This is a genomic window from Pseudomonas sp. 13B_2.1_Bac1 (assembly GCF_025466155.1).
Taxonomy (GTDB): Bacteria; Pseudomonadota; Gammaproteobacteria; order Pseudomonadales; family Pseudomonadaceae; genus Aquipseudomonas; species Aquipseudomonas aylmerensis.
Genome location: NZ_JANLOH010000026.1, coordinates 1 through 110,437, shown reverse-complemented (window position 1 = coordinate 110,437; position 110,437 = coordinate 1). Strand labels below are relative to the sequence as shown.

Sequence of the window (110,437 nt, the reverse complement as noted above, 5' to 3'; positions counted from 1 at the left end):
GCCGTGCCTGCACTGCTGGAAAACAGCAGCATCGCCGCCGAAATCGCAGCGGGCCGCACAAGGGTGACACCCAGCGCGCTGATCAACATCGGAATCAGCAGGCTCACCGTGGTGATGGCTTCAAAGCTGACGATCAGGGTCAGCAGTACGCCGGCGGCGAGCAGCAGCCCCAGGCCGATATTGATTTGCCGGGACAGTGAAATGCGCTTTTGCAGGTATGAGGCTGCTACGCCGCCAAGCAGATAGGCCACGCCGTACACCATCAGTACCATCGCGTACTGGTATGCGGAGAGCTTCAGCACATCCATGAAAATCAGCGGTGTCACGCTGATCAAGGCGAAGTAACAGGCGAATACCAGTGCGGCAATCCACCAGTAGCGCAGGAAGTCGCGATTGCGGGCGACAGCCTTTAGCGTGCCGAGGATGGACACTGGCGCACGATGTGGGCTGGCGGATTTGGAAGGCAGGATGCAGAGCGCATGGATCAGCATGCCCGCGGCCATCACCGCAAAACCATAGAAGCTGCCCTGCCAGTCGAAGGTGGTCTGCAGCCAGGAGCCGATCAGCGGTGACAGCGCGACAAAAGAGCCGCTGAGCGTCATGTAGTACAGGCGCACACGGGCGCGGTCCTGTTCCTCGAACAGGTCTTCCACCAAGGCATGGCCCAACACAAAGAAACCGCAACCCATGGCCTGGACGCTGCGAAACAACAAGAAGGTCAGATACTCTGTCGCCAGTGCACAACCGATCGCTCCCAGGATCGACAATGTGATGCAGCCGAGCAGGACTTCCTTGCGCCCCCATTTATCCGAGAGCGGACCAGTGATCAGTTGGGAGATGGAAAAGACCAGGGTGAACAGGCTGATGGACAGCGCCACATCGGCGGTGGGTGTATCGAACCTTTCAGCCAAGGCGGGAAAGGAGGGCAGCAGGATGTTGATCGGGAAGAAGCTGATAAGTGAGATGCAAGTGATGAGGATGAAGCGTGAGAGTTGGTGGCGTTTTATCTCGCTGCCGAGTAAGGGCGAGCAGGATGACTCAGACATTGTTTTTATTTCCGGTGGGGTGCCAAAAACCGATATTAGCCTTGGGTGGCGAGAATTCAATCAATAAAGGTGGAGTCATTCTCTTCCAAAGGCATGCTGTAAAAGGCCGCATCGCCAAGGCCTCAATCAGTCCTCAAAAGCTTTTCGAATTCATCGCTGAAAACCTGACCGTCGCTGTAACCGGCGCCTACGAAAAGAACCAACTGCTCTTTAAGGTCCTGTATGCCAAGGGCTTTCTCGATCTTGGTGTCGTTGAGAGCGGAGGAAATCCAAGTGTTAAGCCCCATGGCGGTTGAAATGAGCTGGGCTGTTTGTGAGATGTGCCCGGCTTCTATCAGGGCAACTCGGTAGGCTCTGGAGTGTGGATACTTCCACCACAGTTTGTCGAATCGTGATGTAATAAAAATACCAAAGGGAAGATTGTCGATGAAATGCTGGCCGTTAAGGTAGTTTCCAAGAGGCTCTTGTATTCGACGAATCAGCCTGAGTGCGTGTAACTCCGGGTGGTAATAATAAAATCCGGGATTTACGCCTCTTATGTTGTGCGCATACAGATAACCTTCGCTGGAGCTTAATCCACCACCTGATGGGCTGCTTCGTCTAGCGCGGAAAGAGGGGGGCGTTAAATGTGAGGTGTCTTGCAGGCGTTCTTTTAAGTGCCCTAGAGACAGGTAGAGCAGCGTGCTTAGGTCTTCTAAAGAAACGCTTTTATTTAAATAGGTGCGGCAGGTTTTTCGCTTAATTAACGTGTGTTGCAGTAACGGGTATGTTCTGAGAGATTCGTTTGGTGAGGGTTGCGGTAGGCTGATAAAGTCTTCTGATTGGAGATGGGCGAACCGATTCGGATCAGGAGGACTCGTGCGCATTACGCCTTGGCAGTGGGCCAAATAATGAGCTGCCCAACTGACGCTGTCTGTAGGCTGATCAGCGTCTGATAAGTCTTTTGTACCGATGTGGAATATCCTCGACAAGTCATCCCATCCCCACTGGTTATCTAACGTTGGCGCACCTTGTTGAATAATTGCATGGTGAGTGAACGTCGAGTCGATCTCAAACTCGGAGTTATAAAGCGAAAGGTCGTATATTAGCTCTAGCAGTCGCTGCGAGTGCGCGCGATCTAATTCGAATTGCTCATGAGTTTTGTAGTTCCAGATAATCAGATGTTGTGATTTGGTTAAGAAAAATAAGTTGGGGTTTATTTGCATTGTTTTATTCCCGTTCTTAGGGCTGGGTTGGCGTACAACCCAGCTTGTCATCAACGACTTATTTAGGCATTCCGATCAATGCGAATGCTGCCAGTACTTTTGACTCAAGAACGATTGCGTTCATATCAGCTCTCCATTTCATTAAGTTAAATGGCTGTCACACAAATTGATCGTGACGGAAACTAGGCTAGGCGCTGGCTTTAGATTTATCTAGTCAGGAAGCGTAGGAGGGTTCTGATGGCGTTGTAGTATGTTTTTGCTGTAACGATGAAGCTATATGTGGTTTGTGACTTTGTACAAAAAATGAATAAGTTTGCTTTTATTTGAAGGGGCGGCTTTGTGAATTGATGCTGCCCGGAGCCAGGCGGGCAGCATCGCGGGGAAAACTTAGCTATTCGGCAACAACCGGCACGTAATGCTCTTGATGTACCGCGTCTCGGCAATCGCCGGGTGCACCGGGTGGTCCGGGCCCTGGCCGCCGCGCTCGAGCATCTGGATATTGCGGTCCAGGTGACGGGCGCTGGTCAGCAGGATGTTTTGCAGGTCGTCTTCGGGCAAGTGCATCGAGCACGACGCGCTGACCAGGATGCCGTCCTTGCTGAGCAGGCGCATGGCTTGCTCGTTCAGGCGGCGGTAGGCGCCTTCGCCGTTTTTCATGTCTTTCTTGCGTTTGATGAAGGCCGGCGGGTCGGCGACGATCACGTCGAAGCGTTCTTCGCTGGCTTTGAGTTCCTTGAGGGCCTCGAACACGTCGCCTTCGATGCAGGTCATTTTCTCGGCGAAGCCGTTCAGCGCGGCGTTGCGCTCCACGCCATCAAGGGCGAAGGCCGAGGCGTCGACGCAGAACACTTCACTGGCGCCGAAGGCCGCAGCCTGCACGCCCCAGCCGCCGATGTAGCTGTACAGGTCGAGCACGCGCTTGCCTTTGGCGTACGGGGCCAGGCGTGCGCGGTTCATGCGGTGGTCGTAGAACCAGCCGGTCTTCTGGCCCTGGATCACCGGGGCTTCGAATTTCACGCCGTTTTCTTCCAGCGCAACCCATTCCGGCACCAGGCCGAACACGGTTTCGACGTAGCGGTTGAGGCCTTCGGCGTCGCGCGCGGCGGAATCGTTCTTGAACAAGATGCCACTCGGCTTGAGCACTTGGGTGAGGGCGGCGATCACGTCTTCTTTATGCGCTTCCATGGTCGCCGAAGCGATCTGCACCACCAGGATGTCGCCGAAACGGTCGACCACCAGGCCTGGCAGCAGGTCGGAATCGCCGTAGACCAGGCGGTAGAACGGCTTGTCGAACAGGCGATCACGCAGGGACAGCGCGACGTTCAGGCGATGCACCAGCAGCGACTTGTCCAATGGCAGCTTGATGTCGCGCGACAGCAGGCGAGCGCAGATCAGGTTGTTCGGGCTCATGGCCACGATGCCCAGGGTCTTGCCGCCGGCCGCTTCGAGGATGGCCTGGTCGCCCGCCTGGAAGCCGTGAAGTGGGGTGGCGGCCACGTCGATTTCGTTGCTGTAGACCCACAGGTGGCCGTTGCGCAAACGACGATCGGCGTTGGCTTTGAGACGCAGGCTTGGCAGGGACATGACGTCGCTCCGGAAAAAAGAGCGGGAGTATACCCTTTGCGCACCCGTTCATGTGGGAGCTGGCTTGCCTGCGATGCAGACGGCGCGGTGTATCTGACGTACGGCGGTGATGCAATCGCAGGCAAGCCAGCTCCCACATTTGATCGCGGTTCGGTTCGGGTTTTTGAGGTGTCGGTCAGCTTTGCTTAGAGGTTAGAATCCCCGCCTAGCCCAGAGTATGTACTTATGTCCCAAGAGCTTTCCGCCGAACAGATCCAACAGGCCCTGCAAGGCATCAGCGTGCCGCCCCAGCCGCAAATCATGGTGGATTTGCAGATGGAGCAATACATGCCCGACCCGGACCTGGAAGTGATCGCGCGATTGATCTCCCAGGACCCGGGCCTGTCCGGTGCGTTGCTGAAAATCGTCAACTCGCCGTATTACGGCCTGAGCAACAAGATCGCCTCGATCCAGCGCGCGGTGAACCTGCTGGGCAGCCGTTCGATCATCAACCTGATCAACGCGCAGTCGATCAAGGGCGAGATGAGCGATGACACCATCGTCACCCTCAACCGCTTCTGGGACACCGCCCAGGATGTGGCGATGACCTGCCTGACACTCGCCAAGCGCACCGGCTCGCAAGCCGTCGACGAGGCCTATGCGCTGGGCCTGTTCCACGATTGCGGCGTGCCGCTGATGCTCAAGCGCTTCCCCAACTACATGGCGGTGCTGGAAGAGGCCTATGGCAATGCCGGCCCCGACTGCCGTGTGGTCGACACCGAGAACAACGCGTTCAACACCAACCACGCGGTGGTCGGCTACTACACCGCCAAGTCCTGGCGCCTGCCGGAACATGTGACCGACGCCATCGCCAACCACCACAACGCCCTGGCGATTTTCAGCGATGAGTCGTCGCGCAACTCTCAGCTGAAAAACCTGCTGGCGATCCTGAAAATGGCCGAGCACATCTGTTCCTCGTACCGGGTGCTGGGCAACCAGGCGGTCGATCATGAGTGGAATGCGATCGGGCATATGGTGCTGGACTACGTGGGCCTGTCGGACTACGACTTCGAGAGCATGAAGTTGTCGATCCGCGAACTGGGCGCGCACTGACCCTTCCTTCAAGAGGTACACATGCCCGAGTTACCAGAAGTCGAAACCACCCGGCGCGGGATTGCGCCGCACCTGGAAGGCCAGCGGGTCAGTCGCGTGGTAGTGCGCGAGCGGCGCCTGCGCTGGCCGATCCCGGAAGACCTGGATGTGCGCCTGTCCGGGCAGCGCATCGTGCTGGTGGAGCGGCGGGCCAAGTACCTGTTGATCAACGCCGAAGTCGGCACCTTGATCAGCCACCTGGGCATGTCGGGCAACTTGCGGCTGGTGGAAGTCGGCATGCCGGCAGCCAAGCATGAGCACGTGGACATCGAGCTGGAATCGGGTATGGCCCTGCGCTACACCGACCCCCGGCGCTTTGGCGCGATGCTCTGGAGCCAGGACCCGCACAACCATGAACTGCTGATTCGCCTGGGGCCGGAGCCGTTGACCGACCTGTTTGATGGTGAGCGCTTGTTCCAACTGTCCCGCGGCAAGTCGATGGCAGTGAAGCCGTTCATCATGGACAACGCGGTGGTGGTGGGGGTGGGCAATATCTACGCGACCGAGGCGCTGTTTGCGGCGGGGATCGATCCGCGTCGCGCGGCTGGAGGCATTTCACGGGCGCGTTATTTGAAGCTGGCGATCGAGATCAAGCGCGTGCTGGCCGCTGCTATTGAGCGGGGTGGCACTACGCTGCGGGACTTTATCGGTGGCGACGGGCAGCCGGGCTATTTCCAGCAGGAGCTGTTCGTCTACGGCCGCGGGGGCGAGGCGTGCAAGGTCTGTGGGACCGAGCTGCGCAATGTGGTGCTGGGGCAGCGGGCGAGTGTGTTTTGTCCCAAGTGCCAGAGCTGATTGCCAGGTCATGGCAGTTGCCGCCTTCGCGAGCAAGCCTGCTCTCCCATTCGACCGCATTCTCATCTTGGAACTCGGTCAACTGTGGGAGCGGGCTTGCTCGCGAAGAGGCCCTTACAGGCACTAAAGAACCTCAGGCCTTGCCGGTAATCAACCGGTACTTGGCCATCAACTGCTCTTCCGTTTCCGGATGGGCTTCATCCAGCGGAATGCAATCCACCGGGCACACTTGCTGGCACTGAGGCTCGTCGTAGTGGCCGACGCACTGGGTGCACAGGTTCGGGTCGATCACGTAGATCTCTTCGCCCTGGGAAATCGCAGCGTTCGGGCACTCGGGTTCGCAGACGTCGCAGTTGATGCAATCGTCGGTGATGATCAGGGACATGGAAACTCCTGCCAGGGCTGTCAGCCAAGGCATCTGAAAACTAATGCGCGCAATTGTGCCGCATTGGCGCCCGCAGTGCGAGTGCACATGACCTGCGGCCAACTGGCATGCTGACCTGTAGCGAGCAGGCTTGCCCCGCGTGAGCTGCGAAGCGGCCTTGAAACAGGCGGCTGTGCGCTGGCTGAAACTACGCGGTGGCTTTATTGGGGCCGCTTCGCAGCCCAACGCGGGGCAAGCCCGCTCGCCACAATAAGCCTGCTTACAGAAATTACTTCTTGAAACGCAGTGTCAGCGCATCGGCCACGGCCGGGTGCACGAACTTGGTGATATCTCCGCCCAAAGCGGCAATTTCACGGACCAACGTCGAGGAAATGAACGAATAACGTTCCGACGGCGTGAGGAACAGGCTTTCCACGTCCGGTGCCAGTTGGCGATTCATGTTGGCCAGCTGGAATTCGTATTCGAAGTCCGACACCGCACGCAGGCCACGCAGGAACACATTGGCGTTCTGCTCTTTGGCGAAGTGCGCCAGCAATGTGGAAAAGCCCACCACTTCCACGTTGGGCAGGTGCTTGGTGACCTCACGCGCCAGCTCCACGCGCTGTTCCAGGGGAAACAGCGGGTTTTTCTTGGGGCTGGCCGCGACCGCGATGATCACATGGTCGAACAAGCGTGAGGCACGTTCGACCAGATCGCCATGGCCTTTGGTAATCGGGTCGAAGGTACCTGGGTACAACACTCGGTTCATCGCGTCGTCCTGGCGGAGTCCGTTGGGGAACCGGATGGTATCGCAGCCGTCCCGGTCGGCCAAGTCAACTTATGCAGAAGAAAGCACTATAGACATGGCGAATAGCGTGTTTTTTCACGCTGTTTTCAGACGTTCGGCCAAGGCTGTCGCCAGTTGCGCGGTCAATCCATACACCGACAATTGTGGGTTGGCCCCAATGCTGGTGGGGAACAACGAGCCATCGTGGATCGACAGATTGCGCAATTGGTGATGACGGCCAAGGCTATCGGCCACCGCATTTTTCGGGTCTTCACCCATGGCACAACCGCCCATCACATGGGCGCTGCCCAGGCAGGTGCGGTGCAGTTCCAGGTTCAGCCCTTCGATCAGCGTGCGGGCTTCGGCCAAGCTCGTCACGTAGCGGGCATCGTGGTGCAGCGGCTTGACCGACTTGGCTCCCGCCGCGAACTGGATCTCGGCCATGCTGTGAAAGGCGCGACGCAGGCCGTCCCAGGCGTACGCCGATACCTGATAGTCGAGCACTGGGGTGCCATCGCCGCGCAACTCCACGCTGCCGCCCGGGCTGTCGGGGTGGAAACCATCGCGCAGCAAGGCCAGCATCGCGTGGGTGTTGGGCAATTGCTGCATGTCCAAGGCGTTCTGCGTGCCGTAGCCGCCGAGCAGGGTGCTGGCGAGTGCCGGGTGCAGCGGCGGCGCCTCAAGCTTGTAGGACATTTTGCCGGTGGTGCCGTCCTGCCATTGAAAATGGTCGGAGTAGATTGACTGCGGCGCGCCGTAGAACGGGTTGATCACCTCCTCGAACAGCCCGGCGGAGAAATTCACCAGGTGCAGGAAGGTGCGCTTGCCCAGTCGCGAATGCGGGTCCGGGGCATCCGAGCGCATCAGCAGGGCGGGGCTGTTAATGCCGCCGCCGGCCAGCACGTAATGCTTGGCCTTGACCGTGATTTTGCGGCCGGTCGGTGCCACGCAGCGTTCATCCATCGCCACGCATTCCAGGCTGCTGATATGGTCGCCGCTGTAGAGCAGGCGTTCGGCGCGGGCCAGATACAGCAGTTCGCCGCCTTTCTCCAGCGTCGAGGGGATGGTGGTTACCAGCATCGATTGCTTGGCGTTGACCGGGCAGCCCATGCCGCAATAGCCCAGGTTGAAGCAGCCGCGCACGTTGCGGGGGATCACATGCCAGCTGTAGCCGAGCTTTTCGCAGCCTTTGCGGATCACGTCATTGTTGGCATTGGGTGGCATGGCCCAGGGGGCAATCCCCAGGCGTTGCTCCATTTTTTCGAACCAGGGCGCCATTTCGGCACTGCTGTGGCCCTTCACCGCATATTCGCTGGCCCAGTGGGAAAGTGTCGCGTCCGGCGTACGAAAGCTGGAGGTCCAGTTGATCAGCGTGGTCCCGCCCACCGCGCGGCCCTGCAGGATGGTGATCGCGCCATCTTTGCTCATGCGGCCGATGCCTTCCTGGTACAGGCTGGTGTAGGCCTCGTCCTCGAGCAGCTTGAAGTCGCTGCTGGTCTTGAGCGGGCCTTCTTCGATCAGCAACACCTTGTAGCCGGCGGCGCTGAGGATCTCGGCGGTGGTGCCACCACCGGCACCGCTGCCGATGATCGCTACGTCGGCCTCCAGGATCAGGTCGGTGTCGAGGGCGGCGCCATTATGGGTTTTCCAGCCACGGGCCAGGCCGTCGCGGAACAGATCGGGTACGGGCATAGACAGGCACTCTTATTGTTATACGAAGTTGCAGTCAGTGTGGGAGCTGGCTTGCCTGCGAAAGCGGCCTGCCTGCGGGTACAGCTCCCACATTGGAGCGGGTTATCAGCCAGGGCTAGACCTTGGGCGGGCCCGGATAGCCGCAATGCGCCCAGGACTGCGGGCGGAAGTACCACGACATGATTACCAGCTTGAGCAGCGAGCCCTGGCCCATGCGCAGCAGGTTGAGATAGCTGTTTTCCCAGCGGTGCAGGAAGTTGCGGATCTGCTCCGCGCTGGCGTTTTCCCAGCTGCCCCAGATGCCGGTCAATGGGCCACGGGTGATGCCCATGCCCAATACGTCGAACAGTTGCTGGGTGAGCTTGAACATTTCCGGTGACAGGTGCTGCAGGCTGTAGTCGAGTTTTTTCAGGGTGTCTTCAATCCCGGCGACCACCTCTTGGGCGCTCGCCGCGCCTTCGAGCAACACCGGGATTACCGCGCGCAAAAACGGCAGGTCACTGCTGCGCAGCATGGCAAAGCCGCTGGCCGGGGTGCTGCTGGAGCAGCCGCTGAGGCTGGCGCCGAGCCCGGCCGTGGCCAGGAAAGCACTGGCGCACAAGCCGATTTTCAATACGCCGCGCCGCGACAGCGCGGGTGAATCAGTCAGGCTAGGGTTCATTGTTATTGTTATCCCGAGAGTGGCGGAATCAGCGAACGAACAGCTTCTGGATCAACTTCTGGATGGCTTTGCCGTACGGCGGGTAGATCAACTTGGCCGCATTCAGGCGCTGTTTCACCAGCACGCCCTTGGCTTTGCTGAACGTGAGGAAGCCTTCGTGGCCGTGGTAGTGGCCCATGCCCGAGGGGCCGATGCCGCCAAAGGGCATGTCATCCTGGGCCACGTGCAGCAGGGTGTCGTTCAGGCACACGCCGCCGGAATGAGTCTCGTGGAGTACGCGATTCTGCTCGCCCTTGTTGTAGCCGAAGTAATACAGGGCCAGTGGGCGAGGCCTTTCGTTGATGTAGGCAAACGCCTGGTCGAGGCCTCGATACGGCACGATCGGCAGCACCGGGCCGAAGATCTCGTCCTGCATCACGGTCATGTCATCGCTGACATTCAGCAACAGGCTGTGGGCCATGCGCCGGGCCTGGCCCTGGTCGTACAAGGGGACCAGCGTGGCGCCCTTGTCGGTGGCGTCCTTGATGTAGGCATTCAGTCGGGCCAGTTGCCGCTCATTGATGATGGCGGTGTAGTCCGGGTTATCGGTTAGCGTCGGATAAAACCCGCGGACGGCCTTGCTGTAAGCCTCGACGAAACCTTCAACGCGATCTTCCGGAACCAGCACGTAGTCCGGCGCCACGCAGGTTTGCCCGGCATTCAAGGCCTTGCCGAAGGCGATTCGTTCGGCGGCATCCTTGAGTGGCACATCGGCAGACACGATGGCCGGCGACTTGCCGCCCAATTCCAGGGTCACCGGCGTGAGGTGTTCGGCCGCGGCGCGCATCACATGCTTGCCGATGCTGGTGGCGCCGGTAAACAGCAGGTGATCGAAACGCAGCTTGGAAAACGCCATGCCCACTTCGGCTTCGCCGAGCACTACGCACGCCAGGTCCTCGGGGAAAATCTTCGCCAGCAGCGCCTTGAGCAACTCGCCGGTGGCCGGTGTGGACTCGCTGAGCTTGAGCATCACCCGGTTTCCGGCGGCCAACGCCCCGACCAGGGGGCCAATAGCCAGGTACAGCGGGTAGTTCCAGGGCACGATCACCCCGACCACGCCCAGCGGTTGGTAGATCACCTTGGCTGAAGCCGGCTGGAAGGCAATGCCTACAGCGCGACGGGAAGGTTTCATCCAGCCCTTGAGGTGTTTGCTGGCGTAGTGAATGCCATGCAGGCTGGGCATCAATTCGGCGAACAGGGTTTCGTCTGCACTGCGGTGGCTGAAGTCCTGGCTGATCGCGTCGATCAACGCCTGGCGTTCGTCGCTCAGCACATCACGCAGAGCCTTGAGCCATTGCTGGCGCTGCGCCGCCGGCGGCATCGGGTTGGCGGCATAGGCCCGGCGTTGCGCGTCGAACAGGTCCTGGAGATGATCCAGCGCCTGGGAATCTTGCAGATAGGCAATGTTGGCAGACATGGCGCAGTTCCCGATTGTTATAGGTCTGCGTGGATTTTTAGAGTCATTGCTCTAAATTGTCAAATAACATTGCAGCAACATGCAGATTTATCCTGGCAAGGATAGGCCGTAAGATGCCCCATCACGTGTTTAGAAGCTGATCCCCTATGGCACCACGAGTAAAGACCAGCGAGCGCATTGTGCAAACCAGCCTGGAGCTTTTTAACCAGCAGGGCGAGCGCAGTGTGAGCACCAATCATATTGCCGCCCATATGGAAATTTCGCCGGGCAACCTGTACTACCACTTCCCCAACAAGCAGGCGATCATCGCCGTGTTGTTTCGTGAGTACGAAGCGTTGGTGGACAGTTTTCTGCGCCCGCCCCAAGGTCGCGCCGTGACCGTCGAAGACAAGCGCTTTTACCTGCAGGCCGTGCTGGCCGGCATGTGGCGCTACCGCTTCCTGCACCGCGACCTCGAGCACTTGCTGGAAAGCGACCCGGAACTGGCGACTGGCTACCGACGGTTTTCCCAGCGCTGTCTGATCCAGGGCAACGCCATTTACCAAGGGTTTGTCGATGCCGGCATCCTCAACATGGACCCGGTGCAGACCGAGGCCCTGACCCTCAATGCGTGGATCATCCTCACCTCGTGGGTGCGGTTCTTGTGCACCACCAATGAAAACTCCGCCCATTTGAGCGCCGAAGCCATCAAGCGCGGGGTCTACCAGGTGCTGGTGCTGGAGGCCGGGTTCGTCACGCCCCAGGCGAAAGACGCGGTCGATGCCCTGTTCAAAGAGTTTTACGTGCCGTTGAATCAGGCACTGGAAGAAGTGAAGTAGGACCTTTCCCGAATCTGTTCACAGGAGTCCGTCATGCCGCTTGCCCAACTGATCAGCCCCCAGCAATTGGCCGAGCGCCAGAAGTCGACCGGGCTGGTGATCCTGGATTGCCGTTTTGCCTTGGAAGACCCGGACTACGGGCTGTGCAGCTATGCCGAAGGGCATATTGAGGGCGCGCAGTACGCCGACCTCGAGCGCCATCTCAGCGGCCCGGTGACCAAGGGCGTGACCGGTCGTCATCCGTTGCCGGTGGCGGACACCTTTGCCCGGCAATTGCGCGCCTGGGGTATTAACGCCGACACCGATGTCGTGCTGTATGACGACGGCCCCGGCGCCTTTGCTGCCCGCGCCTGGTGGTTGCTGGCCTGGCTGAGCAAACGTGACGGCGTGTTTATCCTGGACGGCGGCCTCAAGGCCTGGCACGCCGCCGGTTTCCCGCTGAGCCTGGACGCGCCGGTGGTCGAGCCGGGTACCTTCGCCGGGACGCCGGACAACCGCCTGGTGCTGGATGCCGAACACCTGCAAAAACGCCTGGGCCAACCGGGCCTGACCTTGATCGATGCCCGCGCCCAGCCACGTTTTCGCGGTGACGTGGAACCCATCGATCCGATCGCCGGGCACATCCCCGGCGCGCAGTGTGCGGCGTTCACCGAAAACCTTGGCAGTGATGGCCGTTTCCTGCCAGCCGACCAGCTCAAGCAGCGTTTCGCCGCTCAATTGCAGGGGCGTTCACCGGAGGAGTTGGTGGCGTATTGTGGTTCAGGGGTGACGGCGTGCCACAACCTGTTCGCCCTGAGTCTGGCGGGTTACCCGTTGGGCAAGTTGTATGCGGGGTCGTGGAGTGAGTGGATTACCGATCCGCAGCGTGAAATTGCTACCGGCGACTGAGTCGGTTGCGGTGTGAACCGCATCGAGTGTGGGCGCTGGCTCAGCCGTGTTGTGCCAGTAGCCACTGAGGGATTCGGCGTTCGAGGTAATAACCCGGGCGCTTCAGCGAGCCGTCGACGAACCCGACATGCCCACCCTTTGCCGTCAGCTCAAACTCGGTGCACTCCGATAACTCGCTGGCCTCGGGCAGGCTATGGGCGAATACAAACGGATCATCGGCCGCCTGGATAATCAGCGTCGGGGTGCGGATCGCTCCTAAGTAGTAGCGGCTCGACGCGCGGCGGTAGTAGTCCTCGGCACTCAGGAAACCGTGCAGTGGCGCGGTGACCCGCCCGTCGAAGTCCCAGAACGTGCGCATCTTCTCCAGTGAGCCGAGGGCTTCCAGGGTTTTCAGCCCGTCTGCCCGGCCATCCTGTAAAAAACGGCTTTGCTTGACGCGGATATACGCGAGCATTTCACGCATGAAGTGCTTTTGATAAACCCGCGAGAAACCCAGCCCGATACGGTCCGCACACTGGTCCAGCCGAAACGGCACCGACACCGCCGCCGCGCCGTGCAAACCGGAGGCTTCACCGGTTTCGCCCAAGTGTTTGAGCAGCACATTGCCCCCCAGCGAATAACCCACTGCATACAACGGCGCCAACGGCCGTTTCGCGCGCAGGTGGGCAATCGCCGCGGCCAGATCCTCGCTGGCGCCCGAGTGATAGCTGCGTGCCAACAGGTTTGGCTCGCCGGAACAGCCGCGCCAGTTCAAGGCGGCACTGGCCCAGCCTTGAGCCGCGAGGACTTTTTGCAGGCCGGCCACATAGGGGGAATTGGATGAGCCGGTCAGCCCATGCAGCACCAGCACCAATGGCGCCTGCGCGTCATGCGGACCATGCCAGTCGAGGTCCAGAAAATCGCCGTCTTCCAGCCACAGGCGTTCGCGCTGGCGTTCGATATGGGTAGTGGGGCGCCACAGCGGCCCCCACAGGGTTTGCAGGTGAGGGTTGCCGAGGCCGAAGGCGGGGGTGAACAGTTCGGAGGACGGTGTCATGAAACTCTCAGTCTGTGGCGAGCGGGCTTGCACCCGCGTCGGGGTGCGAAGCAGCCCCATCAAGAACGCCGCATTAATTCAGTTGGAGCACCGTCGCGGTTATGGGGCTGCTGCGCAGCCCGACGCGGGGCAAGCCAGCTCACCACAACAAGCTTGCTCACCACAGCAAGCCCGCTCACCACAGATTAAGCGACGCTGTCGACCAACCGATGCCACAACGCGTAATACACTCGACCGGACTTCTGCTCGCGGTGCAGGCGCCAGGCGCCAGGCAAGCCGAGGGTCGATGGCGCGGTCTCGCTTTCAGTGTAGATCCACGCATCCGCTGCCAGCCATTGGCGCTCTTCGAGCAAGGTGCACACGGCGGGCAACAGGTTCTGGTTGAACGGTGGGTCGAGGAATACCACGTCGTATTCGCTTGCCGGCTGGGTTTCCAGATAGCGCAGCGCGTCGGCGGTTTGCACCTGGCCGTTGGTGCAGCGCAGGGTGCCGAGGTGTTCCTTGAGGCTGGACACCGCCACATTGCTTGCATCCAGCGCCTGGGCCTGGGCTGCGCCACGGGACAGCGCCTCGAGGAACAATGCGCCGCTGCCGGCAAACGGATCCAGCACTTTGGCCCCGCCGATATACGGCGCGAGCCAGTTGAACAGGGTTTCACGCACGCGGTCAGGCGTGGGGCGCAGGCCGACGACGTCGGGGAAGCTCAGCTTGCGGCTGCCCCATTCGCCACCAATGATGCGTAGTTGGCCCACACCGTTATGCACGTTGTGGACAGGTTTTTTCGGGCGAGATGAACTGGCCATTAATGCTCCGGAACCCCGAGCGGCTGCTCGGCGGGTTTGTCAGTGGGGGGCGGTAGTGGCTTTTGCGCAATCGTCGGGCCGGCGGTCACGATGACCATCTTGTCGGCGCTCAAGTGTTTGTTCATGGCAGCCTTGACCTGCTCTACGGTCAGGGCCTGTGATTGTTTCATGAAATCTTCAAGATAGCTCAGCGGCAGGTTGTAGAAACCCATCGCGCCCAGTTGCCCGACGATGTCCGCGTTGCTGGCGGTGGACAATGGGAAGCTGCCGGCCAGCTCACGCTTGGCGTCGTCCAGTTCCTTCTGTGTCGGGCCGGTCTTGAGGTAGTCGGCCAGCACGTCCTCGACCAGGCGCAGGGTGCCACCGCTCATTTCGGCGCGGGTCTGCAGGTTGATCATGAACGGGCCGCGCACCTGCATCGGCGAGAAACCGGAGTACACGCCGTAGGTCAGGCCGCGCTTCTCGCGCACTTCGCTCATCAAGCGCGTGCCGAAACCGCCGCCGCCGAGGATCTGGTTGCCCAGGGACAGGGCTGCGTAGTCCGGATCGGCGCGGTCGATGCCCAGTTGGGCGAACAGCAAGTGCGTCTGCTTGGACGGGAACTCGATATGGCTCAGGCCCGCCTTGGGTTCGGTCGGCTGGGCAATCTTGGCCAGCGCCGGGCCCTTGGGCAACGACGCCGAGACCTTGGCCGTCATGGCTTCGGCTTCGGCGCGGGTCAGGTCGCCGACCACGGCGATCACCGCATTACCTGCTGCATAAGCCTTGGCGTGGAACGCCTGCAACTGCGCGAGGGTAATCTTCGGGATGCTTTGCGGCGTGCCTTCGCTCGGGTGCGCGTACGGGTGGTCGCCATACAGGCGCTTGAACAGCTCCAGGCTGGCCAGCTTGGCGGGGTTCTGCTTCTGGTACTCGAAGCCGGCGAGAATCTGGTTCTTGATCCGCACAAGAGAGTCGGCAGGGAAGGTCGGCTTGCCGATCACCTGGTCGAACAGTGCCAGGGCGGCGTCGCGTTTATCGCTGTCGCTGAGGCTGCGCAGGGATACCAGAGCCATGTCGCGATAAGCGCCATTGCCGAAGTCGGCGCCCAGGCCTTCAAAACCGCTGGCGATCTGGCTGACGTCCTTGCCCGGCACGCCTTCGTTGAGCATGGCGTTGGTCAGCAGTGCCACGCCTGGGGTGTTGCCGTCCTGGCTGCTGCCGGCGGCGAACAGGATGCGCATGTCGAACATCGGCAGTTCATGGGCTTCCACGAACAGCACCTTGGCGCCTTCGGCGGTGGTCCAGGTCTGCACGTCGAGCTTGCGGTTGGTCGGCGCCTTGCCGTCCAGCTCCGCCAGCGATTGCAGCGTGTTGGCCGATTGCGCCGTGTCCAGCGCCTGGCTGGCCATCGAGTCGCTCGGGCGCAGGAAATACACGGCACTTGCCGCGATCAAGGTGACGACGATCAAGCCCGGCAGGACCAGGCGGCTGCTTTTGCGATCACTCATGAGCGGTCTCCTCAGGCATAACATGGGCGACGCTCAGACGTTCGCGGGTGAAATAGGTACGCGCGGCTTTCTGGATATCTTCCGGGGTCACGCTTTGCAGGTCGGCCAGTTCGGTGTCCATGAGCTTCCAGGACAGCCCCACGGTTTCCAGCGAGCCGATGGCTGTGGCCTGGCTGGTGATGGAATCGCGCTGATAGACCACGCCGGCGATCACTTGGGCGCGGATGCGCTCCAGTTCTTCGGCGGTCGGCGGTTTGGACTTCAATTCTTCCAGCAGGCGCCACAGGCCCGCTTCGGCTTGGGCGACGGTCTTTTTCTTCTGCTGGTTCGGCGTGGCGGTCAGGGTGAACAGGCTGTCGCCACGGGTGTAGGCGTCGTAGCTGGTGGATGCGGCGGAGACCAGCTCCTCACCGCGCTCCAGTCGCTCCGAAATACGCGCGCTGTAGCCGCCGTCCAGCAGGGCCGAGATCAGGCGCAGGGCTTGTACCGAGCGCTTGTCTTCGGCGGTGGCCAGGCCCGGGACGTTGAAACCGAGGATCACGCTCGGCAGTTGGGTCTGCACACGCATCGTCAGCAGGCGCTCGCCAGGCTCGGCCAGCTCCATCGGGATCTTGGCGGGTGGCACGTCGCGCTTGGGAATCGGGCCGAAGTAACGCTGGGCCAGGTTTTTCACCTCGTCCGGGGTCACGTCGCCGACCACCACCAGGGTGGCGTTGTTCGGCACATACCAGGATTGGTACCAGTGGCGCAGCTCTTCGACCTTCATGCGGTCCAGGTCGGCCATCCAGCCGATGGTCGGCGTGTGGTAGCCGCTGGCGGGGTAGGCCATGGCCTTGAAGCGCTCGTAGGCCTTGGACATCGGATTGTCGTCGGTGCGCAGGCGGCGCTCTTCCTTGATCACCTCGATTTCGCGGCTGAACTCGTCGGCCGGCAGGCGCAGGCTGGCCATGCGGTCGGCTTCGAGCTCGAAGGCAACACCCAGGCGGTCACGGGCCAGCACTTGGTAGTAGGCGGTGTAGTCATCGCTGGTGAAGGCGTTTTCTTCGGCGCCCAGGTCGCGCAGGATCAGCGACGCTTCGCCGGGGCCGACCTTGGCGCTACCCTTGAACATCATGTGCTCCAGGGCGTGGGACAAACCGGTCTGGCCCGGGGTTTCGTAGCTCGAACCGACCTTGTACCAGACCTGGGAAACCACCACCGGCGCGCGATGGTCTTCGCGCACGACCACCTTGAGGCCGTTATCCAGGGTGAATTCGTGGGTGGGTTGTGGGTCGGCAGCCAGGGCTGAGAGAGGCAGACAAACTGTGCTGAACAGCAGGCCTGCGGCGTGGCGGGCTAGAGCATTCATTCGTTTTTAAACCTGTTGGGCTGCCCGCTTGGTCTTAGCGTCGGCGGGCGAGGAGGTGCTAGGATACTGATCGGATTTAAGGACGGCCACTGCGGCAGTCGTGTTGAGGCCGTTTTAGGCCTTACGAAATGTTGCGCATGAACGAGCTGGCTAAAAAACAGTCTGTTACGCATCGAATTTTATTTACCGACGCCCCCCCAGGCGCGTCGCTACCTTGAGATAGCCGTCTCCATGTTTGGTTCCAACGACGACAAGAAGACCCCAGCTGCGGCTGGCGAGAAGAAAGGCCTGTTCGGATGGCTGCGCAAAAAGCCGCAGGAAACCCCCGTCGCCGAACAGCCGCAGGTTCCAGCCGAACCGATCCCGGACCCTATAGTAGAAGCCGAACCGGTTGCCGAAGCGCCGGCGCCGGTGGTATTGCCGATGGCCGAGCCGGTGCTGCAGCCGCTGGCCGAGGTTGAGCCAGAGCCAGAGCCGCAACCAGAGCCCGAGCACAAGCCATGGCCGCAATTGCCGGTGGCCGAAGAGCCCGTGGCACTGGTTGAAGATGTACAGGCCGAACATGTGGCGCCGCCGATTCCGGTGGTCATTGAGCCGCAGCCGGTTGTCGTTGAAGCGCCAGCACCGGCACCGGTGGTGGTCGAGCCAGTGTTTGCCGCCCCTGCCGTCATCGAAGCGCCTGCCGCGCCTGTCGAAACCAGCAAGACCGGTTTCTTCGCCCGCCTCAAGCAAGGCCTGAGCAAGACCAGCGCCAGCATCGGCGAAGGCATGGCCAGCCTGTTCCTGGGCAAGAAGGTCATTGATGACGAGCTGCTGGAAGACATCGAAACCCGCCTGCTGACCGCCGACGTGGGCGTCGAAGCCACCGCGGTGATCATCCAGAGCCTGACCCAGAAGGTCGCGCGCAAGCAGCTGACCGACGCCGATGCCCTCTACAAATCCCTGCAGGCCGAGCTGGCGGCGATGCTCAAGCCGGTGGAAGCGCCGCTGGTGATCACGCCGAACAAGCCGTTCGTGATCCTGGTGGTCGGTGTCAACGGCGCCGGCAAGACCACCACCATTGGCAAGCTGGCGAAGAAGCTGCAGTCGGAAGGCAAGAAAGTCATGCTCGCTGCCGGCGACACCTTCCGTGCCGCTGCCGTGGAGCAGTTGCAGGTGTGGGGTGAGCGCAACAAGATCCCGGTCATCGCCCAGCACACCGGCGCCGATTCCGCCTCGGTGATCTTCGACGCCGTGCAAGCCGCCAAGGCCCGTAACATCGATGTGCTGATCGCGGATACCGCCGGTCGCCTGCACACCAAAGACAATTTGATGGAAGAGCTGAAGAAAGTCCGCCGCGTGATCGGCAAGCTCGACGCCGACGCGCCGCACGAAGTGCTGCTGGTGCTCGATGCCGGTACGGGCCAGAACGCCATCAGCCAGGCCAAACAATTCAACCAGACGGTGCAACTGACCGGCCTGGCATTGACTAAGCTCGACGGCACGGCCAAGGGCGGTGTGATTTTCGCCCTGGCCAAACAGTTCGGGTTGCCGATTCGTTATATCGGCGTCGGCGAAGGTATCGACGACCTGCGCACTTTTGAAGCCGAACCCTTTGTACAGGCACTGTTTGCCGAGCGGGAGCGTTCATGATTCGATTCGAACAGGTCGGTAAACGCTATGCCAACGGGCATGTCGGCTTGCATGAGCTGAGCTTTCGAGTACGGCGGGGCGAGTTCTTGTTTGTCACCGGCCACTCTGGCGCCGGCAAAAGTACCCTGTTGCGCCTGCTGCTGGCGATGGAACGCCCGACCACCGGCAAACTGCTGCTGGCCGGCCAGGACCTGGCCACCATCAGCAATGCACAGATTCCGTTCCTGCGCCGCCAGATCGGCGTAGTGTTCCAGAACCACCAGTTGCTGTTCGATCGCACGGTGTTCAACAACATTGCCTTGCCGCTGCAGATCCTCGGGCTGTCCAAGGCCGAGATCGTCAAACGCGTGGATTCGGCCCTGGAGCGCGTGGCGCTGTCGGACAAGACCGACCTCTACCCCGGCGACCTGTCCACCGGCCAGCAACAGCGCGTCGGCATTGCCCGCGCTATCGTCCACCGTCCGGCCTTGCTGCTGGCGGACGAACCGACCGGTAACCTCGACCCGCGCCTGGCGGCCGAGATCATGGGGGTGTTCGAAGACATCAACCGCCTGGGCACCAGCGTGCTGATCGCCAGTCACGACCTGGCCCTGATCGCGCGTATGCGCCATCGCATGCTGACCCTGCAGCGCGGCCGCCTGATCGGTGACGGGGAGGCTGGCGTATGAGTGCTACTCGCAGCCCCAAGGTGTCCGAACGCGTGGCGCCGAAACCGGCCGATCCGCAGCCGAAAAAGAAAAAACACGACGAAGACGACGGTCCTGACTTCAGCACCTTGCTGCGCGCCTGGATCGAAAGCCACCGCGCCAGCCTGCTGGACAGCCTGCGTCGCCTGGGCAAGCAACCGATCGGCAGCTTTTTCACCTGCCTGGTGATGGCTGTGGCCCTGAGCCTGCCGATGGGCCTCTCGCTGCTGCTCAATAATGTCGAGCGCCTGGGCGGCTCCTGGCAGCGTGCGGCGCAGATTTCGCTGTACCTGAACCTGGATGCGAGCGCCAAAGACGGCGAGACCCTGCGCGATGACATCAAGAACCTGCCGGGTGTGGCCGATGCCGAGTACATCAGCCGCGACCAGGCCCTCGAGGAGTTCCAGCAGCAATCCGGCCTGGGCGAGGCGCTGAAGGAGCTGCCGCAGAACCCACTGCCGGGCGTGGTGCTGGTGACGCCGAATGAAGTCGACAAGCCGGCGCTGGAAGCCCTGCGACAAAAACTCGCAGAGCTGCCCAAGGTACAACAGGCGCAACTTGATCTAGTCTGGGTTGAGCGGCTGGCGGCAATTCTCAAGCTGGGTGACCGGTTTGTGTTCGGCCTGACGGTGTTGTTGGTGTCTGCATTACTTTTGGTGATAGGTAATACCATTCGTCTTCATATTGAAAACCGTCGCACCGAGATAGAAGTGATTAAACTGGTCGGCGGCACGGACAGCTATGTGCGTCGGCCTTTTCTGTACATGGGCGCGCTTTATGGCTTCGGTGCCGGGATTTTGTCCTGGGGCGTGCTGGCGTTTGGCTTGAACTGGCTGAACGACGCGGTAGTCGGGCTTGCCGGCTTGTACGGCAGTGATTTTGCCCTGGCCGGCGTGCCAGTGGCCGATGGTCTGTCGCTCTTGCTTGGCGCGGTCCTGTTGGGGTATATCGGTGCTTGGATTGCGGTCGCACGGCATTTACGTGAGTTGGCGCCGAAGTAGTTAATGTCAAGGTAATGTGGTTTCGTTTGTATTGACCGTATCAGTGGTTTAGGGAACTTGTCCTACGGTTCCCGGTCAATTTTCGCAGTGCTGAACTGCACGAGTTATGTGAGTCGGAGGTTTTTTCGTATGACCACTTCTTTGCAACCTGCTTATGCTTTGGTCCCGGGTGCGAACCTGGAGGCCTATGTGCACACGGTGAACAGCATTCCATTGCTGACACCGGAGCAGGAGCGTGAACTGGCCGAGAGTCTCTACTATGAGCAGGATTTGGGGGCGGCTCGGCAGATGGTGCTCGCCCACCTGCGTTTTGTCGTACATATCGCCCGTAGCTATAGCGGCTACGGCCTGGCCCAGGCTGACCTGATCCAGGAAGGCAACGTCGGCCTGATGAAGGCTGTAAAGCGCTTCAACCCGGAGATGGGTGTGCGCCTGGTGTCGTTTGCTGTGCACTGGATCAAGGCGGAAATTCACGAGTTCATCCTGCGCAACTGGCGCATCGTGAAAGTCGCGACCACCAAGGCCCAGCGCAAGCTGTTCTTCAACCTGCGCAGCCAGAAGAAACGCCTGGCGTGGCTGAACAACGAGGAAGTCCACCGCGTGGCTGAAAGCCTCGGCGTGGAGCCGCGTGAAGTGCGCGAGATGGAAAGCCGCCTGACTGGCCATGACATGGCGTTCGACCCGGCCGCCGAAGCGGACGACGACAGTGCTTTCCAGTCGCCGGCCAATTACCTGGAAGACCACCGGTACGATCCGGCGCGTCAACTGGAAGACGCCGACTGGAGTGACAACTCCAACCACAACCTGCACGAAGCGCTGGAAGTGCTGGACGACCGCAGCCGTGACATCCTCTACCAGCGCTGGCTGGCGGAAGAAAAAGCCACGCTGCACGACCTGGCGCAGAAGTACAACGTGTCGGCCGAGCGGATTCGTCAGCTGGAGAAAAGCGCGATGAACAAGCTGAAGTTGTCGATCGCCGCTTAAAACGCTGCGAAAAGCCAAAAAAATGCCCCGATCGAAAGATCGGGGCATTTTTGTTTGTGCGCAAAACCCAGAGGCTCACGCAATCCCTGGTAGGGTCTCAGTCGGACCACGGCGCCTTGCGGGAGTTATTCAACTCCACCAAGTAACCATCCCCACCCAACTGGCTCATCTGCTGGCGAATCCACGCGGCTCGCCGCGCCACATAGGCGGTCGGATGGCTGGCACTCCACACCCGGGGGTTGGGCAGCACCGCCGCCAGGTAGCTGGCCTGCTGACGGGAGAGTGCCTTGGCACTCACCCCAAAGTGATGCCGCGCGGCAGCCTCGGCGCCAAACACGCCTTCATCCCATTCCACGCTATTGAGGTACACCTCAAGAATCCGCTGTTTGGGCCAAAGCACCTCGATCAACCCGGTAAACCAGGCCTCCAGGCCCTTGCGCAGATAACTGCGGCCGGCCCACAGGAACAGGTTTTTCGAGACCTGCTGGCTCAGCGTACTGGCGCCACGGATCGAACCACCGCGCTCGTTGTGCAGGATCGCTGCCTGGATCGCGCCGAAATCAAAGCCCCAGTGTTGCGGGAAACGCTGGTCTTCACCGGCCATCACCGCCACTTTCAGGTCATCGGAGATCTGGTCCCACGGCACCCAGGTACGTTGCAGGTCAATCGGCTCACCGTCGAACCAGGATTCGACCTTGCGCTCCACCATCAACGCGGTGAAGGGGGGCGGGACAACACGAAACAGCAGCACCAGCAAGACACTGCCGATGGCGAACCATTTCACGACTTTGAGAAAACGATTGAAGAGGAGACGCAGCATAGAGATGGCTTGGCCGAACCCGTTGAGCGGGCCATTATACAGACCCGGCCCTTTGAGTCTGACTGGAGTTCCTCATGCTGCGTGGTTTTCTGATGTTGGCTGCTTTTTTCGGCTTCACCGGTGTTGCCCTCGGCGCCTTCGCCGCCCATGGCCTGAAAAACCGCCTGAGCGCCGACTACCTGGCGATCTTCCATACCGGCGTGACCTATCAGCTGGTACACACCCTGGCACTGTTTGGCGTGGCGCTGCTGGCCGCACATATTCCTGGCCGGTTGGTCGGCTGGGCGGGCATCTCGTTTGCCGTCGGCATCCTGTTGTTCTCCGGCAGCCTGTATGTGCTGACCCTGACCGGCATCAGCAAACTGGGGATCATTACCCCGTTCGGCGGGTTGGCGTTTCTGCTCGGCTGGTTTTTCCTTGGCCTCGCTGCCTGGCGCTTGCAGCTGACCGCTTGACGCTTGGAGCTGACCTTTGGGTCCCAATCGGGCTAGAATGCTGGCCCCTAAAAACGATGGCGGCCCGTGGCATGCGCATTCAGTTGAACGGCGAATCCTTTGAACTGCCCGACGGTGAAACCGTTGCGGCCCTGCTGACCCGTCTGGACCTGACCGGGCGTCGCGTCGCAGTGGAGCTCAACCTGGATATCGTCCCGCGTAGCCAGCACGCCGAGACCTTGCTCACCGAAGGTGACCAGGTCGAAGTGGTCCACGCCATCGGCGGCGGCTAGCCCGTCCGGCGCCTGTGCGCCACCGCGTATTCTGCAGAACCTCACCCACACAGAGGATTTCCCATGAGCATCGTTCGTAGCGACAAGCCCTTCGTCCTGGCCGGTCGTACCTACCAGTCCCGCCTGCTGGTCGGCACCGGCAAGTACCGCGACATGGAAGAAACCCGCCTGGCCATCGAAGCCTCGGGTGCCGAGATCGTCACCTTCGCCGTGCGCCGCACCAACCTCGGCCAGATCGAAGGCGAGCCAAACCTGCTCGAAGTGCTGTCGCCGGATCGCTACACCTTCTTGCCCAACACCGCCGGTTGCTACGACGCCATCGAGGCTGTGCGCACATGCCGCCTGGCCCGTGAGCTGCTCGATGGCCACAACCTGGTGAAGCTGGAAGTGCTGGCCGACCAGAAAACCCTGTTTCCCAATGTGATCGAAACCCTCAAGGCCGCCGAAACGCTGGTCAAGGAAGGCTTCGACGTGATGGTCTACACCAGCGATGACCCGATCATCGCGCGCCAACTGGCAGAAATCGGCTGTATCGCCGTGATGCCGCTGGCCGGCCTGATCGGTTCCGGCTTGGGCATCTGCAACCCGTACAACCTGCAGATCATTCTCGAAGAAGCCAAGATCCCCGTGCTGGTGGATGCGGGCGTGGGCACTGCCTCCGACGCCACCATCGCCATGGAGCTGGGCTGCGACGCGGTGCTGATGAACTCGGCCATCGCTCACGCCCAGCAGCCGATCATGATGGCCGAAGCCATGAACCACGCCATCGTCGCGGGCCGCCTGGCCTACCTCGCCGGTCGCATGCCGAAAAAACTCTACGCCAGCGCCTCTTCGCCGCTGGATGGTCTGATCAAGTAAGAGCTATTGATGACTGAATCAAACGAAACGCCGAACACCGTGGACGAAGGTGACGAGTCCAAGCACCGCCGCATCAAGAGTTTTGTGATGCGTGCCGGGCGCATGACCGAAGGCCAGCAAAAGGGCCTGGAGCAGGGCACGCCACTGTTCGTCCTGCCGCTGGCCGATGCGCCGGTGGACTACGACCACGTCTTCGGCCGTTCGGCCCCGCGCTCCCTGGAAATCGGTTTCGGCATGGGGCACTCGCTGCTGGAAATGGCCGCTGCCTCGCCGGAGCAGGATTTCATCGGCGTGGAAGTACACCGTCCGGGTGTCGGCGCGCTGCTCAATGGCGTGCTGACCCAAGGCCTGACCAACCTGCGGGTGTATGACTGCGACGCGATCGAAGTGCTCAACCGCTGCATCGCCGACAACAGCCTGGATCGCCTGATGCTGTTCTTCCCCGATCCATGGCACAAGGCCCGTCACCACAAGCGCCGCATCGTCCAGGCGTCCTTCGCGGAACTGGTGCGCAGCAAGCTGAAAGTCGGCGGTATCCTGCACATGGCCACCGACTGGGAGCCGTATGCTGAATACATGCTGGAAGTGATGAATGTCGCCCCTGGCTACCGCAACCTGGCCGAAGACGGTAAATGCGTGCCACGCCCGGCCGAGCGGCCGATCACCAAGTTCGAGCGCCGCGGCGAGCGGCTTGGGCATGGTGTTTGGGATTTGAAGTTCGAGAAACTGGCTTAATCAGCTGGAAACCTGAAGTGCAATCAACTGTGGGAGCTGGTTTGCCTGCGATAGCATCACCTGGGTATCACTGATACACCGAGGTGTCTGCATCGCAGCCAAGCCAGCTCCCACAGTTGTTTTGCGGTGCGCTCTAAATCAGCGGCGGTCTGCAACTACGCCAATCAATACCAGCACCACCACCAGCACCGGTGCGAGGCTGTAGTTATTGAACTGGCTCAGCCCCCGCACGATCCACGGCGTGGCGTAGATCAGCGCGGCGCCGCTGCCGATCATGCACACCAGGGCCATCAACGGCACGCGCAACGCTCCGGCGATGCTGCCCAGGCGCGCTTCGACCCAGCCTTTGATATCGGCGCCAAACAACACCAGCAAACAGCCGACCAGGGCCAGGGAGATTTCCGACAGGTTGCTACGGCTCCAGCGGGATACGGTGGCGAGCAGGTCGAGTACCAGATCCATTCGATTTCCTTAGAGCGATCAGCTCAAAAACTTCTGCAACAGGTCATTGAGAAAGAGTTGCCCGCGGTCAGTGGCCGCCAGGCGTGACGGTTCGACCTGCATTAAGCCACTTTGTTCTGCCTCGCGGCGCGCGGCGTCCAGGCTCGCCAGCGCAAGGCCGGTGCGTTCGGCGTAGAGCTTGGCGTCGACACCTTCAGTCAGGCGCAGGGCGTTCATCAGGAACTCGAACGGCAGCTCCTCATTGGTCAGTTCTTTCGCTCCGGCCTGGAAGCTTTTGGCCGGGTTGAGGTAGTCCTTCGGCGCACGGGTCTTCCAGGTGCGCACAATGCGCCCGTCCGGGTGGCTGAGCTTGCCGTGGGCGCCGGCACCGATACCGATAAAGTCGCCGAAGCTCCAGTAGTTCAGGTTGTGCCGCGCCGGGCGACCTGGTTGGGCATAGGCCGAGACCTCATATTGCGCGTAACCGTGTTCGGCCAGCAGCGCCTGGCCGGCTTCCTGGATGTCCCACAGCGTGTCGTCTTCCGGCAGCGCGGGCGGCTGGTTCCAGAACACGGTGTTGGGTTCCAGGGTCAGCTGGTACCAGGACAAGTGCGTCGGCTTCAGTGCGATGGCCTGGCGCAAGTCGCTCAAGGCGTCGTCCAGGGACTGATCGGGCAGCCCGTGCATCAGGTCCAGGTTGAAGTTATCAAACCCGGCCTGGCGCGCCATGCCGGCAGCGCGCACGGCTTCATCGCCATTGTGGATGCGCCCGAGCGCCTCGAGCTTTTCCTGCTGGAAGCTCTGGATGCCGATCGACAGCCGGTTGATCCCCAGCTTGCGGTAGGCCACGAACTTCTCTTGTTCGAAGGTGCCGGGGTTGGCTTCCAGGGTGATCTCGATATCGCTGGCGAACGGGATGCGTGCTTCCACGCCCTTGAGCAGGCGGCCCAGCGCGGCGGCGCTGAACAGGCTCGGCGTACCGCCGCCGAAGAAGATCGAACTCAGTTCCCTGCCATAAACGGCATGCAGGTCCTGATCAAGGTCGGCCAGTAACGCGTCGACATACTCTTCTTCCGGCAGCATTGCGCTGGCGGTATGGGAGTTGAAGTCGCAATACGGGCATTTGCGTACGCACCACGGGATGTGGATATACAGCGCCAGGGGCGGCAGGTGGGGCAGGGCCGCCCGTGGTGTTTGCGCGCCACCGTGGATCAGTGGCTGCGCAGAGGTGTTCTGGGTCATTTCAGGCCCAGGCGTTGGCGCAGCAAATCCATTGCGCGGGCGCGGTGGCTGATCTGGTTCTTGTCGGCGGGGCTCAGTTCGGCGCTGGAAACATTACGCTCCGGCACCCAGAACAGGGGGTCATAGCCAAACCCGTGCTCGCCGCTGGCCGCGTGCAGGATGCGCCCGTGCCACAGGCCTTCGCAGAGGATCGGCAGCGGGTCATCGGCATGCCGAACCAGGGCCAGCACGCAGACGAACTGTGCGCCGCGCAGCGCATCCGGCACGTCCTTGAGGGCGTCCAGCAGCTTGGCGTTGTTGGCCGCATCGCCCTTGCCGTCGGCATAGCGTGCCGAATAGATGCCAGGGGCGCCGCCGAGGAAGTCCACCGCCAGGCCCGAATCATCCGCCAGCGCCGGCAGGCCGGAGATGCGTGCGGCGTTGCGAGCCTTGAGGATGGCGTTTTCGACGAACGACAGGCCGGTCTCTTCCGGCTCGACCTGGCTGAATTCGCCAATCGAGCGCAGCTGCACGGACTCACCGAGCATGGCCTGGAGTTCTTTGAGTTTGCCGGCGTTATGGCTGGCCAATACGAGTTGGGTGAGGTTCATCATTGCGCCGGAAACAGTTCTTGGTTGAATTGGAAGCTATGAGCCTTGCCACCGGTTTCAACATTGATGGTAAAGATCTTGACCTCTTGCTGCGGTACGGAATAAGGCGCCAGGTAATTGGTCGCGCCTTTTTCGGTGATCTGCTTGAACGTCAGCACTTCGCTCTTGCCGCTCAAGTCCTTGATGGTGCCAGTCACCTGCGCCACCACGGGCGTTACGCCCTTGAATACCGAAACGTTGATCAACCCCTTGTTCTTGCTGCGTACAACGCCTACCTCCTGGGCGGTTTCCGGTTGCAGGAAACTCGAGGTAAACGTGTTGTAACGCACGGTGATATCGCCAAATTCCTTCGTGCGATTGGGGTCGATAGCGTCGGCAGCCATGGCATTGGCCCCAAGCAGTGTGGTCAGTAGAAAAATAGCCAGGCGACTCATGATCGTCCCTCTTGAAGGTGATTAGACGGCAATCTTGTGGTCCGTCAGGCCAGGACTGCTGACCCGGTAAATACCGATTTCGCCCAACAGATTGGGCCATAGCTTACTCGCCCAGCCGTGGCGGTGCTGTTGATCGACGGCAAGGCGATTGATCACCTTGGCTTCACGCTCGCCACACAGGGCTTCGAAGTCTTCGAAGGTGCAGAAGTGAATGTTCGGCGTGTTGTACCAGGTGTAGGGCAGGAAGTCCGACACCGGCATGCGGCCTTTGGTGGCCAGGTACCAGCGGCAACGCCAGTGGCCGAAGTTGGGGAAAGTGATGATGCACTGGCGGCCTACGCGCAGCATTTCGTCGAGGATGCGGTCCGGATAGTGCACGGCCTGCAGGGCCTGGGTCATCACCACGATGTCGAAGCTGTTGCTGGCAAAATTGCCCAGGCCCTTGTCCAGGTCCTGCTCGATCACGTTGATGCCCTTGGCCACGCACTGGGCGATGTTGTCCGGGTCGTTTTCCAGGCCGTAGCCGGTGACTTGCTTGTTGTCGCGCAGCCAGCTCAGCAGTTCGCCATCGCCGCAGCCAAGGTCGAGCACGCGGCTGCCGGCGGGGATCCAGTCTTGGATGATTTCCAGGTCGGCTCTCATGGCGTTCTCACAAAGTAATGCGGTTCATGTAATTGCCGAACGCCTGCAGGTAACGCGGGATCGGGATCAGGAAGGCGTCGTGGCCTTGCGGAGCATCGATCTCCAGGTAGCAGACGTCTTTGCGCGCAGCCATCAGCGCGTCCACCAGCTCACGGGAGCGGGCCGGCGAGAAGCGCCAGTCGGTGGTAAACGACATCACGCAGAACTTGGCCGTGGCAGCTTCGAACGTTTTCGCCAGGTCATCGTCATGGTTGGCTGCCGGGTCGAAGTAGTCCAGAGCCTTGGTCATCAGCAGGTAGGTGTTGGCGTCGAAACGCCCGGAAAACTCCTCGCCCTGGTAACGCAGGTAGCTTTCGACCTGGAACTCGACGCTGTGGAAGTCGTAGTTGAGCTTTTCACTCTTGAGGCCACGGCCGAATTTCTCGCCCATGGAGTCATCGGACAGGTAGGTGATATGCCCGACCATCCGCGCCAGCATCAAGCCGCGCTTGGGGATCACGCCGGCTTCCTGGAACGAACCGCCGTGGAACTCGGGGTCGGTGAGGATGGCCTGGCGCGCCACTTCGTTGAAGGCGATGTTCTGGGCCGACAACTTGGGGGCCGAGGCGATTGCCAGGCAGTGGCGCACGCGATCCGGGTAGGTGATGGTCCATTGCAGGGCCTGCATGCCGCCCAGGCTGCCGCCGATCACGGCGGCCCATTGGGCGATGCCCAGCAGGTCGGCGAGGCGTGCCTGGCTGTGCACCCAGTCTTCCACGGTCAGCACCGGGAAGTCGGCGCCGAATGGCTTGCCGGTTTCCGGGTTGAGGCTGCTGGGGCCGGTGGAGCCGTTGCAGCCGCCGAGGTTGTTCAGGCTGACCACAAAGAACGTGTTGGTGTCGATGGGCTTGCCGGGGCCGATGCAGCTGTCCCACCAGCCGGGCTTGCGCTCGTCGACGCTGTGGTAGCCGGCGGCATGGTGATGGCCGGACAAGGCGTGGCAGATCAGCACGGCGTTGCTCGCCGTGGCGTTCAACTGGCCGTAGGTTTCATAGATCAGGTCGTAGGCAGGCAGCGAACGGCCGCAGGCCAGGGCCAGCGGTTCGCTGAAGTGCGCCACTTGGGGCACGACCAGTCCAACAGAATCGGGGGGGAAGGCAGCTGGCATCGACCCTGCTCTCGTTTAAATGAGGCGTAAGTCTAAAGACCGCTGCACCCAGCGGCAAGCAAAGGCCTGCACCGGTAGGCAGATACAAAATGTGGGCGCCGATTTGCCTGCGATGCGGGCACCTCGGTGTTGGGGTTACACCGCTGTGCTGCTATCGCAGGCACGCCAGCGCCCACATTTGTTCAGCGTCAGATCAGGCCGAACAGTTCCTTGGGCATGAACGCATAGAACGCCAGGCGTGGAATCACCCAGCTTTGCACCAGCTGGATCGCGATAAACGCGAAGATCGGCGAAATATCCAGGCCGCCGAGGTTGGGGATCAGGCGACGGAACGGCGCCAGCACCGGCTCGGTGATCTGGTAGACCAGTTCGGCACCCGGGCTACGGCTGCCGGGAGCGACCCAGGAGAGGATCACGCTGATGATCATCGACCAGAAGATGATCTTCAAAAACAGCGAGAAGATGCCGATCAGCGCCCAAGGCAACAGCAGCACAGTGAAGGCCTGGTAGCCATTGAGCATCAGGATCACCGCGAACAGCAGGATCTGCAGCAGCAGCGCCAGCACCAGTGACGACATGTCCAGGCCGAACAGGCTCGGGATCACCCGGCGCAGCGGCTTGAGCAAGGGCTGGGTGGCCTTGACCACGAACTGGCACAGCGGGTTGTAGAAGTTCGCCCGCACCAGTTGCAGGATAAAGCGCATCAGCACGATCAGCAGGTACAGGCTGCCCAGGGTCTGGATGATGAAAATGGCAGCGTCATTGATTCCGAGCATGTTTGTTTCCTATGTAGGGGACGACTATTTGCCCAGCTGCTCGGCCATTTCAGCCGAACGATGTGCCGCGGCACCCAGAGCTTTTTCGACCAGGGCTTCAAAGCCGCCGGCCTGGAACGATTCGATAGCCGCCTGGGTGGTGCCACCTGGAGACGTCACGCGACGGCGCAGCTCGGCGGCGTCAACTTCGCTGCCAACGGCCATCTTCGCGGCGCCCAGGGCGGTTTGCTCGGCCAGTTGCTCGGCGACTTCGTGGGGCAGGCCGAGTTTCACGCCAGCGGCGGTCATGGCTTCGATCAGCAGGAAGAAGTATGCCGGGCCACTGCCGGAGACGGCAGTGACGGCGTCCAGCTGTTGTTCCTGTTCCAGCCACAGGGCAATGCCTACGGCAGACAGCAACTCCTGGGCCTGGTCGCGCTGTTCGGCGCTCACTTCGGCGGTGGCGTACAGGCCGCTCACGCCCTGGCGCAGCAGCGCCGGCGTGTTGGGCATGCAGCGCACGATCGGCTGTGCGCCGAGCCAGTTGTTCATGCTGGCGCAGGTGATGCCGGCAGCGATGGACACCACCAACTGGTGTGGCTGCAGGCTCGGGCGCAGGCTTTCGCACACGGCTTTCATGGCTTGTGGCTTGACGGCCAGCACGATCACATCGACGCCGCTGATGGCCTCGGCGTTGTCGGCAAAGGTTTGAATACCGTGTTCGGCGCTGATGCGGGCACGGGTGTCGTCACCGGGGTCGCTGGCGCGGATCTGCGCGGCGTCCAGGCCTTTGGCCCGCAGGCCGCCGATCAGGCTGGCCGCCATGTTGCCGGCGCCGATAAAGGCAATTCGCGTGTTGCTCATGACAGGTCCTTATTCAGATGGATGTCAGCCATTTCATGGCTGGCCGTAGTCGCGGGCGCCAAACAGGGCGGTACCGATCCGCACCCAGGTGGCGCCTTGGGCGATGGCCGACTCGAGGTCGTGGCTCATGCCCATGGAAAGTGTGTCGAGCGCCAGGTTCAGGCTGGCTTGCAGCTCGCGCACGGCAGCGAACGCTGCATCTTGTGCGCTTCGATCTTCAGTCGGCTCAGGGATCGCCATCAGTCCGCGCAGCTTCAGGCGCGGCAGGGCGCTGATGGCGTTGGCCAGGGCCGGCAGGTCGGCGGGTGTACAGCCGGACTTGCTGGCTTCGCCGCTGACATTGACCTGGATGCAGATATTCAGCGGCGGCAGGTCGGCCGGGCGTTGTTCGGACAGGCGTTGTGCGATTTTCAGGCGGTCCACGGAATGCACCCAAGCGAAGTTCTCGGCGATCGCGCGAGTCTTGTTCGATTGAATGGGGCCGATGAAGTGCCAACTCAAGGGCAGGTCGGTTAATTGCGCCTGTTTGCCCAAGGCCTCCTGCAGATAGTTCTCGCCGAAGTCGAGCATGCCGGCGGCATAGGCTTCGCGCACGGCTTGCGCGGGCTTGGTCTTGCTCACGGCCAGCAGGTGGATGCTGCTTGCGTCACGTTGCACGGCGTCGGCTGCAGCGCGGATGCGCTGGCTAACCAGGCCGATGTTGTCTGCTATCGTCGACATTCAAGATGCGCCCGTGGATATGGAGTCCGCGGCATTCTACTGGAAATGGAAAGCCCTATGGATATCACTGAATTGCTCACGGCCAGCGTGCGTCGTGGCGCCTCTGACCTGCACCTGTCGGCAGGCCTTGCACCCATGTTGCGAATCGATGGCGAGGTTTGGCCGCTGGATTGCCCGGTGCTTTCGGCCCCGCAAGTGGCGGACTTGTTGAGCCCGTTGCTGAACAAATACCAGCAAAAGGATTTCGAAACATCTCTTGAAACGGATTTCGCCTTCGCGCTGCCCGGGCTGGCGCGGTTCCGGGCGAATGTGTTCCAGCAAGATCGCGGCATGGCCGCGGTGTTTCGCACCATTCCCTCTGAAGTCCAGAGCCTGGAAGGCCTTGAGTTGGGCGAGGTGTTCCGGCGTATCGCCCAACTGCCGCGCGGCCTGGTGCTGCTGACCGGGCCGACCGGGTCCGGCAAGTCCACCACCCTGGCGGCGATGATCGACTACCTCAACCAGCACCGACGCCAGCACATCCTCACGCTGGAAGACCCGATCGAATTTATCCACACGCCGAAATTGGCGCTGATCAACCAGCGCCAGGTCCACCGCGACACTCATAGCTTTTCCACGGCCTTGCGCTCGGCACTGCGCGAAGATCCGGATGTGATCCTGGTGGGTGAACTGCGCGACCTGGAAACCATCCGCCTGGCGCTGACGGCCGCTGAGACCGGCCACCTGGTCTTTGGCACCCTGCACACATCGTCGGCAGCAAAGACCGTGGACCGCCTTGTGGACGTGTTCCCGGCGGGGGAAAAAGCCATGGTCCGCTCGATGCTGTCGGAGTCGCTGCAGGCGGTGGTGGCCCAAGTGCTGGTCAAGAAGATAGGCGGCGGGCGGGTGGCGGCCCATGAAATCATGCTGGCCACGCCGGCCATTCGCAATTTGATCCGCGAAGACAAGGTGGCGCAGATGGTCTCGGCGATTCAGACCGGCGGGGCGTTGGGGATGAAGACGCTGGACATGAGCTTGAAGGCGTTGGTCAGCGAAGGGCTGGTCAGCCGAGAGGATGCACGGGAGAAGGCGAGGGTGCCTGCAGATATCTAGAGAGCGCTGATATCAATGTGGGAGCAACTGTCGAGCCCGATTGAGGCTGCTAAGGCGGCATTGCGGGCATTTTCTTTGGCTGACACACCGCTTTCGCAGCCTCGCCAAGGCTCGACAACTCCCACAGGGGATAATCCGCTGTGTGATCGCAATATTCGACGCGACGCAGGTTCAATGTGGGAGCTGGCTTGCCTGCGATAGCGCACTGTCAGGCGACATCTCTGCCACTGACACACCGTCATCGCAGGCAAGCCCGCCCCCACATTTGATTGCATTTCAAGCAGGAGGGCGGCTGCCGGTTGGGTCTAGCGCTGCACGACGCGCAGGTTGCTGTTTTGCTCTTTAGGCAGAACGCGCTTGGCAATCACGTAGTTCTTGTCCCAGAACGGCTTTTTCAGCGTGTCGATGCTGACGGCCTTGCCACGACGTGGTGCGTGGATGAAGCGGTCGTTGCCCAGGTAGATGGCTACGTGGTTGACCTGGCGGCTCTTGAGCTTGAAGAACAACAGGTCACCCGGTTTCAGGTCCTTGCGCTCGACCTTCTGCCCGTGGCCGGCGGCCATGGCGTTGGAAGTACGTGGCAAATCCACTGCGGCGACGTCGTTAAACGCATATTTCACCAAACCGCTGCAATCGAACCCTTTACTTGGGCTGCTGCCGCCCCAACGATAAGGTGTACCGAGCACGTTGACGGCGCGGCTGAGGACGTTGCTGCTTTGCTTGGTGTTGGCGGCAACCAGGTGTGTCGCCGATTTGCCGTGCACCGTGCTCAGTTGAGTCGGGCGGTTGACGGTCTGCTTTACCGACTTGGCCGTGCTTGGCGTGCTGTGGACTTTAGGGGTGAAACCGTTGACGTTAGGAAGTCGTTGCTCACGATTGGTGGCGTGGGCGGCCAGTGGCATTAATAGGCAGATGGTTAGCCATGTCTTGAAAAATGGTCGCATTAGGCGTGGCTCTTATGGGTTTGCGCGCAACTTTATAACAGCTTTTTGTGCTGTTCTCAGGCCGTTTGTCGACTGAACCTTGGGGTCAAATTCAGGAAAAACGCGACGAATCGCCGCAATTGTCCTACACAAGTCAGGTGGCATAAGGCTTTCAGGGCAGTGAAGATACCATTGGCCGTACGTCGGGCGCCCGTAAAAAAGTCACAAAGAAAGTGAAAAAATTTATCTATCGAGGCAAAAGAGGTACTGCATGAACACCTATCAACAGATTGGTCCGCAGCAAGATACCCACAGCAAGGTGATTGGTTACCTGCTCTGGATTTTCGGTTTTACCGGCGCACACCGCTTCTATTACGGCAAGCCCGTGACCGGTACGATCTGGTTTTTCACCTTCGGCCTGTTGGGCATCGGCTGGCTGATCGACCTGTTCCTGATCCCGGCCATGGACCGTGAAGCGGACCTGCGTTTTACCGCCGGGCCCATCGAATACAACGTGGCGTGGATTCTGTTGGCGTTCCTTGGCGTATTCGGCGTGCACCGCATGTACCAGGGCAAATGGATCACCGGCCTGATCTACCTGCTGACCGGCGGGTTGTTCCTGGTGGGGGTGCTGTATGACTTCTGGACGTTGAATACCCAGGTCTCGATCCGCAATGCCGAGCGCAACAGCGGACGATAAATTTCTTCCGCCTGGAGGAAATCAAATGTGGGAGCTGGCTTGCCTGCGATGCAGGCACCTCGGTGCAACAGGCAACCCGAGGTGATGCTATCGCAGGCAAGCCAGCTCCCACATTGACCGTGCCCACATTAGCAATGTGCTGTATCAGGCTTGGTAACTGATCCGCCCATCCACCAAGGTGTAGCGCACCGTCGCCGGCAGGCTATGGCCGATGAACGGGCAGTTTTCACCCTTGGACAGCCAGTGCTCACCGGCCACCGTGGAGCTGGCCGGATCAAACAGCACCAGGTCCGCTGCTGCACCCACCGCCAGCTTGCCCGCCGGCAGGCGCAGGGCTTCGGCCGGGCCGGCACTCAGGCGTGCCAACAGGGTTGGCAGGTCCAGCAGGCCGTCTTCCACCAGGGTCATCGCCAACGGCAGCAACAGCTCTACGCTGCTGATGCCCGGCTCGGTCGCGCCAAATGGCGCCAGCTTGGCATCCCGCTCGTGGGGCTGGTGATGACTGGAGATCGCCGAGACCACACCGGATTTGACTGCCGCACGCAACCCTTCACGGTCGGCCAGGGTGCGCAGGGGCGGCTGTACGTGGTACAGGCTGGAGAAGTCGATCAGCGCCTCGTCCGTCAAAATCAGCTGGTACAGGGCGACATCCGCCGTCACCGGCAAGCCGCGAGCCTGCGCCTGGGCGATCAGGGCCACGCCGCGAGCGCTGGTCAGCTGGCTGAAGTGCGCGCGCACGCCGCTTTGTTCCACCAGCAGCAGGTCGCGGGCCAGGGCCACGGTTTCCGCAGTCTCCGGAATGCCCGGCAGGCCGAGGAAGCTGGCGACCGCGCCTTCATGGGCCAGGCCGCCTTCCGCCAGGTCGCGGTCCTGGGAGTGGAAGATCACCGTCAGGTCGAAGGTGGCCGCGTATTCCAGGGCGCGGCACAACGTGCGGGTGCTGCGAAAGCTTTCCAGGCCGTTGCCGAAGGCCACGCAGCCGGCGTCGCGCAGGGCGATCAGCTCGGCGAGTTGTTCGCCTTCCAGGCCTTTGCTCAGGGCGCCGATCGGGAACACCTTGCAATTGCCGGCTTCGCGGGCGCGGTCGAGGATCAGCTCGGTCACGGCCGAGGTGTCCAGCACGGGCTTGGTGTGTGGCGGGCAGCACAGGCTGGTCACGCCACCGGCCGCGGCGGCGCGGGTTTCGCTGGTGATGTTGCCTTTGCGGCTGTAGCCCGGCTCGCGCAGGGCGACGTTCAGGTCGACCAGCCCAGGCGCGGCCACCAGGCCTTTGGCGTCGATGGTCTCGCTGGCGGCGAAGCCTGCGGGCGCCGCGCCGAGAGCGATGATCTTGCCGGCTTCCAGATGAAGATCGGTAACTTGATCCAGGCCACTGGCCGGATCGATGACTCGGGCGCCGAGAATGCTGAGCTTCACTGGGCCTTCTCCTGCTCGAATTGACGTTGCGCGGTTTGCCCGCTCATGGCCATGGACAACACCGCCATGCGCACGGCGATGCCGTAGGTCACCTGGTTGAGAATCACCGACTGGTTGCCGTCGGCCACCGCCGACTCAATCTCCACCCCGCGGTTGATCGGGCCGGGGTGCATCACGATGGCATCCGGCTTGGCCCCGGCCAGGCGCGCGGTGGTCAGGCCGAACAGGCGGTAGAACTCGCCTTCGCTCGGCAGCAGGCCACCGGCCATGCGCTCGCGCTGCAGGCGCAGCATGATCACCACGTCCACGTCCTTGAGGCCTTCGGTCATGTCGGTGTAGACCTTCACGCCGTATTGCTCGATGCCGATCGGCAGCAGGGTTTTCGGCGCGATCACGCGGATATCCGGGCAACCCAGGGTTTTCAGGGCCAGCATGTTCGAGCGCGCGACCCGCGAGTGCAGGATGTCGCCGACGATGGCCACCGAGAGGTTTTCAAAGCTGCCCTTGTGCCGACGGATGGTGAGCATGTCGAGCATGCCCTGGGTCGGGTGGGCGTGACGGCCGTCGCCGCCGTTGATGATCGCGACCTGCGGGCACACGTGCTCGGCGATGAAGTGCGCGGCACCGGAGTCGCCGTGGCGGACCACGAACATGTCGGCGGCCATGGCTTCCAGGTTGCGCAGGGTGTCGAGCAGGGTCTCGCCCTTGCTCGCCGACGACGTCGACACGTTCAGCGTGATCACGTCGGCCGACAGCCGCTGGGCCGCCAGTTCAAAGGTGGTGCGGGTGCGGGTGGAGTTCTCGAAGAACACGTTGCAGATGGTCTTGCCGCGCAGCAGCGGGACCTTCTTCACCGCCCGCCCACCGACTTCGAGGAACGAGTCGGCGGTGTCGAGGATTTCGGTGAGCAGTTCGCGGGGCAAACCGTCGAGGGACAAGAAATGTTGCAACTGGCCCTGAGCATTGAGCTGCAGCGGGCGCTTGGCATCTAGAGGCGTCATCGCGGGGACTCTTTACAAGGCGGTTTAAAGGGCAAGGTCTTGCAGTTCGAGTTCGAGCGGCGTAGGACCGGACAATTTTACCCGCTGGTGGGCTGAAAGCGACAGGGTGGCGCCGACCACGTCCGGGCTGATCGGCAGTTCGCCGGCGTCCAGGTCCAGCAGGCAGACCAGGGTCACGCTGGCCGGGCGGCCATAGTCGAACAGCTCGTTCATGGCGGCGCGGATGGTGCGGCCGCTCATCAGCACGTCGTCGATCAGCACCAGGTGCTGGCCTTCGATCTCGAATGGCAGGGCCGACGGGCGCACTTGCGGGTGCAGGCCGTTTTGGCTGAAGTCGTCGCGATAGAAGGACACATCCAGGGTGCCCAGGGGCGAATCGCTGCCCAGTGCTTCCAGCAGCGCCTGGGCCACCCACACACCGCCGGTGCGAATGCCGATGAAGCGCGGTTCGCTGATGGCGCGGTGTTGCAGATGGGCCGTCAGGCTCGTCGCCATCTGGCTGATCAGTTCGGCGGGATTGGGCAGGCTCATGGTGGCTCCTTCTAGGCCTTGCGCGGTGGGGTGACGGCAAGGTCCGGGCTCAAACGTAAAAAGACGCGGCAAGCCGCGTCAGTCAGGATTCAAATAAAGCGGTGTTTTCATCCAGCCAACCCTGCAACAGCAAGGCGGCGGCGATGGCGTCCACGGGGTTGTCGCGGTAGCTGCCCTTTTGCCCGCCACGGGCCAGGCGCTCACCCTTGGCTTCGAAGGTGGTGAGGCGTTCGTCGTGGGTATAGAAGGGCAGGTTGTAGCGGCCATTGAGGCGACGCGCGAACTTCTCGGCGCGCAGGCACATGTCGCTGGGTGTGCCGTCCATGTTCAAGGGCAGGCCAACCACGACGGCGTCGGGCTTCCACTCCTTGATCAGGGCTTCGACCTGGTTCCAGTCCGGCACGCCGTTCTGGGCTTTAAGGGTGCACAGCTCGCGGGCCTGGCCGGTAATGACCTGGCCGACCGCGACGCCGATCTGTTTGGTGCCGTAGTCAAACCCGAGGATCAAGCGCAAAGCCATCAGGCGTGCCCCGCCTGGCTGGTCAGCAGGCTGAGGTTGACGCGCAGCTTGGCGGCGGCCGCCTCCAGGCGCAGTTCGCTGGCGGTGTGGAACAGGATGTCGGCGTCGAACGGGCAGGTCAGCCAGGCATTGCTGGCCAGTTCGGCTTCCAGCTGCCCGGCCTCCCACCCTGCGTAACCGAGGGTGATGACACTGTGCTCCGGGCCGACGCCGTCGGCGATGGCGAACAGTATGTCCTGGGAGGTGGACAGCGACACACCTTCCAGGTCAACCGTGGCCTGGAACTTCGGCCCAGTGGGGTGCAGCACAAAACCGCGATCCGTCTGCACCGGCCCGCCGATATAGATCGGCACGCCCTGGCAACGCGCCGGCGGGTCGATCTCGGGGCGCAGTTGCTCGAGGATATCCGCCAGGTTCAGCTCCTGCGGGCGGTTCACCACCAGCCCCATGGCACCATTGGACGTGTGCTCGACTATATAGGTCAAGGTCTGCGCAAAGTTCGGGTCGGCCATATGGGGCATGGCGATCAGGAATTGGTGCTTGAGGTAGGTCGGGCTGACATTTTTCATGTCCGCTAGTGTGGCGGGGGAGGCGCGAACTGACAAGCCGCGGCGGGCCCTAATTGTCACGAGCGGGGCTGCTGTGGTGGGCGGGCTCACTTCGGCGAGCGCGCTTGCCCCGCGTTGGCTGCGCAGCGGCCCTAAAATCTGACACTGCGGTTTTTCAGCAGGAACGCGATGAGAATATGGGGCTGCTGCGCAGCCCAACGCGGGGCAAGCCCGCTCGCCACAATAAGCCTGTTCGCCCTATTAATCCTGCTGGCTGCCAGGGGGCGGTGTGTCAGTTACTGGACAGCCGGTCGCCCTTGGCAAATTTCCAGGTACGGATGATTTCCAGGCGGTCGACGTCATTCAGGTCGCCGGTGAACGGCGCAAAGGGCGCGGCCAGGCGCACGATGCGCTGGGCCGCCTGGTCGAGCAGCGGCTGGCCGGAGGACTCCAGCACCTGCACCTCATATAACGTGCCGTCGCGGTTGATCGACACCAACAAGCGCAAATTGCCATAAATCTGCTGGCGTCGGGCTTCATCCGGGTAATTCAGGTTGCCGATGCGCTCGACCTTCTTGCGCCACTCGTCCTTATACCAGGCGCCCTTGTCGCGCATGGTCGACGCGGCGTTCAGCCGGTAGATGCGCGGGCGCTTGGCGTAGAGCTGCTGTTCGTTGGCCAGTTCGGCTTCGAGGCTGGAGATCTGGTCGGAGAGCTGCGAGCTGTCGAACGTGGGCGCCGGCTTTACAGGCTCGGGCTGCGGCTCGGTCTTGGCCTTTTCGCGCTGGGTCGGGGCTTTTTGCGGTTTGGGCGCGACGGTGGTCACGGCGGCCTTTGGCGCAGCCTGTTTGACTTCGGGCTTGGGCGCAGGCGGTGGCGGGGTGACTTTGTTGACCTTGTTGTCCTGGAACGGCGCCACTTCGGTGGTCTTGGGCACCGCTTTCTTGTCGAGCGTGCCGCTGCCCTGCTGGTTGTCCTGGGCGAGAAAGTCAGCCTTTTCGGGCGGTTTTTCACTCTTGAAGGTGGCGAGGGTGATTTCCAGGGTCTGGGTGATCTGCTTGGGTTCGACCATGGTGAACCCCACGCCGAGGATCAAGGCCAGGTGAATCAGTGCAGCGAGGAACAGGGTAAATCCGAGCCGATCAGCCGGGCGCACGCCGCTGTGGGAGAGTTCGGGGGGCAGATCGGACGGGAGTGTCATGACAAGAAAACCAACATCGCGCGTTTCACAGGTGGCGCATGATAACGCAATGTTGGTTTATGTCCGGCTGTTCTATGTCACTTGGCCTGGAGCTTGCGCTCAATCGCCGCCATCAGCATTTCGCCAATATTGGTGCCGAACGCATTGTCGATCTCGCGGATACAGGTGGGGCTGGTGACGTTGATTTCAGTGAGGTTTTCACCAATCACGTCGAGGCCGACAAACAGCAGGCCCTTTTCGCGCAGGGTCGGGCCGACCTGGGAAGCAATCCAACGGTCCTTGTCCGACAGCGGCCGCGCTTCACCACGGCCACCCGCGGCCAGGTTGCCACGGGTCTCGCCGGCCGCCGGGATGCGCGCCAGGCAGTAGTCCACCGGCTCGCCGTCGATCATCAGGATGCGCTTGTCGCCATCCTTGATTGCCGGCAGGTAGGCCTGGCCCATGATCTGCTGGGTGCCCAGCGCGGTCAGGGTCTCCAGGATCACCGACAGATTCGGATCCCCCGCACGGTGACGGAAGATCGAGGTACCGCCCATGCCGTCCAGCGGCTTGAGGATCACGTCGCCGTGCTTGGCGGCGAATTCACGCAGCACATCGGCGCGGCGGCTGACCACGGTCGGCGGCGTGCACTGCGGGAACAGCGTGGCGAACAGTTTTTCATTGCAGTCGCGCAGGCTCTGCGGCTTGTTGACGATCAATACCCCGGCGCGCTCGGCCTGCTCCAGCAGGTAAGTGGAGTAGACGAATTCCATGTCGAACGGCGGGTCCTTGCGCATCAGGATCACGTCCAGGTCGCTCAGGGGGCTGTCGATTTCGTCCGAAAGCTCGAACCACTTCTCGGGGTTGGCAAACACCTGCAGCGGGCGCATGCGCGCGCGGGCCTCGCCGTCACCCTGGTAAAGATCCGGCTGTTCCATATAGAACAGGCTCCAGCCGCGGGCCTGGGCGGCCAGGAGCATGGCCAGCGAGCTGTCCTTTTTATAGGAGATGCTGGCGATAGGGTCCATGACAATGCCGACGCGAACGCTCATGGGGGATTTCCTCTAGCAAATTAGGCGCATAAAAGTGGCGTCAGAGTGGCGCTGCGGCTGTTGTGGGTCAAGGAAAAACCACCTGGCCGGTTGCTCGATAGATTGCGCCCGGAGACTGTGCTAAAAAGACTGCCACGGCGCAGCAGCCCTTGAATTCCAAGGCTTGCGGCGCTCATCCTGTGCAACATCAGGCAGTACACACCGAAAACCGATTCGCTGTGGCGATGGTAGAGCAGATATGGAACAGCATTCCAACGCCTTGAGAGTGATGGTGATCGACGATTCGAAAACGATCCGCCGCACCGCCGAGACCCTGTTGAAGAACGTGGGGTGCGATGTCATCACGGCCATCGACGGTTTCGATGCCCTGGCCCGGATTGTTGATCATCACCCGCACATTATCTTTGTCGACATCATGATGCCGCGCCTGGATGGTTATCAGACCTGCGCCCTGGTGAAGAACAACCCGGCGTTCAAGTCGATCCCGGTGATCATGCTGTCCTCCAAGGACGGCCTGTTCGACAAGGCCAAGGGGCGCATCGTCGGTGTCGATCAGTTTTTGACCAAGCCTTTCAGCAAGGAAGAACTGCTGGGCGCGATCAAGGCCTACGTGCCTGGGTTCGCCGCAGTAGAACAAGCACACTGACGCCGCCCCACAAGGGCTGGCGCCGACCAATGTAGTGGGGAAAACCATGGCACGCGTTCTGATCGTCGACGATTCGCCGACTGAAATGTACAAACTCACCGGCATGCTGGAAAAGCATGGCCACCAGGTGCTCAAGGCCGAAAACGGCGCGGACGGCGTGGCCCTGGCCCGTCAGGAAAAGCCCGATGCCGTGCTGATGGACATCGTGATGCCGGGGCTCAATGGCTTCCAGGCCACGCGCCAGCTGTCCAAGGAGCCGGAAACCAACGGCATCCCGATCATCATCATCACCACCAAGGATCAGGAAACCGACAAGATCTGGGGCGCGCGCCAAGGCGCCAAGGACTACCTGACCAAGCCGGTGGATGAAGAAACCCTGATCGCCACGCTGAACAAGGTGCTGGCCGGCTAAAGGTTCGCGATGATGACCGAGTCGCAAACCGCCTTCGAGCTGCTGCTGGACATCGACCGCCGCTGCCGACTGCTGGCCGCCGACCTGCCGTCGCAGGAAACCCGCCTGCAGCGCTGGAGCGGGATCGGTTTTCGCCTGGGGCCGCATTGGTATGTGGCGCCCATGGGCGAAGTCGCCGAGGTCTTGCATGAACCGCGCTGCACCTTGATGCCGGGGGTCAAGCCGTGGGTCAAGGGCGTGGCCAATCTGCGCGGGCGCTTGCTGCCGGTGATGGACCTGGGCGGGTTTCTCGGCCTGGAACTGTCCCGGGCGCGCAAGCAGCGGCGGGTGCTGGTAGTGGAATTCAACGACCTGTTTGTCGGGCTGCTGGTAGACGAGGTGGTGGGGATGCAGCATTTCGCACAAGACGCACTGCGGGCGAGCGCAGCTTTCGCCGCACCGTTTATCCAGGGCCAGTTCGATGGCGACCAGCAGTGGCAGGTGTTCAGCCCCTTCGCCCTGGCCCAGGCCCCAGGCTTCATGGATGTTGCCGCATGAGCACCCCGACCACGCCCAAACCCCAGGCCGCTTCACGCAGCCGCTCGCAGATCATCGTGCTGTTTATCGCGCTGATCGTGTTCATCATGCTGTTGTTCGCCAACTTCGCGTACCTCAATACCCAGTCCACCTACGACAAGCAGTACATCGGTCACGCCGGTGAGTTGCGCGTGCTGTCCCAGCGCATCGCCAAGAACGCCACCGAAGCGGCTGCCGGCAAGGCGGCTGCGTTCAAGCTCTTGAGCGATGCGCGCAACGACTTCGCGCAACGCTGGGGCTACCTGAAAAAAGGTGACATTGAGACCGGGCTGCCCGCCGCGCCCAATGCTGTGCGTGCGGAAATGCGCGCGGTACAGACCGACTGGGAAGCGCTGCTGAAGAACACCGACGCGATCCTCGCCAGCGAGCAGACCGTGCTGTCCCTGCATCAGGTGGCTGCAACCCTGGCCGAAACCGTGCCGCAGTTGCAGATGGAGTCGGAAAAAGTCGTCGACATCCTGCTGCAACGCGGCGCCCCGGCCAGCCAGGTGGCCTTGGCCCAGCGCCAGTCGCTGCTGGCCGAGCGCATTCTCGGCGCGGTGAATACCGTGCTCGCCGGCGACGAAACCGCCGTGCAGGCCGCCGACGCTTTCGGCCGCGACGCCAACCGCTTCGGCCAGGTGCTCAACGGCATGCTCCAGGGCAACGCCGGGCTGCGCATCACTCAGGTCGAAGACCGCGACGCGCGTGCGCGGCTGGCAGAAATTGCCGAGCTGTTCGAGTTTGTCTCCGGCTCCGTGGATGAAATCCTCGAGACCTCGCCGCAGCTGTTCCAGGTGCGCGCTTCGGCGAGCAATATTTTCAACCTGTCGCAAACCCTGCTCGATGAAGCCTCGCACCTGGCCACCGGTTTTGAAAACCTCGCCAGCGGGCGCAGCTTCGACACCATCGGCGGCTACGTGCTGGGCCTGCTGGCGCTGACCTCGATCATCCTCATCGGCCTGGTCATGGTGCGCGAGACCAACCGCCAGCTGCATGAAACCGCCGAGAAGAACGAGCGCAACCAGAACGCGATCATGCGCCTGCTGGATGAGATCGAGGACCTGGCCGACGGCGACCTCACCGTGACAGCTTCGGTGACCGAGGACTTCACCGGCACCATCGCTGACTCCATCAACTATTCCGTCGACCAGCTGCGCGACCTGGTCGCCACCATCAACCTCACCGCCGGGCAAGTCGCCGGCGCGGTGCAGGACACCCAGGCCACCGCCATGCACCTGGCCCAGGCCTCGGAGCATCAGGCCCAACAGATCGCCGAAGCCTCCACCGCGATCAACCAGATGGCCCAGTCCATCGACCAGGTCTCGGCCAACGCCGCTGAATCCTCGGCGGTGGCCGAGCGTTCGGTGGAGATTGCCAACAAAGGCAACGAGGTGGTGCACAACACCATCCACGGTATGGACAACATTCGCGAGCAAATCCAGGACACCGCCAAGCGCATCAAGCGTCTGGGCGAGTCGTCTCAGGAGATTGGCGATATCGTCAGCCTGATCGATGACATCGCCGACCAGACCAACATCCTCGCCCTCAACGCGGCGATCCAGGCAAGCATGGCCGGTGATGCCGGGCGCGGTTTTGCAGTGGTGGCCGATGAAGTGCAGCGCCTCGCCGAGCGTTCTTCCGCCGCCACCCGGCAAATCGAAACCCTGGTGCGGGCGATCCAGGCCGACACCAACGAAGCGGTGATCTCCATGGAGCAGACCACCACCGAAGTGGTGCGCGGCGCGCGGCTGGCGCAGGACGCCGGGGTGGCGCTGGAAGAGATCGAAGGCGTGTCGAAAACCCTCGCGGCACTGATCCAGAGCATCTCCAACGCGGCGCAGCAACAGACCTCGTCGGCGGGGCAGATCTCGCTGACCATGAACGTGATCCAGCAGATCACCACCCAGACGTCGTCGGGCTCCACCGCCACTGCCGAGAGCATCGGCAACCTGGCGAAGATGGCCAGCCAGTTACGCCGGTCGGTATCGGGGTTCACCCTGCCGCCGCCAAAACAGGTGGATGATTGAAAGGCTATCTGGAGAACACCACAGTCCAACTGTGGGAGCTGGCTTGCCTGCGATAGCGGACTGTCAGTGGATACATCTGCAGCTGACCCACCGCCATCGCAGGCAAGCCAGCTCCCACATGGATCTCCAGGGTTCTTGGCAACACACGCAATTCACGAAATCTAAGCGGAGCAGTTATGGTTGATCGGCACGACTACGTGGCCCTCGAATGGGTCAAGGGCGACATTGCCGAAACCCTGAAGCAGGCCCGGTCGGCGCTCGATACCTATGTCGACACCAGCGATGGCGATGCGATCGCCGAGTGTTTGGCCGGTATCCACCAGGTCCACGGTGCGCTGCAAATGGTCGAGTTCTACGGCGCGGCGCTGCTCGCCGAAGAGATCGAAGAACTGGCCCTGGCCCTGCAGGCCGGGCGTGTCAGCCGGCGCGATGAAAGCATCCGCCTGCTGCAACAGGCCCTCGGTCAATTGCCGTTGTACCTGGACCGCATCCACAGCGCCCGCCGCGACCTGCCGTTGGTAGTGTTGCCGCTGCTCAACGACCTGCGCACCGCACGCGGTGAAAGCCTGCTCTCGGAAACCAGCCTGTTCAGCCCGCAACTGCTGTCGATTGCACCGCTGCCCGACGAAGCCTTGGCCCAGCGCGCCGCCCCTGACCTTGCCGAGCAACTGCGTCAGTGGCACCAATTGCTGCAACAGGCCTTGGCCGGCCTGCTGCGCGAAGACCACGGCCCGAGCAACCTGGAAGACATGGCGCGGGTCTTTGCCCGCCTTGAAGCCCTGTGCCAGGGCGCGCCGCTGTTGCCGCTGTGGCAGGTCACCTCGGCGCTGGTCGAGGGCATGCTCACCGGCGTGATCGCCAACAGCCCGGCGCTGCGCAGCCTGCTCAAGGCCAGTGACAAGGAACTCAAGCGCCTGCTGGCCCAGGGCATTGGTGCGATCAACCGGCCGGCGCCGGATGAATTGCTCAAGAGCCTGCTGTTCTACGTGGCCAAGGTCACCCGGCCGACGCCGCGCATGCAAAGCCTCAAGGAGCGCTACGGCCTGGATGAGGCCTTGCCCGACAGTGCCGTGGTCGATGCCGAACGCGCGCGCCTGGCCGGGCCGGACCGCAATGCCATGGGCTCGGTACTCGGTGCGTTGTGCGAGGAACTGGTGCGGGTCAAGGAACGTCTCGACCTGTTCGTGCGCAGCGACCGCCAGCACACCAGCGACCTCGACGCGCTGCTCGCGCCGCTGCGTCAGATCGCCGATACCCTGGCCGTACTGGGCTTTGGCCAGCCGCGCAAAGTGATCATCGACCAGCTCGCCGTGGTGCTGAGCCTGGCCCAGGGGCAGCGCGAGCCGAATGACGCGGTGCTGATGGATGTCGCGGGTGCCTTGCTGTATGTCGAAGCGACGCTGGCCGGCATGGTTGGCACCGTCGAGCCGGAAAGCCGCGAAGAGAGCCGCCTGCCGACTACGGACCTGACCCAGATTCATCAACTGGTGATCCGCGAGTCCTGCCAGTGCCTGCGCCAGGCCAAGGAGTTGGTGATTGATTGCATCGAAGCGCAGTGGGACCGCCAGCGCCTGGAGTCCCTGCCGGAGTTGCTGAGCCAGGTACGCGGTGCGCTGGCGATGATTCCGCTGCCACGGGCGGCGAGCCTGATGCGCGGTTGCACCGATTATGTCGATGAACAGTTGATGACCCACGACAGCCCGCCTTCCGAGGCGCAGTTGGGGCACTTCGCCGATGTGATCAGCAGCCTGGAGTACTACCTCGAACGCATGCTCCAGGACCCCGACGCCGCCGGCGAACGGGTGCTGGAGCTGGCCACCCAGGGCTTGGCCGCGCTGGGTTATCTGCCCGCCGAAAAGCCTTGGCGCCAGGCGCTGGTCGCGCCGGACGGGGCACTCTCGACCGAGATCGCGCCCAGCCAATCTCAATTCGACGCCCTGGCCAGCCCCACTTCGCGCCTCAACCCGCCGGCCCTGCAGCGCCCCGGCAGCCTGCTGCCGCCGCCGGCCGATGAAGAGCCGATCGACGACGAGCTGCGTGAGGTCTTCCTCGAAGAAACCGACGAAGTCCTTGAGGTGCTGCACCGCTCCTTGCCCAACAGCGGCGATAAAACCGCCCAGGGCGAAATGCGCCGCGCCTTTCACACCCTCAAGGGCAGCGGCCGCATGGTGCGCGCGCTGGTGCTGGCCGAGCTGGCCTGGGCCGTGGAGAACCTGCTCAACCGCGTGCTGGAGCGCAGCGTGGCGCTCGGTCCCGAGGTGCAACAGGTGCTGGACGAGGCGGTGGATTTGCTGCCGGAACTGATCGCCGATTTTGCCACCGACGACCAGCACCAGCGTGATGCAGTCGACGCCCTGGCCGCTCGCGCCCACGCTTTGGCCAGCGGTGCGCAGGCGCCGGTCGCCGAAGCCCATGACCCGATGCTGCTGGAGATCTTCCGCAACGAAGCCCAGAGTCACCTGGAGAGCCTCAACCACTTCCTGCAGGAGGCCGCCGAGCATGTGCCGCTGCAAGTCAGCGATGAATTGCAACGCGCCCTGCATACCCTCAAGGGCAGCGCCTACATGGCTGGCGTGTTGCCTATCGCCGAGCTGGCGCGTCCACTCGATCACCTGACCCGCGAGTACAAGGCGCACCGCCTGCCGCTGGACCTGGACGAAGTGGAATTGCTGCTCGAAGCCGAAGGCCTGTTCCAGCGCGGGCTGCGTCGCCTGAGCGATCCCCTGGCGCCGATCCAGGGCGCGCAGGACCTGATCAATCGGACCCAAAGCCTGCTCGATCAACAGCTCGCAGCGCTGCTCGACGCGCCCAACACCGGCCTGCGCATCAAGCGCGACCCGCAGTTAATCGCCAACTTCCTGGCCCAGGGCATGGACATCCTGCTGGACGCCGAAAGCCTGCTGCGCCGCTGGCAACAGCACCCCGGCGAACGCCAGGAGCTCACCGCGCTGCTCGACGAACTGACCACGCTGGGCGAAGGCGCGCACGTCGCCGACCTGCACGCCATCGACGAACTGTGTGAGGCCTTGCTCGACCTGTATGGCGCCGTGGAAGAGAGCAGCCTGGCGGTCAGCGAGCGGTTTTTCCAGGAGGCCGAGCAGGCCCATGAAGCGTTGATCAGCATGCTCGACCAACTGGCCGCCGGGCAGGAAATCAACCCGGCGCCGGCACGGGTCGAGGCGCTGCGCGAACTGCTGGATGAGGCGCTCGACCCGTCCGCCACCGGCCTGATCAAGAGTGATGGCAGCCGCGCCCTGAGCATCTCCGAACTGGGCGCCGCGACGCAGCAGTTGGAGCACGACACCGCCATGGACGACGAGATCGTCGAGATCTTCCTGGAAGAGGCGGTGGATATCCTCGACAGCGCCGGGCAGTCCCTCAAGCGCTGGTTGCTGGAGCCCGACAGCGCGGCGCCGTTGTCCTCACTGCAGCGCGACCTGCACACCCTCAAGGGCGGCGCGCGGATGGCCGAAATCGGCCCGGTGGGCGACCTGGCCCATGAGCTGGAATGCCTTTACGAAGGCCTGGTGGACCGTCGCTACAGCTACTCCCCCGAGCTGTCCCAAGTACTGATGGCCAGCCATGAACGCCTGGCGCTGCAGCTGGAAGAGCTGCAACACCATCAGCCCCTGAGTGACAGCGCCGAGCTGATCGCCAAGGTGCGCGCGCTGCGCCAGGGCGGTACGCCCTCCGCCGCTGCGCAGGCCGCTGAAACCTCGAGCGCCGACCCGGAGTTGCTGGATATCTTCCTTGAAGAGGCCGCCGACATTCTCGACAGTTCCGGCAGCGCCTTGCTGCGCTGGCAGGCCGAGCCGAACAATCGCCAGGAAGTCGAAACCCTGCTGCGCGACCTGCACACCCTCAAGGGTGGCGCGCGCATGGTCGAGATCGGGCCGATTGGTGATCTGGCGCATGAACTGGAGTTTCTCTACGAGGGTCTGTCCGCCGGCTTGCTGGCGCCGTCTGACGAGTTGTTTGCATTGCTGCAAGGCTGCCATGACCGCCTGGCACAGATGATCGATGCGGTCGCCGATGGCCTGCCGGTGGGTTCGGTGGACAAGCTGATCGAGCGCATCAAAAGCCTCGTACACCCCAGCGATGAACCGGTGGTGCCGGTGGCATTGCCGGCGGGCAAGGTTGAAGCTGCGGTGGACCCCGCTGCGGACATGGTGAAAATCTCCGCCGACCTGCTCGACGACCTGGTCAACCTCGCCGGTGAAACCTCGATTTTTCGTGGTCGGATCGAGCAGCAGGTCAACGACGCGCGCATCGCTCTGACTGAAGTGGAAACCACCATCGAGCGCATGCGCGACCAGCTGCGCCGCCTCGACACCGAGACCCAGGGCCGCATCCTCAGTCGCCAGCAGGCCGAGGCCGAACGCCTGGGGTATGAAGAATTCGACCCACTGGAAATGGACCGCCATTCACAGTTGCAGCAATTGTCCCGCGCACTCTCTGAATCGGCCTCCGACCTGCTCGACCTCAAGGACACGCTTGAACGCCGCAACCAGGACGCCCACGACCTGTTGCAGCAACAGGCACGCATCAACACCGAGTTGCAGGAAGGCCTGATGCGCACGCGCATGGTGCCGTTCGAGCGCATGCTGCCGCGCCTCAAGCGCATCGTGCGCCAGGTGGCGGGCGAGCTGGGCAAGGACGTGGAATTCATCGTCGGCAATGCCGAGGGTGAGATGGACCGCAACGTGCTGGAGCGCATGGCCGCGCCGCTCGAACATATGCTGCGCAACGCCGTCGACCATGGCCTGGAATCCCGCGACGCACGCTTGGCCGCCGGCAAGCCGGAGAAGGGGCGCATCACCCTGGACCTGACCCACGAAGGCGGCGACATCGTCTTCGACATGCGCGACGACGGCGCCGGCGTGCCCCTTGAAGCGGTGCGGCGCAAGGCGATCAAGCGTGGCCTGCTCGATCCCAATCAAGAGATCAGCGACCGCGACGTCTTGCAGTTCATCCTGCAGCCGGGGTTCTCCACGGCGGAAAAAATCACGCAGATCTCCGGGCGTGGCGTGGGCATGGATGTGGTGCATGAAGAGGTGCGTCAACTCGGCGGCTCGATGTTCATTGATTCGACGCCGGGCGAGGGCGTGCACTTTCGCATTCGCCTGCCCTTCACCGTGTCGGTCAACCGCGCGCTGATGGTGCAATGCGCGGACGACCAATACGCGATCCCGCTCAACACCATCGAGGGCCTGGTGCGCGTGCTGCCGCACGAGTTGGCCGGGCACTATCAGCAAGACCCGCCGCGCTACGAATACGCCGGCCAGCGCTACGAGCTGTTCTACCTCGGCGACCTGCTACACACCGTTGCCCGTCCGAAATTGCTCGGCCAGTACCAGCCGGTGCCGGTGCTACTGGTGCAGTGCAATGAGCGCCGCGTGGCGGTGCACGTGGATGCCATGGCTGGCACGCGCGAGATTGTGGTCAAGGGCCTGGGCCCGCAGTTTGCCGGGGTCCAGGGCTTGTCCGGGGCAACCATCCTCGGGGATGGCCGCGTGGTGCTGATCATCGATTTGCTCGCGCATATCCGCGCGCGGCAACCGGCGTTGCCGGCGCAGATGGTTGATGCGCCACTGATCCTCAACGACCCGCTGAAAAAGCGCCCGCTGCTGGTGTTGGTGGTGGACGACTCGGTCACCGTGCGCAAAGTCACCAGCCGCCTGCTGGAACGCAACGGCATGAACGTGCTCACGGCCAAGGACGGCATCGACGCCATCGCCGTGCTCGAAGAACACACCCCGGACCTGATGCTGCTCGACATCGAAATGCCGCGCATGGACGGTTTCGAGGTGGCTATCCAAGTGCGCAACGACCCGCGCCTGATGCGGCTGCCGATTATCATGATCACCTCGCGTACCGGCCAGAAACACCGCGACCGCGCCATGGCGATTGGCGTCAACGACTACCTTGGCAAGCCGTATCAAGAGTCGGTGCTGCTGGAAAGCATCGCCTATTGGAGCAAGTCCCATGCTTGACCACCGCGCCAGCCAACTCACCGGCCTGCTCCTGCCCCTGGCCGACCGCCACCTGGTGCTGCCCAACGTCGCCATCGCCGAGCTGATCGACTTCCAGCGCGGCGAACCGGCCAGCGATGCGCCGCCATGGTATTTGCGGCAAGTAACGTGGCGTGATCGGCAATTGCCATTGATCAGCTTCGAAGCGGTATGCGGCGAGGCCATCGTGACGGGAGAGCGCTCGCGCATTGTGGTGTTGAACGCCTTGGGCGGGCGGCCGACGTTGAAGTTTATAGCGCTGGTGATTCAGGGGATTCCGCGTTCTTACAAGCTCGATAGCCAGTTGAGTTATGTCGATGTGCCGCTGTGCCCATTGGAACTGGCAGCGGTGCAGGTGGGCGAGCATGTCGCGAAGGTGCCGGATTTGATGGGGTTGGAGGCGCTGCTGGTGGAGTCCGGGTTGGCCTGAGCTGCGCCTTCTCCATGAGAAATGAAAGGCCCCTGTGGTGAGGGCGCTTTCCCGTTCAGAGACGCTGCAGCAGATGAAAATCAGCAATCAGCATACCCGCCAGGTACACCATCAAAATCACCACGCCCGCGTCCAACAAACGCCAGACCTTTGCCGAGCGAAATAGCCCCGTCAACCGCTGGCATCCCAACGCCAAAACCACAAACCACACCAGCGACGCGGTCATTGCTCCGCCGGCAAAGAACGCTTGTTGGCTGACGGGCTTTGCCGCACCAATAGAGCCAATCAGCACTACGGTATCCAGCCAGGCATACGGATTGGCAAATCCAAGTATCACCGCCGTGCGCAGCAATCCCCGTTGTGAGGTGAGGTTGCTTCGAGTGTCTGGCATCGACTGGTTACGCACACACGCCAATAACCGCTGCCAGCCAAACCACAACAGATAAGCCGCACCCGACAGCAGCAGGAACGCCACCAAACCTGGCTTGCTGCCGAGCAACGAGCCCAAGCCCATGACCCCAAGAGCGATGAGGATGATATCGGCGAACACGCATACCGCCACCACCCCCCAGACAGGGCTGCGACTGACACCCTGGCGAATGACCAGGGTGTCCTTTGGTCCAGGAGCGGCGAACAGTCCGATGCCCAGCAGAAGACCTTCGAGATAAAAGGCGTTGAGGTCTGGAGTCATGAAGTGCTCGACCGCTTGGGTATCAGTTCAAGGGAAGGGGTTGATTACCGAAACCGGTATGGCGCGCGTTGACGGCGCTTTTCACGTCGATCGGCTGGTGGCGGAAAAAGCCTGTCAGTTCCTGCTCTGCATCAGGGTTGACGAAGTAAATGAGAGAGCTGCGTGGCATGGGTCTCCGAGGACTCAGAACTGCGTGGTATGCAGCGGGAATCGCAGAGTCTGAGAGGTCAGTCAGTAACGATCCGGCCAAGATCGCAACCTCGTTCTCCAAGAGGCGTACCGGCTCCAGCGAGCGGCCTCGAACCAGGACGAGGCCATCACGAGTAGGCTTGATAAATGACAACAGATGACCATCCTCGTGAGGATCCTGAGCGAACTGGCGCTGACTCGACCCGGAATTAGCTCCATAGACACACAGTTGCAAGTAGGACGCTGCACGCAAAGAGTTCAAAGAAGTAGCTCCAAACTCCGCGCAAATTCCGTCCATCAATTCCTGGGCAAGCTCGCTGATCTGTTGTTCAAAAGCATTAACGGCGGCAAAAAATTCACTTTGTGTGAATTCAAAAGATCTTCGTTTTGATGAGTGCGCAGGCCAATAACAAAATCGCTCACACAAGTCTGGCTGATCCTCAAGGCTCGAGTACTCAGCGCCGAAGGGGAAAAATCCATCGGTGTCTTTCGCGAAGGAAAACGCGGCCTTGGTGGCTGGCGATATTGCGGAGTATCCATCAACGATTTTTTTGTAATCCAGCAGCATCGCTTCTGATATTTGCAGGGTGCCAAATCCTGTTTGAGCAACGGATTCACAGCACGCTTTGATGTGGTTCATGGCTATATCCAAAGGTAGATGTAAAGGAATGCAACAAACACTAGGTTCGCAAGCATGCGAGAAACTACGACACTGGATATGACCGACTAAAAGTGCCCCATCCATGTCCTTCACAACATCGCCAGCAGGTGGCGAGTGTGCAGGGTTCAAGACACGTGGCGGCGGACAGATTGTCTTTTTTGGCGGACAAAGAAATGACGTTCACCTAAAAATGGGAACCGCAAACTTCGTATGAATATAAGAACGCGAGATACCCTCAGGTCACTGGTTGCACGGCGCAGCCGCGAGTTGGGCAAGCCCCTGACTGCGCTGGCCAAGGAGGCGGGAATTTCCAGAACCTACCTGTACGGTCTCGCGGCGGGAGCCTCCAGGGACCCGTCGGTGCGTACGCTGATCAAGCTGGCAAAGGCATTGCAGGTTTCTCCCTTGCTGCTGTTTCGCTACTTCGCTGACCTGACAGGTGCGCCCGATTATGCGTGCTCAATGGCTTCCACCAATCGGGCTGCAGGTATTGATGATCCGGAGGACGTTGCGGTGTTCAATGCCGATGTCACGACGCCTGATCAAGCCGTCGTGTTGCCGGGGGAAGTCTTTCAGAAAACCTGGGAGATTCAGAACTTGGGCACACGACCCTGGCGCGGGCGACGACTGGTGCGTGTTGACAGGGAATATGTGATTGCCCGCCGCGCAGATCCACAAGGCCAGTTGGAGGTTGTGATGGATATTCATTTGCGTAGCCTGCACAGCGAGCTCCCTATTGCCGATACGCTGCCGGGCCAGCCGGTGCGTATCAGTGTGGAGTTTGCAGCACCCAGGGAGACGTGTACGGTGGCTTCAGTCTGGAGAATCGAGGATGAGCAGGGGAAACCTTGTTACGGGCCTGCGTTCATTTTGCATGTAGTGGTTAACGTCATGGCGCGTTGAGCGTCCGGTCGGATTTTTCCTTAATCAATCCGCGCAAACGGCTCAATCATCGGCTGCTCTCGATGCTCGGCCTGCCACAAGTCGTAGGCGCTTTGCATCGACAGCCATAGATGCGCGGTACTCACGCCGGCTCGCTCAAGCCTCACGGCAAGGTCGGGGCTGACAGGCGCGTGGCCATGCAAGATCCTTGAAAAGGTTTCGCGGGCGAAGCCAAGGTGCCTGGCCATTTCGGTGATGGTGATGCCCAGGGCAGGGACCACATCCTCCAGCAGAATTTCGCCTGGGTGAGGTGGGTTGTGCATACCCCTATAGAGACTCCTACTCAGTGGTAGTCAAGATAATCGACTGTTTCGGCTGGGTCTTTGAGTAATAGCCTGAAAAGCCTATCCGAACATTCTTCGCTGTCTGTCGGAGGACCAGGCGACACGCCCTCGCAGACCATGCAAATGATCAAAGAATGTCGGAATGGTATGAGTTGGCTGTAGGCGAGTTCTGCATTTGATTGAGCGGGTATTCAAGCCTGGGTGGGATGGCTAGCTTCTGCGTTTCTCACTGCAAGCTAGGACTCGCAAATGGCCGTACCGTTAATGCCGCCTGGTGTTTCAATTCTTGAAAACATGGCGATATCTACATGCAAACGCATTCATCTCAAGCCCGGGTCGGCATTCGCCTACTCCTGGTTTTATTCTCAGGTTCGTGCCGCCGGCCCCTGGAACTACAAGAGGCGGGGACGTCAATACGAGGCTTTTGGTAATTTCAATTACGGTGCAACAGGCACCGTGCTGGGGATTCCAGAGCATGTGCTGTTGCGGGCGGCAGGTGTTGCTCAAACCCTCGCAAAAACCACGCTCCCGGATTTTGGATTATGGTGGGGCGGTGAGCCTTTTGGTGACGACCCGCGAGATCAATATTGGATAAGGAGAGGTATTGAGTATGCAATTTCTCAAGGCCATTAAGGGACTCATACCTGTTCTGCGTAATTGTTTGCTGGCGGTCTGCCTGATCTATATCGGCGGCGGCTGGCTCATGTCATCCGGAGCGCCGGCTCTGGACGAAGTGGTGTTGAAGTACTCCTTGGGCAACGGTAATTCGATTTACGGTGCGCGAGATGGCCAAGGCGGAGCGACGGTGGGCTTTTCCTACAGATACTACGTCCATAAGGATCTGGGTAATGATCAGGAAATACTCACCACATTAGTGTCGGCACATCCCTTTCTGAAAACCCAAGAGCCCACTGTGCAAGTGAGTGAGCAGGATGGCGAGCTTCGATTGGATGTTCAGGGGCGGGTGTATGAGTACAAGAGTTATGCCCTCGAAGGCCTGGGAGGGGCCAAGGTGGTCATGGCGTTTTGATTCTCGATGCTGCGCGCGAGGTTGGGCAATATCAATGTGGCGAGCGGGCTTGCCCCGCGTTGGGTTGCGCAGCAGCCCCAAAACCTGCCCACGGTTTACATCTGATACACCGCGTTGATCTGCCTGGGGCTGCTACGCAGCCCAACGCGGGGCAAGCCCGCTCGCCACAGGAAGTGCTTTTGCCTTGAGAGTTGTGGTGAGCCTTCGGATTTTTCCTGCAGGATTTTGAGCCTTGCATGAACTTGTCGCGTGCAGTCAGCGCGCCTAGTCTTCGTCCCGTCATCGCAAAAAACGGTGACACGGACGTGCAAGTCCGGTTACATGTCGACGCACCAGCGCCCATAGCCATCCAACGGGCGTTTTTTATGCCTGCTGTATTCGTTATGGCGGCTGTGCGTGGGAGATCCCTTGGGGTCTGCCGGGGTCCGATATGCCCGGTCTTGCACACCTGCGCACGGCTGCCACCTTATTTGCGTGCAAGCGGAAAAGGGCAGTCTCCATCACATATCGGAGCTGTTAATCATGTTCAAACCTACCCCCAATCCGCCCCTCTTCACCGTAACCCCACACCAAGACACCGAAACCCTGCTGGTCAACGCCAGCGAAACCCTGTCCTCCCTCAACGCACTCACCTGCAACCTGGCCTTCGACCTGGACACTTCTCAGCGCGCCATCATGCTCGGGATCCAGCAAATGGCCGAGATGGGGCAGTTGTTGGTGGATCAAGCGCTGGAGCAGATTTTTCCCTCCCCAGCGGCTTAAAACTTGATCGTTCCCAAAAAGGGACCTATCGTTCCCTTTTTGGGACTCTTTGGCCGCCATCATGCACACCTTATCGCTCAGCACCGCGCTCTTCACTGTCACCCAGCAAAAAGTGCTGGGCCTGCTTTTCGGTAAGCCGGACAAAAGCTTCTTCACCAATGAAATTGCGCGGTGGGCTCAGGTGGGCAAAGGCAGTCTCACCCGTGAACTGGAGCGCTTGCAGTCAGCGGGCATTTTGAACATGACGCGCCAGGGCAACCAAACCCACTACCAGGCCAACCCCCAATGCCCGATCTACTCGGAGCTGTTAGCCATTGTGCGCAAGACGCTGAGCCTGGATGAGCCATTGCGCAATGCACTGGCACCGTTCGCGGAGCACATAACCTGGGCCTTTATCTACGGCTCCATCGCCAAGGGCGAGGCGCACTCATCCAGTGACATAGATCTGATGCTGATTGGCCAAAGCCTCAACTACAGTGAAGTCATGGAGCGGCTTATACCGTTGGAAGAGCAACTGGGGCGCCCCATCAACCCGACGCTTTACACCCCTGAAGACTGGATTGGCAAATGGAATGCCGGGAACAGTTTTGTGCAGCGGGTCGTGCAGCAGGACAAGATCAATCTGATTGGGGGCAACCCCCTGGTATCCACGGATGGACAGCAAAGCAAACCTGGAGAATCTGCAACGTAGCGGTGGCTTGAAAGCTGAGCCGCCGGATCGTAAGGAGTGTGATGGGCTGATGCGTTCTGCCAGGGATCGGTTGAAGGACGCCGGTAATGCCGCGTTATCGTTCGCCAGTCGTTTCGACCTGGCTTATAACGCCGCCCATGCTCTCGCACTCACGGCCTTGCGCCTGCAAGGCTATCGCTCGGACAAACGCTATCTGGTCTTTCAATGTCTGGTTCACACCACCGACGTGGGCAAGGTGGCGGTAAGGTTGTTGGCCCTGTGTCATGAGCGTCGAAACCTGGCGGAATATGAAGGGTATATGGATGAGGATGAGGCGCTGCTAGGCCAGTTGGTTGATAGCGCGACGGCACTGCTGAATAAAGTGGAAGTTATGTTGGCTGGCCATGAGTGGCGATAGGGAGGGGCCGGCGCCCGCTTGCGAAAAGGTCCCAAACAGGGACTGATCAGCCCTTTTTGGGGACCGCTATCTCACAGACACCACTGAACAAATGTGGGAGGGGGCTTGCCCCCGACGGCTGAGTGTCAGTTGATACATCACTTGGCTGACCCACCGCCATCGGGGGCAAGCCACGTCCCATATTTTTGATCTTCACTGGGCTCGGGTCAGCATTTGCTGATGCTCCATTACTCCAGCCGTAATGATCCGTCGCCCAGCTTGATTGATGGCCCCCCGAATCACTCCTAAGGTACAGCCCACGACAGCAAACCCGTGGAGCGACCATGACAACGACAATAATCCCCGACTCGCGCTGGACGCGGCGACGCGACGAGAAGCAGCGGCGGCTCGGGCTGGTCAAGCACTTTGCCGACGGGGCCGTGTTGCCCAGTGACAAGATCGTCGCGGCGCTTGAGGCGTTGATCCTCCCCGGCGACCGCGTGGTGCTGGAGGGCAACAACCAGAAGCAAGCCGATTTCCTCTCGCGCTCCCTGGCCAAGGCCGACCCGGCCAAGCTCCACGATTTGCACATGATCATGCCCAGTGTCGGCCGCTCCGAGCACCTGGACCTGTTTGAAAAGGGCATCGCGCGCAAGCTGGATTTCTCCTTCGCCGGCACTCAATCCCTGCGCATCAGCCAGTTGCTGGAAGACGGCCTGCTGGAAATCGGCGCGATCCATACCTACATTGAACTCTACGCGCGGCTGGTGGTGGACTTGATCCCCAATGTGGTGCTGTCTGCCGGGTTCATGGCCGACCGCGCCGGCAATATCTACACCGGTGCCAGCACTGAAGACACCCCGGCATTGATCGAGCCTGCCGCGTTCAGCGATGGCATCGTGATCGTGCAGGTCAACCAGTTGGTGGATGACGTCAGCGACTTGCCCCGCGTGGACATCCCCGCCAGTTGGGTGGATTTCGTGGTGGTGGCCGACAAGCCGTTCTACATCGAGCCGCTGTTCACCCGTGACCCGCGCCACATCAAGCCGGTGCATGTGCTGATGGCGATGATGGCGATCCGTGGCATCTACGAAAAACACAATGTGCAATCGCTCAACCACGGCATCGGCTTCAACACCGCCGCCATCGAGCTGATCCTGCCCACCTACGGCGAGTCCCTGGGCCTTAAGGGCAAAATCTGCCGCAACTGGACCCTCAACCCGCACCCGACCCTGATCCCTGCGATTGAAAGCGGGTGGGTGGAAAGCGTGCATTGCTTCGGCACCGAACTGGGCATGGAAAACTACATCGCCGCGCGCCCGGATGTGTTCTTCACTGGCCGCGACGGCTCGATGCGCTCCAACCGGATGTTCTGCCAACTCGCTGGCCAGTACGCGGTGGACCTGTTTATCGGCGCGACCCTGCAAGTCGACGGCGACGGCCATTCCAGCACCGTGACCCGTGGGCGTCTCGCCGGGTTTGGTGGCGCACCGAACATGGGGCACGACCCGCGCGGTCGTCGCCACGGCACACCGGCCTGGCTGGACATGCGTCACGACGATGCGCCAGAAGCCTTGCTTGAACGCGGCAAGAAGCTGGTGGTGCAGATGGTCGAGACCTTCCAGGAAGGCGGCAAGCCGACTTTCGTTGAGACCCTCGACGCGGTGGAGGTGGCGCGCAAAAGCGGTATGCCGCTGGCGCCGATCATGATCTACGGCGACGACGTGACCCATCTGCTCACCGAAGAAGGCATCGCCTACCTGTACAAGGCGCGTTCACTCGAAGAACGCCAGGCAATGATCGCCGCCGTCGCCGGCGTGACGGCCATCGGCATGCGCCACAACCCAAAAGACACCGCACGCATGCGTCGCGAAGGCTTGATTGCCTTGCCCGAAGACTTGGGCATTCGCCGCACCGACGCCACTCGCGAGTTGTTGGCGGCCAAGAGCGTCGCCGACCTGGTGGACTGGTCGGGTGGTTTGTACAACCCGCCCGCCAAATTCAGGAGCTGGTAAATGCGCGCCCTCAAACTGCATGAACTGAGCCTGGCTGATCGCCTGGCAGACATGGCCGTCGACGCGTTGATCGATGAGGCTGACTTGTCGCCCAAGCCCGCCCTCGTGGATCGGCGTGGCAATGGTGCCCACAGCGATTTGCACCTGGGCCTGATGCACGCGTCGGCGCTGTCGCTGTGGCCGATGTTCAAGGCAATGGCCGAGGCAGCGATTGACGTCGGTGAAGTCGGCCTGCCCTTGCGCGAAGCCCTTGGGCGCATTGGCCGCGAAGGTGAGCAAGCCATGCTCGCCACTACCGGCGGCGTGAATACCCATCGCGGTGCGATCTGGGCGCTTGGCTTGCTGACCGCAGCGGCGGCGTTGGAGCCGCGCGCCGTGACACTCACCGCGGCCAAGCTGGCCCTGCTCAACGACCGCTACGCCCCGCAACCGATGAGCCACGGCGCCCAGGTCGCACAGCGCTTCGGCGCACGGGGCGCCCGTGAAGAAGCGCAACTGGGCTTCCCTTCGGTGGTGCTACGCGGCCTGCCGCAACTGCATAAGAGCCGCCGGCAAAACGTCGGCGAACAGAACGCGCGCCTGGATGCCTTGCTCGCGATCATGACGGACCTGGCCGACACCTGTGTGCTCTATCGCGCCGGCCTGGAAGGCCTGTATGCCATGCAGCGCGGCGCCCAGGCCGTGCTTGATGCAGGCGGCAGCGCGACCCTCGCCGGTCGCCGTCAGTTGCATGAATTGGACCACCAACTGCTGGCCCTGAATGCCTCCCCCGGTGGCGCCGCCGACCTGTTGGCCGCCTGCCTGTTTATCGACCGCCTCGACGGAGCGTTGTGATGGAAACCTTATCCTTTGAATTCCCCGCCGGGCAGCCGCCAAAAGGCCGTGCGCTGGTGGGTTGCGTCGGCTCGGGTGACCTGGAAGTACTGCTGGAACCGGGCACGCCGGGCACGCTGACCATCCAGGTGCAGACCTCGGTGAATGGCGCCGCACTCCGCTGGCAGCATCTGTTCGAACGGATCTTCCAGGAGCAGACGCCACCGGCCTTGAAGATTGATATTCACGATTTCGGCGCCACCCCAGGCGTGGTGCGTCTGCGCCTGGAGCAGGGCTTCGAGGAGATCGGCCATGACTGACCTCACCAAACACAGCTTCGTCGAACTGGGCGCCCGGCAGCGGGCCAAGTCCTTGTTGGACGCCGGTTCCTACCTCGAACTGATCGACCCGTTCCAACGCGTCATGTCGCCCTGGCTCAGCCGCCAAGGCGTGGTGCCGCAGGCGGATGACGGGGTGGTGATTGCCAAGGGCAGCATCGACGGAAAACCGGTGGTGATTGCCGCCATCGAGGGCAACTTCCAGGGCGGCAGCCTTGGCGAAGTAGGCGGCGCGAAAATCGCCGGCGCTTTGGAGCTGGCAGCCGAGGACAATCGCAAGGGCATCCCGACCCGCGCCGTGCTGTTGCTGGAGACTGGCGGCGTGCGCCTGCAGGAAGCCAACCTGGGCCTGGCCGCGATTGCCGATATCCACGCGGCGATTGTCGACCTGCGCCAGTACCAGCCGGTGATTGGTGTGGTGGCGGGCAGTGTCGGGTGCTTTGGCGGCATGTCCATCGCCGCCGGGCTGTGCAGCTACCTGGTCGTGACCCGCGAAGCACGTCTTGGCCTCAATGGCCCGCAAGTGATCGAACAGGAAGCCGGCCTGGAAGAATACGATTCGCGCGACCGCCCGTTTATCTGGAGCCTGACCGGCGGCGAGCAGCGCTTCAACAGCGGCCTGGCCGACCGTTACGTGGCAGACGATGTGACGCAGATCCAGCAGACCGTCACTGCATTGCTGCAACAAGGCTTGCCTGCTCAACAGCGCAGCCGTCAGGCCGAACATTACCTGGCGCGTCTTGCGCAACTGGACGCCACGCCGCAGATCGACGCGGCAACGGTGCGCGACCTGTATCAAGGAGAACGCTCATGAGAGGCTTGCAGTGGTTCAACGCATTGAGTGCCGGCGCCGCCCCTGTCGACGGTTTGCCGCAGTCGCTGAGGGTTGCCGACGGTGTCTTGGGTGAGCAGACGGTGCGCTTTGTCGCCGTGGTCAGCGACCCTCAGAACCGCTTCCCGCGCGCCCGTAACGGCGAAGTCGGGTTGCTCGAAGGCTGGGGCCTGGCCAAGGCGGTGGATGAAGCCATCGCCCACGGGGACCAGCGTCCGATCATCGCCATCGTCGATGTACCGAGCCAAGCCTACGGCCGTCGCGAAGAAGCCCTCGGCATTCACCAGGCCCTGGCCGCCGCCGCCGACAGCTATGCGCGCGCCCGGTTGGCCGGCCACCCGGTGATCGCGCTGCTGGTGGGCAAGGCGATGTCCGGGGCGTTCCTCGCCCACGGCTACCAGGCCAACCGCCTGATCGCCCTGCGTGACCCCGGTGTGATGGTTCACGCCATGGGCAAGGCCTCGGCGGCGCGGGTGACCCTGCGCAGTGTCGAGGAACTGGAAGCCCTGGCCGCCAGCGTGCCACCGATGGCCTATGACATCGACAGCTATGCCAGCTTGGGGCTGTTGTGGGAGACCTTGTCGGTCAGCCAGATTGAACAGCCCACGCCGGACGATGTGGCGCGGGTCAGCGATTGCCTGGTCAATGCGGTCAAGGATATCGACGGCCGCGATTTGAGCGGGCGTCTCGGCGCGGCTAATCGCGCCGCCTCCAGCCAGGTACGCCAGCTGCTGCGGGAGCAATGGTGAACGCCCACGATTTGCTCTGGGGCATGACCCCGGCGCACGTGCCTGCCGACGCACCGGCCTGGGTGCTGGAGGCCGTCGCCTCTGGCCATCCGGTGGTGGTGCGCCGCGCCATGGCCGAGCCGGGTCATGTGCCCGTCGGCGTACGCGGGCGGTTGCGTGAGCAGCGTTATGCCACCCATATGCCGCTGGCGGCAGTGCAGCGGCGCGTGATCCCCGAGGCTCTGTGTGGTGTGGTCTCGCCACGGGATTTACCCGCGCTGCGCGCGCTCGATCTATTGCGCCCGTTGCTGGCGCAGGAGGCGTGGGGCGTCACGGGCAGCGCGGGTTTCGAGTTGGCCAGCGGGATTCAAGCGCTGCACGCGCAGAGCGATCTGGATTTGATCCTGCGTACGTCCGAGCGACTTGAGCGCGGTGATGCCGAGGATCTGCTGGCGATATTGAACACCGCACCGTGCGCCGTGGATCTGCAACTGCAAACCCCGTTTGGCGCCGTCGCCTTGCGCGAATGGGCAAGTGGATCACGCCGCGTGCTGCTCAAGACCGCCAGCGGTGCACACCTTGTGCAGGACCCTTGGCAGGCCGTGGCATGAGCAGCCTCCTGGTCTTCCCGGGGCAGGGCGCCCAACGGCCGGGCATGCTCCATCAGCTGCCTGTGGAGGTGTTGGAGCAGGCCAGTGAGGCCTTGGGTGAAGACGTCCTGGCGCTCGACTCGGCGCAAGCCCTTGAGTCGACCCGCGCGGTACAACTCTGCCTGTTGATCGCCGGTGTGGCCCACGCCCACCTCCTGCAACACACGCCGGATTATGTCGCGGGCCTGTCCATCGGTGCCTACCCGGCGGCGGTGATTGCGGGCGCGCTGGACTTCGACGAGGCCATCAAACTGGTCAGCCTGCGTGGCGAGCTGATGCAAAACGCTTATCCACATGGCTACGGCATGACCGCAATCATCGGCCCGGCGTTATCCACAGTGGAAAACCTGCTGGCCGAAATACACAGTGCTGAAACGCCGGTGTACCTGGCCAATATCAACGCCGACAACCAGACCGTCATTGCCGGCAGCGATGCAGCAATGAAGCTTGTCGCAGAGCGCATCCAGGGCAATGGCATCGCCAAGCGCCTGGCGGTCAGCGTGCCGTCCCATTGCGCGCTGCTGGACGCGCCTGCCCAGCGCTTGGCCCAGGCGTTCGGTGCACTCAAGCCGCCGCGCATCACCTACCTGAGCAGCACGCGTGCGCGGCCGATCCACAACCCCGAGCAATTGCGCGACGACCTGGCCTTCAATATGTGCCGCGTCGTCGACTGGCGCGGCACCGTGCAAAGCGCCTACGAGCGCGGCGTGCGCCTGCAGATCGAACTGCCGCCGGGCGCCGTGCTCACCGGCCTGTCACGCCGCGTGTTTGAACAAGGCACGGTGATCGCCTGTGAAGGCGCCCGCCTGGACACCTTGCAGGCCTTGCTGGAAGAGGAGGAGCGCCGCCACCGATAAAGCACCACCCAAGGCTTTCGAAGCACAAAAACAACAATTTCGATCGAGCACTTTGAGGACAACAACAATGATTATTTACGGTGTGGCATTGCTGGCGATCTGCACGCTCGCGGGCGTGATCATGGGCGACATGCTTGGCGTGTTGCTCGGCGTCAAATCCAACGTGGGCGGGGTGGGGATTGCGATGATCCTGCTGATCTGCGCCCGCCTGTGGATGCAAAAGCGCGGTGGCATGACCAAGGATTGCGAGATGGGCGTGGGCTTCTGGGGCGCGATGTACATCCCCGTGGTCGTGGCGATGGCCGCGCAACAGAACGTCGTCACCGCCCTGCATGGCGGACCGGTCGCGGTGCTCGCGGCGATTGGTTCGGTGGTGGTGTGCGGGTGCACCATTGCCCTGATCAGCCGCACGCACAAGGGTGAACCTTTACCCGATGAAGAGCCGCTGATCACGCCGACACCTGTCGTGGGAGGCCGCTGATATGTGGGATCTCATCGAAAAAGGCTTGGAACATAACGGCCTGATCACCGCGTTTGCCTTCGTTGGCGTGGTCATGTGGATTTCCGTGGTGCTGTCCAAGCGACTGACCTTCGGACGCATCCACGGCTCGGCGATTGCCATCGTTATTGGCCTGGTGCTGGCCTGGGTCGGCGGCACGATCACCGGTGGGCAAAAAGGCCTGGCCGACCTGGCGCTGTTCTCCGGTATCGGCCTGATGGGCGGCGCGATGCTGCGCGACTTCGCCATTGTTGCCACCGCGTTTGAGGTGCAGGCCACCGAAGCGCGCAAGGCCGGCATGATTGGCGTGATCGCCTTGCTGCTGGGCACGATCCTGCCGTTTATCGTCGGCGCGAGCATGGCCTGGGTGTTTGGCTACCGCGATGCAATCAGCATGACTACCATCGGCGCGGGTGCGGTGACCTACATCGTCGGCCCGGTGACTGGCGCGGCGATTGGCGCGACCTCGGATGTGATGGCGCTGTCGATTGCCACCGGGTTGATCAAGGCGATCCTGGTGATGGTCGGCACGCCCGTGGCGGCGCGTTGGATGGGGCTGGATAACCCGCGTTCGGCGATGGTGTTTGGCGGCTTGGCCGGCACCGTGAGTGGGGTGACGGCAGGCCTGGCGGCGACGGATCGGCGGTTGGTGCCGTACGGCGCGCTGACGGCGACGTTCCATACCGGGCTGGGGTGTTTGCTCGGGCCTTCGCTGCTGTACTTCATCGTGCGTGGGTTGGTGGGCTGACCCCCGATAGCGGAGTGTCAGGCTGTCCCCTGCCGATTGGCATACATCCGACACTCCGCCAACAACGCCAGCAAGTTCGGATCACGCTCCTTGGCCTTCAGGAACACCACGCCGATATGCTGCTGCAACCGATACCTGGGTTGCAGCGGTATCAGCTTCACGCGGTTCTCGTACACCGCCGCAATCCTTCCCGGCAGCAGCGCATAACCCACGCCCGAACTGACCATGCTCAACAGCGTGAAGATGTCATTGACCTGCATCGCCACCTTCGGCTCGAACCCCGCCTGCTTGAACACGCGATTGCCATCCTGGTGCGTGGCGAAGCCCTGGGTGAGGGTGATGAAGGTCGCGTCGCGCACGTCGGCAAGGTCGATTTCCCGCTCGCGGTCGAAGGGCGAATCGGCCGGGGTGGCGAGGAAGATGTCGTCGCTGAACAAGGCAATCTGTTCGCAGTCGGGGTCGTTGGCGTGCTCATCCAGAGAGATGAGGATCGCGTCCACTTCCATGTTCTTGAGCTTGTACAGCAGGTCGAAATTCGAGCCCAGGATCAGGTCGATATTGAGCTCGCTGCGCCTGATTTTCAGGCCCATGATCAGTTGCGGCACGGTCTTGACCGTCAGCGAGTACAGCGAGCCAAGCTTGAAGCGCTCGGCGGAGAACCCGGCGGCTTCACGGGTCAGGCGCACGCTGTCGACCACATCGGCGATGAGTTTTTGCGCGCGCTCTTCAAGCACGTAGGCGCTTTCCAGCGGCGTGAGGTTGCGCCCTTCGTGTTTGAACAGCGGGCAGCGCAGGGCATTTTCCAGCGAGTGAATGGCGCGGTGCACGCTGACGTTGCTGGTTTGCAGCTCGGCGGCTGCGCGGGCCAGGTTGCCGGTGCGCATGAACGCCAGGAAGATTTCGAGCTTTTTGAGGGTGAATTCTTCGTCGATCAGCATGGCCATGGGCTCTTGTTCGAATGCCGTCGATTGTGCCCCTAAAACCAGTTCACTCCCAGCCATGCGCTGCACAGGCCCAGCACCACGCCGAGGATGATCAGCCAGATCGCGTTCAGGCGCGTGTAATACACCACGGCAGCACTGGCCAGCGTCAGCACCAGGCTGGTGGCATTGTTTTCCAGGCTGTTCATCAGGATGTAGGTCGAGGCGAGAATCAAGCCGATGGAGAGCGGCAGCAGGCTGCGCTTGACGCGCTGCACCCAGGGCGTGCGGGTGTGACGCTCCAGCCAGCCGGCGCCGACGTAGGTCAACACCGAGCAAGGCACCAGTTTGGCGGCCAGCGCCACCAGCGCGCCGGGCAACCCTGCAGCCTGCTGGCCGATAAATACCAGGAACATGCCGTTCGGCCCCGGCAGCGCCTGGGACAGGGCGAAGAACGCGACGAATTGCGCGTCGGTGATCCAGTTCATGTCGGTGACGGCGTAGCGGTGGATATCACTGATGGCCACGGTATTGCCGCCAATCGACATCAGCGACCACAGCGCGCATTGGATCATCAGGTGCAGCAGCACGGTTTGCATCAGCCGGCCACCTTGTGTGTGCTGACAAAACTCAGGGCCAGCGAGCTGGGGATGCAGATCAGCAGCACCATCCACAGCGGCAGCACGAAAACCGCCATCAACACGAAGGTCAGCACGAACGCGCTGTAGTTGGCGAGGGTGCGAGGCATGGCCTTGAGCAGGCGCAGGGTGGTGCCGAGCATCAGCCCGGTGGCGATCGGCATCACGGCGCCGAAAATCTGCTGCACCACCTCGTTGCTCCACCACTTGGCGTAGGCGAAACCGGCGAACACGGTGATCAGCGAGGGGAACAGGTACAGCCCGCAGACGGTCACAATCGCACCCGGCAAGCCATGCAGGCGCCGGCCGTAGATGATGCCGACGTTGGCGATATTGGGGCCTGGGAAGAACTGGCCGGTGGTCAGCAGCTCATTGAAGCCTTGCTCGCTGACCCAGCGGCGGCGGTCGACCATCATCTGCCGCGCCCAGGGCATCACGCCGCCAAAGCCGAACAGGCCGACCATGGCGAAGTTGTAAAACAGTTGCCATAGGCTGGGTTGCGGCGCGTCGGGTTCGAGCTCAGGCATTGTCGATACCATGATGGGGGCAGGTGCACCCTTGCAGGGGCCGGCTTGCCGGCGATGAGGCCCTTGAGCCCTGTGCCGGCAAGGACGGTGTGAATCATCCGATGGGCAGCGGTGTTAGAGCAAATGAAGAAAGGTTGTTACCCGATAGTGAGTGACTGCGGTCAGAATGCTCAAGGTGATAACGGTTATTCGAGGTGAGTGACACATGTATCACGGGGAACGATTCAACGCCTGGAGCCATTTGCTCGGGGCGGTTGCAGCTTTTGTCGGTGCGGTATGGATGTTGGTGGTGGCGAGCCTGGACGGCAGCCCCTGGAAAATCGTCAGCGTGGCCATTTACGGCTTTACCCTGCTGGTGCTGTACAGCGCGTCCACCGTGTACCACAGCGTGCAGGGGCGACGGAAAGAGATCATGCAGAAGGTCGATCACTTCTCGATCTACCTGCTGATTGCCGGCAGCTATACGCCGTTCTGCCTGGTCACGCTGCGCGGGCCATGGGGCTGGACGCTGTTCGGGATTGTGTGGGGGCTGGCGGTGATCGGCATCCTGCAGGAGATCAAACCGCGGTCCGAGGCGCGCATCCTGTCGATCGTGATCTACGCGGTGATGGGCTGGATCGTACTGGTGGCGGTCAAGCCGCTGCTCGCCGCGCTGGGCTCGGCGGGGTTCGCCTGGCTGGCGTCGGGCGGGGTGCTGTATACCGTGGGCATCATCTTTTTTGCCCTGGAGGATCGCCTGCGGCATTCCCATGGCATCTGGCACCTGTTCGTGATCGGCGGCAGCCTGCTGCATTTTGTGGCGATCATGCACTACGTGCTGTGACCGTCACTTGCCGGCGATTACGCTTACAGGCGTTCCAGTAGCTCGCGGGCACGCTTGCCGAAAATCTGCAGCAGGTTTGCCAGCATGTGCGGCGGCGGTTCGTCGGCGCGGGTGAGGGCGTACAAGGTGATCGGCAAGGGCGGCGTGAGCGTGCGGATGCGCGTGGTGGCGGTCGAGGCTCCCAGCGCGGTGAAGGGGTCGATCACCGTGAGCCCGGCGCCGGATTCCACCATGGCCCGGGCCAGCGAATAGGTTTGCACCGAGATCGTCACCTGGGGCGGCGGGTCGACGTTTTCCAAGTAACTGTCGAGTTTCGCGGCCAGCGGGTCGGCGCTGGAGAGCCCGATCAGCGGCGCTCCCGCCAGGTCGGCGAGCGGCAGCGGCTGGCGGGTTTCAGCCTCGGACCAATAGCCTTTGGACGCCAGCGCCACCAGCACGCCATTGGCCAACACCTGGGTGGTCAACCCCGGATGGCCGGAGAAGTTGAGCGTCAATGCCAGGTCGATCTCGCGCATCAACAGTTTCTGCACCAGCTCGCGGCTGTGGTCGCTGGACAGTTCGCAGGCGATGTCCGGGTAATCGTGCTTCCACTCCAGAATCGCCGGCGGCAGCAGCGACAGCGCCAGGGCCGGGATCGCGCCAATGCGCACACTTTGGCCCGGCTCGCGGCGCAGGCTCTTGGCCAGGCGTCGCACGCCTTGCAGGCTCTGGGTGACTTTTTCCACTTCGCTTTCGAGCGCTAGGGCTTCCGGCGTGGGTTGCAGCTTGCCGCGCACCCGCAGGAACAGCGGAAAGCCCAATTGTAACTCCGCGTGTTGCAACACCTTGGTCACGGCCGGTTGCGACACATGCAGGAACTGCGCGGCAGCGCTGATGGAGCCGGTCTGGCGGATGGCCTGGAAGATCTCGATATGACGCAAGCGCATGGCGTGTCCATAACCTTTGTTTATAGGTGACCCATCTTTATTCATTGTCGGTGACCTGTCACCTGCCCCTAGGCTTGAGCCTTCTTATTCAACGACTGGGGGCTGGCATGACCAGGCAGGTTTGCATCATCGGTGGAGGGGTTATCGGCCTGGCGAGTGCCTACGCGTTGGTGCGCGCCGGCCATGAAGTGACGGTGATCGAGGCACGCGACAGCCTGGGCAGCGAAACCAGTTTTGCCAATGGTGGGCAGTTGTCCTACCGCTACGTCGCCCCGCTGGCAGACGCCGGCGTGCCGCTGCAGGCGATTGGCTGGTTGCTGCGCGGCGATTCGCCGCTCAGGCTGCGCCCGCGCCTGGACCCCCAGCAATGGCGCTGGATGGCGGCCTTCATCGGCGCCTGCCGCGGCTCGGTGAACAAACGCAACGCCGCGCACTTGCTGCGCCTGGCGAGCCTGAGCCAATCCACCTTGCAGCAATGGCGCGTCGATGACGGCCTGGACGGTTTCGACTGGCGACGCAACGGCAAGCTGGTGACTTTTCGCAATGCCGACACCTTCGAGCGGGCGCGCAGCAAGGTCACCGACGTCCTGCAGCAGCAGGTGCTGTCGGCGGTAGATTGTGCGCGCCTGGAGCCGACACTCGCGGCAGGTGGGTTTGTCGGCGGCATCTACACGCCCAATGAGGAAGTGGCGGACTGTCATGCCTTCTGCCAGCAGTTGGCGGCGCGTCTTCAAGCGTCGGGGCGCTGCACCTTCATGCTGGGGCGCAAGGTCACCGGGATCCTGCATGCCGACGGTGCGGTACAGGCTATCGAACTGGGCGGCGAAGTGATGCCGGTGCAGCAATTGGTGCTGGCTGCCGGGCATCGCAGTGCCGAGTTGGCGTTGCCGGGCTTGTCACTGCCGCTGTACCCGCTCAAGGGCTACAGCCTGAGCGTGCCGATTGGCGCGCAGCACCGCGCGCCGAACGTGAGCATCACCGACTACGACCGCAAGATCGTCTACGCGCGCATCGGCGAACAACTGCGGGTGGCGGCGATGGTGGATATCGTCGGCTTCGATGCCAGCCTCGAGCCCAAGCGCCTGGCACTGATCAAGCGCCAAGCAATCGAGACATTTCCTACAGCTGGCGACTACACGCATGCGCTGGAATGGGCCGGTATGCGCCCGGCTACCCCGACCGGCGTGCCGCTGATTGGCGCCAGCCTCTATCGCAACCTGTGGCTGAACCTGGGCCACGGTGCCCTGGGCTTTACCCTGGCGTGCGGCAGCGGCCAATTGCTCGCCGAGTTGATCGGCCAACACGTCCCTTCCATTGATATGCAGGGCCTGGCGCCTCGCGCCGCATAAGGATGCACCCATGACCATCACGCGAATCAGCAGCAACGAACGACTGTCCGGCGCCGTCACCTTCAAGGACCTGGTATTCCTCTCGGGCCAGGTGCCGGGCGAGGGTGTCGACGTGGCGACCCAGACCCGCGAAGTGCTGGCGAAGATCGACGGGCTGCTGGCCCAGGCCGGCAGTGACAAGGATCATGTCTTGAATGCGACCATTTACTTGAAAGATATCGGCAACGGTTTCGCCCCAATGAGTGAAGTGTGGTCTGCCTGGCTGTCGCCAGGCATGGCGCCGACGCGCACCACCTTGCAGGCGGAACTGGCGCGACCGAGTGTGCTGGTGGAAATCAGCGTGATTGCTGTCCGTAAATAACTCAAAGACCAACGGAGAATAACAATGAAAAAAATCCTGTTGACCGGTTGCACCCTGGGGCTGTTACTGGGGGCGCAGGCCCATGCCAATCAAGCGCCGGTGGATGGCACGCTGGGCAAGATCGCCAGCGCCAAGTCGATCACCCTGGGCTATCGCGATGCGTCGGTGCCGTTTTCCTACGTGGGGGATAGCAGTGGCAAGCCCATGGGGTATTCGGTGGACCTGGCGAGCAAGATCGTCGAGCGCATCGAGGAGAAAACCGGGGTCGCCGATCTCAAGGTGAAATACAACCTGGTGACTTCCCAGACGCGTATCCCGCTGGTGCAGAACGGCACCGTCGACCTCGAATGCGGCTCCACCGGGGTGACTGCAGAGCGCCAGCAACAGGTGGCATTTTCCTACGGCTTTATCTACGTGAAGGGTCAGTTGCTGACCGCCAAGGACAGCGGTATCCAGGGCTTTGACGACCTCAAGGGCAAAAACGTGGTGACCACCGCCGGTACCACCAACGAGCGGTTTCTCAAGAACTACAACGCCGAGCACAAGACCAATATGTTCGTGATCAGCGCCAAGGACCACGGCGAGGCGTTCAAGATGCTCGAGACCGGTCGCGCGGCGGCGTTCTATATGGACGATGCGCTGCTCTACGGTGAGCGCGCCAAGGCCAGGGATCCGCACAAATGGGTGGTGGTCGGCAAAGAGCAATCGCGGGAAATCTACAGCTGCATGGTGCGCAAGGGCGACCCGCAGTTTCTCGCGGTGGTCAATGAGGCACTGGGCGACCTGTACCGCTCGGGGGCGATCAACGGGATTTACCAGCGTTGGTTTGAACAGCCGATTCCTCCCAAGGGCTTGAACCTGGAATTCCCGATGACCAGCGAGTTGAAGGCGATCATTGCCACGCCGGTGAGTGACCCGGTGGAGTGATCACCCGATCAACTGTAGGCGCCGGCTAGCCAGCGCTTACATTCGAGGCAGGGTCAGAAATCGCCCCAGAGTTGCTGGGCCACCGCCAAAGCGACGACAGGCGCCGTCTCGGTCCGCAATACGCGCGGGCCCAGGCGGGCGGCATGGAAGCCGGCGTCTTGCGCGGTTTGCACTTCATTGTCGGTCAACCCGCCTTCAGGACCGATCAGGAAGGCCAGGCTGGCAGGCTTGGCATGGCTGACCAGCGGCTCGGCCACCGGGTGCAGGACCAGTTTCAAGTCGGCCTCGGTCTGTTTCAACCAGTCCGCCAGCAGCAGCGGTGGGTGAATCACTGGCACTGTCGAACGCCCACATTGCTCGCACGCGCTGATTGCCACCTGGCGCCAGTGCAGCAGGCGTTTGTCGGCGCGTTCATCCTTGAGGCGCACTTCGCAGCGCTCGCTGAAAATCGGCGTGATCGCGTTGACGCCCAGTTCGGTGGCTTTCTGTATCGCCCAATCCATGCGCTCGCCCCGCGACAACCCCTGGCCGAGGTGGATGTGCAGCGGCGATTCAGCCTGCCCGGCGAAGCTTTGCGTGAGTTGCACGCTGACGCGCTTCTTGCCGACATCCAGCAAAGTGCCCAGGAACTCCTGGCCGGAACCGTCGAACAACTGCACGGCGTCGCCTTCGTTCATGCGCAGTACACGGCTGATGTAGTGCGCCTGGGCTTCGGGCAACTCGTGCTCGCCAAGGCTCAGCGGGGTGTCGGTGAAAAAGCGGGACAGTCTCATTTCTGTTCTCTGGAAAATAAGGTGTTTCTGCAGGCGCCGGCTTGCCGGCGCCTGCAAGGGTGTGATCAGCCGGGATCGCGAAAGCCTGGGTGGAAGTCCTTCGGCACGGCGACACTGACTTTGCTGTTGGTGGCAATGTCGATGCCTTCACTGGCCACCTCGGCGAGGAAATCGATCTGCTCCGGCGTGATCACATACGGCGGCAGGAAATACACCACGCTGCCCAAGGGCCGCAACAGCGCACCGCGTTCCAGGGCATGCTCGAAGACCTTCAGGCCACGGCGTTCCTGCCACGGGTAGGCGGTCTTGGTGGCTTTGTCCTGGACCATCTCGATGGCCAGGACCATGCCAGTCTGGCGCACTTCCGACACGTGCGGGTGGTCCACCAGGTGCGCGGTGGCGGTGGCCATGCGCTGGGCCAGGGCCTTGTTGTTCTCGATGACGTTGTCTTCTTCGAAAATATCCAGGGTCGCCAAGGCGGCCGCGCACGCCAGCGGGTTGCCGGTGTAGCTGTGGGAGTGCAGGAAGGCGCGCAGGGTCGGGTAGTCGTCGTAGAAGGCGTCGTAGACATCATCGGTGGTGACCACCGCCGCCAATGGCAGGTAGCCGCCAGTGAGGGCCTTGGACAAACACAGGAAATCCGGGCGGATACCGGCCTGCTCGCACGCGAACATGCTGCCGGTACGGCCGAAGCCCACGGCGATTTCATCGTGGATCAGGTGCACGCCATAGCGGTCACAGGCTTCGCGCAGCAGCTTGAGGTACACCGGGTGGTACATGCGCATACCGCCGGCGCCCTGGATCAGCGGCTCGACGATCACCGCCGCGACGCTGTCGTGGTTGTCGGCGAGGGTCTGCTCCATGGCCTGGAACATGTTGCGCGAATGCTCTTCCCAGCTCTTGCCTTCGGGACGCAGGTAGCAATCCGGGCTCGGCACCTTGAGGGTGTCCAGCAGCAGCGCCTTGTAGGTTTCGGTAAACAGCGGCACATCGCCCACCGACATTGCGGCGATGGTTTCGCCGTGGTAGCTGTTGGTCAGGGTGACGAAGCGCTTCTTGTTCGGCAGGCCGCGGTTGAGCCAGTAGTGAAAGCTCATCTTCAGCGCCACTTCGATGCACGACGAACCGTTGTCGGCATAGAAACAGCGGGTCAGGCCTTCGGGCGTCATCGCCACCAGGCGCTCGGACAGTTCGATCACCGGTTGGTGGCTGAAACCGGCGAGGATCACGTGTTCAAGTTGGTCGACCTGATCCTTGATGCGCTGGTTGATACGCGGGTTGGCGTGGCCGAACACGTTGACCCACCAGGAGCTGACGGCATCGAGGTAGCGCTTGCCTTCGAAATCTTCCAGCCACACGCCTTCACCGCGCTTGATGGGGATCAGCGGCAGTTGCTGGTGGTCTTTCATCTGGGTGCAGGGATGCCACAACACGGCCAGGTCGCGTTGCATCCACTGGTTGTTCAAGCCCATCGGTCATCTCCTCGAAGCGGTCCCGCGTGTGGCGCAGGTGAAACAGTCGCGCAAGCCTATGCAATGCAGGCCTGTGTCACAACCCATTGCGAGTTTGAAGCGTAAATTGGTGGTAAACGCAGGACAGTCCGTCACGTTTCTTCTGGATAGTCCTTAATCTCTTGTTAACTTACTCTGCATACGCTCTTGATCGTATTTCTCGATATTTCAAAGCGAAATTTTCCGCTTTAATTCGATAGGTAAATCGATAGTCTTGCCACAGCTCTTACGGGATTTGGGACATGCAACTACGTAATTCACCGGCCCGCTATGGCTGGGTCAGCATCGTTTTGCACTGGGGCGTGGCCCTGGTGGTGTTCGGTCTGTTCGCATTGGGCCTGTGGATGGTCGGTCTCGACTACTACAGTGCCTGGCGCAAAGACGCCCCGGACCTGCACAAGAGCATCGGCATTACGCTGTTCGCCATCATGCTCGTGCGGATCGTCTGGCGCCTGGTCAGCCCGCCGCCGCCACCGCTTGCCAGCTATAGCCGCATGACGCGTCTGGGGGCTGCGTTTGGCCACGCGTTCCTGTATCTCGGGCTGTTTGCCGTGATGATTGCCGGTTACCTGATTTCCACCGCAGACGGTGTCGGGATCCCGGTGTTTGGCCTGTTTGAGATTCCTGCGCTGGTTTCCGGGCTGCCGGACCAGGCAGACACTGCAGGCGTGGTGCATTTGTACCTGGCCTGGGTATTGGTGGTGTTCGCCGGCCTGCATGGCGTGGCCGCGCTGAAACACCATTTCATTGATCGTGATGTGACCCTGGTTCGTATGCTGGGGCGCAAAGCCTGATGTTCAACCTCGACTCACAAGGAATAGAAAGCATGTTGAAAAAGACTCTCGCCGCTCTGGCCATCGGTACCGCCCTGCTGTCTGCTGGTCAGGTGATGGCCGCCGACTACAAGATCGACAAGGAAGGCCAGCACGCCTTCATCGACTGGAAAATCAGCCACCTGGGTTACAGCTACATCCACGGTACCTTCAAGGACTGGGATGGTTCGTTCAGCTGGGATGCCGCCAAGCCTGAAGCCAGCAAAATCTCGGTCGACGTGAAAACCGCCAGCCTGTGGTCGAACCACGCAGAACGTGACAAGCACATCGCCAGCAAGGACTTCCTCGACGTTGGCAAGTTTGCCGATGCCAAGTTCGTGTCCACCGCTGTTAAATCCACCGGCGAAAAAACCGCTGATGTGACGGGCGACCTGACTTTCCACGGCGTGACCAAGCCTGTGACCTTCAAGGCGACCTTCAACGGTGAAGGCAAGGATCCATGGGGCGGCGAACGTGCTGGCTTCAACGCCACCACTACCGTCAACCTGAACGACTTCGGCATCAAAGGCCCAGGCCCGTCCTCGCAGACTGTAGACCTGGACATCTCGCTGGAAGGCGTCAAGCAGAAGTAATTTCTGTTTTTACCCGAAAGAACCGGATCCTGAGATCCGGTTTTTTTATGCCTGGAATGTACGCAATGTGGGCGCTGGCTTGCCTGCGATGCGGGCCCATCGAAGCATCAGGCACACCGAGTCGATACAATCGCAGGCAAGCCAGCTCCCACAGTTGATCAGTGTCGAGTCAAAAAAAATGCCCCGTCTCGAAAGAGGCGGGGCATTTTTTGTGGTGCTTTGAAACTCAGCGGTTGCGGGTCAGCAGCGCTGGTTTTTCACCACGAGGACGGCCTGGCAGTTGATCCAACTGCTCCGGTGTCGGGAAGCGGTCGGCTTTCGACTCCTTGTGGATGATCTTCGGCGCCGGGCCACCGCGCGGGTTCTGCACGGCGGGTTCGGACAAGCGTGGCTGGTCGTCACGGGCCGGGCGACGGTTGTTGCTGCGCGAATCATCGCGACGGGCCTGGCCATCACGTGGCGCGCCGTTACGCGGGCCGTTGCGCTTGGCCGGTGGCGTACCGGTGGTGCCGCCGCTGCTGTTGCGCGGACCGTTCTGACGACCGCCCTGTGGCTGGCCGCCACGTGGAGCACCTGCGCCGGCGCCTTGCGCCGGGGCGCCTGGACGACGGCCACGACCCTGGGCCGGTTTGGCCTGGGGCACGTAGTCGACGCGGTTACCGAAGTTATCCACGTCGTCGTCGAGGAACTCGTCCGGGGCGCGGTCGGCTGCAGCACGGGGTGGCTGGGTCGGCTGGCGCTGTTCGCGGGCCGGGGTGCCTTCACGTGGTTTTTGCTCACGGGCCGGGCGCTCGCCACGGCCGTTGGTAGGCGCTTTTTCCTTGCCGCCCTTGTCCTTGCCCTTGTCGCGACGACCACCGCCACCACCGCCGCCGTTCGGGCCATCGCCCTTCGGACCGCGTGGGTTGCGTGGGTTGCGCACGTCCGGACGCTCGCGCGCTTCTGGCTTTTCAGCCTCGACGGCGCTGGCATCGAAGCCCATCAGGTCGCCGTCGGCGATTTTCTGCTTGGTCATGCGCTCGATGCTTTTCAGCAGTTTTTCTTCGTCCGGTGCAACCAGGGAGATGGCTTCACCCGAACGACCGGCACGGCCGGTACGGCCGATACGGTGCACGTAGTCTTCGTCGACGTTCGGCAGTTCGAAGTTGACCACGTGTGGCAGTTGGTCGATATCCAGGCCGCGGGCGGCGATATCGGTGGCCACCAGGATGCGCACTTCACCGGCCTTGAAATCGGCCAGGGCTTTGGTGCGGGCGTTCTGGCTCTTGTTGCCGTGGATGGCGACGGCGGTGAGGCCGTGCTTGTCCAGGTACTCGGCCAGGCGGTTCGCGCCGTGCTTGGTGCGGGTGAACACCAGTACCTGTTCCCACGCGCCGGCGGTGATCAGGTGGGCCAGCAGCGCACGCTTGTGGCTGGCGGCCAGGCGGAACACGCGTTGTTCGATACGCTCGACCGTGGTGTTGGGCGGCGTGACTTCAATGCGTTCCGGGTTGTGCAGCAGCTTGCCGGCCAGGGCGGTGATGTCGTTGGAGAACGTTGCCGAGAACAGCAGGTTCTGACGTTTGGCCGGCAGGCGGGCGAGGACCTTTTTCACGTCATGGACAAAGCCCATGTCGAGCATGCGGTCTGCTTCGTCCAGCACGAGGATTTCCACGTGGGACAAGTCGACGCTGCCTTGGCCGCACAGGTCGAGCAAGCGACCGGGGCAGGCGACCAGCACGTCGACACCACGGGACATGGCCTGAACCTGTGGGTTCATGCCGACGCCGCCGAAGATGCAGGCGCTGACGAACTTCAGGTCGCGGGCATACAGCTTGAAGCTGTCGTGCACTTGCGCGGCGAGTTCGCGGGTGGGGGTCAGGACCAGTACGCGCGGTTGGCGCGGGCCGTGACGCTGGGATTTGTCCGGGTGACCATTGGGGAACAACCGCTCCAGAATCGGGAGGGCGAAGCCGCCGGTTTTACCAGTACCTGTCTGAGCCGCAACCATCAGGTCGCGACCTTGCAACACGGCGGGAATGGCCCGCTGTTGCACCGGAGTAGGCTCGGTATAGCCCGCTGCCTCGATGGCGCGGACTAAAGCCTCGGAGAGACCGAGGGAAGCAAAGGACATGAGTAATCCTGTTTTAGTTAGGGCTTGGCCCAGAGGGATAATCTTGCCGGGCGCGAATGGCGCTTAGGGGAGCGCAATCCCGTCCGGTCCTGCTGCGTCTGGCGAGCACTCCACACCGGCTCGCGCGGGCTGAAAGCTGCGCTGTAGCGGGGTTGGGTGCCTTTTTCAAGACCTCAGCGGCCGGGCGTAAGCCTGGCGGAAAGGCCGGAGTATAACAGAGCAATCACTGCGCGCTGCTTTCCTGCTGCTCAACGGTGTCTCCTGCTGCCGTTATGGCCTGGATTCCACCATATTTGGCACTCAAGGCGGCGTAGGCCGGTTCCTGTTTGAAGCGCCTGAGCTCGGCGGCAAAGCGCTGCACCAGCAGGTCCATGCCCGCACCCCGGCGCACGGCCAGGAACTGCGGCTGGCGGCTGACCACGACCTGGGCCTGGCTGACCTTGCCTTCCAGGCCCATGGCCTTGATCACGTGCTGGCCGACCCGGCGGTCGGTGATCACCAGGTCGATGCGCCCGAGCATCAATTTGCCGAAGTTGGCCTCATGGCTGGGCGCCGCTTCGCGGTTGAACAGTGCGGAATCGCTGAACGGCTCGCCATACAGGTAGCCGGGCGAGGTGCCGATGGTCAGGCCGCGCAGGTCCTCAAGGCTTTGGGCCGGGTGCGGCCGTTCGTTGGCATAGAACAGGGTGAACTCGACTTGTGACAGCGGTTCGCTGGGGTAGAGCAGCAGCGCGTCGCGCTCATGGCTGTGGAAAATATCCAGCGCGCCGTCGGCCTGGCCCTGGTCAAGCATGGCCAGGCAGCGCTTCCAGGGCAGGAATTGCCACTCGACATCGACCCCCAGGCGCTGGAACACGATCACCGTGGTGTCGTAGTCCAGTCCCTGCATGGCGCCGCGTTCTTCGTACACATAGGGTGCCCAGGGCTCGGTGACAATGCGCAGTTTCTCGCCATAAGCGGCCAGGCTCAGGCAAGTGAAAAGGGCAGCGGTCGCAAGCTTCAGGATCACGGGCATACCCTGAGGTTACGACGCTCCTGCGCTAAAGAGAAGCTCTGGCACACGCATCTGCAGGCGGTATCAATGCGTCTGCGAACTCATCAAGTGCTCGTAGATGGCGGTACGCCGCTCACCGAGAATCAGGCGCACCAACGGGTTGGCGAACCAGTGCTCCAGCTGGTGTGCATCGACCGGGCGCTGCTGGCGCTCTTCCTGATTCTGGCGGGCCTTGTCCCACCAAACCGGGCCACATGCCTGGTCGAACTCGTTTTGGTGCTCGTAGCACCCGTAGAGAATCTCGCGGATGAACTGCTGCTTGCGCTTGGGCAGGGCCAGGGTGATCAGCTTGTACATCAGGCGCTGCAGGCGTGGCGGGCGCGGCAAGTGGGCGGAGACCTTGCGTGTGTCGGCCAGGGCCAGCGTGCTGATGGGGCTGGCCCTGTGCTTGGTGATCCACGCCTTGACCTTGGCCCGGAACAGCTGTTTGCGGCTCCAGTAATGGTGGATCAGGTCCGGGCATTGGCGCACGTTGACCTGGCGGTAGGCGGCAACCGACAGGCAGAACTCTTCCAGGGTGTAGGCGCCGAGAGCCATCGGGAACAGTTCGTCCATCAGCGCGATCGACTGGTCCAGCAGGTGCGCGTCCTGGTGAGCCAGGCCCATGACCCCGGAGTTGAGCAGCCACATGTTGTCGTCGGCCAGGCCTTTTTCGTTCAGGTACGGCGCGAGCGCGTCGTACAGCACGCTTTCGCGGTTATCGCCGTACTTGGCGTGGAAGGCGTTGCACAGCAGGGTGCCGGGCGCGACGCGCTCGAACAGGGCCATGGGCGAGTCGTGGAAAAACGTATCGGTGTCGATCAGCAGTGCGCGCTCCGCCGTTTCCAGGACTTGGCGCAACAGCACGTGCTTGGTGCGGAAATGGTAGCCGTGAGGCTCGCTCCAGCGTTTGCGCGTGGCCTCATCCAGTACGTGGACCTGCACCGGCAGGCCATCGTAGGGCGCCGGGTTGTCGCTGAACACCTGGATGTCCAGGGGCAGGTCCTCGGTTGCGCCCAGCTGCGCCAGGGCACTGGCGATGCTGAATACCGCTTCCTGATGATAGGTCTCGGCGCCGAATACCAGGTAAACCAGCTGCGGGCGGGGAGTCGGGGACGCTGTATTCATTTACTGCAGGCTTCCATTCCGGGGAGATGTGAACAAAAAAAGCCCTCGTATAAACGAGGGCCTGGGTGCAGCTCGGTCAGACCTCAGCGCGGCAGCTTGAGGTTGTTCCAGATTGCAAGGCTCGGCTCAGCCTGGTTAAGCGTATAGAAGTGCAGCCCAGGTGCGCCACCTTGCAGCAATTCTTCACACATGCTGCTGATGACCTGTTCGCCGAACGCCTGGATGCTCTTGACGTCGTCGCCGTAGGCTTCCAGTTGCTTGCGGATCCAGCGTGGGATCTCGGCACCGCACGCGTCGGAGAAGCGTGCCAGCTTGCTGTAGTTGGTGATCGGCATGATGCCTGGCACGATCGGGATGTTCACACCCATGGCCCGCACGCGCTCGACGAAGTAGAAGTAGCTGTCGGCGTTGAAGAAGTACTGGGTGATCGCGCTGTCGGCGCCGGCGTTGGCCTTGCGCACGAAATTCTGCAGATCGTCTTCGAAGTTGCGCGCCTGGGGGTGCATCTCCGGGTAAGCCGCCACTTCGATATGGAAGTGATCGCCGCTTTCTTCACGGATGAAACTCACCAGGTCGTTGGCGTAGCGCAGCTCACCGCTGGCCATGCCCATGCCGGATGGCAGGTCGCCACGCAAGGCGACGATGCGCTTGATGCCGGCTTGCTGGTATTGGGTCAGCAGGCCGCGCAGGTCGGCCTTGCTGTCGCCCACGCACGACAAGTGCGGAGCGGCGGGAATGTTGGCTTCGCTTTCCAGCTGCAGCACGGTGTTGATCGTGCGGTCACGGGTCGAGCCGCCGGCGCCGTAGGTGCAGGAGAAGAAGTCAGGATTGTAGCTGGCCAGTTGCTTGGCAACAGCCATCAGTTTTTCATGTCCAGCATCGGTCTTGGTCGGGAAGAACTCGAAGCTGTAGCGACGGTCTTGGGACATGTGAGGTCTCCAGCTGCAAGTTGCAAGCCTCAAGCTGCAAGAGGGCGGTGTGCCTGTTCTTGCAGCTTGGAGCTCGCAGCTGGTAGCTGCTTAAAGAGCAATGAAGTAGCAAGCCCTCGGCACAAGCGCATTTCTTGCCGCTTGCCGCTGAAAGCCTGCCGCTGCTTAGTAGCGGTAAGCGTGCGGCTTGAACGGACCTTCGACGGTCACGCCGATGTAGTCGGCCTGGGTCTTGGTCAGTTGAGTCACGACGCCACCGAAGCCGCGGACCATTTCCAGGGCCACTTCTTCGTCGAGTTTCTTCGGCAGTACTTCCACGGTCAGGCGCTCGGCTTTCTGGGCAGGCGACAGGTCGGCGTATTTCTGGCCGAAGAGGAAGATCTGGGCCAGTACCTGGTTGGCGAACGAGCCATCCATGATGCGGCTTGGGTGGCCGGTGGCGTTGCCCAGGTTAACCAGGCGGCCTTCAGCCAGCAGGATCAGGTAGTCATCGTTCTGCGGGTCGAAATCGCCAGCGCCGGTACGGTGAACCTTGTGTACCTGTGGCTTCACTTCTTCCCACGCCCAGTTCTTGCGCATGAAAGCAGTGTCGATTTCGTTGTCGAAGTGACCGATGTTGCACACTACAGCGCGCTTTTTCAGGGCCTTGAGCATGTTCGCATCGCAAACATTAACGTTACCGGTGGTGGTCACGATCAGGTCGATCTTGCCCAGCAGGGCTTTGTCGATGCTCGCTTCGGTGCCGTCGTTCTGGCCGTTGATGAACGGCGAAACCACTTCGAAACCGTCCATGCAGGCTTGCATGGCGCAGATCGGATCGACTTCGGACACCTTGACGATCATGCCTTCCTGACGCAGGGACTGGGACGAACCCTTGCCCACGTCACCGTAGCCGATCACCAGGGCTTGCTTGCCCGACAGCAGGTGGTCGGTGCCGCGCTTGATGGCATCGTTCAGGCTGTGACGGCAGCCGTACTTGTTGTCGTTCTTGCTCTTGGTCACCGAGTCGTTGACGTTGATGGCCGGGATTTTCAGCTCGCCCTTGGCCAGCATGTCCAGCAGGCGGTGTACGCCGGTGGTGGTTTCTTCGGTCACGCCGTGGACGCGGTCGAGGATCTGCGGGTACTTCTTGTGCAGCAGCTCGGTCAGGTCGCCGCCGTCGTCGAGGATCATGTTGGCGTCCCATGGCTTGCCATCCTTGAGGATGGTTTGCTCCAGGCACCACTCGTACTCTTCTTCGGTCTCGCCTTTCCAGGCGAACACGGCGATACCGGCAGCAGCGATAGCGGCAGCGGCCTGGTCTTGAGTCGAGAAGATGTTGCAGGACGACCAGCGTACTTCGGCACCCAGGGCAACCAGGGTCTCGATCAGCACGGCAGTCTGGATGGTCATGTGGATGCAGCCGAGGATCTTCGCGCCCTTGAGCGGTTGCTCAGCGGCGTACTTGCGACGCAGGCCCATCAGCGCAGGCATTTCGGATTCGGCGATAAAGGTTTCGCGACGGCCCCAGGCAGCGAGGGACATGTCGGCGACTTTGTAGTCGTTGAAATCTGCAGGCGTGTTTACAGCGCTCATGAAGAGCCTCCATTCGTAGTGTGCGAATGGGCGCCGTTGTGCGTTTAGTATCCAGCTGGCTAACCAGGCCGGACAACGCCCCATCCGAGCCTGACAGGTTGAACCTGCTGCAGCGCCCCTCGGACAGGTGGCGGGAGAACGGTAGTAGCCGTTCTGAAATCGGGGGCGATTATAGCTGTCTTTATCCGGCTAGTGGCAAGCAACAAGCTACAAGCGGCAAGTAAGAGCGAATCGGCTACTACTTGCAGCTTGTCGCTTAAAACTTGAAGCTGGGGGCCACAACCCAATCGCCAAACATCTCAAACCTGGAGTCCCTATGAACTTCCACACCCGCAAATGGGTAAAACCCGAAGACCTCAACCCCAACGGCACCCTGTTCGGTGGCAGCCTGTTGCGCTGGATCGACGAAGAAGCGGCGATCTATGCGATTGTCCAGTTGGGCAACCAGCGCGTGGTGACCAAGTACATCTCCGAAATCAACTTCGTCAGTGCCTCGCGCCAGGGCGACATCATCGAGCTGGGCATCACCGCCACCGAATTCGGTCGCACCTCGATCACCCTGACCTGTGAAGTGCGCAACAAGATCACCCGTAAGAGCATCCTCACCGTCGAGAAGATGGTCTTCGTCAACCTCGGGGAAGATGGCCTGCCAGCGCCTCACGGCCGTACGGAAATCAAGTACGTCAAGGACCAGTTCCAAGAGGATGGCATCCAGGAATAACTGCATGCCCACCGGTTTGGTTTCTGTTACCTGATTGTTCCGGTTGGATCTTTCCCAGGCTCTGTCATCACTCAGCACTATACCCCCCCCCGCAGAGTGAGTCAGCGCATGAAAGTGCTCAATCCGGTCAATCCCGTTCAGTTTCCCTCGCCTGGAGATGTCAGTACCCGCGTCGATCACACCGCGAAGACGTTACGGGTGGAGGGCGGCGGCGCGCGCAATCTGATCCTCCAGCGCGATCCCCATGGGCGTGTGGAGGTCACATTGTCGCGGCCGCCCATCACGCATTTGGTGCTCAGCGGTGGTGGCGCCAAGGGGGTTGCCTTTTCAGGGGTGGTGCAGGCACTCGAGGACGCCCGGAAGCTGGAAGGCATCCAGGTGATTTCCGGCTCATCCGCCGGTGCGATTTCTGCGGCATTGATTGCCAGTGGAATGAGTGCCGCAGCCTTCGATGGACTGTCGGACAACATCAGTCTGCCTACCTTGCTGAACAGCAAAGACCCTGTGACGGCCTGGTTGCAGGACGCCAGTTCGACACTGGGCGAATACCTCGGGTATTTGCCGGGCCCGGTCGGCAATATTTCCCAGTTGCTGATGACCCTGCTGCCGCGCCTGAAAACCGATGCCGCCCCGCTGGAGGACATGGTCCGCGACGAGTCGCGCAAGGCGCTTCTTGGTCATATTGCCGACACTCCCAGAGAAACCCGGCCTGCCGAAGTCATGCGCATTGCTGACAAGCTCAGTGCTGGTGGCACGCCGACGTTTGCCGACCTTGAGGTGTTAAGCCGCAGTATTGCAGCGGTCAAGCAACTCAATATCACCGGCACGGGCATGTTTGGAGGGCGTCCACAGTTGGTAGTGTTCAACAGCAGTTTGACGCCGGACATGGATATTGCCCGCGCTGCGCGTATTTCGGGTTCGTTGCCGGCACTGTTCAAAAGCCCTGTGGAACAGGGGCATGGCTTTCAGATGGCGACAGAAACCACGACCTTTCAGGACGGTGGCCTGATGCTCAATACGCCAGCGCCAGGCGTGGTGGACCGATTGTTTGCCGAGAGCCTCCTGAGCAAGCCCGAGTCGCTGATCATCAAATTCGAGCCTGACTCCGACGAGGAGCCTGCCCAAAGTGGCAGTTTTTTCAGTAGCCTGGTCGACTGCATTACGGGAACGCCACATTCGGCTGCCGAGGCTTACCAGGATAATAGGCTCAAGGCATTTGCCCACCAGACGCTGGTGTCGCCACTGAATACCGAACAGGGAGATTTTCGCGGCCTGTTCAACGGGACGGTCAACTTCACCATGAAGGATGAGCACAAGCAGCACCTGCAGGAAAGGGCCCGTGAAGCGGTGGCTGGGCACCTGCAGAATCTGGCCTCGACGAGGGATTCTCACTCGTTCGGTTCGCTGGATGCGGCGGTGCTGGCGATGGATGATGAAACACTGGCCAGCGTGCAGACGGCGTTGCAGGCAGACAGCGCCGCAGCCAGTGTGCTGATGTTTCGAGAAGAAGCGAAACAGGCGTTGCGCGCGCTGGACCATGCGATTACAGAGGTCGATAAGTCGCATGCTGGCTTGCTGTTCACACCGAAGCTGTCGTCGGCAGTGCGCAATCTGGAAGCACTTGCCCGAAGTCCCGAGCAATTAGAATGGTTGGGACGGCGCTTGAATGACCCAGGCCAGCGAAATTTTCAGCGATTGCTGCAAGTGGCTGCTAATCAGGGCGCCGGCGATGTACCGTCCACTTCCAGGGTCATGGCTTGCGCTGTTGCCGAAATGAAACGTCGCGATATTGCGGTGAGTGCCGAGAGCTTTACACGGGAGGTTATCTACCCGTCACTGTTCCGACCTGGCCAGCCGGCATCCAATGTCGAACTGTTGCAGCGCGCGGCACGAGACTTGGCCAAGGCCATCACGCCGCAGGCGTTCAATCGTGTGCTTGATGGTCTCAGCGAACATTACCAGGCGCGCAACAAGCCATGGAGTATGTCGTCCAGTGACACTACCGTGGAGATGGCCAAGGCCTGGCGCAAGCGGGTTTAGTTGCCTGGTCACTGAACAGCTACGGCGCCGGCAGGTCGTAGCTACAGGCACCCCTCGGACTCTGGTACATCATGGCCACTCAAGCAGACGGCAAGACCCCCAACCTGTCGCAGGAAGAGCAACAGGACGTGGACAAGAACCAACCCCCCCGCGCGGCGGTGTTGCATGAAATCATCCGCACCCAGGGCGACCAGGAGCTGGAGCGCAGCGTCGCCGCCTTGTGGTGGTCGGCGCTCGCTGCCGGCCTGACCATGGGACTGTCGCTGATGGCGATGGGCTTGCTCAACTCGCGCCTGCCAGATGGCGAAGCCTTCAAGGTCATCGCCAGCTTCGGCTACTGCGCAGGCTTCCTTGCGGTGATCCTGGCGCGCCAGCAATTGTTCACCGAAAACACCCTGACCGCCGTGCTGCCGGTGATGAGCAAGCCTACGCTGGGCAACGCGGGACGCCTGCTGCGCTTATGGACAGTCGTGCTGGTCGGCAACCTGTGCGGCACCCTGCTGGTGGCGTATGTGATGCTGCACCTGCCGATCTTCGATACCAAGACCGACCTGGCCTTCCTCGAAATCGGCCGCAAGATCATGGAAAACGACGCCGGCCAGATGTTTGCAAAAGGCATCGTTTCCGGTTGGATGATCGCGACCATGGTGTGGATGATCCCCTCCATGGAAAGCGCCAAGATGTGGATCATTATCCTGATCACTTACCTGATGGCGCTGGGGGACTTCACCCATATCGTCGTCGGTTCGGCCGAGGTTTCGTACCTGGTGTTTGCCGGCGAATTGCCGTGGAAAGACTTCTGGCTGGTGTTTGCCGGCCCGACCCTGGCCGGGAATATCATCGGCGGCAGCTTTATCTTTGCGTTGATCAGTCACGCGCAGATTCGCAGTGAAAGCAAGGCGCCTGATGCCGCTCACGCCAACGCAGGGGAGCAGGGAGCCCAGCGTAAGGACAAGACCTGATTGCACCCCGCAAAGGCTCAAGCACAGTCTTTGCGGGGTTTTTTATAACTTTCAGGCTTTCAACGGCGCCGCGCCGGTTTCAGCTGTGGGCGTGCTGTCAGGTGCCTTCAGTTGACCTTCCCAGCGGGCAATCACCAGCGGCGCCAATGCATTACCCAGTACATTCAAAGCCGTGACCGGCATATCCATCAAGCGATAGACGCCTGCGATGATCGCCACTCCTTCCACAGGGAGCCCTGCTGTGGTCAAGGTCGCGGTCAGGATGATAAACATGAATCCTGGCACGCCTGCGGCGCCCTTCGACGTCAACACCATGATCAATATCAGCATGCCCTGATCTGCCAGGCTCAAGTCGATGCCATACGCCTGGGCGATGAACAACGTGCCCAGTGCAGCGAACAGCGATGCGCCATCCAGGTTGAACGAATAGCCCAGCGGGATAACCATGCTGGTAATGGGACGTGGCGCGCCATAGCGCTCCATCTTCTCGATCAATTGAGGCATTACCGTTGCTGACGCGGCGCTGCTATAGGCCAGCAGCAACTCACTGCGTATCTCTCGCACCAAGTGGAAAAAGCCGACCCCTGCCAGTCGCGCAACCGTACCCAGTATGCACAGTGCAAATAGCAACACTGCGACATAAGTCGTGCCGATCAGCTTGGCCAGTGGCAGCAAGGCACTGAGACCGAAGCTGGCGACAGTGACGGCTATCAGTCCGAAAATGCCTATTGGCGAGTAGTGCATGACCAGATGGGTGACTTTGAACATAGTGTCGGAGACGCTTTGCATCACACTGATCAGCGGCGCCTTGCGCTCCTCGGTCAGTAGCGACAACGCGCAGCCGAACAGAATCGCGAAAAACAGCACCGAGAGCAGCTTGCCCTGTGACATGGCCAGGACGATGTTGTCCGGCACGATCGCCAGTAGCGTTTGGCCCAGATTCTGCGTGGTGTCGTGGGTGGCCAGCCCTGTGACTGGCGTCTGCAGGGTGCTGGCGAATTCCGCCCCCGCGCCTGGCTCGACGACGTTGGCAACGACCAGGCCAAAGACGATCGCAATGCTGGTTATCGTGAAGAAGTAAATGAACGTCTTCACGCCGACGCGTCCCAAGGCGGCAGGATTTCCCATGCCAGCAATGCCGACCGTCATGCAGGCAAACACCAGCGGCACGACGATCATCTTCATCAGCTTGATAAACAAGTCGCCTGCTGGCTGCAGCAGGTTATTAATGAACCACTCCTTATGTTCGGGAAACTGGTTGAGAAGGATGCCGACGATTATTCCGGCAGCCAGGCCGATCATGATGCGGATGACAAGGCTGGTGGGTTTTCGGGTGGTCATGGGGGTGGCCCTTATTGTTGTAGTTGTCAGGGTTTTATTGAGCAAACAGCCCTGCGAAGTCCTTGAAGCCTTTCACTTCTATGGGGTTACCGCTGGGATCGAGAAAAAACAGCGTGCGTTGCTCGCCAGGCTCCCCGGCGAAGCGAATGACTGGCGGGATCTCGAACGGCGTGCCCAATTGGCTGAGACGCTCGGCGAGTGCCTGCCATTCCTCGAGCGGCAACACCACGCCGAGGTGCGGCATCAGCACATGATGGTCACCGACCAGGCCGGTACGTGTGGTGGGGAAGGGCGTGCCCAAGTGCAGTGAAAGCTGATTGCCGAAAAAATCGAAATCGATCCAGGTCTCGCTGCTACGGCCTTCCGTGCAGCCCAAAACATCTCGATAAAAAATGCGCGCCTGGTTCAGGTCATAAACATGATATGCAGCATGGAAGGGTCTGTTCATCGATGGGATCTCCGTGAGGGGGAGCCCTCAAATTAAACAGGCCGTGTGTCCGGGTAAAACGGGTTCGCGTTGGTCTGAGCGAAAGGAAAACTTATGGATATTCGATTCCTGGGAAGCCTGGTCGCCGTCATCGAAGCCGGCTCGATTGCAGCGGCCGCGCGACGTGAAAACCGTACTGCGGCGGCGATCAGCCAACGGGTCAAGACGCTGGAGCGAACGCTGGGGTGCACGTTGCTTGTACGTACCGCGCATGCCGCGTGGCCCTCGGACCAGTGCCTGTTGTTGTTACCAAAAATCCAGGCCGTAATTGACCAGGCGCGCGAGTTACAGGAGGACTTGAGCCAGGATGGCTTATCGGGAGAGATCAAGATCGGTGCTATTTCAACCGCATTGACCGGAATCTTGCCGAGGGCGATCGAGCGACTGGCGCTCTCGGCGCCGGGATTGAGGCTGAAGATCACACCGGGTGACTCCAAAAGCCTCTATGAGAGGTTGCTGGCCCAAGAGTTGGACGCGGCGATTCTTGTCAGGCCTCCGTTTCACCTGCCCAAGGCTTTGGTGGCGACTTTGCTGGGGACCGAACCTTTGATTTTGATTGCTCCCGCTGACTGTGGCTCGCAGACGTTTGAAGCCTTGCTGCGAGAGCGGTCATTCATTCGCTACGACGCGCGTTCGTGGGGCGGGCAGATTGCCCAGCGTTTCCTGGATGAGCAGTGCTTGGATCCGCGGGTCTTGTGTGAGCTGGATGCCTTGGAAACCATCGCGATACTGGTCGCCCAAGGCATGGGTGTATCACTGGTGCCCCAGTGGGCGGGGATGTCGCGCAGCGGGCTCTGTGTGTTGCCAGTCGACGATGCCCCGCGCTATGCGCGGGATCTGGTTGTCATGCACAGCTCGACGCCGCGCCACCCACTGGCGATGCGGCACCTGCTTGAACACCTGTGTGCAGCGCCCGTCGGCGAACGTGTGCTGTAGCGACGTCAAGGCTCAGTGGTTCACTGGGGTTCGGCTACGCGCTTCACGACTCGGCCAATGGTCAACCCCTGCAACAGGATCGACGACAACACCACGATGTAGGTGATGCTCAACAGCAGGTCGCGCTCCGGGCCGAGCGGCAAAGCCAGTGCCAGCGCTACCGAAACCCCGCCGCGCAAGCCGCCCCAGGTCAGGATGCGGATCGTCCCGCGTGGCACCGTGCGCCAGCGGCGCAGCAGCAGGATCGCCGGAGCAACGGTCAGCAGGCGTGACACCAGGATTGCTACGGCCAGGAGGCTGGCAGCGAAGACGTGCAGCCAGTTGAACGGCAACAGCAGCAGCTCCATGCCGATCAGCGCGAACAGCAGCGCGTTGAGCATGTCATCGAGCAGTTCCCAGAAGCCATCCAGATAGCGACGGGTCATGTCGTTCATCGCCAGCTTGCGCCCCAGGTTGCCGATGATCAGACCGGCCACCACCATCGCAATCGGCGCCGAGACGTGCAGTTCGGTGGCCATCGCCGAACCGCCGATGACCAGGGCCAGGGTCAGCATCACTTCGATCTGGTGCTGCTCGATGCTCTTGATCATCAGGTACACGAGGTAGCCGATCAGGCCACCAAACACCACGCCGCCAATCGCCTCATGGGCAAACAGCATCGCGGTAGCGCCTACGGTCGGCGTTTCGCCCAGCTGTGCAATACCCAGTAAAACCGTAAACACCACCACCGCCGTGCCGTCGTTGAACAGCGACTCGCCGACGATCGTGGTTTTCAGCGGTTTGGAGGCGTTGGCGGTGCGCAGCACGCCCAAGACCGCAATCGGGTCGGTGGGTGAGATCAGCGCGCCGAACAGCAGGCAGTAGAGGAAGCTCACGTGCCAGCCAAACAGCGCGAAGATGTAATACGCCAGGCTGCCGATCACCACGGTGGCAATCAACACGCCGAACGTTGCCAGCAGGCCGATGGGCCAGCGGTAGCTGCGCAGGTCGTTGAGGTTGACGTGCAGGGCGCCGGCGAACAGCAGGAACGACAGCATCCAGTTCATCAGCAAATCGCCGAAGTCGATCTGGCCGATCAGTTGCTGGATACGTTCCTCCAGGCCCGGGTAGCCGAGCACGCTCAGGCCTTGCAGGATCAGCGAAAACAGCAGGGCCGTGACCATCACGCCGATGGTGGGTGGCAGGCCGATAAAACGGAAGTTCACATAGGTGAGCAGGGTGGTGAGGCAGATGAAGGCGGCGACAAGTTCAAGCATCCGGGGTCCTTGGAGGTTAGGTGGCAGTTCGTTGATGCATGGGTGGACCGCAGGGCGGGCATGAGGTTGCACAGCGCGATAGAACCTTTCGGTGCGCGGCGTGCTCATAGCCGGTAAGTGCGGTTTGGTAGGTTTAGTGCTAAAACTCTAATTTCTGTTTAAAACTACAAAAGGAATCAGTGATGACGGTGGCTTTCTGGTGTGTGTTGATAGCGATTTTCCTGCCTTACCTGTGCACAGGGGTGGCCAAGTTCAGTGGCGGCAAATTCGGCCCGCGGCAGAATCATGATCCGCGCGCTTTTCTGGATACCCTCGACGGCTTCGCCAAGCGCGCCCACAACGCGCAGCTCAACAGCTTTGAGGTGACACCCGCCTTCGCGGCGGCGGTGATTATCGCCCACCTTGCCGGGACTGCGTCGTTGGTGACCATCAATGTGCTGGCGGTGCTGTTTATCACCAGTCGCCTGTTGTACATCATCTGCTACGTCGCCGACTGGGCAATGCTGCGTTCGCTGGTGTGGTTTGTAGGGATGGTATTGATCGCGAGCTTCTTCTTCGTCTCGATCTAAGGCGTAGCCCGGCCCTCTATTGTGGCTGGTCTTACTGTGGCAAGCGGGCTGCTGTGGCAAGCGGGCCTACTGTGGCGAGCGGGCTTGCCCCGCGTTGGGGCGCGAAGCGGCCCTAATCGGCACACCGAGTTCTTTCAGAAGGAACTCGGCGCCTGTTGTCAGGGCTGCTCCGCACCCCAACGCGGGGCAAGCCCGCTCGCCACAGTAAGCCCGCTTCCCACGACAGGCCTTCTCCTCGCGACGAGCCCGTTTACACATTTGATCTTCAGTGTTCCTCAGGTACCCGCGGGTGCATCCGGCACGTGCGGCAACGCCGCGCCTTTGGGCCACAGCATCCAGATCTGGCCTTGCTGCTTCATATTCCCCGCCAACTCACCTGCCGCATCACCCGTGCCCCAGAACAGATCCGCGCGCACTTCGCCGGTGATTGCACCGCCGGTGTCCTGTGCGGCGACGGGACGTGCCAATGCCGAGCCGTCGGGCGTGGTGGTCGACAGCCACAACAGGCTGCCCAGCGGGATCACCTTGCGATCCACCGCCACGCTGTAGCCTGCCGTCAGGGGCACGTTCAGCGAACCGCGAGGACCTTCATTGCTGTCGGGACGGGCGCTGAAGAACACGTAGCTGGGGTTGCTTGCGAGCAGTTCCGGGATTCGCTCCGGGTGCGCCTTGGCCCAAGCGCTGATGGCGCCCATGGTTACTTCTTCTTTCTTCAACTCGCCTTGCTCCACCAGCCAGCGGCCGATAGGACGATAGGGGTAGCCGTTCTGGTCGCCATAACCCACGCGCAGTTGGCGGCCGTCCTTGAGTTGAATGCGGCCCGAGCCCTGGATCTGCAGAAATTGCAGGTCCATCGGGTTGGTCAGCCAGGCAATCGGCTTGGCGCTGGAGCCTTGGCCGTTGATGGCGCTGGCATCGTCATAGGGCTTGAGCACGCGGCCTTCAAGGCGACCGCGCAGGCGCTTGCCCTTGAGTTCCGGGTAGATGCTTTCCAGATTGACGATGATCAGGTCATCCGGCACGCCATACACGGGCACATGGGCGGTGGCAGTCTTGGTCAGGCTGCCGGGGTAGACGGGTTCGTAGTAGCCGGTGATCAGCCCATTGGGGGTGTCGTCGGCCGAGCGCAGGCCGAAGACATCCAGGCGTTCTTTGAGAAAACCACGCACCGCTACGGCATTGCCCGGCACGGTGACCGCTGCGGCACAGGTCGCGCCCCAGATCGGGTCGGCCTTGAGGCGTTGGCAGGCGCTGCGCCAGGCTTCAAAGCCGGCCAGCAGGTCGCTGTCGGACACCGCCGGCAGGGCTTCCCATGGCGCGCTCACATAGGTGGCTACGGCATGGGGTTTGGTCACTTCCTCTGTTTTGTTGGCGTCTTTACCGCCATCACAGCCGGCCAGCAGTGCAGCAATCGGCAGAGCCCACGCCAGGCGGCGGCTCCAGGTTTTCAGTAGGACATTCATAAACGCAATTCCTGAAGCGATTGCCCGCGCTGTAGCGCAGTCGGGCAACCCTATTATTAATAGGGCTATTGGTCTTTGCGGGCGGGGCGAGGATACTGGCCGCCGTTTCCCGTGACCCTGAGCCATCATGACTTTTAAAAAACTGACGGTTGTATTGCTGGCCTGCGTGGCCTTGTCCGCCTGTGGCGGCGTCGATCCAAATTCCCCGCTGGGCCAGCGCAAGGCGATTTTCAAACAGATGCTCAAGACCGGGGAGGACCTGGGTGGCATGTTGCGTGGGCGCATCCCGTTCGACGGCGCGAAGTTTGCCGAAGGCGCGGTCAAGCTCGATGCGTTGTCGCATGAACCATGGAAGCACTTCCCGAGCGTGCGCGAAGAAGATCACACCAGTGCCAAGGACGACGTATGGCAACAACAGGCACGCTTCCAGGAACTGGCCCGCAACCTTGAAGCGGCCACCGGTGAACTGGTGGTCGCCAGCCAGGTCCAGCCGTACAAGGCCAGCAACCTTGGGCCTGCGGTGCAGAAAGTCGAAGATGCCTGCAGCGCCTGCCATAAGCAGTTTCGCGATCACTGACCGGCGTTATTCGTCGAGTTGTTCCACGGCGTCCTGCAGTTCTTTGCGCGACTGGGCGAGCTTGTCCTTACGTTTGTTGATTTTCTCGGCATCGCCCTTTTTCATTGCCTTGTCGAGGTCAGCCTGACGGCGGCTGACTTCGTGCTTGGCGTCGAGCACCTTGTTTTCGCGCTCCTTCCTCAAGGAGGCGTCGGTGCAGTTGGCAGTGACTTCGCTCAGGGCTTTTTCCAGGCCGGCCTGTTGCGCGCTGTTGCCATGCGCCTTGGCTTGTTCGATCTGGGCGCTGATGGCCTGGCGCTTGGCGGCGCAGCCGGTGAGGGGGGCAGCTTCTTCGGCCGCCAGCAGTGGCGTGGCCATGCAGCTTGCGACAGTCAACAAGACAAAGGGGGCGAGAAATTTCATGTGGGACTCCAAAGTCGCAATCTGGCAGCAGGATGAATTCTGCCGCCGTTTAAAAATGGCCAGGCCGGGTTCAAAACCCGTCTATCCCGGCCACGCGTAGTGTTTCAGCCAAAGCCTGTACGTGCGGATCGCGAAAAAAAGCGCTCAGTTGCGCCGCGCGACCCGGGCCGATGCCATCGGTGGCCTGCCAGGCCTGGGTGTCCTTGGCGGCCAGTGTCTGCCAGCCGCCTTCCAGGTTGTTGCGTGCCGCAGGCGGTATGCCCAGGGCCTTGAGCCATTGGGCGAAAGGCCGTTGCCGCGCGCTGTGCAGGCTGTCGAGCACCCGCGCGCGGCTGCGATCGCCGAAGCCATCAATGTTAGCAAGCTCTGCCGCGTCCAGGGTTAACCAATCGAGAAAGCCTGCGATTAGACCGGCCTGGATCAATATGTTCCAGGTCTCGCGGCCGATATGGGGCAAGGCCAGGCCTTGATCACCGCTGAGCCAGGTGAGCCGCGCCAGCAGTTGTTCCTCGCAGCCGGGGTCCAGCTGCCAGCAACTCAAGGCGTGGAAGTCCAGAGGGTCCGGGACCGGCAGGTCGACCCGGGCGGTGTTGCGCAGGATCACTTGGTCCAACCGTGGGATGATCTGGCCCGCCAGGCTGATGGCGACCTGATCGCCAGGGCGGATGTCCAGTGCTTGCCAGCGTTTCAGCGAGCCGACGTTGACACGGCTGATCTGCCGGTCATCCAGCCGCACGGGCTCGAGTTCGAGCATGGGGGTGATGCGCCCGGTACGGCCGATCTTGAACCGCACGTTGCGCACCAGTGCCAGGGCCTTGGCCGCCGGGTACTTCCAGGCGACCGCCCAGTACGGCGTGCTCGCCTGCCAGCGCTCGGCGGGTGCGCGCTGCGCCTGGTGCAGCACCACGCCATCACTGGCGAAGGGCAGGGGATGGTTGTACCAATAGGCGCGCCAGTGTGCGGCGTGGGTAATGTCCTGGATGGGCTGGCTGTAGCGCTGGCTGTCGGTGAAACCCCAGCGTGCCAGGCTGGCGAGGCGCTCGTTGAACGCGGTCGGGCCGTCGGGCCAGGCCCAGATGAACACGCCGATGCCGGCAGCTTCGATGTCGCTCAAGTGTTTGCGGTTCATCAGCCCAGCCACTTTGCTGCGGGCATTGAGCCCGCCATGTGCCGACTGCACGTGGTCGTCGAGGCGCCAGTAGAGTTCGCCTTGCAGCACCAGGTCGAGGGGCTCCGGCAACTGCTGGACAATGCCGGGGATCTTGCGCGCCGAGGCTGACCAGTCCTGGCCGAGCAGGCCATCGCCACGGCTGATGACCCGGCTCAGCCGACCGTGGCGGTACACCAATGTCACCGCCACGCCGTCGACCTTGGGTTGTATCCACACCTCCTGGCGCGTGTCGAGCCAGGTGCCGACGGCCTGTTCATCCAACAGTTTTGCCAGCCCGGTATGGGCGACCGGGTGAGCCAGGGTGCCGCGTGCGCTGGCCAGTGGGTTGTCGGCCTTTGCCGTGGGTTGAGGGAAACATTCGCGCCATTGCGCGAGGCGTTGGCGAGCCTGGTCGTAGAGCTCATCACTGACGGGGGAATGGCCGAGCCGGTGATAGCTGTCATCCCACTGGCGGATCTGTTCGGCCAGGGTGCCGAGTTGGGTCCGGGCTTCAGCCGGGCAGCCGTCAGCCCAGGCTGAAAAGGTCAGCGTGCTGAGCAGCAGCGCAATCAGTAAGCGCGTCATGAGCATTCCTTGCTCGTAAAGGGCGCCCAGCCTAAGTGATCCAGGCAGGCACAAAAAAGCCCCGGCAGTGCGGGGCTTTTTACCGGGTGTTTCCAGTTACTTGAACAGACCGCCCAAGGCTTTCACGGCGTCATTCTTATCAGCCTTGGCCTCCTGGGTTTGCTGCTTGGCGTCGGCCTTCGCCTGGGTTTCAGCAAGTTTGTTACAGCCTTTGTTGATCTGCTCCTGCGCCGCTTTGAATGCCTTCACTTTCAGGTTGTCTTTCTGGGCTTCGGCTGCATCGATCTTGGCTTGCAGGTCTGCGGATTGCTTCTGGCAGTCGCCGGAGTTGCCGCCACCCAGTTGGGACGTCAGCGCGCCACTCAGTGCGCTCAGGTCGGCGGATTGGGCCGGCAGGGCGAACAGGCTGAGCAGAAGGGCGGCAGGGGCGAGCGTGGAGATGCGCATGAAAAACCTCAATGTTCGATTGCCTGCGCGCTGATCGATCCCGGGCTGGCGCAGGGCAATATCCAAATAAGGTAGAGGGCCCGAGAGGGCGCGGATTCTAGAGGGCCATTATTTGGCCTGCAAGCTTTGGATCCAAAAAATGTGAGGGTGATCCCGCAGGCAATAAAAAAGCCCCGCCGGGGGTAAACCCGGCGAGGCTTTATATGCCGTGAGCGATTACAGGCCGGCGGCGGTGCGCAGGTCGTTGGCGCGATCGGTTTTTTCCCAGGTGAAGGTGGTGAAGGTGTCGTCGCCGACAGTCTTCTGCGCAGGGGTACGACCGAAGTGGCCGTAGGCTGCGGTTTCCTGGTACATCGGATGCAGCAGGTCGAGCATGGTGGTGATCGCGTAAGGGCGCAGGTCGAAGATCTCGCGCACCAGCTTGACGATCTTGTCGTCGCTGATCTTGCCGGTACCGAAGGTATTCAGCGAGATCGACGTAGGCTGGGCCACGCCGATGGCGTAGGACACCTGGATCTCGCAGCGCTCGGCCAGGCCCGCGGCGACAATGTTCTTGGCCACGTAGCGACCGGCGTAGGCCGCCGAACGGTCAACCTTGGACGGGTCTTTGCCGGAGAACGCGCCACCGCCGTGACGGGCCATGCCGCCGTAGCTGTCGACGATGATCTTGCGACCGGTCAGGCCGCAGTCGCCCACCGGGCCACCAATGATGAACTGGCCCGTCGGGTTGATGTGGAACTGGGTGTCCTTGGACAGCAGTTCGGCCGGCAGCACGTGCTTGACGATCAGCTCCATCACGCCTTCACGCAGATCAGCGTAGGAAACGTCCGGGTTGTGCTGGGTCGACAGTACAACGGCGTCGATGCCGACGACTTTGCCGCCTTCGTAGCGGCAGGTCACCTGGGACTTGGCGTCCGGGCGCAGCCAAGGCAGCAGGCCGTTCTTGCGGGCTTCAGCCTGGCGTTGCACCAACTGGTGCGAGAAGGTGATCGGCGCTGGCATCAGCACGTCGGTTTCGTTGCTGGCGTAGCCGAACATCAGGCCCTGGTCGCCGGCGCCCTGATCTTCAGGCTTGGCACGGTCGACACCCTGGTTGATGTCAGGCGATTGCTTGCCGATGATGTTCATCACGCCGCAGGTCGCGCCGTCGAAGCCGACATCGGAGCTGGTGTAGCCGATGTCGGTGATCACATCACGAACGATCTGCTCCAGGTCAACCCAGGCGGTGGTGGTCACTTCGCCAGCGATGATCGCTACGCCGGTTTTCACCAGAGTCTCGCACGCCACACGGGCGAACTTGTCTTCAGCAATGATGGCGTCCAGCACCGCATCAGAAATCTGGTCGGCGATTTTGTCCGGATGCCCTTCAGACACGGACTCGGAGGTGAAAAGGGAGTATTCGCTCATCTCGATGTTTTCCTGAAATTTACCGATGGTGAGTGTCGCCAGCCGGCCGCTGGAAATGGCGGACCTGGATCTGGAAACCATTACGTAAACCTACATAGAGGCTTTCCCCGGGAACGAGTCCCGCAGCGGTGGCCCAACGGGCCAGATCGTCCTGTTCAAAACCCAACCAGAGATCACCGCAGGCCTCCCTGGCCCAATTCTGGTTGTGGCTGCATAAATCTGTGACCAGCAGGCTACCGCCGGGTTGCAGCAACTTCGCCATCTGCTTGAGGGCGTCTGCGGGGGCAGCGAAATGGTGCAGCACCATATTCAGCACCACGCAGTCGGCCTGCAGACTGTTGTGATTGAGCGCATCCGCCAACTGCAGGCGCACGTTGCCCAATGCTTCTCGCTCGCACAGCTGGCGCGCCAGTTCGAGCATGGCCGGGCTGTTGTCCAGCGCCGTGACCTGCTGGAATCGCCGCGCCAGTTCTGGCAGGAAACCGCCATCGCCAGGGCCCACTTCGAGTGCCGTGGCTTCATCACTGAAGCTCAGCTTGTCCAGCAGCGCCAGTACGCTGTCGCGGTATTGCGGCAAACCTGCGATCAGGTCCTGCTGGGCGCGAAACTTCTCGGCAACCCGGGTGAAAAAATCCTGGCTGGCGGCAGCGCGCTGACCGTGGACCTGACCGATGCGCGACTGCACGTCGCTGGGCAGGGCCAGGCTGTCGACTTCTTCGAGCAGGGCGGCGTGCAGCTTGCCGCCGAGCAACTCGGTGTGGGGCAGGGCGCGACGGTAGAAAATCGCATTGCCTTCGCGGCGGGTGGCCACCAGGTCGGCCTGGGCCAGGACCTTCAAATGGTGGCTCATGCCGGACTGGCCGATGGCGAAGATCTGCGCCAGTTCGAGTACGCCGAACGAATCGTTGGCCAGTGCACGCAATACGTTCAGGCGCAACGGGTCGCCAGCGGCCTTGCACAAGGCTGCCAGGTCATCGCCGTCGTCAGGACGCAGGGAAGGCACGGGTAGATTCATAAGGCCAGCAGTCTAGTGACGAGGTGAAGACCTCGCAAGGCCAATATCAAAAAGTTTTGATATTGAACGATAAGTGGCAGTTATAAGCAGCCGCTATAACCTTTAGACGAACCGGTCGGTCTTTTCTGCAAGCGATTGCCGCGCAAAGCACAGGAAAAACACCCACAAGTGACTATCTGTCATTGCCCGCAGGCGGTGGCTGAGGGAAAATGCCGGTCCTTTTTTCCGTTTCTTTTATTCAAACCCCAGGAGATCAGCGATGCCCAGCCGTCGTGAGCGTGCCAACGCCATTCGTGCCCTCAGCATGGATGCCGTGCAAAAAGCCAACAGCGGCCATCCCGGTGCCCCGATGGGCATGGCGGATATCGCCGAGGTACTTTGGCGTGACTACCTGAAACACAACCCGAGCAACCCGTCGTTCGCCGACCGTGACCGCTTCGTGCTGTCCAACGGCCACGGCTCGATGCTGATCTATTCGCTGCTGCACCTGACCGGCTACGACGTCACCATCGATGACCTCAAGAGCTTCCGCCAGCTGCACAGCCGCACCCCGGGCCACCCGGAATTCGGCTACACCCCAGGCGTCGAGACCACCACCGGTCCCCTGGGCCAAGGCCTGGCCAACGCCGTTGGTTTCGCGCTGGCCGAAAAAGTCCTGGGCGCGCAGTTCAACCGTCCTGGCCACAACATCGTCGACCACCACACCTACGTGTTCCTGGGTGATGGCTGCATGATGGAAGGCATTTCCCACGAAGTCGCGTCCCTCGCCGGCACCCTGGGCCTGGGCAAGCTGATCGCCTTCTACGATGACAACGGCATCTCCATCGACGGCGAAGTCGAAGGCTGGTTCACCGATGACACGCCCAAGCGTTTCGAAGCCTACAACTGGCAGGTGATCCGCAACGTGGATGGCCACGATCCGGAAGAGATCAAGACCGCCATCGACACCGCGCGCAAGAGCGAGCAACCCACCCTGATCTGCTGCAAGACCACCATCGGTTTCGGCTCGCCGAACAAGCAGGGTAAAGAAGACTGCCACGGCGCCCCACTGGGTGACGCGGAAATCGCCCTGACCCGCGAAGCGCTGAAGTGGAACCACGGCCCGTTCGAAATCCCGGCCGACATCTACGCCGAGTGGAGCGCCAAGGAAAAAGGCCTGGCGACCGAAGCCGAGTGGGACCAGCGTTTCGCGGCCTACTCCGCCGAATTCCCTGAGTTGGCCAACGAACTGGTACGCCGCCTGGCCGGTGACCTGCCTGCGGACTTCTCGGAAAAAGCCTCGGCCTACATCGCCGAAGTCGCAGCCAAGGGCGAGACCATCGCCAGCCGTAAAGCCAGCCAGAACACCCTGAACGCCTTTGGCCCGCTGCTGCCTGAGATCCTCGGCGGCTCGGCTGACCTGGCCGGTTCCAACCTGACCCTGTGGAAAGGCTGCAAAGGTGTCTCGGCCGAAGACGCCAGCGGCAACTACATGTACTACGGCGTGCGCGAGTTCGGCATGAGCGCCATCATGAACGGCGTGTCCCTGCACGGCGGCCTGGTGCCTTACGGCGCGACCTTCCTGATGTTCATGGAATATGCGCGCAACGCCGTGCGCATGGCCGCACTGATGAAGAAGCGCGTGATCCACGTGTACACCCACGACTCCATCGGCCTGGGCGAAGACGGCCCGACGCACCAGCCGGTCGAGCAGTTGACCAGCCTGCGCACCACGCCGAACCTGGACACCTGGCGTCCAGCCGACGCGGTCGAATCCGCAGTGGCCTGGAAACACGCGATCGAGCGTAAGGACGGCCCTTCGGCGCTGATCTTCTCGCGTCAGAACCTGCAGCACCAGGCGCGTACCGACGCGCAGATCGCCGACATCAGCCGTGGCGGTTATGTGCTCAAGGACTGCGTCGGCGAGCCGGAGCTGATCCTGATCTCCACCGGTTCCGAAGTCGGCCTGACCGTCCAGGCCTACGACAAGCTGACCGAGCAAGGCCGCAACGTGCGCGTTGTGTCCATGCCGTGCACCAGCGTGTTCGAAGCCCAGGATGCCGGCTACAAGCAATCGGTATTGCCACTGCAGGTCAGCGCGCGTATCGCCATCGAAGCGGCTCACGCCGACTACTGGTACAAGTACGTGGGCCTGGAAGGCCGCGTGATCGGCATGACCACCTACGGTGAGTCGGCGCCGGCGCCAGCGTTGTTCGAAGAGTTCGGCTTCACCCTGGAAAATATCCTGGGCCAGGCTGAAGAGCTGCTGGAAGACTAAGGCTGTAGATTGAGGTGGCTGTACTGACGCCTTCGCGAGCAAGCCCGCTCCCACATTAGATCGGGTTCACATGGTTGCAATTGTGAACCCATTCCAAATGTGGGAGCGGGCTTGCTCGCGAAGGCGGTCTGGTAGACACCCCATTACCCAAGGTAATCGAGAACCCCATGCCCCAACCGCGTCCTTACAAAGTTGCACTCAACGGCTACGGCCGCATTGGTCGTTGCGTCTTGCGTGCTCTGTTCGAGCGAGGGGCGGCGGCCGGGTTTGAGATTGTTGCTATCAACGATTTGGCCGACATGGCCAGCATCGAATACCTGACACGCTTTGACTCCACTCACGGCCGCTTCCCCGGCGAAGTGCGTGTGGAAGGCGATTGTCTGCATATCAATGGCGACTGCGTAAAAGTATTACGCAGTGCCACCCCCGAGGGCATCGACTGGGCGGCGCTGGGCGTCGACCTGGTGTTGGAATGCTCCGGTGCCTACCACACCCGTGCCGATGGCCAGCGTTTCCTCGACGCCGGCGCACCGCGTGTGCTGTTTTCCCAGCCGATGGCCAGCGAGGCGGATGTCGACGCCACCATCGTCTACGGCATCAACCAGGATTGCCTGACCGGCAACGAACTGCTGGTCTCCAACGCGTCCTGCACCACCAATTGCAGCGTGCCGCTGTTGCGTCTGCTGGATCAGGCGATTGGCCTGGATTACGTGTCGATCACCACGATTCACTCGGCGATGAACGACCAGCCGGTGATCGATGCCTATCACCACGAAGACTTGCGTCGCACGCGCTCGGCGTTCCAGTCAGTGATTCCGGTGTCCACCGGCCTGGCTCGCGGTATCGAGCGACTGTTGCCGGAACTTGCCGGGCGAATTCAGGCCAAAGCCGTACGGGTGCCGACGGTGAACGTGTCCTGCCTGGACATCACCATGCAAACCGTCAGCGATACCGACGCGACGGAGGTCAACCGGATTCTGCGCGACGCCGCCACCAGCGGCCCGCTCAAAGGCCTGCTGGCCTACACCGAGTTGCCCCACGCCAGTTGTGATTTCAACCATGACCCGCATTCGGCCATTGTCGATGCCAGCCAGACCCGCGTTTCCGGCCCGAGGCTGGTGAACATCCTGGCCTGGTTCGACAACGAATGGGGCTTTGCCAACCGAATGCTGGATGTTGCGGAACATTATCTGCACATCGCCTCTAAACAACCTCAACAGTAATTCAGGAACTGCGACCCATGACCGTGTTGAAGATGACCGACCTCGATCTGCAAGGTAAGCGCGTACTGATTCGCGAAGACCTCAACGTCCCAGTCAAGGACGGTGTTGTCACCAGCGATGCGCGAATCCTGGCCTCGCTGCCGACCATCAAGCTGGCCCTGGAAAAAGGCGCGGCCGTGATGGTCTGCTCGCACCTGGGTCGTCCGACCGAAGGTGAGTTCTCCGCCGAGAACAGCCTCAAGCCGGTAGCCGACTACCTGAGCAAGGCCCTGGGTCGCGACGTGCCACTGGTCGCTGATTACCTGGGTGGCGTCGACGTGAAGGCCGGCGACATCGTGCTGTTCGAAAACGTGCGCTTCAACAAAGGCGAGAAAAAGAACAGCGACGAACTGGCCCAGCAATACGCTGCGCTGTGCGACGTGTTCGTGATGGACGCCTTCGGCACCGCCCACCGCGCCGAAGGTTCGACCCACGGCGTGGCCAAGTTCGCCAAGGTCGCCGCGGCTGGCCCACTGCTGGCCGCCGAACTGGATGCATTGGGCAAGGCCCTGGGCGCGCCAGCACAGCCAATGGCCGCCATCGTGGCCGGCTCCAAGGTCTCGACCAAGCTGGACGTGCTCAACAGCCTCAGCCAGATCTGCAACCAGTTGATCGTCGGCGGCGGCATTGCCAACACCTTCCTGGCCGCCGCCGGCCATCCGGTAGGCAAGTCGCTCTACGAGCCGGACCTGCTCGACACCGCCCGCGCCATCGCCGCCAAAGTCAGCGTGCCATTGCCGGTCGACGTGGTCGTGGCCAAGGAATTCGCTGAAAGCGCCGAAGCTACCGTCAAGCTGATTGCTGATGTGGCTGCCGACGACATGATCCTGGATATCGGCCCACAAACCGCGGCCAACTTCGCTGAACTGCTGAAAGCCTCGCAGACCATCCTGTGGAATGGCCCGGTTGGTGTGTTCGAGTTCGACCAGTTCGGCAACGGCACCAAAGTGCTGGCCAAGGCCATTGCTGAAAGCTCGGCGTTCTCCATTGCCGGTGGTGGCGACACCCTGGCCGCCATCGATAAATATGGCGTTGCTGACCAGATCTCCTACATTTCTACCGGTGGCGGCGCGTTCCTCGAGTTCGTCGAAGGCAAAGTCCTGCCGGCCGTTGAAGTGCTGGAAACCCGAGCCAAAGGCTGAGGCTCGTGATCCGGAAAAGGAGTATTCCCATGATCAAGCCGTTGGCATTGATGATCGCGGCGGGCCTGTTGGCCGGCTGCGGCAGCACGCCAAGCAGTGTGCCGGAGGCGGATAAGCCTGCCCCGGCGCAGAAAAAGAGCTGTTATCAGGCGGACTGGCAAGCCGAGACCATGCCGGTGATCAACAAGCGCATCGGCAACGAGCGGCTGGAGAAATACGACGCCGCGCCCAACGGTCAGGAACAGGGTTGCCCTTGACGGGTCAGATCAACTAACCGACAGCAATGACGGCTCTTTGGGCCGTCGTTCGAGGATTGGCAATGAAAGGCGTTTTCGCCCTGGCAGCCCTGGCCCTTCTGGCCGGTTGCAGCAGCATGAACATGTTCAACAAGGCAGAGCCTGCCGATAAATGGACCACTTGGATTTGCGACAGCAAGGCCGAAGTGAACTGGCGCTTTGCCAACCAGGCCCGCAACGAGGTGGATGTTCGCCTCGGGGGTTCGGACCAGGTTTATCGCCTTAAACAGGACGTTGCCGCCTCGGGCGTGCTTTATAGCAACGACCAGTTGGCGTTCCACACAAAAGGTGAGGAAGGCCTGGTTTACTGGGTCGCCACTGATGATTTGATCGGGCGCGGCTGCAAAGCCCAATAGTGAGATCACTGAAGATCAAATGTGGGAGCGGGCTTGCCCGCGAAAGCGGTGGTCAGTTGGCGAATTCGGTGACGGGTACACCGCCTTCGCAGGCAAGCCAGTTCCCACATGCGTTCGGTTTCCGATTGGAATTTGAGTCCAGCTCATCAGCAATAACGATTCAGCCGGTCAGATGCACTCACCCTGACCTGCAATAACTTGAATAGCAGCCGCCGCTACGGCAGGCTTGCACGATTAACGACCCTCGACCGGGAGAGACAACACAATGGCACTTATCAGCATGCGTCAAATGCTGGACCACGCAGCCGAGTTCGGCTACGGCGTCCCAGCCTTTAACGTCAACAACCTTGAGCAGATGCGCGCCATCATGGAAGCCGCTGACAAGACAGACTCCCCGGTGATCGTCCAGGCTTCGGCCGGTGCGCGCAAATACGCCGGTGCCCCGTTCCTGCGTCACCTGATCCTCGCCGCGATCGAAGAATTCCCGCATATCCCGGTGTGCATGCACCAGGACCACGGCACCAGCCCGGACGTGTGCCAACGTTCCATCCAGCTGGGCTTCAGCTCGGTGATGATGGACGGCTCCCTCGGTGAAGACGGCAAGACCCCGACCGACTACGAATACAACGTCCGCGTCACCCAACAAACCGTGGCCATGGCTCACGCCTGCGGCGTTTCGGTTGAAGGCGAGCTGGGCTGCCTGGGTTCCCTGGAAACCGGCATGGCCGGTGAAGAAGACGGGATCGGCGCCGAAGGCGTGCTGGATCACAGCCAGATGCTGACTGATCCGGAAGAAGCCGCCGACTTCGTCAAGAAGACCCAGGTTGATGCCCTGGCCATCGCCATCGGCACCAGCCACGGCGCCTACAAGTTCACCAAGCCGCCGACCGGCGACGTGCTGGCCATCGACCGCATCAAGGAAATCCACAAGCGCATCCCTAACACCCACCTGGTGATGCACGGCTCTTCCTCGGTCCCGCAAGAGTGGCTGGCGATCATCAACCAGTACGGCGGCGACATCAAAGAAACCTACGGCGTGCCGGTTGAAGAAATCGTCGAAGGCATCAAGTACGGCGTGCGCAAGGTCAACATCGACACCGACCTGCGCCTGGCCTCCACCGGTGCGATGCGTCGCCTGATGGCCACCAACCCGAGCGAATTTGACCCACGCAAATTCTTCGGCGCTACCGTGACGGCCATGCGTGACGTATGTATCGCTCGCTACGAAGCATTCGGCACCGCCGGTAACGCTTCGAAGATCAAGCCGATCTCGTTGGAAGCGATGTACCAGCGTTACCTGAAAGGTGAGTTGAACGCCAAGGTGAACTAAGCCTCAAGCGTTAATAAAAAACCCGCAGAAATGCGGGTTTTTTTATGCGCGACGCTAAACGTGCAGGCGCCGCTCAGTCGTGATCAATGTCCAACTTCGCAAACGTCACCCGCGCGCCTTCCTTGCTGTTGCCACTGTTGTCCTGCACATACGCGCCGGCCTTGAAGTACAGCGGCTTGGCACCCCACGCCGCGCCGATGCGCTCGTTCCACTCACCGTCGGCGGCATACACACTCAGCAGCCCGGCCTTGTTCAGGTTGATGACGTAGGTGAAGGTTTTCTCCAGCGGCACATTCGAGGCGACGATGATCACCCGGCCTTCGTCCTCGTCCGGGCGCATGCGCACTTTGGCGACGATGTTGCCGGTCTGGGTTTGTTCCTTGAATTGGTATTCCAGCTTGATCAGCGGTTTCTGGCTGTCATAGGCGTGAATCTGGCCAATGACGATCTTGCCGCTGGAGGGCACCTGGTTGACGGCCAGGGTGGCGCGCAGGAAATTGTCGGCGTCGGGGTAGGTCCAGTTGCGCAAGCGGCCGTCGGCGTAGGTTTCGCGCAGTTCGCTACGCGGGTAGACGGCGTTTTCGGTGCGGGTACCGGTGACGGGGGTCCAGAATTGCACATTGCTGCCTTCGGCCTGGAAATATTGGTCCTTGAAGCCGCTAAGCAGTTTCGGGGTGTCGATGGTCGCGGGGGGCGAGCCAACGGGAATGCTCAGGTTCCAGGTAGAGAGGTCGATCATGGCGTGGGCCTTTTTACAGAGGGGTGTAGGCTATGGCCCTTAGGCCAGACAGGTTCTTTATAGGCCGTAGTCCTCCGCTTGTTAATTAATCGCTGGCAAATTATTGGCGCCAGAGGAATGCCAAAAAGCCATGTTTCCCATGAACCGTGGGCTGCAGGCACTGACCGTTAGTCGGCTTCCTGAGCTTTGGCGCAATGATGGCACTGAGGTTACTTCTGATTTTTCGGAACCGGGGCTAGAGTGAGGCCTCAGTGTTTGTCCGGGTTTTCTCCCAGAAGTGACCGGAGTGGGCTCCCAAGGAAGAGATGTAGCATGGAATGCGCTCCACACCACGGCGATAGCAGTTCGGTTCTTTTGGTGGTCGATGACTACCCGGAAAACCTGATCAGCATGCGCGCACTTTTGCAGCGGGAAGACTGGCAGGTAGTCACCGCCGGTTCCGGCCTGGAAGCCCTCGAGTTGCTGCTGGTACATGAGGTCGACCTGGTGTTGCTCGACGTGATGATGCCCGGCATGGACGGCTTTGAAGTCGCGCGCCTGATGCGCGGCAGCCAGCGCACCCGCATGACGCCGATCATCTTCCTGAGTGCCAATGCCCAATCCCCGGCTGCTGTGCTGGAAGGCTACGCCAGTGGCGCCATCGACTACCTGTTCAAACCCTTCGACCCGCATATCCTCAAGCCCAAGGTCCAGGCGTTGCTGGAGCACCAGCGTAACCGCCGGGCCTTGCAGCGCCTGAGTCATGACCTGGAATCGGCGCGCGCCTTCAACGCCTCGGTACTGGATAACGCCGCCGAAGGCATCCTGGTGGTGAGCGAAGGCGGCGTGATCGAATACGCCAACCCGGCGATCTCGCGCCTGCTCAATGCCACGATCCATGAGCTGCAAGGCCAGGAATTCCTCGGCTTCCTGCAAAAACCGCATGTCCCTACGTGGCTGGAGTCGCAGATGTATGCCGGGTTTCGCAAGGGCGAAACCTGGCGCCTGCACGACGCCATCCTGCGCACCGGCCGTGGCCAGCAAGTGCCGGTGGCGTTGTCGTGTGCGCCGTTGCCGACCGAACAGAAGGCCATGGTGGTGACCGTGCTGGACATGTCCGAGGTACGTCACCTGCATCAGCAGTTGGAGTTCCAGGCGGTCACCGACCCGCTGACCGGCCTGCTGAACCGGCGCGGCTTCTACCAGACCGTCGAAAACACCTTGCTGCGCAGCGAGCGCGCGGAACATTGCCTGGTGCTGCTCTATCTGGACCTCGATGGCTTCAAACGGGTCAACGACTCCCTGGGTCATGACGTCGGCGACCGGGTGCTGCGCTGGGTCTCGGAGCAATTACAGGGTTGCCTGCGCTCCGGAGACATTCTGGGCCGCATGGGTGGGGATGAATTTACCGCGTTGTTGGAGCTGGAATTCCCGGAGCAGGCGGCGAAGATTGCGGAAAAACTGATCGACCGGGTTTCGATTTGCCAGCAGGTGGATGGCCTGGATGTGATGCTGGGTGTGAGCATTGGTATCGCGATCTTTCCGGACTGCGGTTCGGACCTCAATGGCCTGCTGCGCGCTGCCGACATCGCCATGTACGAAGCCAAGCGTGCGGGGCGTCAGCAATATCGCTATTACGATCAGGAAATGAACGGCCGCGCGCGTTCGCGCCTGATGCTCGAAGACAGCGTGCGCACCGCCATACAAAACAAGGACTTCACCCTGGTGTACCAACCTCAGGTGTCGCTGGCGGACGGACGTCTGCGCGGCGTCGAGGCGCTGTTGCGCTGGCAGCACCCGAGTGTCGGCGATGTGCCGCCGGGGTTGTTCCTGCCATTGTTGGAAGAGGCGCGGCTGATCAGCCAATTGAGTGCCTGGATCTACCAGCAGGTCGCTGCCCAGCGCCAGGCGTGGCAAGCCACGTTCGACGATGAGCTGGTGTTGAGCGTGAGCCTGAGCAGCAGCCAGTTCAATATGCCCAACCTGGCCAACCAACTGCAGCAGGTACTCGAGCGACATGGGCTGCAGTCGCGGCAGCTGGAGGTGGAAATCGGCGAGGACTGCTTGATGAGCAACCTGGAAGAGTCCGCCAAACAGCTCAAGTTGCTGCGTCGGATCGGCGTGCGCATTGCCCTCGATGACTTTGGCGCCGGCCAGTGCTCCCTGGCCCACCTGCGCGACCTGGCGTTCGACACGCTCAAACTCGATCCGCAATTGGTCGCCCGCCTGCCGGGCTCGGCACGCGACGCGGCGATGGCGCGCAGCATCATCGAACTGTGCGGGCATTTTGATGTGCTGGTGGTGGCCGAAGGCGTGGAAACCGCCGAGCAAGCCCACTGGCTCAAGACCAATGGTTGCGCGTTTATCCAGGGTTCCTGGGCGGCGCAGCCGTTGATGGCCGAGGAAGTGGTCGACTGGTCACGCACTCGCTTGCGCTGAATTCGTTACACTGGCGACCTTCCGAATTCTGTTGCCATACCCCATGACCGCGCTGAAATACCTCCAGGCCTACCCCGCTGCCCTTCAAGAGCAAGTGCGCCAATTGATCGCCAAGGACCAATTGGGCGCCTACCTGGAGCAGCGCTACCCCGAACGCCATGCCGTGCAGAGCGACAAGGCCCTGTACGCGTATGCCCTGGCCTTGAAACAGGAACACCTGCGCAACGCGCCGGCCATCGACAAGGTGCTGTTCGATAACCGCCTGGACCTGACCCATCGCGCCCTCGGCCTGCACACCACGATTTCGCGGGTGCAGGGCGGCAACCTCAAGTCCAAGAAAGAGATTCGCATCGCGGCGCTGTTTAAAGAGGCCGCGCCGGAATTCCTGCGCATGATCGTGGTGCACGAGCTGGCACACTTCAAGGAATCGGACCACAACAAGGCGTTCTATAAACTCTGCGAATACATGATGCCCGGCTACCATCAGGTGGAATTCGACCTGCGGGTGTACCTCACGTATCGCGACCTGCAGGGCAAACCCTGACCGCACAAGGCGACCGACCATGGATGTGAGCAAGACCAAGAGCAGCTTCTACCGCCGCCTGTACGTGGCCTACCTGATCGACAGCGGCCAGGCCAGCAGCGTACCGGCCCTGACCGACGCCACCGGCATGCCCCGGCGCACCGCGCAGGACACGATTGCGGCGTTGGCGGACCTGGATATCGTGTGTGAGTTCGAGCAGGAAGACGGCGCCCGCAACCATGCCGGGCATTACCGGATTCGCGACTGGGGTGCGATTGATCGGCGGTGGATCGAGGCGAATCTGGCGTCGGTGAAGCAGGTGTTGGGGTATCCCTGAAGGTCGGTGGTGAGTGTGCTGGCGCCATCGCAGGCAAGCCAACTCCCACAGGGATCGCGAGGGGCCAACCCCTATCGCCCATGCCGCCGCTTCGCTGAAGCTCGACTGGTTGCTCCCGCCTTTTGATGTGTGCACACGGTTAAAGGTGGGAGCTGCCTGCGATGAGGCCCTCAGTCGCGGCGCATGCCGATGTGTGGAATGTCATCTTCCAGATACTCTTCACCCGCCACCACAAAGCCATACTGCCCGTAATAGCCCTGCAGGTGCGCCTGGGCCGAGAGAAAAATCGGCGTCTCGGGCCAGATATCAGCGATTTGCTTGAGCGCTTCGGTCATCATCCGATGCCCCAGCCCGGTGCCGCGCGCCACCGGTGCGACGATCACGCGGCCGATCACCACATCTCCACCCTGGAACTCCGGGTCCAGCAGGCGCAGGTAGGCCACCAGTTCATTGTCCTGCCAGGCCATGAGGTGATGGGTGTCGCCCGACAAGTCCTGCCCATCGAGGTCCTGGTAGATGCATTTCTGCTCGACGACAAACACTTCGTTGCGCAGGCGCATGATGGCGTACAACTGCTCTTTGCCCAGCTCGTCGTGATGTTTGCAGACCCAATCAACTGTCATGGTGTGTTCTCGCATAAGTGTCAGGTCTGGATAGTAAGCGCGGCGGGTGAGTCTGTCTAAATCAGCTATTTTTGTGAGTGAAATCAATTTGCCATCATTGAGTGCATTCGCTGCCCGTTTCTTTGTGTAATCTGAGCTACTGTTAGAACCTCAGGCACCGCCTGGAACAAGTGCCCGCCAAGGACTTTGAGCATGCTGCGATTCACTCGTGTCGTTGCTTTGATTGGAGTGGTGTTGCTGGCGACGCCTGCGTTCGCTCAGCGTCTGCGCCTGGTGGCGGATGCCTGGCCACCTTTTACCGATGCCACCTTGATCAACGGCGGGCTGGCCACCGACATTGTCAGCACGGCCCTGGCTCGCGCGGGCTACGCCAGCGATTTCGAACAGGTGCCCTGGGCCCGTGCGCTGATGGGCGTCGGCGATGGCCGCTATGACGTGCTGGTCAATGCCTGGTACGACGATGCCCGTACGAAACTGGGCCAGTTCTCCGGCGAATACCTGCTTAACCGTGTGCGCTTCATCAAGCGCCACGACGACCCCATCGACTTCCAGACCCTTGAGCAACTGCACGACTACCCCGTCGCGGTGGTGCGCGGCTATGCCTATTCGGCGGCGTTCGATGCGGATGCACAGTTGCAGAAAGTCCCTGTGCATAACTTCGCCATGGCCGTGCGCATGCTCGCGGCGCAGCGGGTGCGGCTGACAGTGGAAGATGAATACGTGGCGCGTTATTACCTGGCGCGCGAATCGGCACGGGTGCGCAATGCGGTGGAGTTTCTACCCAAGCCGCTGAGTGAAAACAGCCTGCATATTTTGGTCAGCCTGAAGAACCCGCAGCATGAGCAGATCGTTGCCAGCTTTGATCGGGAGATTGCCAAGATGAAGGCTGATGGCAGTTATGCGCGATTGATGCGGCAGCATGGGATGTAGCGTCCTTGGGGGCCCTATCGCCGGCAAGCCGGCGCCTAAGGGGGTAGCGACCTAAGCCGCGCGGGTGTCTTTGATCAAATGCGCCGCCAAGGTGCGCAACGGCCCCAGCTGCCGGCAGATCAGCGCCAACTGCGTCTGCACCAACCGCTGGCCTTCATCGATTTCATCCGGCATCTGCTCCAGGTCCGCCGCCAGCGCTTCCTCGGCATCGCTCTGGATCGCGATCGGCTGCTTGTTCGCCAGCCCGGTGGCGATTTCATCAATGCTCGCTGCCAGGCTGTTACCGGCACCGTCGATCAAATGCTCGCGTACTTCGGCTGGCAGCTGGGTTTCGCGGTGCGCGCCCAGGCCCGACAAGTAGCTGAGCAAGGTGTGCGACAACACCAGGAAGCGGAAGCCCACATCGGCCTCCTTACGGAAGTGCCCGGGCTCCATCAGCATATTCGCCAGGGTGGTGGACAGGGCTGCGTCGGCGTTGTGCGCATTGCGCCGGGCCAGGCGGTAAGCGAGGTCGTCGCTCTTGCCGGCGGCGTACTGCTGCATGATCTGGCGCAGGTAGATGCTGTTGCAGGTCAGGGTGTTGGCCAGCACTTTGTTCAGGCGTCGGCCCTGCCAGTCCGGCAGGAACAGGAACACCGCCAGGCCGGCGATCAGGCTGCCGAGCAAGGTATCGAACAGGCGCGGCAGGAACAGCCCGTAGCCATCGCCCACCTGGTTGAAGCAGAACAGCACCATCAGGGTGATTGCCGCCGTGGCCAGGGTGTAGCGCGTGGTGCGGTTGATAAAGAACACCAGGCCGGCGGCGATGGCAAACATCGATTGCACCAGCGGGCTGGGGAACAGATCAAACAGTGCCCAGGCCACGGTGAGGCCGATGGCGGTGCCGATGATCCGCTGGCCGAGTTTGCGCCGGGTCGCGCCGTAGTTGGGCTGGCACACGAACAGGGTGGTGAGGATGATCCAGTAGCCTTGGGAGGCGTGGATCGCGTGGAGCATGCCGTAGCCGACGGTCAAGGCGAGGGCCAGGCGCAAGGCGTGGCGAAACAGCAGCGACGTCGGCGTGAGCTGGGTGCGCAGGCGCGTCCACATTTCCTTGAGGTTGCGCGGTGCACGGTCCAGCAGGTTGCTGTCGGTGGCGTCGGCCAGGGCGTCGGGGTTGCTGGCGTCGCCGAGCAGGCGGTCGAGGGTCGACAGGTTGGCCGCCAGGGCGCGCAACGAGCGCAGCAGGCCGCGCCAGGCCGGGTTGCTCTGGATGCGCAGGTGTTCCAGCGATGCGTTCAGGTCGCCCAGGGCCTCGGCGAAGCTGTCGTCATAGATGAACGGCTGGCGCAGCTGGATCGACTCGGCCAGGGCCTGGCACGCCTTGCCTTGCTGGCGCAGCAGGCGCTGGCAGCGGAACAGCACATCGCTGTGGAAGAACGCCTCGGCCAGGGCGTTGTAGGGATAATGCGATGAGCTGGCGCGCTCGTGGATGTCCTGGGCCAGGAAGTACAGCTTCAGGTAGCGACTGACCTTCGAGCCTGGGCGACCATTGCCCACACGGTGCAGGATGATTTCCTTCGCCGCATTCAGCGCCGCGACCACCCGGCCGTTCTGCTGGGCCAATTCCAGGCGGCGCGCTTCCACGTCCAGTTGGCGGATCGGTTCGAACAGGGATGACTTGAGCTTGAGGTAGCGCCCCAGTTCGCGGAACAACCGCGCCAGGCTCTGCTGCACCGGCTGGTTGGAAAACAGCGCCTGCCACAGCACCGAAAGCACGCCATACCAGGCAGCTCCCGCCACCAGCAGCAGCGGTTCGTGCCAGAAATCGGAAACCGCGCCACCGCGCTGGTCCACGCCGATCATGGTGTAGACCGACAGGATCAGCGTCGCCGACGCAATCGCCCCGTAGCGCTCGCCGAGGGCGCCGAGCATGGTCAGGCAGAAACTGGCCAGCGCCAGGGCAATCGCGAAGATCCAGGGGTAGGGAAACAGCAACTCCACCGACAGCGCGGCAATGCTGAAACACACCAGCGTCACCGCCAGGGCATTCAGGCGGCCTTGCCAACTGTCGTCGGTCTCGGCCAGGGCGCTGGCGATAATCCCCAGGAACAGCGGGATCAGCAGCGTCATTTCATCCTGGTACCAGCACAGCGCCATGCTGCCGGTGAGGGCGATGAATACCCGAACGCTGTAACTGAATTTATCCAGCGCCCACAGGCGCCGCATGGACTGCTTGAACGAGGTCGATGACATGAAGGCTGGAGTCTTCCGGGACGATGCCGCTAAATTGAGCCATCAGTGACGTCACGGCAAGCGTAGCGATCACATCTCATTGCATATTTTTGCGTGCCACCCCAAAACGAATGTGGAGCTGGGGTTGGCGGGGGGGGGGGGGGGGGTTTTACCCCCCC

At 61.7% G+C, this 110,437-nt stretch carries 113 protein-coding genes and 1 riboswitch (1 of these 114 cut by a window edge); of the genes, 57 read left to right on the top strand and 56 right to left on the bottom strand.

Translation table 11 applies throughout. The annotated features are described in order from the left end of the window. The 3 genes from NTD80_RS06150 to NTD80_RS06140 all read right to left on the bottom strand — a co-directional run. Positions 1-1,046, bottom strand: partial view of an MFS transporter gene (locus NTD80_RS06150; protein ID WP_262132684.1) — the 5' portion only. Its footprint begins 154 nt before the window's first position; the window shows 1,046 of its 1,200 coding nt (coding positions 1-1,046); it begins with the start codon at positions 1,044-1,046; its stop codon lies beyond the left edge, outside the window. A 122-nt stretch (positions 1,047-1,168) separates the two neighbouring features. After that, positions 1,169-2,251, bottom strand: a complete 1,083-nt coding sequence (locus NTD80_RS06145) for a SagB/ThcOx family dehydrogenase (protein WP_262132659.1) — start codon at positions 2,249-2,251, stop codon at positions 1,169-1,171. A 387-nt stretch (positions 2,252-2,638) separates the two neighbouring features. Then, on the bottom strand, positions 2,639-3,835 hold the full coding sequence (locus NTD80_RS06140; protein ID WP_003195152.1) for a class I SAM-dependent rRNA methyltransferase: 1,197 nt from the start codon (positions 3,833-3,835) through the stop codon (positions 2,639-2,641). Positions 3,836-4,114: 279 nt separating this feature from the next. Here NTD80_RS06140 and NTD80_RS06135 point away from each other — a divergent pair, with 279 nt between their 5' ends. After that, positions 4,115-4,927, top strand: a complete 813-nt coding sequence (locus tag NTD80_RS06135; RefSeq protein ID WP_177343930.1) for an HDOD domain-containing protein — start codon at positions 4,115-4,117, stop codon at positions 4,925-4,927. 21 nt (positions 4,928-4,948) lie between these two features. Next, positions 4,949-5,761, top strand: coding sequence for a bifunctional DNA-formamidopyrimidine glycosylase/DNA-(apurinic or apyrimidinic site) lyase (mutM, locus tag NTD80_RS06130; protein WP_065902194.1), 813 nt, complete (start codon positions 4,949-4,951; stop codon positions 5,759-5,761). Between the two features lie 133 nt (positions 5,762-5,894). Here the strand turns inward: mutM and NTD80_RS06125 are convergent, their stop codons facing one another. From NTD80_RS06125 to NTD80_RS06105, 5 genes are all read right to left on the bottom strand, one after another. After that, the gene (locus tag NTD80_RS06125; protein WP_017139475.1) at positions 5,895-6,146 is read right to left on the bottom strand and encodes a YfhL family 4Fe-4S dicluster ferredoxin; all 252 of its coding nucleotides are present in this window, start codon (positions 6,144-6,146) and stop codon (positions 5,895-5,897) included. Positions 6,147-6,414: 268 nt separating this feature from the next. Next, entirely contained in the window at positions 6,415-6,894 is a 480-nt protein-coding gene (gene coaD, locus NTD80_RS06120; protein WP_003176711.1) for a pantetheine-phosphate adenylyltransferase, read from the bottom strand. A gap of 114 nt (positions 6,895-7,008) precedes the next feature. Next, positions 7,009-8,604, bottom strand: coding sequence for a GMC family oxidoreductase (locus NTD80_RS06115; protein ID WP_262132655.1), 1,596 nt, complete (start codon positions 8,602-8,604; stop codon positions 7,009-7,011). Between the two features lie 115 nt (positions 8,605-8,719). Next, positions 8,720-9,265 carry a twin-arginine translocation pathway signal protein gene (locus NTD80_RS06110; RefSeq protein WP_106802377.1) on the bottom strand — a complete coding sequence of 182 codons (546 nt, stop codon included), beginning with the start codon at positions 9,263-9,265 and terminating at the stop codon, positions 8,720-8,722. A gap of 28 nt (positions 9,266-9,293) precedes the next feature. After that, complete coding sequence (locus NTD80_RS06105; protein WP_262132652.1) at positions 9,294-10,721, bottom strand: coniferyl aldehyde dehydrogenase; 1,428 nt, start codon at positions 10,719-10,721, stop codon at positions 9,294-9,296. 146 nt (positions 10,722-10,867) lie between these two features. Between NTD80_RS06105 and NTD80_RS06100 the strand changes: the two genes are divergently transcribed. Together NTD80_RS06100 and NTD80_RS06095 are read left to right on the top strand one after the other, a co-directional pair. Beyond that, on the top strand, positions 10,868-11,539 hold the full coding sequence (locus tag NTD80_RS06100; RefSeq protein WP_065902184.1) for a TetR/AcrR family transcriptional regulator: 672 nt from the start codon (positions 10,868-10,870) through the stop codon (positions 11,537-11,539). Between the two features lie 33 nt (positions 11,540-11,572). Continuing rightward, positions 11,573-12,427: a sulfurtransferase gene (locus NTD80_RS06095; protein WP_262132651.1), complete on the top strand. Its 855-nt coding sequence runs from the start codon at positions 11,573-11,575 to the stop codon at positions 12,425-12,427. Positions 12,428-12,467: 40 nt separating this feature from the next. Here NTD80_RS06095 and NTD80_RS06090 read toward each other — a convergent pair whose 3' ends face one another. From NTD80_RS06090 to NTD80_RS06075, 4 genes are all read right to left on the bottom strand, one after another. Next, the gene (locus NTD80_RS06090; RefSeq protein WP_262132650.1) at positions 12,468-13,463 is read right to left on the bottom strand and encodes a hydrolase; all 996 of its coding nucleotides are present in this window, start codon (positions 13,461-13,463) and stop codon (positions 12,468-12,470) included. Between the two features lie 185 nt (positions 13,464-13,648). Beyond that, the gene (gene rsmD / locus NTD80_RS06085; protein ID WP_065902177.1) at positions 13,649-14,266 is read right to left on the bottom strand and encodes a 16S rRNA (guanine(966)-N(2))-methyltransferase RsmD; all 618 of its coding nucleotides are present in this window, start codon (positions 14,264-14,266) and stop codon (positions 13,649-13,651) included. Beyond that, the gene (locus NTD80_RS06080; RefSeq protein ID WP_120450351.1) at positions 14,266-15,756 is read right to left on the bottom strand and encodes a M16 family metallopeptidase; all 1,491 of its coding nucleotides are present in this window, start codon (positions 15,754-15,756) and stop codon (positions 14,266-14,268) included. The genes rsmD and NTD80_RS06080 overlap by 1 nt, the downstream gene beginning before the upstream one ends. Beyond that, complete coding sequence (locus NTD80_RS06075; protein WP_262132648.1) at positions 15,749-17,104, bottom strand: M16 family metallopeptidase; 1,356 nt, start codon at positions 17,102-17,104, stop codon at positions 15,749-15,751. The genes NTD80_RS06080 and NTD80_RS06075 overlap by 8 nt, the downstream gene beginning before the upstream one ends. Positions 17,105-17,335: 231 nt before the next feature. On the opposite strand from NTD80_RS06075, the gene ftsY reads away from it, so the two are divergent. From ftsY to rpoH, 4 genes are all read left to right on the top strand, one after another. After that, entirely contained in the window at positions 17,336-18,736 is a 1,401-nt protein-coding gene (ftsY, locus tag NTD80_RS06070; RefSeq protein WP_262132647.1) for a signal recognition particle-docking protein FtsY, read from the top strand. Then, positions 18,733-19,404: a cell division ATP-binding protein FtsE gene (gene ftsE / locus NTD80_RS06065; RefSeq protein ID WP_003213784.1), complete on the top strand. Its 672-nt coding sequence runs from the start codon at positions 18,733-18,735 to the stop codon at positions 19,402-19,404. Before ftsY ends, ftsE begins: the two co-directional genes overlap by 4 nt. Next, positions 19,401-20,423 carry a permease-like cell division protein FtsX gene (ftsX, locus tag NTD80_RS06060; RefSeq protein ID WP_106802384.1) on the top strand — a complete coding sequence of 341 codons (1,023 nt, stop codon included), beginning with the start codon at positions 19,401-19,403 and terminating at the stop codon, positions 20,421-20,423. The genes ftsE and ftsX overlap by 4 nt, the downstream gene beginning before the upstream one ends. A 129-nt stretch (positions 20,424-20,552) precedes the next feature. Beyond that, positions 20,553-21,407 (top strand): RNA polymerase sigma factor RpoH, encoded by an 855-nt coding sequence (rpoH, locus tag NTD80_RS06055; RefSeq protein WP_003176698.1) that lies wholly within the window; start codon positions 20,553-20,555, stop codon positions 21,405-21,407. 97 nt (positions 21,408-21,504) lie between these two features. Here the strand turns inward: rpoH and mtgA are convergent, their stop codons facing one another. After that, positions 21,505-22,227: a monofunctional biosynthetic peptidoglycan transglycosylase gene (gene mtgA / locus NTD80_RS06050; protein ID WP_120450346.1), complete on the bottom strand. Its 723-nt coding sequence runs from the start codon at positions 22,225-22,227 to the stop codon at positions 21,505-21,507. A 74-nt stretch (positions 22,228-22,301) separates the two neighbouring features. On the opposite strand from mtgA, the gene NTD80_RS06045 reads away from it, so the two are divergent. The 4 genes from NTD80_RS06045 to trmB all read left to right on the top strand — a co-directional run bounded on the left by NTD80_RS06045 (position 22,302) and on the right by trmB (position 24,547). Next, a complete protein-coding gene (locus NTD80_RS06045) occupies positions 22,302-22,682 on the top strand; it encodes a DUF423 domain-containing protein (RefSeq protein ID WP_065902165.1) in 381 nt (126 codons plus the stop codon). A gap of 71 nt (positions 22,683-22,753) precedes the next feature. Further along, a complete protein-coding gene (gene thiS, locus NTD80_RS06040; protein ID WP_262132645.1) occupies positions 22,754-22,954 on the top strand; it encodes a sulfur carrier protein ThiS in 201 nt (66 codons plus the stop codon). Positions 22,955-23,017: 63 nt separating this feature from the next. Further along, positions 23,018-23,812 carry a thiazole synthase gene (locus NTD80_RS06035; RefSeq protein ID WP_015886353.1) on the top strand — a complete coding sequence of 265 codons (795 nt, stop codon included), beginning with the start codon at positions 23,018-23,020 and terminating at the stop codon, positions 23,810-23,812. A 9-nt stretch (positions 23,813-23,821) separates the two neighbouring features. Further along, the gene (trmB, locus tag NTD80_RS06030) at positions 23,822-24,547 is read left to right on the top strand and encodes a tRNA (guanosine(46)-N7)-methyltransferase TrmB (RefSeq protein ID WP_065902164.1); all 726 of its coding nucleotides are present in this window, start codon (positions 23,822-23,824) and stop codon (positions 24,545-24,547) included. 138 nt (positions 24,548-24,685) lie between these two features. On the opposite strand, the gene NTD80_RS06025 is transcribed toward trmB, so the two are convergent. From NTD80_RS06025 to NTD80_RS05985, 9 genes are all read right to left on the bottom strand, one after another. Then, positions 24,686-25,009, bottom strand: coding sequence for a DUF3392 domain-containing protein (locus NTD80_RS06025; protein WP_016972961.1), 324 nt, complete (start codon positions 25,007-25,009; stop codon positions 24,686-24,688). Between the two features lie 18 nt (positions 25,010-25,027). Further along, complete coding sequence (hemW, locus tag NTD80_RS06020; RefSeq protein WP_262132641.1) at positions 25,028-26,230, bottom strand: radical SAM family heme chaperone HemW; 1,203 nt, start codon at positions 26,228-26,230, stop codon at positions 25,028-25,030. Next, entirely contained in the window at positions 26,227-26,823 is a 597-nt protein-coding gene (gene rdgB, locus NTD80_RS06015) for an RdgB/HAM1 family non-canonical purine NTP pyrophosphatase (RefSeq protein ID WP_065902158.1), read from the bottom strand. Before rdgB ends, hemW begins: the two co-directional genes overlap by 4 nt. Continuing rightward, a complete protein-coding gene (locus tag NTD80_RS06010) occupies positions 26,820-27,254 on the bottom strand; it encodes a DUF4426 domain-containing protein (RefSeq protein ID WP_065902156.1) in 435 nt (144 codons plus the stop codon). Before NTD80_RS06010 ends, rdgB begins: the two co-directional genes overlap by 4 nt. 21 nt (positions 27,255-27,275) lie before the next feature. Further along, a complete protein-coding gene (gene metW / locus NTD80_RS06005) occupies positions 27,276-27,896 on the bottom strand; it encodes a methionine biosynthesis protein MetW (RefSeq protein WP_016972957.1) in 621 nt (206 codons plus the stop codon). Positions 27,897-27,903: 7 nt separating this feature from the next. Further along, positions 27,904-29,043, bottom strand: a complete 1,140-nt coding sequence (locus NTD80_RS06000; RefSeq protein WP_065902154.1) for a homoserine O-acetyltransferase — start codon at positions 29,041-29,043, stop codon at positions 27,904-27,906. A 188-nt stretch (positions 29,044-29,231) separates the two neighbouring features. Further along, positions 29,232-29,819, bottom strand: a complete 588-nt coding sequence (locus tag NTD80_RS05995) for a YggT family protein (protein ID WP_065902151.1) — start codon at positions 29,817-29,819, stop codon at positions 29,232-29,234. Positions 29,820-29,843: 24 nt separating this feature from the next. Then, on the bottom strand, positions 29,844-30,662 hold the full coding sequence (gene proC, locus NTD80_RS05990) for a pyrroline-5-carboxylate reductase (RefSeq protein ID WP_213554054.1): 819 nt from the start codon (positions 30,660-30,662) through the stop codon (positions 29,844-29,846). A 33-nt stretch (positions 30,663-30,695) separates the two neighbouring features. Then, positions 30,696-31,382, bottom strand: coding sequence for a YggS family pyridoxal phosphate-dependent enzyme (locus NTD80_RS05985; RefSeq protein WP_262132635.1), 687 nt, complete (start codon positions 31,380-31,382; stop codon positions 30,696-30,698). A gap of 57 nt (positions 31,383-31,439) precedes the next feature. Between NTD80_RS05985 and NTD80_RS05980 the strand changes: the two genes are divergently transcribed. Continuing rightward, entirely contained in the window at positions 31,440-32,474 is a 1,035-nt protein-coding gene (locus NTD80_RS05980; protein WP_262132634.1) for a type IV pilus twitching motility protein PilT, read from the top strand. Between the two features lie 305 nt (positions 32,475-32,779). Here NTD80_RS05980 and NTD80_RS05975 read toward each other — a convergent pair whose 3' ends face one another. Beyond that, entirely contained in the window at positions 32,780-33,418 is a 639-nt protein-coding gene (locus NTD80_RS05975; RefSeq protein ID WP_106802391.1) for a C40 family peptidase, read from the bottom strand. Between the two features lie 250 nt (positions 33,419-33,668). Between NTD80_RS05975 and NTD80_RS05970 the strand changes: the two genes are divergently transcribed. Next, on the top strand, positions 33,669-34,097 hold the full coding sequence (locus NTD80_RS05970) for an NINE protein (protein ID WP_065902141.1): 429 nt from the start codon (positions 33,669-33,671) through the stop codon (positions 34,095-34,097). Between the two features lie 144 nt (positions 34,098-34,241). On the opposite strand, the gene NTD80_RS05965 is transcribed toward NTD80_RS05970, so the two are convergent. The 7 genes from NTD80_RS05965 to gshB form a co-directional block, all read right to left on the bottom strand. After that, a complete protein-coding gene (locus tag NTD80_RS05965) occupies positions 34,242-35,513 on the bottom strand; it encodes a dihydroorotase (protein WP_065902139.1) in 1,272 nt (423 codons plus the stop codon). Next, positions 35,510-36,514: an aspartate carbamoyltransferase catalytic subunit gene (locus NTD80_RS05960; protein WP_065902138.1), complete on the bottom strand. Its 1,005-nt coding sequence runs from the start codon at positions 36,512-36,514 to the stop codon at positions 35,510-35,512. The genes NTD80_RS05965 and NTD80_RS05960 overlap by 4 nt, the downstream gene beginning before the upstream one ends. A 24-nt stretch (positions 36,515-36,538) precedes the next feature. Further along, entirely contained in the window at positions 36,539-37,045 is a 507-nt protein-coding gene (gene pyrR, locus NTD80_RS05955; protein ID WP_065902137.1) for a bifunctional pyr operon transcriptional regulator/uracil phosphoribosyltransferase PyrR, read from the bottom strand. 82 nt (positions 37,046-37,127) lie between these two features. Further along, positions 37,128-37,565, bottom strand: coding sequence for a Holliday junction resolvase RuvX (ruvX, locus tag NTD80_RS05950; protein WP_065902131.1), 438 nt, complete (start codon positions 37,563-37,565; stop codon positions 37,128-37,130). After that, positions 37,565-38,134 (bottom strand): YqgE/AlgH family protein, encoded by a 570-nt coding sequence (locus NTD80_RS05945; protein ID WP_262132631.1) that lies wholly within the window; start codon positions 38,132-38,134, stop codon positions 37,565-37,567. The genes ruvX and NTD80_RS05945 overlap by 1 nt, the downstream gene beginning before the upstream one ends. 271 nt (positions 38,135-38,405) lie before the next feature. Then, positions 38,406-39,314, bottom strand: a complete 909-nt coding sequence (locus NTD80_RS05940; protein WP_065902126.1) for an energy transducer TonB — start codon at positions 39,312-39,314, stop codon at positions 38,406-38,408. 77 nt (positions 39,315-39,391) lie between these two features. Beyond that, the gene (gene gshB / locus NTD80_RS05935) at positions 39,392-40,345 is read right to left on the bottom strand and encodes a glutathione synthase (protein ID WP_106802393.1); all 954 of its coding nucleotides are present in this window, start codon (positions 40,343-40,345) and stop codon (positions 39,392-39,394) included. Between the two features lie 238 nt (positions 40,346-40,583). Here gshB and pilG point away from each other — a divergent pair, with 238 nt between their 5' ends. The 6 genes from pilG (at position 40,584) to NTD80_RS05905 (ending at position 50,429) form a co-directional block, all read left to right on the top strand. Further along, positions 40,584-40,991 carry a twitching motility response regulator PilG gene (pilG, locus tag NTD80_RS05930; protein WP_010564379.1) on the top strand — a complete coding sequence of 136 codons (408 nt, stop codon included), beginning with the start codon at positions 40,584-40,586 and terminating at the stop codon, positions 40,989-40,991. Between the two features lie 46 nt (positions 40,992-41,037). Then, on the top strand, positions 41,038-41,403 hold the full coding sequence (pilH, locus tag NTD80_RS05925; RefSeq protein ID WP_014720320.1) for a twitching motility response regulator PilH: 366 nt from the start codon (positions 41,038-41,040) through the stop codon (positions 41,401-41,403). A gap of 12 nt (positions 41,404-41,415) precedes the next feature. After that, a complete protein-coding gene (locus tag NTD80_RS05920; protein WP_065902122.1) occupies positions 41,416-41,940 on the top strand; it encodes a chemotaxis protein CheW in 525 nt (174 codons plus the stop codon). After that, a complete protein-coding gene (locus NTD80_RS05915; protein WP_106802394.1) occupies positions 41,937-43,988 on the top strand; it encodes a methyl-accepting chemotaxis protein in 2,052 nt (683 codons plus the stop codon). The genes NTD80_RS05920 and NTD80_RS05915 overlap by 4 nt, the downstream gene beginning before the upstream one ends. Before the next feature lie 176 nt (positions 43,989-44,164). Next, a complete protein-coding gene (locus NTD80_RS05910) occupies positions 44,165-49,981 on the top strand; it encodes an Hpt domain-containing protein (protein ID WP_262132628.1) in 5,817 nt (1,938 codons plus the stop codon). Next, the gene (locus NTD80_RS05905; RefSeq protein WP_262132627.1) at positions 49,974-50,429 is read left to right on the top strand and encodes a chemotaxis protein CheW; all 456 of its coding nucleotides are present in this window, start codon (positions 49,974-49,976) and stop codon (positions 50,427-50,429) included. The genes NTD80_RS05910 and NTD80_RS05905 overlap by 8 nt, the downstream gene beginning before the upstream one ends. A 55-nt stretch (positions 50,430-50,484) precedes the next feature. Here the strand turns inward: NTD80_RS05905 and NTD80_RS05900 are convergent, their stop codons facing one another. Next, the gene (locus tag NTD80_RS05900) at positions 50,485-51,120 is read right to left on the bottom strand and encodes a LysE/ArgO family amino acid transporter (RefSeq protein ID WP_262132626.1); all 636 of its coding nucleotides are present in this window, start codon (positions 51,118-51,120) and stop codon (positions 50,485-50,487) included. A 22-nt stretch (positions 51,121-51,142) separates the two neighbouring features. After that, positions 51,143-51,949, bottom strand: a complete 807-nt coding sequence (locus tag NTD80_RS05895) for a 2OG-Fe(II) oxygenase (RefSeq protein WP_262132625.1) — start codon at positions 51,947-51,949, stop codon at positions 51,143-51,145. A 288-nt stretch (positions 51,950-52,237) separates the two neighbouring features. On the opposite strand from NTD80_RS05895, the gene NTD80_RS05890 reads away from it, so the two are divergent. After that, positions 52,238-52,873 (top strand): NBR1-Ig-like domain-containing protein, encoded by a 636-nt coding sequence (locus NTD80_RS05890; protein ID WP_262132623.1) that lies wholly within the window; start codon positions 52,238-52,240, stop codon positions 52,871-52,873. Between the two features lie 20 nt (positions 52,874-52,893). Here the strand turns inward: NTD80_RS05890 and NTD80_RS05885 are convergent, their stop codons facing one another. After that, entirely contained in the window at positions 52,894-53,175 is a 282-nt protein-coding gene (locus NTD80_RS05885; protein ID WP_262132621.1) for a HigA family addiction module antitoxin, read from the bottom strand. Between the two features lie 270 nt (positions 53,176-53,445). Here NTD80_RS05885 and NTD80_RS05880 point away from each other — a divergent pair, with 270 nt between their 5' ends. From NTD80_RS05880 to madM, 14 genes are all read left to right on the top strand, one after another. Further along, positions 53,446-53,829, top strand: a complete 384-nt coding sequence (locus NTD80_RS05880; protein WP_106802397.1) for a polymorphic toxin type 44 domain-containing protein — start codon at positions 53,446-53,448, stop codon at positions 53,827-53,829. Beyond that, positions 53,807-54,226, top strand: coding sequence for a hypothetical protein (locus NTD80_RS05875; RefSeq protein ID WP_262132618.1), 420 nt, complete (start codon positions 53,807-53,809; stop codon positions 54,224-54,226). The genes NTD80_RS05880 and NTD80_RS05875 overlap by 23 nt, the downstream gene beginning before the upstream one ends. Positions 54,227-54,748: 522 nt before the next feature. After that, positions 54,749-54,988 carry a DUF6124 family protein gene (locus NTD80_RS05870; RefSeq protein WP_262132616.1) on the top strand — a complete coding sequence of 80 codons (240 nt, stop codon included), beginning with the start codon at positions 54,749-54,751 and terminating at the stop codon, positions 54,986-54,988. A 61-nt stretch (positions 54,989-55,049) separates the two neighbouring features. Then, a complete protein-coding gene (locus NTD80_RS05865) occupies positions 55,050-55,679 on the top strand; it encodes a nucleotidyltransferase domain-containing protein (protein ID WP_262132681.1) in 630 nt (209 codons plus the stop codon). Beyond that, the gene (locus NTD80_RS05860) at positions 55,642-56,076 is read left to right on the top strand and encodes a hypothetical protein (RefSeq protein ID WP_106802400.1); all 435 of its coding nucleotides are present in this window, start codon (positions 55,642-55,644) and stop codon (positions 56,074-56,076) included. The genes NTD80_RS05865 and NTD80_RS05860 overlap by 38 nt, the downstream gene beginning before the upstream one ends. A 323-nt stretch (positions 56,077-56,399) precedes the next feature. After that, positions 56,400-58,070, top strand: a complete 1,671-nt coding sequence (mdcA, locus tag NTD80_RS05855; protein ID WP_262132614.1) for a malonate decarboxylase subunit alpha — start codon at positions 56,400-56,402, stop codon at positions 58,068-58,070. Beyond that, positions 58,071-58,904 carry a triphosphoribosyl-dephospho-CoA synthase gene (locus NTD80_RS05850; RefSeq protein ID WP_262132613.1) on the top strand — a complete coding sequence of 278 codons (834 nt, stop codon included), beginning with the start codon at positions 58,071-58,073 and terminating at the stop codon, positions 58,902-58,904. After that, entirely contained in the window at positions 58,904-59,203 is a 300-nt protein-coding gene (locus tag NTD80_RS05845) for a malonate decarboxylase subunit delta (protein ID WP_213554037.1), read from the top strand. Before NTD80_RS05850 ends, NTD80_RS05845 begins: the two co-directional genes overlap by 1 nt. Further along, positions 59,196-60,035: a biotin-independent malonate decarboxylase subunit beta gene (locus tag NTD80_RS05840; RefSeq protein WP_262132611.1), complete on the top strand. Its 840-nt coding sequence runs from the start codon at positions 59,196-59,198 to the stop codon at positions 60,033-60,035. Before NTD80_RS05845 ends, NTD80_RS05840 begins: the two co-directional genes overlap by 8 nt. After that, positions 60,032-60,802, top strand: coding sequence for a biotin-independent malonate decarboxylase subunit gamma (gene mdcE / locus NTD80_RS05835; protein WP_262132610.1), 771 nt, complete (start codon positions 60,032-60,034; stop codon positions 60,800-60,802). Before NTD80_RS05840 ends, mdcE begins: the two co-directional genes overlap by 4 nt. Continuing rightward, positions 60,796-61,392: a malonate decarboxylase holo-ACP synthase gene (locus NTD80_RS05830; RefSeq protein WP_262132608.1), complete on the top strand. Its 597-nt coding sequence runs from the start codon at positions 60,796-60,798 to the stop codon at positions 61,390-61,392. Before mdcE ends, NTD80_RS05830 begins: the two co-directional genes overlap by 7 nt. Then, positions 61,389-62,288, top strand: a complete 900-nt coding sequence (mdcH, locus tag NTD80_RS05825) for a malonate decarboxylase subunit epsilon (RefSeq protein ID WP_262132606.1) — start codon at positions 61,389-61,391, stop codon at positions 62,286-62,288. The genes NTD80_RS05830 and mdcH overlap by 4 nt, the downstream gene beginning before the upstream one ends. 67 nt (positions 62,289-62,355) lie before the next feature. Continuing rightward, complete coding sequence (gene madL, locus NTD80_RS05820; protein ID WP_064454526.1) at positions 62,356-62,769, top strand: malonate transporter subunit MadL; 414 nt, start codon at positions 62,356-62,358, stop codon at positions 62,767-62,769. A 1-nt stretch (position 62,770) separates the two neighbouring features. After that, positions 62,771-63,535: a malonate transporter subunit MadM gene (gene madM / locus NTD80_RS05815; RefSeq protein ID WP_058426582.1), complete on the top strand. Its 765-nt coding sequence runs from the start codon at positions 62,771-62,773 to the stop codon at positions 63,533-63,535. Positions 63,536-63,552: 17 nt separating this feature from the next. Here madM and NTD80_RS05810 read toward each other — a convergent pair whose 3' ends face one another. From NTD80_RS05810 to NTD80_RS05800, 3 genes are read right to left on the bottom strand one after another with little or no spacing between them, the layout of a single operon-like run. Continuing rightward, positions 63,553-64,473, bottom strand: a complete 921-nt coding sequence (locus NTD80_RS05810) for a LysR substrate-binding domain-containing protein (RefSeq protein WP_065904893.1) — start codon at positions 64,471-64,473, stop codon at positions 63,553-63,555. Between the two features lie 38 nt (positions 64,474-64,511). After that, the gene (locus NTD80_RS05805) at positions 64,512-65,054 is read right to left on the bottom strand and encodes a chromate transporter (protein ID WP_065904891.1); all 543 of its coding nucleotides are present in this window, start codon (positions 65,052-65,054) and stop codon (positions 64,512-64,514) included. After that, positions 65,054-65,620 carry a chromate transporter gene (locus NTD80_RS05800; protein ID WP_106802407.1) on the bottom strand — a complete coding sequence of 189 codons (567 nt, stop codon included), beginning with the start codon at positions 65,618-65,620 and terminating at the stop codon, positions 65,054-65,056. The genes NTD80_RS05805 and NTD80_RS05800 overlap by 1 nt, the downstream gene beginning before the upstream one ends. A gap of 205 nt (positions 65,621-65,825) precedes the next feature. Here NTD80_RS05800 and trhA point away from each other — a divergent pair, with 205 nt between their 5' ends. Beyond that, entirely contained in the window at positions 65,826-66,443 is a 618-nt protein-coding gene (trhA, locus tag NTD80_RS05795) for a PAQR family membrane homeostasis protein TrhA (RefSeq protein ID WP_262132601.1), read from the top strand. 23 nt (positions 66,444-66,466) lie between these two features. Here trhA and NTD80_RS05790 read toward each other — a convergent pair whose 3' ends face one another. After that, entirely contained in the window at positions 66,467-67,369 is a 903-nt protein-coding gene (locus tag NTD80_RS05790) for a LysR family transcriptional regulator (RefSeq protein ID WP_262132600.1), read from the bottom strand. A 107-nt stretch (positions 67,370-67,476) separates the two neighbouring features. Here NTD80_RS05790 and NTD80_RS05785 point away from each other — a divergent pair, with 107 nt between their 5' ends. Genes NTD80_RS05785 through NTD80_RS05775 form a run of 3 tightly spaced genes read left to right on the top strand, consistent with a single transcriptional unit; the run spans position 67,477 to position 70,006 of the window. Beyond that, positions 67,477-68,718 (top strand): D-amino acid dehydrogenase, encoded by a 1,242-nt coding sequence (locus NTD80_RS05785; RefSeq protein WP_262132599.1) that lies wholly within the window; start codon positions 67,477-67,479, stop codon positions 68,716-68,718. Positions 68,719-68,728: 10 nt separating this feature from the next. Continuing rightward, entirely contained in the window at positions 68,729-69,079 is a 351-nt protein-coding gene (locus NTD80_RS05780) for a RidA family protein (RefSeq protein ID WP_262132598.1), read from the top strand. Positions 69,080-69,103: 24 nt separating this feature from the next. Continuing rightward, entirely contained in the window at positions 69,104-70,006 is a 903-nt protein-coding gene (locus tag NTD80_RS05775; RefSeq protein ID WP_262132596.1) for a transporter substrate-binding domain-containing protein, read from the top strand. A gap of 53 nt (positions 70,007-70,059) precedes the next feature. Here NTD80_RS05775 and NTD80_RS05770 read toward each other — a convergent pair whose 3' ends face one another. Beyond that, positions 70,060-70,779, bottom strand: coding sequence for a 16S rRNA (uracil(1498)-N(3))-methyltransferase (locus NTD80_RS05770; RefSeq protein WP_120450292.1), 720 nt, complete (start codon positions 70,777-70,779; stop codon positions 70,060-70,062). 65 nt (positions 70,780-70,844) lie between these two features. Further along, positions 70,845-72,251 carry an adenosylmethionine--8-amino-7-oxononanoate transaminase gene (locus tag NTD80_RS05765; protein WP_262132595.1) on the bottom strand — a complete coding sequence of 469 codons (1,407 nt, stop codon included), beginning with the start codon at positions 72,249-72,251 and terminating at the stop codon, positions 70,845-70,847. Between the two features lie 281 nt (positions 72,252-72,532). Between NTD80_RS05765 and NTD80_RS05760 the strand changes: the two genes are divergently transcribed. Both NTD80_RS05760 and NTD80_RS05755 read left to right on the top strand, forming a co-directional pair. Next, a complete protein-coding gene (locus NTD80_RS05760; RefSeq protein WP_003216842.1) occupies positions 72,533-73,084 on the top strand; it encodes a cytochrome b in 552 nt (183 codons plus the stop codon). A gap of 32 nt (positions 73,085-73,116) precedes the next feature. Further along, on the top strand, positions 73,117-73,695 hold the full coding sequence (locus NTD80_RS05755; protein ID WP_262132593.1) for a YceI family protein: 579 nt from the start codon (positions 73,117-73,119) through the stop codon (positions 73,693-73,695). A gap of 226 nt (positions 73,696-73,921) precedes the next feature. Here the strand turns inward: NTD80_RS05755 and NTD80_RS05750 are convergent, their stop codons facing one another. From NTD80_RS05750 to ahcY, 5 genes are all read right to left on the bottom strand, one after another. Further along, positions 73,922-75,808 carry a DEAD/DEAH box helicase gene (locus NTD80_RS05750; protein ID WP_120450290.1) on the bottom strand — a complete coding sequence of 629 codons (1,887 nt, stop codon included), beginning with the start codon at positions 75,806-75,808 and terminating at the stop codon, positions 73,922-73,924. Positions 75,809-76,031: 223 nt separating this feature from the next. Continuing rightward, positions 76,032-76,823 carry a substrate-binding periplasmic protein gene (locus NTD80_RS05745; protein ID WP_262132590.1) on the bottom strand — a complete coding sequence of 264 codons (792 nt, stop codon included), beginning with the start codon at positions 76,821-76,823 and terminating at the stop codon, positions 76,032-76,034. A gap of 63 nt (positions 76,824-76,886) precedes the next feature. Next, positions 76,887-77,969: a hypothetical protein gene (locus NTD80_RS05740; protein WP_262132589.1), complete on the bottom strand. Its 1,083-nt coding sequence runs from the start codon at positions 77,967-77,969 to the stop codon at positions 76,887-76,889. An 83-nt stretch (positions 77,970-78,052) separates the two neighbouring features. Further along, on the bottom strand, positions 78,053-78,898 hold the full coding sequence (metF, locus tag NTD80_RS05735) for a methylenetetrahydrofolate reductase [NAD(P)H] (RefSeq protein WP_065904866.1): 846 nt from the start codon (positions 78,896-78,898) through the stop codon (positions 78,053-78,055). Between the two features lie 165 nt (positions 78,899-79,063). Further along, on the bottom strand, positions 79,064-80,473 hold the full coding sequence (gene ahcY / locus NTD80_RS05730) for an adenosylhomocysteinase (RefSeq protein ID WP_010207176.1): 1,410 nt from the start codon (positions 80,471-80,473) through the stop codon (positions 79,064-79,066). A 21-nt stretch (positions 80,474-80,494) separates the two neighbouring features. Further along, positions 80,495-80,600, bottom strand: a riboswitch (S-adenosyl-L-homocysteine riboswitch). A gap of 189 nt (positions 80,601-80,789) precedes the next feature. On the opposite strand from ahcY, the gene NTD80_RS05725 reads away from it, so the two are divergent. The 3 genes from NTD80_RS05725 (at position 80,790) to NTD80_RS05715 (ending at position 84,196) form a co-directional block, all read left to right on the top strand. After that, the gene (locus NTD80_RS05725) at positions 80,790-81,194 is read left to right on the top strand and encodes an acyl-CoA thioesterase (RefSeq protein ID WP_065904864.1); all 405 of its coding nucleotides are present in this window, start codon (positions 80,790-80,792) and stop codon (positions 81,192-81,194) included. Between the two features lie 108 nt (positions 81,195-81,302). After that, positions 81,303-83,234, top strand: coding sequence for a patatin-like phospholipase family protein (locus NTD80_RS05720; RefSeq protein ID WP_262132587.1), 1,932 nt, complete (start codon positions 81,303-81,305; stop codon positions 83,232-83,234). 71 nt (positions 83,235-83,305) lie between these two features. Then, on the top strand, positions 83,306-84,196 hold the full coding sequence (locus NTD80_RS05715; RefSeq protein ID WP_262132586.1) for a formate/nitrite transporter family protein: 891 nt from the start codon (positions 83,306-83,308) through the stop codon (positions 84,194-84,196). A 51-nt stretch (positions 84,197-84,247) separates the two neighbouring features. Here the strand turns inward: NTD80_RS05715 and NTD80_RS05710 are convergent, their stop codons facing one another. Next, the gene (locus NTD80_RS05710; protein ID WP_262132585.1) at positions 84,248-85,537 is read right to left on the bottom strand and encodes a cation:dicarboxylate symporter family transporter; all 1,290 of its coding nucleotides are present in this window, start codon (positions 85,535-85,537) and stop codon (positions 84,248-84,250) included. A 34-nt stretch (positions 85,538-85,571) separates the two neighbouring features. Continuing rightward, positions 85,572-85,985, bottom strand: a complete 414-nt coding sequence (locus tag NTD80_RS05705) for a VOC family protein (RefSeq protein WP_262132584.1) — start codon at positions 85,983-85,985, stop codon at positions 85,572-85,574. Positions 85,986-86,078: 93 nt separating this feature from the next. Between NTD80_RS05705 and NTD80_RS05700 the strand changes: the two genes are divergently transcribed. Then, complete coding sequence (locus NTD80_RS05700) at positions 86,079-86,960, top strand: LysR family transcriptional regulator (protein ID WP_262132583.1); 882 nt, start codon at positions 86,079-86,081, stop codon at positions 86,958-86,960. 20 nt (positions 86,961-86,980) lie between these two features. Here NTD80_RS05700 and NTD80_RS05695 read toward each other — a convergent pair whose 3' ends face one another. After that, positions 86,981-88,216: a cation:proton antiporter gene (locus NTD80_RS05695; protein WP_262132581.1), complete on the bottom strand. Its 1,236-nt coding sequence runs from the start codon at positions 88,214-88,216 to the stop codon at positions 86,981-86,983. Positions 88,217-88,398: 182 nt separating this feature from the next. On the opposite strand from NTD80_RS05695, the gene NTD80_RS05690 reads away from it, so the two are divergent. After that, positions 88,399-88,785 carry an MAPEG family protein gene (locus tag NTD80_RS05690; protein WP_065904857.1) on the top strand — a complete coding sequence of 129 codons (387 nt, stop codon included), beginning with the start codon at positions 88,399-88,401 and terminating at the stop codon, positions 88,783-88,785. A gap of 275 nt (positions 88,786-89,060) precedes the next feature. Here the strand turns inward: NTD80_RS05690 and NTD80_RS05685 are convergent, their stop codons facing one another. After that, the gene (locus NTD80_RS05685; protein ID WP_262132577.1) at positions 89,061-90,248 is read right to left on the bottom strand and encodes a murein transglycosylase A; all 1,188 of its coding nucleotides are present in this window, start codon (positions 90,246-90,248) and stop codon (positions 89,061-89,063) included. Between the two features lie 127 nt (positions 90,249-90,375). Between NTD80_RS05685 and NTD80_RS05680 the strand changes: the two genes are divergently transcribed. Beyond that, the gene (locus NTD80_RS05680) at positions 90,376-90,825 is read left to right on the top strand and encodes a c-type cytochrome (RefSeq protein ID WP_065904855.1); all 450 of its coding nucleotides are present in this window, start codon (positions 90,376-90,378) and stop codon (positions 90,823-90,825) included. A gap of 6 nt (positions 90,826-90,831) precedes the next feature. On the opposite strand, the gene NTD80_RS05675 is transcribed toward NTD80_RS05680, so the two are convergent. The 5 genes from NTD80_RS05675 to NTD80_RS05655 all read right to left on the bottom strand — a co-directional run bounded on the left by NTD80_RS05675 (position 90,832) and on the right by NTD80_RS05655 (position 95,831). After that, entirely contained in the window at positions 90,832-91,227 is a 396-nt protein-coding gene (locus NTD80_RS05675) for a DUF1090 domain-containing protein (protein WP_262132574.1), read from the bottom strand. 70 nt (positions 91,228-91,297) lie between these two features. Then, on the bottom strand, positions 91,298-92,962 hold the full coding sequence (gene ligB, locus NTD80_RS05670) for an NAD-dependent DNA ligase LigB (RefSeq protein WP_262132572.1): 1,665 nt from the start codon (positions 92,960-92,962) through the stop codon (positions 91,298-91,300). 96 nt (positions 92,963-93,058) lie between these two features. Beyond that, positions 93,059-93,409: a hypothetical protein gene (locus tag NTD80_RS05665; RefSeq protein ID WP_065904850.1), complete on the bottom strand. Its 351-nt coding sequence runs from the start codon at positions 93,407-93,409 to the stop codon at positions 93,059-93,061. A 216-nt stretch (positions 93,410-93,625) separates the two neighbouring features. Then, positions 93,626-94,816, bottom strand: a complete 1,191-nt coding sequence (gene metK, locus NTD80_RS05660; protein WP_034109862.1) for a methionine adenosyltransferase — start codon at positions 94,814-94,816, stop codon at positions 93,626-93,628. A 19-nt stretch (positions 94,817-94,835) separates the two neighbouring features. Further along, positions 94,836-95,831, bottom strand: coding sequence for an ArsR/SmtB family transcription factor (locus NTD80_RS05655; RefSeq protein WP_065904848.1), 996 nt, complete (start codon positions 95,829-95,831; stop codon positions 94,836-94,838). A 259-nt stretch (positions 95,832-96,090) separates the two neighbouring features. On the opposite strand from NTD80_RS05655, the gene tkt reads away from it, so the two are divergent. The 6 genes from tkt to fba all read left to right on the top strand — a co-directional run bounded on the left by tkt (position 96,091) and on the right by fba (position 102,474). After that, positions 96,091-98,088, top strand: coding sequence for a transketolase (gene tkt / locus NTD80_RS05650; RefSeq protein WP_106802419.1), 1,998 nt, complete (start codon positions 96,091-96,093; stop codon positions 98,086-98,088). A 167-nt stretch (positions 98,089-98,255) separates the two neighbouring features. Then, complete coding sequence (epd, locus tag NTD80_RS05645; RefSeq protein ID WP_058415149.1) at positions 98,256-99,311, top strand: erythrose-4-phosphate dehydrogenase; 1,056 nt, start codon at positions 98,256-98,258, stop codon at positions 99,309-99,311. 17 nt (positions 99,312-99,328) lie between these two features. Next, positions 99,329-100,492, top strand: a complete 1,164-nt coding sequence (locus tag NTD80_RS05640) for a phosphoglycerate kinase (protein ID WP_025857657.1) — start codon at positions 99,329-99,331, stop codon at positions 100,490-100,492. A 29-nt stretch (positions 100,493-100,521) separates the two neighbouring features. Continuing rightward, the gene (locus tag NTD80_RS05635; RefSeq protein WP_262132561.1) at positions 100,522-100,749 is read left to right on the top strand and encodes a hypothetical protein; all 228 of its coding nucleotides are present in this window, start codon (positions 100,522-100,524) and stop codon (positions 100,747-100,749) included. Positions 100,750-100,811: 62 nt separating this feature from the next. Next, positions 100,812-101,144 carry an MliC family protein gene (locus NTD80_RS05630; protein WP_106802423.1) on the top strand — a complete coding sequence of 111 codons (333 nt, stop codon included), beginning with the start codon at positions 100,812-100,814 and terminating at the stop codon, positions 101,142-101,144. A gap of 265 nt (positions 101,145-101,409) precedes the next feature. Beyond that, positions 101,410-102,474 (top strand): class II fructose-bisphosphate aldolase, encoded by a 1,065-nt coding sequence (gene fba / locus NTD80_RS05625; RefSeq protein ID WP_003177554.1) that lies wholly within the window; start codon positions 101,410-101,412, stop codon positions 102,472-102,474. Between the two features lie 73 nt (positions 102,475-102,547). Here fba and NTD80_RS05620 read toward each other — a convergent pair whose 3' ends face one another. Continuing rightward, complete coding sequence (locus tag NTD80_RS05620; RefSeq protein ID WP_262132557.1) at positions 102,548-103,213, bottom strand: polysaccharide lyase family 7 protein; 666 nt, start codon at positions 103,211-103,213, stop codon at positions 102,548-102,550. Between the two features lie 312 nt (positions 103,214-103,525). Here NTD80_RS05620 and NTD80_RS05615 point away from each other — a divergent pair, with 312 nt between their 5' ends. Genes NTD80_RS05615 through NTD80_RS05605 form a run of 3 tightly spaced genes read left to right on the top strand, consistent with a single transcriptional unit; the run spans position 103,526 to position 106,491 of the window. Then, the gene (locus tag NTD80_RS05615) at positions 103,526-105,631 is read left to right on the top strand and encodes a putative bifunctional diguanylate cyclase/phosphodiesterase (RefSeq protein ID WP_262132555.1); all 2,106 of its coding nucleotides are present in this window, start codon (positions 103,526-103,528) and stop codon (positions 105,629-105,631) included. Positions 105,632-105,674: 43 nt separating this feature from the next. Continuing rightward, positions 105,675-106,175 (top strand): M48 family metallopeptidase, encoded by a 501-nt coding sequence (locus NTD80_RS05610; RefSeq protein ID WP_010207148.1) that lies wholly within the window; start codon positions 105,675-105,677, stop codon positions 106,173-106,175. A 19-nt stretch (positions 106,176-106,194) separates the two neighbouring features. Further along, positions 106,195-106,491: a helix-turn-helix domain-containing protein gene (locus tag NTD80_RS05605; RefSeq protein WP_065904835.1), complete on the top strand. Its 297-nt coding sequence runs from the start codon at positions 106,195-106,197 to the stop codon at positions 106,489-106,491. A 170-nt stretch (positions 106,492-106,661) separates the two neighbouring features. Here the strand turns inward: NTD80_RS05605 and NTD80_RS05600 are convergent, their stop codons facing one another. Continuing rightward, complete coding sequence (locus NTD80_RS05600; protein ID WP_201146036.1) at positions 106,662-107,114, bottom strand: GNAT family N-acetyltransferase; 453 nt, start codon at positions 107,112-107,114, stop codon at positions 106,662-106,664. A gap of 192 nt (positions 107,115-107,306) precedes the next feature. On the opposite strand from NTD80_RS05600, the gene NTD80_RS05595 reads away from it, so the two are divergent. After that, positions 107,307-108,044 carry a substrate-binding periplasmic protein gene (locus NTD80_RS05595; RefSeq protein ID WP_065904827.1) on the top strand — a complete coding sequence of 246 codons (738 nt, stop codon included), beginning with the start codon at positions 107,307-107,309 and terminating at the stop codon, positions 108,042-108,044. Between the two features lie 51 nt (positions 108,045-108,095). Here the strand turns inward: NTD80_RS05595 and yccS are convergent, their stop codons facing one another. Continuing rightward, positions 108,096-110,279 carry a YccS family putative transporter gene (gene yccS, locus NTD80_RS05590; protein ID WP_065904826.1) on the bottom strand — a complete coding sequence of 728 codons (2,184 nt, stop codon included), beginning with the start codon at positions 110,277-110,279 and terminating at the stop codon, positions 108,096-108,098. Positions 110,280-110,437 lie beyond the last annotated feature (158 nt).

Coding starts and splice junctions, on each gene's coding strand:
- NTD80_RS06145 (WP_262132659.1), bottom strand. CDS start 2,251: ATGCAAATAAACCCCAACTTATTTTTCTTAACCAAATCACAACATCTG.
- NTD80_RS06140 (WP_003195152.1), bottom strand. CDS start 3,835: ATGTCCCTGCCAAGCCTGCGTCTCAAAGCCAACGCCGATCGTCGTTTG.
- mutM (WP_065902194.1), top strand. CDS start 4,949: ATGCCCGAGTTACCAGAAGTCGAAACCACCCGGCGCGGGATTGCGCCG.
- NTD80_RS06125 (WP_017139475.1), bottom strand. CDS start 6,146: ATGTCCCTGATCATCACCGACGATTGCATCAACTGCGACGTCTGCGAA.
- coaD (WP_003176711.1), bottom strand. CDS start 6,894: ATGAACCGAGTGTTGTACCCAGGTACCTTCGACCCGATTACCAAAGGC.
- NTD80_RS06115 (WP_262132655.1), bottom strand. CDS start 8,604: ATGCCCGTACCCGATCTGTTCCGCGACGGCCTGGCCCGTGGCTGGAAA.
- NTD80_RS06110 (WP_106802377.1), bottom strand. CDS start 9,265: ATGAACCCTAGCCTGACTGATTCACCCGCGCTGTCGCGGCGCGGCGTA.
- NTD80_RS06105 (WP_262132652.1), bottom strand. CDS start 10,721: ATGTCTGCCAACATTGCCTATCTGCAAGATTCCCAGGCGCTGGATCAT.
- NTD80_RS06100 (WP_065902184.1), top strand. CDS start 10,868: ATGGCACCACGAGTAAAGACCAGCGAGCGCATTGTGCAAACCAGCCTG.
- NTD80_RS06095 (WP_262132651.1), top strand. CDS start 11,573: ATGCCGCTTGCCCAACTGATCAGCCCCCAGCAATTGGCCGAGCGCCAG.
- NTD80_RS06090 (WP_262132650.1), bottom strand. CDS start 13,463: ATGACACCGTCCTCCGAACTGTTCACCCCCGCCTTCGGCCTCGGCAAC.
- rsmD (WP_065902177.1), bottom strand. CDS start 14,266: ATGGCCAGTTCATCTCGCCCGAAAAAACCTGTCCACAACGTGCATAAC.
- NTD80_RS06080 (WP_120450351.1), bottom strand. CDS start 15,756: ATGAGTGATCGCAAAAGCAGCCGCCTGGTCCTGCCGGGCTTGATCGTC.
- NTD80_RS06075 (WP_262132648.1), bottom strand. CDS start 17,104: ATGAATGCTCTAGCCCGCCACGCCGCAGGCCTGCTGTTCAGCACAGTT.
- ftsY (WP_262132647.1), top strand. CDS start 17,336: ATGTTTGGTTCCAACGACGACAAGAAGACCCCAGCTGCGGCTGGCGAG.
- ftsE (WP_003213784.1), top strand. CDS start 18,733: ATGATTCGATTCGAACAGGTCGGTAAACGCTATGCCAACGGGCATGTC.
- ftsX (WP_106802384.1), top strand. CDS start 19,401: ATGAGTGCTACTCGCAGCCCCAAGGTGTCCGAACGCGTGGCGCCGAAA.
- rpoH (WP_003176698.1), top strand. CDS start 20,553: ATGACCACTTCTTTGCAACCTGCTTATGCTTTGGTCCCGGGTGCGAAC.
- mtgA (WP_120450346.1), bottom strand. CDS start 22,227: ATGCTGCGTCTCCTCTTCAATCGTTTTCTCAAAGTCGTGAAATGGTTC.
- NTD80_RS06045 (WP_065902165.1), top strand. CDS start 22,302: ATGCTGCGTGGTTTTCTGATGTTGGCTGCTTTTTTCGGCTTCACCGGT.
- thiS (WP_262132645.1), top strand. CDS start 22,754: ATGCGCATTCAGTTGAACGGCGAATCCTTTGAACTGCCCGACGGTGAA.
- NTD80_RS06035 (WP_015886353.1), top strand. CDS start 23,018: ATGAGCATCGTTCGTAGCGACAAGCCCTTCGTCCTGGCCGGTCGTACC.
- trmB (WP_065902164.1), top strand. CDS start 23,822: ATGACTGAATCAAACGAAACGCCGAACACCGTGGACGAAGGTGACGAG.
- NTD80_RS06025 (WP_016972961.1), bottom strand. CDS start 25,009: ATGGATCTGGTACTCGACCTGCTCGCCACCGTATCCCGCTGGAGCCGT.
- hemW (WP_262132641.1), bottom strand. CDS start 26,230: ATGACCCAGAACACCTCTGCGCAGCCACTGATCCACGGTGGCGCGCAA.
- rdgB (WP_065902158.1), bottom strand. CDS start 26,823: ATGATGAACCTCACCCAACTCGTATTGGCCAGCCATAACGCCGGCAAA.
- NTD80_RS06010 (WP_065902156.1), bottom strand. CDS start 27,254: ATGAGTCGCCTGGCTATTTTTCTACTGACCACACTGCTTGGGGCCAAT.
- metW (WP_016972957.1), bottom strand. CDS start 27,896: ATGAGAGCCGACCTGGAAATCATCCAAGACTGGATCCCCGCCGGCAGC.
- NTD80_RS06000 (WP_065902154.1), bottom strand. CDS start 29,043: ATGCCAGCTGCCTTCCCCCCCGATTCTGTTGGACTGGTCGTGCCCCAA.
- NTD80_RS05995 (WP_065902151.1), bottom strand. CDS start 29,819: ATGCTCGGAATCAATGACGCTGCCATTTTCATCATCCAGACCCTGGGC.
- proC (WP_213554054.1), bottom strand. CDS start 30,662: ATGAGCAACACGCGAATTGCCTTTATCGGCGCCGGCAACATGGCGGCC.
- NTD80_RS05985 (WP_262132635.1), bottom strand. CDS start 31,382: ATGTCGACGATAGCAGACAACATCGGCCTGGTTAGCCAGCGCATCCGC.
- NTD80_RS05980 (WP_262132634.1), top strand. CDS start 31,440: ATGGATATCACTGAATTGCTCACGGCCAGCGTGCGTCGTGGCGCCTCT.
- NTD80_RS05975 (WP_106802391.1), bottom strand. CDS start 33,418: ATGCGACCATTTTTCAAGACATGGCTAACCATCTGCCTATTAATGCCA.
- NTD80_RS05970 (WP_065902141.1), top strand. CDS start 33,669: ATGAACACCTATCAACAGATTGGTCCGCAGCAAGATACCCACAGCAAG.
- NTD80_RS05960 (WP_065902138.1), bottom strand. CDS start 36,514: ATGACGCCTCTAGATGCCAAGCGCCCGCTGCAGCTCAATGCTCAGGGC.
- pyrR (WP_065902137.1), bottom strand. CDS start 37,045: ATGAGCCTGCCCAATCCCGCCGAACTGATCAGCCAGATGGCGACGAGC.
- ruvX (WP_065902131.1), bottom strand. CDS start 37,565: ATGGCTTTGCGCTTGATCCTCGGGTTTGACTACGGCACCAAACAGATC.
- NTD80_RS05945 (WP_262132631.1), bottom strand. CDS start 38,134: ATGAAAAATGTCAGCCCGACCTACCTCAAGCACCAATTCCTGATCGCC.
- NTD80_RS05940 (WP_065902126.1), bottom strand. CDS start 39,314: ATGACACTCCCGTCCGATCTGCCCCCCGAACTCTCCCACAGCGGCGTG.
- gshB (WP_106802393.1), bottom strand. CDS start 40,345: ATGAGCGTTCGCGTCGGCATTGTCATGGACCCTATCGCCAGCATCTCC.
- pilG (WP_010564379.1), top strand. CDS start 40,584: ATGGAACAGCATTCCAACGCCTTGAGAGTGATGGTGATCGACGATTCG.
- pilH (WP_014720320.1), top strand. CDS start 41,038: ATGGCACGCGTTCTGATCGTCGACGATTCGCCGACTGAAATGTACAAA.
- NTD80_RS05920 (WP_065902122.1), top strand. CDS start 41,416: ATGACCGAGTCGCAAACCGCCTTCGAGCTGCTGCTGGACATCGACCGC.
- NTD80_RS05915 (WP_106802394.1), top strand. CDS start 41,937: ATGAGCACCCCGACCACGCCCAAACCCCAGGCCGCTTCACGCAGCCGC.
- NTD80_RS05910 (WP_262132628.1), top strand. CDS start 44,165: ATGGTTGATCGGCACGACTACGTGGCCCTCGAATGGGTCAAGGGCGAC.
- NTD80_RS05905 (WP_262132627.1), top strand. CDS start 49,974: ATGCTTGACCACCGCGCCAGCCAACTCACCGGCCTGCTCCTGCCCCTG.
- NTD80_RS05900 (WP_262132626.1), bottom strand. CDS start 51,120: ATGACTCCAGACCTCAACGCCTTTTATCTCGAAGGTCTTCTGCTGGGC.
- NTD80_RS05895 (WP_262132625.1), bottom strand. CDS start 51,949: ATGAACCACATCAAAGCGTGCTGTGAATCCGTTGCTCAAACAGGATTT.
- NTD80_RS05885 (WP_262132621.1), bottom strand. CDS start 53,175: ATGCACAACCCACCTCACCCAGGCGAAATTCTGCTGGAGGATGTGGTC.
- NTD80_RS05880 (WP_106802397.1), top strand. CDS start 53,446: ATGGCCGTACCGTTAATGCCGCCTGGTGTTTCAATTCTTGAAAACATG.
- NTD80_RS05875 (WP_262132618.1), top strand. CDS start 53,807: ATGCAATTTCTCAAGGCCATTAAGGGACTCATACCTGTTCTGCGTAAT.
- NTD80_RS05870 (WP_262132616.1), top strand. CDS start 54,749: ATGTTCAAACCTACCCCCAATCCGCCCCTCTTCACCGTAACCCCACAC.
- NTD80_RS05865 (WP_262132681.1), top strand. CDS start 55,050: ATGCACACCTTATCGCTCAGCACCGCGCTCTTCACTGTCACCCAGCAA.
- NTD80_RS05860 (WP_106802400.1), top strand. CDS start 55,642: ATGGACAGCAAAGCAAACCTGGAGAATCTGCAACGTAGCGGTGGCTTG.
- mdcA (WP_262132614.1), top strand. CDS start 56,400: ATGACAACGACAATAATCCCCGACTCGCGCTGGACGCGGCGACGCGAC.
- NTD80_RS05850 (WP_262132613.1), top strand. CDS start 58,071: ATGCGCGCCCTCAAACTGCATGAACTGAGCCTGGCTGATCGCCTGGCA.
- NTD80_RS05845 (WP_213554037.1), top strand. CDS start 58,904: ATGGAAACCTTATCCTTTGAATTCCCCGCCGGGCAGCCGCCAAAAGGC.
- NTD80_RS05840 (WP_262132611.1), top strand. CDS start 59,196: ATGACTGACCTCACCAAACACAGCTTCGTCGAACTGGGCGCCCGGCAG.
- mdcE (WP_262132610.1), top strand. CDS start 60,032: ATGAGAGGCTTGCAGTGGTTCAACGCATTGAGTGCCGGCGCCGCCCCT.
- NTD80_RS05830 (WP_262132608.1), top strand. CDS start 60,796: ATGGTGAACGCCCACGATTTGCTCTGGGGCATGACCCCGGCGCACGTG.
- mdcH (WP_262132606.1), top strand. CDS start 61,389: ATGAGCAGCCTCCTGGTCTTCCCGGGGCAGGGCGCCCAACGGCCGGGC.
- madL (WP_064454526.1), top strand. CDS start 62,356: ATGATTATTTACGGTGTGGCATTGCTGGCGATCTGCACGCTCGCGGGC.
- madM (WP_058426582.1), top strand. CDS start 62,771: ATGTGGGATCTCATCGAAAAAGGCTTGGAACATAACGGCCTGATCACC.
- NTD80_RS05810 (WP_065904893.1), bottom strand. CDS start 64,473: ATGCTGATCGACGAAGAATTCACCCTCAAAAAGCTCGAAATCTTCCTG.
- NTD80_RS05805 (WP_065904891.1), bottom strand. CDS start 65,054: ATGCAAACCGTGCTGCTGCACCTGATGATCCAATGCGCGCTGTGGTCG.
- NTD80_RS05800 (WP_106802407.1), bottom strand. CDS start 65,620: ATGCCTGAGCTCGAACCCGACGCGCCGCAACCCAGCCTATGGCAACTG.
- trhA (WP_262132601.1), top strand. CDS start 65,826: ATGTATCACGGGGAACGATTCAACGCCTGGAGCCATTTGCTCGGGGCG.
- NTD80_RS05790 (WP_262132600.1), bottom strand. CDS start 67,369: ATGCGCTTGCGTCATATCGAGATCTTCCAGGCCATCCGCCAGACCGGC.
- NTD80_RS05785 (WP_262132599.1), top strand. CDS start 67,477: ATGACCAGGCAGGTTTGCATCATCGGTGGAGGGGTTATCGGCCTGGCG.
- NTD80_RS05780 (WP_262132598.1), top strand. CDS start 68,729: ATGACCATCACGCGAATCAGCAGCAACGAACGACTGTCCGGCGCCGTC.
- NTD80_RS05775 (WP_262132596.1), top strand. CDS start 69,104: ATGAAAAAAATCCTGTTGACCGGTTGCACCCTGGGGCTGTTACTGGGG.
- NTD80_RS05770 (WP_120450292.1), bottom strand. CDS start 70,779: ATGAGACTGTCCCGCTTTTTCACCGACACCCCGCTGAGCCTTGGCGAG.
- NTD80_RS05765 (WP_262132595.1), bottom strand. CDS start 72,251: ATGGGCTTGAACAACCAGTGGATGCAACGCGACCTGGCCGTGTTGTGG.
- NTD80_RS05760 (WP_003216842.1), top strand. CDS start 72,533: ATGCAACTACGTAATTCACCGGCCCGCTATGGCTGGGTCAGCATCGTT.
- NTD80_RS05755 (WP_262132593.1), top strand. CDS start 73,117: ATGTTGAAAAAGACTCTCGCCGCTCTGGCCATCGGTACCGCCCTGCTG.
- NTD80_RS05750 (WP_120450290.1), bottom strand. CDS start 75,808: ATGTCCTTTGCTTCCCTCGGTCTCTCCGAGGCTTTAGTCCGCGCCATC.
- NTD80_RS05745 (WP_262132590.1), bottom strand. CDS start 76,823: ATGCCCGTGATCCTGAAGCTTGCGACCGCTGCCCTTTTCACTTGCCTG.
- NTD80_RS05740 (WP_262132589.1), bottom strand. CDS start 77,969: ATGAATACAGCGTCCCCGACTCCCCGCCCGCAGCTGGTTTACCTGGTA.
- metF (WP_065904866.1), bottom strand. CDS start 78,898: ATGTCCCAAGACCGTCGCTACAGCTTCGAGTTCTTCCCGACCAAGACC.
- ahcY (WP_010207176.1), bottom strand. CDS start 80,473: ATGAGCGCTGTAAACACGCCTGCAGATTTCAACGACTACAAAGTCGCC.
- NTD80_RS05725 (WP_065904864.1), top strand. CDS start 80,790: ATGAACTTCCACACCCGCAAATGGGTAAAACCCGAAGACCTCAACCCC.
- NTD80_RS05720 (WP_262132587.1), top strand. CDS start 81,303: ATGAAAGTGCTCAATCCGGTCAATCCCGTTCAGTTTCCCTCGCCTGGA.
- NTD80_RS05715 (WP_262132586.1), top strand. CDS start 83,306: ATGGCCACTCAAGCAGACGGCAAGACCCCCAACCTGTCGCAGGAAGAG.
- NTD80_RS05710 (WP_262132585.1), bottom strand. CDS start 85,537: ATGACCACCCGAAAACCCACCAGCCTTGTCATCCGCATCATGATCGGC.
- NTD80_RS05705 (WP_262132584.1), bottom strand. CDS start 85,985: ATGAACAGACCCTTCCATGCTGCATATCATGTTTATGACCTGAACCAG.
- NTD80_RS05700 (WP_262132583.1), top strand. CDS start 86,079: ATGGATATTCGATTCCTGGGAAGCCTGGTCGCCGTCATCGAAGCCGGC.
- NTD80_RS05695 (WP_262132581.1), bottom strand. CDS start 88,216: ATGCTTGAACTTGTCGCCGCCTTCATCTGCCTCACCACCCTGCTCACC.
- NTD80_RS05690 (WP_065904857.1), top strand. CDS start 88,399: ATGACGGTGGCTTTCTGGTGTGTGTTGATAGCGATTTTCCTGCCTTAC.
- NTD80_RS05685 (WP_262132577.1), bottom strand. CDS start 90,248: ATGAATGTCCTACTGAAAACCTGGAGCCGCCGCCTGGCGTGGGCTCTG.
- NTD80_RS05680 (WP_065904855.1), top strand. CDS start 90,376: ATGACTTTTAAAAAACTGACGGTTGTATTGCTGGCCTGCGTGGCCTTG.
- NTD80_RS05675 (WP_262132574.1), bottom strand. CDS start 91,227: ATGAAATTTCTCGCCCCCTTTGTCTTGTTGACTGTCGCAAGCTGCATG.
- ligB (WP_262132572.1), bottom strand. CDS start 92,962: ATGACGCGCTTACTGATTGCGCTGCTGCTCAGCACGCTGACCTTTTCA.
- NTD80_RS05665 (WP_065904850.1), bottom strand. CDS start 93,409: ATGCGCATCTCCACGCTCGCCCCTGCCGCCCTTCTGCTCAGCCTGTTC.
- metK (WP_034109862.1), bottom strand. CDS start 94,816: ATGAGCGAATACTCCCTTTTCACCTCCGAGTCCGTGTCTGAAGGGCAT.
- NTD80_RS05655 (WP_065904848.1), bottom strand. CDS start 95,831: ATGAATCTACCCGTGCCTTCCCTGCGTCCTGACGACGGCGATGACCTG.
- tkt (WP_106802419.1), top strand. CDS start 96,091: ATGCCCAGCCGTCGTGAGCGTGCCAACGCCATTCGTGCCCTCAGCATG.
- epd (WP_058415149.1), top strand. CDS start 98,256: ATGCCCCAACCGCGTCCTTACAAAGTTGCACTCAACGGCTACGGCCGC.
- NTD80_RS05640 (WP_025857657.1), top strand. CDS start 99,329: ATGACCGTGTTGAAGATGACCGACCTCGATCTGCAAGGTAAGCGCGTA.
- NTD80_RS05635 (WP_262132561.1), top strand. CDS start 100,522: ATGATCAAGCCGTTGGCATTGATGATCGCGGCGGGCCTGTTGGCCGGC.
- NTD80_RS05630 (WP_106802423.1), top strand. CDS start 100,812: ATGAAAGGCGTTTTCGCCCTGGCAGCCCTGGCCCTTCTGGCCGGTTGC.
- fba (WP_003177554.1), top strand. CDS start 101,410: ATGGCACTTATCAGCATGCGTCAAATGCTGGACCACGCAGCCGAGTTC.
- NTD80_RS05620 (WP_262132557.1), bottom strand. CDS start 103,213: ATGATCGACCTCTCTACCTGGAACCTGAGCATTCCCGTTGGCTCGCCC.
- NTD80_RS05615 (WP_262132555.1), top strand. CDS start 103,526: ATGGAATGCGCTCCACACCACGGCGATAGCAGTTCGGTTCTTTTGGTG.
- NTD80_RS05610 (WP_010207148.1), top strand. CDS start 105,675: ATGACCGCGCTGAAATACCTCCAGGCCTACCCCGCTGCCCTTCAAGAG.
- NTD80_RS05605 (WP_065904835.1), top strand. CDS start 106,195: ATGGATGTGAGCAAGACCAAGAGCAGCTTCTACCGCCGCCTGTACGTG.
- NTD80_RS05600 (WP_201146036.1), bottom strand. CDS start 107,114: ATGACAGTTGATTGGGTCTGCAAACATCACGACGAGCTGGGCAAAGAG.
- NTD80_RS05595 (WP_065904827.1), top strand. CDS start 107,307: ATGCTGCGATTCACTCGTGTCGTTGCTTTGATTGGAGTGGTGTTGCTG.
- yccS (WP_065904826.1), bottom strand. CDS start 110,279: ATGTCATCGACCTCGTTCAAGCAGTCCATGCGGCGCCTGTGGGCGCTG.